The sequence below is a fragment of the Idiomarina sp. OT37-5b genome (assembly GCF_002968395.1).
Taxonomy (GTDB): Bacteria; Pseudomonadota; Gammaproteobacteria; order Enterobacterales; family Alteromonadaceae; genus Idiomarina; species Idiomarina aquatica.
On the sequence record NZ_CP027188.1, the window covers coordinates 1 to 115,343 of the forward strand.

Annotated in this window: 107 protein-coding genes, 1 tRNA gene, 1 pseudogene and 1 riboswitch (1 of these 110 running past the window's edge); of the genes and pseudogenes, 58 read left to right on the forward strand and 51 right to left on the reverse strand. The window is 50.5% G+C overall.

Going from position 1 to position 115,343, the window contains the following annotated elements:
• Genes dnaA through gyrB form a run of 4 tightly spaced genes read left to right on the forward strand, consistent with a single transcriptional unit; the run spans position 1 to position 6,040 of the window.
• Positions 1-1,368: a chromosomal replication initiator protein DnaA gene (gene dnaA / locus C5610_RS00005; RefSeq protein ID WP_105305297.1), complete on the forward strand. Its 1,368-nt coding sequence runs from the start codon at positions 1-3 to the stop codon at positions 1,366-1,368.
• Positions 1,369-1,398: 30 nt separating this feature from the next.
• Positions 1,399-2,502, forward strand: a complete 1,104-nt coding sequence (gene dnaN / locus C5610_RS00010) for a DNA polymerase III subunit beta (protein ID WP_105305298.1) — start codon at positions 1,399-1,401, stop codon at positions 2,500-2,502.
• Positions 2,503-2,516: 14 nt separating this feature from the next.
• On the forward strand, positions 2,517-3,620 hold the full coding sequence (gene recF / locus C5610_RS00015) for a DNA replication/repair protein RecF (RefSeq protein ID WP_105305299.1): 1,104 nt from the start codon (positions 2,517-2,519) through the stop codon (positions 3,618-3,620).
• A gap of 2 nt (positions 3,621-3,622) precedes the next feature.
• On the forward strand, positions 3,623-6,040 hold the full coding sequence (gene gyrB / locus C5610_RS00020) for a DNA topoisomerase (ATP-hydrolyzing) subunit B (RefSeq protein WP_105305300.1): 2,418 nt from the start codon (positions 3,623-3,625) through the stop codon (positions 6,038-6,040).
• A gap of 93 nt (positions 6,041-6,133) precedes the next feature.
• On the opposite strand, the gene glyS is transcribed toward gyrB, so the two are convergent.
• On the reverse strand, positions 6,134-8,200 hold the full coding sequence (glyS, locus tag C5610_RS00025) for a glycine--tRNA ligase subunit beta (RefSeq protein ID WP_105305301.1): 2,067 nt from the start codon (positions 8,198-8,200) through the stop codon (positions 6,134-6,136).
• Between the two features lie 3 nt (positions 8,201-8,203).
• Positions 8,204-9,118, reverse strand: a complete 915-nt coding sequence (glyQ, locus tag C5610_RS00030) for a glycine--tRNA ligase subunit alpha (RefSeq protein WP_105305302.1) — start codon at positions 9,116-9,118, stop codon at positions 8,204-8,206.
• Positions 9,119-9,211: 93 nt separating this feature from the next.
• Between glyQ and C5610_RS00035 the strand changes: the two genes are divergently transcribed.
• Together C5610_RS00035 and C5610_RS00040 are read left to right on the forward strand one after the other, a co-directional pair.
• Positions 9,212-9,817 carry a DNA-3-methyladenine glycosylase I gene (locus C5610_RS00035; RefSeq protein WP_105305303.1) on the forward strand — a complete coding sequence of 202 codons (606 nt, stop codon included), beginning with the start codon at positions 9,212-9,214 and terminating at the stop codon, positions 9,815-9,817.
• A gap of 10 nt (positions 9,818-9,827) precedes the next feature.
• Positions 9,828-10,304, forward strand: coding sequence for a GNAT family N-acetyltransferase (locus C5610_RS00040; protein ID WP_105305304.1), 477 nt, complete (start codon positions 9,828-9,830; stop codon positions 10,302-10,304).
• Positions 10,305-10,341: 37 nt separating this feature from the next.
• Here the strand turns inward: C5610_RS00040 and tusA are convergent, their stop codons facing one another.
• The 3 genes from tusA to fadB form a co-directional block, all read right to left on the reverse strand.
• Positions 10,342-10,584: a sulfurtransferase TusA gene (gene tusA / locus C5610_RS00045; RefSeq protein ID WP_105305305.1), complete on the reverse strand. Its 243-nt coding sequence runs from the start codon at positions 10,582-10,584 to the stop codon at positions 10,342-10,344.
• Between the two features lie 128 nt (positions 10,585-10,712).
• Positions 10,713-11,876, reverse strand: coding sequence for an acetyl-CoA C-acyltransferase FadA (gene fadA / locus C5610_RS00050; protein WP_105305306.1), 1,164 nt, complete (start codon positions 11,874-11,876; stop codon positions 10,713-10,715).
• Positions 11,877-11,895: 19 nt separating this feature from the next.
• Positions 11,896-14,052 carry a fatty acid oxidation complex subunit alpha FadB gene (fadB, locus tag C5610_RS00055; RefSeq protein ID WP_105305307.1) on the reverse strand — a complete coding sequence of 719 codons (2,157 nt, stop codon included), beginning with the start codon at positions 14,050-14,052 and terminating at the stop codon, positions 11,896-11,898.
• 87 nt (positions 14,053-14,139) lie between these two features.
• Here fadB and C5610_RS00060 point away from each other — a divergent pair, with 87 nt between their 5' ends.
• Positions 14,140-16,149, forward strand: a complete 2,010-nt coding sequence (locus tag C5610_RS00060) for a transglycosylase SLT domain-containing protein (protein WP_262339908.1) — start codon at positions 14,140-14,142, stop codon at positions 16,147-16,149.
• A complete protein-coding gene (locus C5610_RS13565; protein ID WP_158682632.1) occupies positions 16,142-16,750 on the forward strand; it encodes an IMPACT family protein in 609 nt (202 codons plus the stop codon). The genes C5610_RS00060 and C5610_RS13565 overlap by 8 nt, the downstream gene beginning before the upstream one ends.
• Here C5610_RS13565 and trkA read toward each other — a convergent pair.
• The 4 genes from trkA to def are packed head-to-tail and all read right to left on the reverse strand — an operon-like array spanning position 16,747 to position 20,928.
• Complete coding sequence (gene trkA, locus C5610_RS00070; protein WP_105305308.1) at positions 16,747-18,123, reverse strand: Trk system potassium transporter TrkA; 1,377 nt, start codon at positions 18,121-18,123, stop codon at positions 16,747-16,749. The two genes, C5610_RS13565 and trkA, sit on opposite strands and share 4 nt — an antisense overlap.
• Positions 18,120-19,439 carry a 16S rRNA (cytosine(967)-C(5))-methyltransferase RsmB gene (gene rsmB, locus C5610_RS00075; RefSeq protein ID WP_105305309.1) on the reverse strand — a complete coding sequence of 440 codons (1,320 nt, stop codon included), beginning with the start codon at positions 19,437-19,439 and terminating at the stop codon, positions 18,120-18,122. The genes trkA and rsmB overlap by 4 nt, the downstream gene beginning before the upstream one ends.
• Complete coding sequence (fmt, locus tag C5610_RS00080; protein ID WP_105305310.1) at positions 19,439-20,404, reverse strand: methionyl-tRNA formyltransferase; 966 nt, start codon at positions 20,402-20,404, stop codon at positions 19,439-19,441. The genes rsmB and fmt overlap by 1 nt, the downstream gene beginning before the upstream one ends.
• 2 nt (positions 20,405-20,406) lie before the next feature.
• Positions 20,407-20,928 (reverse strand): peptide deformylase, encoded by a 522-nt coding sequence (gene def / locus C5610_RS00085; protein ID WP_105305311.1) that lies wholly within the window; start codon positions 20,926-20,928, stop codon positions 20,407-20,409.
• A 64-nt stretch (positions 20,929-20,992) separates the two neighbouring features.
• Here def and dprA point away from each other — a divergent pair, with 64 nt between their 5' ends.
• The 6 genes from dprA to aroE are packed head-to-tail and all read left to right on the forward strand — an operon-like array spanning position 20,993 to position 25,395.
• The gene (dprA, locus tag C5610_RS00090; RefSeq protein ID WP_241970554.1) at positions 20,993-22,033 is read left to right on the forward strand and encodes a DNA-processing protein DprA; all 1,041 of its coding nucleotides are present in this window, start codon (positions 20,993-20,995) and stop codon (positions 22,031-22,033) included.
• 2 nt (positions 22,034-22,035) lie between these two features.
• Complete coding sequence (locus tag C5610_RS00095; RefSeq protein ID WP_105305312.1) at positions 22,036-22,509, forward strand: DUF494 family protein; 474 nt, start codon at positions 22,036-22,038, stop codon at positions 22,507-22,509.
• 28 nt (positions 22,510-22,537) lie between these two features.
• A complete protein-coding gene (locus tag C5610_RS00100) occupies positions 22,538-23,056 on the forward strand; it encodes a type I DNA topoisomerase (RefSeq protein WP_105305313.1) in 519 nt (172 codons plus the stop codon).
• Positions 23,057-23,091: 35 nt separating this feature from the next.
• Complete coding sequence (locus tag C5610_RS00105; protein ID WP_105305314.1) at positions 23,092-23,646, forward strand: Sua5/YciO/YrdC/YwlC family protein; 555 nt, start codon at positions 23,092-23,094, stop codon at positions 23,644-23,646.
• Positions 23,643-24,584 carry an oxygen-dependent coproporphyrinogen oxidase gene (hemF, locus tag C5610_RS00110; protein ID WP_105305315.1) on the forward strand — a complete coding sequence of 314 codons (942 nt, stop codon included), beginning with the start codon at positions 23,643-23,645 and terminating at the stop codon, positions 24,582-24,584. Before C5610_RS00105 ends, hemF begins: the two co-directional genes overlap by 4 nt.
• On the forward strand, positions 24,574-25,395 hold the full coding sequence (gene aroE / locus C5610_RS00115) for a shikimate dehydrogenase (RefSeq protein WP_105305316.1): 822 nt from the start codon (positions 24,574-24,576) through the stop codon (positions 25,393-25,395). The genes hemF and aroE overlap by 11 nt, the downstream gene beginning before the upstream one ends.
• On the opposite strand, the gene C5610_RS00120 is transcribed toward aroE, so the two are convergent.
• Positions 25,355-26,977: a VRR-NUC domain-containing protein gene (locus C5610_RS00120; protein WP_105305317.1), complete on the reverse strand. Its 1,623-nt coding sequence runs from the start codon at positions 26,975-26,977 to the stop codon at positions 25,355-25,357. The genes aroE and C5610_RS00120 overlap by 41 nt on opposite strands.
• A gap of 406 nt (positions 26,978-27,383) precedes the next feature.
• Between C5610_RS00120 and polA the strand changes: the two genes are divergently transcribed.
• Complete coding sequence (gene polA / locus C5610_RS00125; RefSeq protein WP_105305318.1) at positions 27,384-30,155, forward strand: DNA polymerase I; 2,772 nt, start codon at positions 27,384-27,386, stop codon at positions 30,153-30,155.
• Positions 30,156-30,276: 121 nt separating this feature from the next.
• Here the strand turns inward: polA and C5610_RS00130 are convergent, their stop codons facing one another.
• Entirely contained in the window at positions 30,277-31,209 is a 933-nt protein-coding gene (locus C5610_RS00130; RefSeq protein ID WP_105305319.1) for a DMT family transporter, read from the reverse strand.
• On the reverse strand, positions 31,193-31,795 hold the full coding sequence (gene yihA / locus C5610_RS00135) for a ribosome biogenesis GTP-binding protein YihA/YsxC (protein WP_241970571.1): 603 nt from the start codon (positions 31,793-31,795) through the stop codon (positions 31,193-31,195). Before yihA ends, C5610_RS00130 begins: the two co-directional genes overlap by 17 nt.
• Before the next feature lie 217 nt (positions 31,796-32,012).
• Between yihA and C5610_RS00140 the strand changes: the two genes are divergently transcribed.
• The 4 genes from C5610_RS00140 to cysE all read left to right on the forward strand — a co-directional run bounded on the left by C5610_RS00140 (position 32,013) and on the right by cysE (position 34,937).
• Entirely contained in the window at positions 32,013-32,639 is a 627-nt protein-coding gene (locus tag C5610_RS00140) for a c-type cytochrome (protein ID WP_105305321.1), read from the forward strand.
• A 572-nt stretch (positions 32,640-33,211) separates the two neighbouring features.
• Complete coding sequence (gene yihI, locus C5610_RS00145; RefSeq protein WP_105305322.1) at positions 33,212-33,664, forward strand: Der GTPase-activating protein YihI; 453 nt, start codon at positions 33,212-33,214, stop codon at positions 33,662-33,664.
• Positions 33,664-34,116, forward strand: a complete 453-nt coding sequence (locus C5610_RS00150) for a DUF2489 domain-containing protein (protein WP_105305323.1) — start codon at positions 33,664-33,666, stop codon at positions 34,114-34,116. Before yihI ends, C5610_RS00150 begins: the two co-directional genes overlap by 1 nt.
• Before the next feature lie 11 nt (positions 34,117-34,127).
• Positions 34,128-34,937 (forward strand): serine O-acetyltransferase, encoded by an 810-nt coding sequence (gene cysE, locus C5610_RS00155; protein ID WP_105305324.1) that lies wholly within the window; start codon positions 34,128-34,130, stop codon positions 34,935-34,937.
• Here cysE and C5610_RS00160 read toward each other — a convergent pair.
• The 3 genes from C5610_RS00160 to C5610_RS00170 form a co-directional block, all read right to left on the reverse strand.
• Positions 34,934-36,505: a methyl-accepting chemotaxis protein gene (locus C5610_RS00160; protein ID WP_105305325.1), complete on the reverse strand. Its 1,572-nt coding sequence runs from the start codon at positions 36,503-36,505 to the stop codon at positions 34,934-34,936. The genes cysE and C5610_RS00160 overlap by 4 nt on opposite strands.
• 147 nt (positions 36,506-36,652) lie before the next feature.
• Positions 36,653-36,859, reverse strand: coding sequence for a cold-shock protein (locus C5610_RS00165; protein WP_006954095.1), 207 nt, complete (start codon positions 36,857-36,859; stop codon positions 36,653-36,655).
• Positions 36,860-37,041: 182 nt separating this feature from the next.
• Positions 37,042-37,587: a hydrolase gene (locus C5610_RS00170; RefSeq protein ID WP_105305326.1), complete on the reverse strand. Its 546-nt coding sequence runs from the start codon at positions 37,585-37,587 to the stop codon at positions 37,042-37,044.
• A 189-nt stretch (positions 37,588-37,776) separates the two neighbouring features.
• Between C5610_RS00170 and purE the strand changes: the two genes are divergently transcribed.
• Both purE and C5610_RS00180 read left to right on the forward strand, forming a co-directional pair.
• A complete protein-coding gene (gene purE, locus C5610_RS00175; RefSeq protein WP_105305327.1) occupies positions 37,777-38,268 on the forward strand; it encodes a 5-(carboxyamino)imidazole ribonucleotide mutase in 492 nt (163 codons plus the stop codon).
• Positions 38,265-39,350 carry an ATP-grasp domain-containing protein gene (locus C5610_RS00180; protein ID WP_105305328.1) on the forward strand — a complete coding sequence of 362 codons (1,086 nt, stop codon included), beginning with the start codon at positions 38,265-38,267 and terminating at the stop codon, positions 39,348-39,350. The genes purE and C5610_RS00180 overlap by 4 nt, the downstream gene beginning before the upstream one ends.
• Here C5610_RS00180 and C5610_RS00185 read toward each other — a convergent pair.
• From C5610_RS00185 to C5610_RS00195, 3 genes are read right to left on the reverse strand one after another with little or no spacing between them, the layout of a single operon-like run.
• Complete coding sequence (locus C5610_RS00185) at positions 39,347-40,000, reverse strand: alpha/beta hydrolase (protein WP_105305329.1); 654 nt, start codon at positions 39,998-40,000, stop codon at positions 39,347-39,349. The two genes, C5610_RS00180 and C5610_RS00185, sit on opposite strands and share 4 nt — an antisense overlap.
• A 15-nt stretch (positions 40,001-40,015) precedes the next feature.
• The gene (locus C5610_RS00190; protein ID WP_262339912.1) at positions 40,016-40,840 is read right to left on the reverse strand and encodes a prephenate dehydratase; all 825 of its coding nucleotides are present in this window, start codon (positions 40,838-40,840) and stop codon (positions 40,016-40,018) included.
• Entirely contained in the window at positions 40,840-42,873 is a 2,034-nt protein-coding gene (locus C5610_RS00195) for a S9 family peptidase (protein ID WP_105305330.1), read from the reverse strand. The genes C5610_RS00190 and C5610_RS00195 overlap by 1 nt, the downstream gene beginning before the upstream one ends.
• A 132-nt stretch (positions 42,874-43,005) precedes the next feature.
• Here C5610_RS00195 and alr point away from each other — a divergent pair, with 132 nt between their 5' ends.
• The gene (gene alr / locus C5610_RS00200; RefSeq protein WP_105305331.1) at positions 43,006-44,100 is read left to right on the forward strand and encodes an alanine racemase; all 1,095 of its coding nucleotides are present in this window, start codon (positions 43,006-43,008) and stop codon (positions 44,098-44,100) included.
• Here the strand turns inward: alr and C5610_RS00205 are convergent.
• Complete coding sequence (locus C5610_RS00205) at positions 44,056-44,643, reverse strand: hypothetical protein (protein WP_105305332.1); 588 nt, start codon at positions 44,641-44,643, stop codon at positions 44,056-44,058. The two genes, alr and C5610_RS00205, sit on opposite strands and share 45 nt — an antisense overlap.
• A 111-nt stretch (positions 44,644-44,754) precedes the next feature.
• Here C5610_RS00205 and C5610_RS00210 point away from each other — a divergent pair, with 111 nt between their 5' ends.
• Positions 44,755-46,101, forward strand: a complete 1,347-nt coding sequence (locus C5610_RS00210; RefSeq protein ID WP_105305333.1) for an amidohydrolase family protein — start codon at positions 44,755-44,757, stop codon at positions 46,099-46,101.
• A 22-nt stretch (positions 46,102-46,123) separates the two neighbouring features.
• On the opposite strand, the gene C5610_RS00215 is transcribed toward C5610_RS00210, so the two are convergent.
• The 3 genes from C5610_RS00215 to C5610_RS00225 form a co-directional block, all read right to left on the reverse strand.
• Entirely contained in the window at positions 46,124-47,659 is a 1,536-nt protein-coding gene (locus C5610_RS00215; RefSeq protein ID WP_105305334.1) for a leucyl aminopeptidase family protein, read from the reverse strand.
• 108 nt (positions 47,660-47,767) lie between these two features.
• On the reverse strand, positions 47,768-48,799 hold the full coding sequence (locus C5610_RS00220) for a PepSY-associated TM helix domain-containing protein (RefSeq protein WP_262339913.1): 1,032 nt from the start codon (positions 48,797-48,799) through the stop codon (positions 47,768-47,770).
• Positions 48,793-50,898: a TonB-dependent receptor gene (locus tag C5610_RS00225; RefSeq protein WP_105305336.1), complete on the reverse strand. Its 2,106-nt coding sequence runs from the start codon at positions 50,896-50,898 to the stop codon at positions 48,793-48,795. The genes C5610_RS00220 and C5610_RS00225 overlap by 7 nt, the downstream gene beginning before the upstream one ends.
• Positions 50,899-51,061: 163 nt before the next feature.
• On the opposite strand from C5610_RS00225, the gene C5610_RS00230 reads away from it, so the two are divergent.
• Together C5610_RS00230 and C5610_RS00235 are read left to right on the forward strand one after the other, a co-directional pair.
• On the forward strand, positions 51,062-52,621 hold the full coding sequence (locus C5610_RS00230) for a serine hydrolase (RefSeq protein ID WP_105305337.1): 1,560 nt from the start codon (positions 51,062-51,064) through the stop codon (positions 52,619-52,621).
• 64 nt (positions 52,622-52,685) lie between these two features.
• Positions 52,686-52,762: transfer RNA gene (locus tag C5610_RS00235), tRNA-Arg, on the forward strand.
• A gap of 90 nt (positions 52,763-52,852) precedes the next feature.
• On the opposite strand, the gene C5610_RS00240 is transcribed toward C5610_RS00235, so the two are convergent.
• Both C5610_RS00240 and C5610_RS00245 read right to left on the reverse strand, forming a co-directional pair.
• A complete protein-coding gene (locus C5610_RS00240) occupies positions 52,853-54,181 on the reverse strand; it encodes a type II toxin-antitoxin system HipA family toxin (protein WP_158682633.1) in 1,329 nt (442 codons plus the stop codon).
• Positions 54,156-54,464 (reverse strand): hypothetical protein, encoded by a 309-nt coding sequence (locus C5610_RS00245; protein WP_105305339.1) that lies wholly within the window; start codon positions 54,462-54,464, stop codon positions 54,156-54,158. The genes C5610_RS00240 and C5610_RS00245 overlap by 26 nt, the downstream gene beginning before the upstream one ends.
• Before the next feature lie 283 nt (positions 54,465-54,747).
• On the opposite strand from C5610_RS00245, the gene C5610_RS00250 reads away from it, so the two are divergent.
• On the forward strand, positions 54,748-55,485 hold the full coding sequence (locus C5610_RS00250) for an endonuclease/exonuclease/phosphatase family protein (protein WP_262339915.1): 738 nt from the start codon (positions 54,748-54,750) through the stop codon (positions 55,483-55,485).
• Positions 55,486-55,568: 83 nt separating this feature from the next.
• Here C5610_RS00250 and C5610_RS00255 read toward each other — a convergent pair whose 3' ends face one another.
• Both C5610_RS00255 and C5610_RS00260 read right to left on the reverse strand, forming a co-directional pair.
• The gene (locus tag C5610_RS00255) at positions 55,569-58,775 is read right to left on the reverse strand and encodes a S41 family peptidase (protein WP_105305340.1); all 3,207 of its coding nucleotides are present in this window, start codon (positions 58,773-58,775) and stop codon (positions 55,569-55,571) included.
• Between the two features lie 132 nt (positions 58,776-58,907).
• Entirely contained in the window at positions 58,908-59,783 is an 876-nt protein-coding gene (locus tag C5610_RS00260) for a LytTR family DNA-binding domain-containing protein (RefSeq protein WP_105305341.1), read from the reverse strand.
• Positions 59,784-59,933: 150 nt separating this feature from the next.
• Here C5610_RS00260 and C5610_RS00265 point away from each other — a divergent pair, with 150 nt between their 5' ends.
• On the forward strand, positions 59,934-61,067 hold the full coding sequence (locus C5610_RS00265; protein ID WP_105305342.1) for an acyltransferase family protein: 1,134 nt from the start codon (positions 59,934-59,936) through the stop codon (positions 61,065-61,067).
• On the opposite strand, the gene C5610_RS00270 is transcribed toward C5610_RS00265, so the two are convergent.
• Positions 61,064-61,546 (reverse strand): BCAM0308 family protein, encoded by a 483-nt coding sequence (locus C5610_RS00270; protein WP_105305343.1) that lies wholly within the window; start codon positions 61,544-61,546, stop codon positions 61,064-61,066. The two genes, C5610_RS00265 and C5610_RS00270, sit on opposite strands and share 4 nt — an antisense overlap.
• Before the next feature lie 157 nt (positions 61,547-61,703).
• Here C5610_RS00270 and C5610_RS00275 point away from each other — a divergent pair, with 157 nt between their 5' ends.
• Together C5610_RS00275 and C5610_RS13840 are read left to right on the forward strand one after the other, a co-directional pair.
• Entirely contained in the window at positions 61,704-62,360 is a 657-nt protein-coding gene (locus C5610_RS00275) for a response regulator transcription factor (RefSeq protein ID WP_105305344.1), read from the forward strand.
• A gap of 140 nt (positions 62,361-62,500) precedes the next feature.
• Positions 62,501-62,962: pseudogene (locus C5610_RS13840) on the forward strand (Hsp20/alpha crystallin family protein).
• A 28-nt stretch (positions 62,963-62,990) separates the two neighbouring features.
• Here the strand turns inward: C5610_RS13840 and C5610_RS00290 are convergent.
• Entirely contained in the window at positions 62,991-64,079 is a 1,089-nt protein-coding gene (locus tag C5610_RS00290; RefSeq protein WP_105305347.1) for an NADH:flavin oxidoreductase/NADH oxidase, read from the reverse strand.
• Positions 64,080-64,215: 136 nt separating this feature from the next.
• Positions 64,216-65,808, reverse strand: a complete 1,593-nt coding sequence (locus C5610_RS00295) for an ABC-F family ATPase (protein WP_105305348.1) — start codon at positions 65,806-65,808, stop codon at positions 64,216-64,218.
• 190 nt (positions 65,809-65,998) lie between these two features.
• Here C5610_RS00295 and C5610_RS00300 point away from each other — a divergent pair, with 190 nt between their 5' ends.
• The 6 genes from C5610_RS00300 to C5610_RS00325 all read left to right on the forward strand — a co-directional run bounded on the left by C5610_RS00300 (position 65,999) and on the right by C5610_RS00325 (position 71,978).
• Entirely contained in the window at positions 65,999-66,538 is a 540-nt protein-coding gene (locus C5610_RS00300) for a hypothetical protein (RefSeq protein WP_105305349.1), read from the forward strand.
• Between the two features lie 31 nt (positions 66,539-66,569).
• Positions 66,570-67,577: a transcriptional regulator gene (locus tag C5610_RS00305; RefSeq protein WP_105305350.1), complete on the forward strand. Its 1,008-nt coding sequence runs from the start codon at positions 66,570-66,572 to the stop codon at positions 67,575-67,577.
• Positions 67,578-67,670: 93 nt separating this feature from the next.
• Positions 67,671-67,961, forward strand: coding sequence for a coiled coil domain-containing protein (locus C5610_RS00310; RefSeq protein ID WP_105305351.1), 291 nt, complete (start codon positions 67,671-67,673; stop codon positions 67,959-67,961).
• A gap of 26 nt (positions 67,962-67,987) precedes the next feature.
• Positions 67,988-68,665, forward strand: a complete 678-nt coding sequence (locus C5610_RS00315) for an SDR family oxidoreductase (RefSeq protein ID WP_105305352.1) — start codon at positions 67,988-67,990, stop codon at positions 68,663-68,665.
• Positions 68,666-68,688: 23 nt separating this feature from the next.
• On the forward strand, positions 68,689-69,747 hold the full coding sequence (locus tag C5610_RS00320; protein WP_262339918.1) for a YbhN family protein: 1,059 nt from the start codon (positions 68,689-68,691) through the stop codon (positions 69,745-69,747).
• Positions 69,744-71,978 (forward strand): glycosyltransferase, encoded by a 2,235-nt coding sequence (locus tag C5610_RS00325; protein WP_105305353.1) that lies wholly within the window; start codon positions 69,744-69,746, stop codon positions 71,976-71,978. The genes C5610_RS00320 and C5610_RS00325 overlap by 4 nt, the downstream gene beginning before the upstream one ends.
• Before the next feature lie 15 nt (positions 71,979-71,993).
• Here C5610_RS00325 and C5610_RS00330 read toward each other — a convergent pair whose 3' ends face one another.
• Positions 71,994-72,941 carry a hypothetical protein gene (locus C5610_RS00330; RefSeq protein ID WP_105305354.1) on the reverse strand — a complete coding sequence of 316 codons (948 nt, stop codon included), beginning with the start codon at positions 72,939-72,941 and terminating at the stop codon, positions 71,994-71,996.
• Positions 72,942-73,247: 306 nt separating this feature from the next.
• Between C5610_RS00330 and C5610_RS00335 the strand changes: the two genes are divergently transcribed.
• Genes C5610_RS00335 through C5610_RS00350 form a run of 4 tightly spaced genes read left to right on the forward strand, consistent with a single transcriptional unit; the run spans position 73,248 to position 77,188 of the window.
• Complete coding sequence (locus tag C5610_RS00335; protein ID WP_105305355.1) at positions 73,248-75,422, forward strand: prolyl oligopeptidase family serine peptidase; 2,175 nt, start codon at positions 73,248-73,250, stop codon at positions 75,420-75,422.
• Between the two features lie 6 nt (positions 75,423-75,428).
• Complete coding sequence (locus C5610_RS00340; protein WP_105305356.1) at positions 75,429-76,352, forward strand: SPFH domain-containing protein; 924 nt, start codon at positions 75,429-75,431, stop codon at positions 76,350-76,352.
• A 13-nt stretch (positions 76,353-76,365) separates the two neighbouring features.
• Entirely contained in the window at positions 76,366-76,647 is a 282-nt protein-coding gene (locus tag C5610_RS00345; RefSeq protein ID WP_105305357.1) for a PepSY domain-containing protein, read from the forward strand.
• A gap of 4 nt (positions 76,648-76,651) precedes the next feature.
• Entirely contained in the window at positions 76,652-77,188 is a 537-nt protein-coding gene (locus C5610_RS00350) for a cytochrome b/b6 domain-containing protein (protein ID WP_262339919.1), read from the forward strand.
• Here C5610_RS00350 and C5610_RS00355 read toward each other — a convergent pair.
• From C5610_RS00355 to C5610_RS00390, 8 genes are all read right to left on the reverse strand, one after another.
• Entirely contained in the window at positions 77,185-77,592 is a 408-nt protein-coding gene (locus C5610_RS00355; protein WP_105305358.1) for a SufE family protein, read from the reverse strand. The two genes, C5610_RS00350 and C5610_RS00355, sit on opposite strands and share 4 nt — an antisense overlap.
• 18 nt (positions 77,593-77,610) lie before the next feature.
• The gene (sufT, locus tag C5610_RS00360) at positions 77,611-78,144 is read right to left on the reverse strand and encodes a putative Fe-S cluster assembly protein SufT (protein ID WP_105305359.1); all 534 of its coding nucleotides are present in this window, start codon (positions 78,142-78,144) and stop codon (positions 77,611-77,613) included.
• Between the two features lie 19 nt (positions 78,145-78,163).
• The gene (locus tag C5610_RS00365; protein ID WP_105305360.1) at positions 78,164-78,520 is read right to left on the reverse strand and encodes a HesB/IscA family protein; all 357 of its coding nucleotides are present in this window, start codon (positions 78,518-78,520) and stop codon (positions 78,164-78,166) included.
• 15 nt (positions 78,521-78,535) lie between these two features.
• A complete protein-coding gene (locus C5610_RS00370) occupies positions 78,536-79,753 on the reverse strand; it encodes an aminotransferase class V-fold PLP-dependent enzyme (protein ID WP_105305361.1) in 1,218 nt (405 codons plus the stop codon).
• Entirely contained in the window at positions 79,750-80,997 is a 1,248-nt protein-coding gene (gene sufD / locus C5610_RS00375; RefSeq protein ID WP_105305362.1) for a Fe-S cluster assembly protein SufD, read from the reverse strand. Before sufD ends, C5610_RS00370 begins: the two co-directional genes overlap by 4 nt.
• The gene (gene sufC / locus C5610_RS00380) at positions 80,994-81,746 is read right to left on the reverse strand and encodes a Fe-S cluster assembly ATPase SufC (RefSeq protein ID WP_105305363.1); all 753 of its coding nucleotides are present in this window, start codon (positions 81,744-81,746) and stop codon (positions 80,994-80,996) included. Before sufC ends, sufD begins: the two co-directional genes overlap by 4 nt.
• Positions 81,747-81,749: 3 nt before the next feature.
• Positions 81,750-83,186, reverse strand: coding sequence for a Fe-S cluster assembly protein SufB (sufB, locus tag C5610_RS00385; protein ID WP_105305364.1), 1,437 nt, complete (start codon positions 83,184-83,186; stop codon positions 81,750-81,752).
• A 158-nt stretch (positions 83,187-83,344) separates the two neighbouring features.
• On the reverse strand, positions 83,345-84,001 hold the full coding sequence (locus C5610_RS00390) for a cupin domain-containing protein (protein ID WP_105305365.1): 657 nt from the start codon (positions 83,999-84,001) through the stop codon (positions 83,345-83,347).
• Between the two features lie 89 nt (positions 84,002-84,090).
• Between C5610_RS00390 and C5610_RS00395 the strand changes: the two genes are divergently transcribed.
• The 4 genes from C5610_RS00395 to C5610_RS00410 all read left to right on the forward strand — a co-directional run bounded on the left by C5610_RS00395 (position 84,091) and on the right by C5610_RS00410 (position 86,308).
• Positions 84,091-84,285, forward strand: coding sequence for a DUF2892 domain-containing protein (locus C5610_RS00395; RefSeq protein ID WP_241970544.1), 195 nt, complete (start codon positions 84,091-84,093; stop codon positions 84,283-84,285).
• Positions 84,285-84,716: a thioredoxin TrxC gene (trxC, locus tag C5610_RS00400; protein WP_105305367.1), complete on the forward strand. Its 432-nt coding sequence runs from the start codon at positions 84,285-84,287 to the stop codon at positions 84,714-84,716. Before C5610_RS00395 ends, trxC begins: the two co-directional genes overlap by 1 nt.
• A gap of 92 nt (positions 84,717-84,808) precedes the next feature.
• The gene (locus C5610_RS00405) at positions 84,809-85,525 is read left to right on the forward strand and encodes a YebC/PmpR family DNA-binding transcriptional regulator (protein WP_105305368.1); all 717 of its coding nucleotides are present in this window, start codon (positions 84,809-84,811) and stop codon (positions 85,523-85,525) included.
• A gap of 84 nt (positions 85,526-85,609) precedes the next feature.
• Positions 85,610-86,308 (forward strand): OmpW/AlkL family protein, encoded by a 699-nt coding sequence (locus tag C5610_RS00410; protein ID WP_105305369.1) that lies wholly within the window; start codon positions 85,610-85,612, stop codon positions 86,306-86,308.
• A gap of 108 nt (positions 86,309-86,416) precedes the next feature.
• Here the strand turns inward: C5610_RS00410 and C5610_RS00415 are convergent, their stop codons facing one another.
• From C5610_RS00415 to C5610_RS00425, 3 genes are read right to left on the reverse strand one after another with little or no spacing between them, the layout of a single operon-like run.
• The gene (locus tag C5610_RS00415; protein WP_105305370.1) at positions 86,417-86,944 is read right to left on the reverse strand and encodes a response regulator transcription factor; all 528 of its coding nucleotides are present in this window, start codon (positions 86,942-86,944) and stop codon (positions 86,417-86,419) included.
• Positions 86,934-88,025, reverse strand: a complete 1,092-nt coding sequence (locus C5610_RS00420; RefSeq protein WP_105305371.1) for a GHKL domain-containing protein — start codon at positions 88,023-88,025, stop codon at positions 86,934-86,936. Before C5610_RS00420 ends, C5610_RS00415 begins: the two co-directional genes overlap by 11 nt.
• Positions 88,026-88,046: 21 nt before the next feature.
• Positions 88,047-90,059 carry a TonB-dependent copper receptor gene (locus tag C5610_RS00425; RefSeq protein ID WP_105305372.1) on the reverse strand — a complete coding sequence of 671 codons (2,013 nt, stop codon included), beginning with the start codon at positions 90,057-90,059 and terminating at the stop codon, positions 88,047-88,049.
• Between the two features lie 152 nt (positions 90,060-90,211).
• On the opposite strand from C5610_RS00425, the gene C5610_RS00430 reads away from it, so the two are divergent.
• On the forward strand, positions 90,212-92,365 hold the full coding sequence (locus C5610_RS00430) for a TonB-dependent siderophore receptor (protein ID WP_241970543.1): 2,154 nt from the start codon (positions 90,212-90,214) through the stop codon (positions 92,363-92,365).
• A gap of 51 nt (positions 92,366-92,416) precedes the next feature.
• A complete protein-coding gene (locus C5610_RS00435) occupies positions 92,417-93,478 on the forward strand; it encodes a PepSY-associated TM helix domain-containing protein (protein ID WP_262339922.1) in 1,062 nt (353 codons plus the stop codon).
• Here the strand turns inward: C5610_RS00435 and C5610_RS00440 are convergent.
• On the reverse strand, positions 93,475-93,693 hold the full coding sequence (locus C5610_RS00440; protein ID WP_105305375.1) for a DUF2892 domain-containing protein: 219 nt from the start codon (positions 93,691-93,693) through the stop codon (positions 93,475-93,477). The genes C5610_RS00435 and C5610_RS00440 overlap by 4 nt on opposite strands.
• 155 nt (positions 93,694-93,848) lie before the next feature.
• On the opposite strand from C5610_RS00440, the gene deoD reads away from it, so the two are divergent.
• Positions 93,849-94,562 carry a purine-nucleoside phosphorylase gene (gene deoD, locus C5610_RS00445; RefSeq protein ID WP_105305376.1) on the forward strand — a complete coding sequence of 238 codons (714 nt, stop codon included), beginning with the start codon at positions 93,849-93,851 and terminating at the stop codon, positions 94,560-94,562.
• Positions 94,563-94,574: 12 nt separating this feature from the next.
• Positions 94,575-96,986 carry a bacteriohemerythrin gene (locus C5610_RS00450; RefSeq protein ID WP_105305377.1) on the forward strand — a complete coding sequence of 804 codons (2,412 nt, stop codon included), beginning with the start codon at positions 94,575-94,577 and terminating at the stop codon, positions 96,984-96,986.
• Positions 96,987-97,024: 38 nt separating this feature from the next.
• On the opposite strand, the gene C5610_RS00455 is transcribed toward C5610_RS00450, so the two are convergent.
• The 6 genes from C5610_RS00455 to yegQ are packed head-to-tail and all read right to left on the reverse strand — an operon-like array spanning position 97,025 to position 103,661.
• Positions 97,025-98,035: a malonyl CoA-ACP transacylase gene (locus tag C5610_RS00455; RefSeq protein WP_105305378.1), complete on the reverse strand. Its 1,011-nt coding sequence runs from the start codon at positions 98,033-98,035 to the stop codon at positions 97,025-97,027.
• The gene (locus C5610_RS00460) at positions 98,032-100,227 is read right to left on the reverse strand and encodes a thiamine pyrophosphate-dependent enzyme (protein ID WP_241970541.1); all 2,196 of its coding nucleotides are present in this window, start codon (positions 100,225-100,227) and stop codon (positions 98,032-98,034) included. Before C5610_RS00460 ends, C5610_RS00455 begins: the two co-directional genes overlap by 4 nt.
• 24 nt (positions 100,228-100,251) lie before the next feature.
• On the reverse strand, positions 100,252-101,424 hold the full coding sequence (locus tag C5610_RS00465) for an acyl-CoA dehydrogenase (protein WP_105305379.1): 1,173 nt from the start codon (positions 101,422-101,424) through the stop codon (positions 100,252-100,254).
• 47 nt (positions 101,425-101,471) lie between these two features.
• Positions 101,472-102,197: a helix-turn-helix domain-containing protein gene (locus C5610_RS00470; protein WP_241970540.1), complete on the reverse strand. Its 726-nt coding sequence runs from the start codon at positions 102,195-102,197 to the stop codon at positions 101,472-101,474.
• Positions 102,198-102,224: 27 nt separating this feature from the next.
• Complete coding sequence (locus C5610_RS00475) at positions 102,225-102,416, reverse strand: 4Fe-4S binding protein (RefSeq protein WP_105305380.1); 192 nt, start codon at positions 102,414-102,416, stop codon at positions 102,225-102,227.
• Between the two features lie 9 nt (positions 102,417-102,425).
• Positions 102,426-103,661 (reverse strand): tRNA 5-hydroxyuridine modification protein YegQ, encoded by a 1,236-nt coding sequence (gene yegQ, locus C5610_RS00480; RefSeq protein ID WP_241970539.1) that lies wholly within the window; start codon positions 103,659-103,661, stop codon positions 102,426-102,428.
• Positions 103,662-103,884: 223 nt separating this feature from the next.
• A riboswitch (molybdenum cofactor riboswitch) is annotated at positions 103,885-104,041 on the forward strand.
• Between yegQ and moaA the strand changes: the two genes are divergently transcribed.
• From moaA to modC, 9 genes are all read left to right on the forward strand, one after another.
• Positions 104,030-105,007 carry a GTP 3',8-cyclase MoaA gene (moaA, locus tag C5610_RS00485; protein ID WP_105305382.1) on the forward strand — a complete coding sequence of 326 codons (978 nt, stop codon included), beginning with the start codon at positions 104,030-104,032 and terminating at the stop codon, positions 105,005-105,007. Its footprint overlaps the riboswitch before it by 12 nt.
• 2 nt (positions 105,008-105,009) lie before the next feature.
• Entirely contained in the window at positions 105,010-105,600 is a 591-nt protein-coding gene (locus tag C5610_RS00490; RefSeq protein WP_105305383.1) for a molybdenum cofactor guanylyltransferase, read from the forward strand.
• Positions 105,578-106,084 (forward strand): molybdopterin-binding protein, encoded by a 507-nt coding sequence (locus C5610_RS00495; protein WP_262339925.1) that lies wholly within the window; start codon positions 105,578-105,580, stop codon positions 106,082-106,084. Before C5610_RS00490 ends, C5610_RS00495 begins: the two co-directional genes overlap by 23 nt.
• Before the next feature lie 18 nt (positions 106,085-106,102).
• Positions 106,103-106,594 (forward strand): cyclic pyranopterin monophosphate synthase MoaC, encoded by a 492-nt coding sequence (moaC, locus tag C5610_RS00500; protein ID WP_105305385.1) that lies wholly within the window; start codon positions 106,103-106,105, stop codon positions 106,592-106,594.
• Entirely contained in the window at positions 106,595-106,843 is a 249-nt protein-coding gene (locus C5610_RS00505; RefSeq protein ID WP_105305386.1) for a MoaD/ThiS family protein, read from the forward strand.
• A gap of 5 nt (positions 106,844-106,848) precedes the next feature.
• Positions 106,849-107,295 (forward strand): molybdopterin synthase catalytic subunit MoaE, encoded by a 447-nt coding sequence (gene moaE / locus C5610_RS00510; protein WP_105305387.1) that lies wholly within the window; start codon positions 106,849-106,851, stop codon positions 107,293-107,295.
• 6 nt (positions 107,296-107,301) lie between these two features.
• Positions 107,302-108,060 carry a molybdate ABC transporter substrate-binding protein gene (gene modA / locus C5610_RS00515; protein WP_105305388.1) on the forward strand — a complete coding sequence of 253 codons (759 nt, stop codon included), beginning with the start codon at positions 107,302-107,304 and terminating at the stop codon, positions 108,058-108,060.
• The gene (gene modB, locus C5610_RS00520) at positions 108,057-108,746 is read left to right on the forward strand and encodes a molybdate ABC transporter permease subunit (RefSeq protein WP_105305389.1); all 690 of its coding nucleotides are present in this window, start codon (positions 108,057-108,059) and stop codon (positions 108,744-108,746) included. The genes modA and modB overlap by 4 nt, the downstream gene beginning before the upstream one ends.
• On the forward strand, positions 108,733-109,785 hold the full coding sequence (modC, locus tag C5610_RS00525) for a molybdenum ABC transporter ATP-binding protein (RefSeq protein ID WP_157982913.1): 1,053 nt from the start codon (positions 108,733-108,735) through the stop codon (positions 109,783-109,785). Before modB ends, modC begins: the two co-directional genes overlap by 14 nt.
• Here the strand turns inward: modC and glp are convergent.
• Together glp and narL are read right to left on the reverse strand one after the other, a co-directional pair.
• On the reverse strand, positions 109,782-111,005 hold the full coding sequence (gene glp / locus C5610_RS00530) for a gephyrin-like molybdotransferase Glp (protein WP_105305391.1): 1,224 nt from the start codon (positions 111,003-111,005) through the stop codon (positions 109,782-109,784). The genes modC and glp overlap by 4 nt on opposite strands.
• Complete coding sequence (gene narL, locus C5610_RS00535) at positions 111,005-111,655, reverse strand: two-component system response regulator NarL (RefSeq protein ID WP_105305392.1); 651 nt, start codon at positions 111,653-111,655, stop codon at positions 111,005-111,007. Before narL ends, glp begins: the two co-directional genes overlap by 1 nt.
• Before the next feature lie 203 nt (positions 111,656-111,858).
• On the opposite strand from narL, the gene C5610_RS00540 reads away from it, so the two are divergent.
• Positions 111,859-113,136 carry a nitrate/nitrite transporter gene (locus C5610_RS00540; RefSeq protein ID WP_126819746.1) on the forward strand — a complete coding sequence of 426 codons (1,278 nt, stop codon included), beginning with the start codon at positions 111,859-111,861 and terminating at the stop codon, positions 113,134-113,136.
• Positions 113,137-113,197: 61 nt separating this feature from the next.
• Here the strand turns inward: C5610_RS00540 and C5610_RS00545 are convergent, their stop codons facing one another.
• Positions 113,198-114,976 (reverse strand): ATP-binding protein, encoded by a 1,779-nt coding sequence (locus C5610_RS00545; RefSeq protein ID WP_105305394.1) that lies wholly within the window; start codon positions 114,974-114,976, stop codon positions 113,198-113,200.
• A gap of 327 nt (positions 114,977-115,303) precedes the next feature.
• Between C5610_RS00545 and C5610_RS00550 the strand changes: the two genes are divergently transcribed.
• On the forward strand, positions 115,304-115,343 hold the 5' end (the start) of the coding sequence (locus tag C5610_RS00550) for a nitrate reductase subunit alpha (protein WP_105305395.1). 3,680 nt of this gene lie beyond the right edge of the window; only the first 40 of its 3,720 coding nucleotides appear in the window; it begins with the start codon at positions 115,304-115,306; its stop codon lies off the right edge, out of view.

Below are 115,343 nucleotides of genomic sequence, written 5' to 3' on the forward strand. Positions count from 1 at the left end.
GTGAATAATTCGCTTTGGCAGCAGTGCTCTGAACGCTTGCAATCTGACTTACCTCTGCAGCAGTTCAACACCTGGATTCGGCCAATTCAGGCGGAGCAGTCAGGCGACACATTAACGCTTTACGCGCCGAACATTTACTCGGTCGATTGGGTTCGCGATAAGTATCTAAAGTCCATTAATTCGATCCTTAATGAAGTCACCGATAATAAAGCGCCGAAGGTGATCATTAAGGTCGGTAATGTTAGCACGTCGTCGAATCAGCAAAGCAGTAACGCACGAACTCGAACACCGACCAAACGGTCAGGGCCGACGTTTGGCCGATCGTCACCGCAGGACATCGAGGAGTTCGAAAGCAACATTCACCCGGAGTACACCTTTGATAACTTTGTCGAAGGTAAATCCAACCAGTTAGCACGAGCAGCGGCAATTCAAGTCGCCGAGAACCCTGGTGGCGTCTATAACCCATTGTTTGTCTACGGTGGCACAGGCCTGGGTAAAACTCACCTGTTGCACGCCGTTGGTAATGGCATCATGGCTCACAAGCAGGGCGCAAAAGTTTTTTATATTCGTGCTGAGCGCTTTGTCCAGGATATGGTTAATTCGATCCGTAACAGCTCGACTAATGAGTTTAAACGCTATTACCGCTCGGTAGATGCATTGTTGATTGACGATATTCACTTCTTCGCGAATAAAAAGGGTTCTCAAGAAGAGTTCTTCCACACCTTTAACGCGTTGCTCGAAGGTAATCAGCAAATCATTATGACCAGTGATTTGTACCCAAAGGAAATCGATGGTGTTGAAGATCGTCTTAAGTCTCGTTTCGGCTGGGGTTTGACCATTGCTATTGAGCCACCAGAGCTTGAAACCCGTGTAGCAATTTTGATTCGAAAGGCAGAAGAACGTGGTTTACACATGCCACATGAAGTCGCCTTTTTTATTGCTAAGCGTTTGCGCTCAAATGTTCGCGAACTTGAAGGGGCGTTGAACCGGGTCGTAGCGAATGTATCCTTGACGGGACGGGCGATCACGATAGATTTTGTCCGAGAAGCCTTGCGCGATCTTATTGCAGCGCAGGAAAAGCTCGTTACTATTGATAATATTCAAAAAACCGTTGCCGAGTACTATAACATCAAACTTGCCGATATTTTGTCAAAACGCCGCAGTCGCTCAGTGGCTCGTCCAAGGCAGTTGGCTATGGCGTTAGCGAAAGAATTGACGAACCATAGTCTACCGGAAATTGGTGATGCATTTGGCGGTCGCGATCATACAACGGTGTTGCACGCGTGCCGGCAAATACAAAAGTTAAAAGAAGAACAACACGACATTAAAGAAGATTACAGAAACCTTATTCGCACATTGTCGTCTTAATGCGAGCAGGTCAAATCAGGGGAAAGAATCATGAAATTTACAGTTAGCCGGGATGCTTTTCTTAAACCGCTTCAAGTCGTCAGTGGAGCGGTTGAGCGTCGTCACACGTTGCCCATTCTTTCTAATTTGCTGTTGCAGGTTCAGGGCGGGCAATTGCGATTGACAGGAACTGATTTGGAAGTTGAATTGGTTTCGTCGGTAATGGTTGAGGCCTCCGGTGGTGACGGCGCGGTAACCGTGCCTGCTAAGAAACTGTTGGATATTGTTCGCAGCTTACCTGATGAGGCGCAAATCGAATTTTCCGCAGAAGAGGATAAGGCCTTTGTACGTTCCGGCCGCAGTAAGTTCAAGCTGAGCACGTTACCGGCTGATGATTTCCCCAATATCGACGATTGGACCAGCGATATTAATTTTGTAACCGATCAGGTTATTTTAAAGCGCTTAATGGAAAAAACGCATTTCTCCATGGCCAACCAGGACGTGCGCTACTATTTAAACGGCATGTTGTTCGAGACGGATAACGGAATGCTTCGTTCGGTGGCAACAGACGGCCACCGTCTGGCCATGAGCAGCTGCACCATTAATCAGCCGGGCCTTGCGCAAAAACAGGTGATAGTGCCTCGTAAAGGGGTTGTAGAATTGCTTCGGTTACTTGGCGACGAGGAGATTGAAGTCGCCGTTGCAATTGGCAATAACCATATTCGCATTGAGTCTGAATCTATCGTATTCACCAGTAAACTCGTTGATGGTCGTTTCCCCGACTATCGTCGCGTATTACCAAGCGGTGGCGATAAAGTCGTTATCGCCGACCGGGATTTACTCCGTCAGGCCTTCGGCCGTGCTTCGATTTTATCGAACGAGAAATTCCGGGGCGTTCGTTTAAATTTATCCAGTGGTGAACTGTGCATTACCGCTACAAACCCAGAACAAGAGCAGGCTGAAGAAGTGATTGAGGTCAACTATCAAGGTGAGGATCTCGAGATTGGCTTTAACGTCAGCTATCTGCTGGATGTACTTAATAATGTCGATGACACTGAAATCAGTTTCACCTTGGCAGACTCTAATAGCAGCGCGTTGATTGAGCCACAACACGACGATTCTTGTTGTTATGTGGTCATGCCAATGAGGTTGTAGGCGCTGATGCGTTTATGCGAATAACTCGGTTTATAGCGAATAATTTTAGGAATTTTTCGCATCTGGAAGTGAAGCCTGGCCCGGGAATCAATGTTGTTTTCGGCGAGAACGGGTCTGGCAAAACCAGCTTTTTGGAAGGTATCTACTTATTCGGGTTCGGGCGTAGTTTTCGGCCTGGCGGCTTCCGTCCCCTGATAAAATCCGGCGCTGATGAGTTTACCCTTTTTTGCGAAGGTCATGATGCCAGCGACGTTGATTCCCAACAACGGTTTGGTATGTCCCGTAACGTTAATGGCGAACACCAGCTTAGAATCAATGGCAGCAAAGAGGCTCGACTTGCCGATTTAGCCAAAAACGTACCGGTCCAGTTGTTTACCCCAGAATCGGTTGAAGTGATTGCGGGTGGGCCGAGTACCCGCCGGCAGTTAGTTGATTGGGGAGTGTTCCACGTGGAACATTCTTTTTTCGGACTCTGGTCAAACTATAATAAAGTGTTGCGACATCGCAATAAGTTACTTAAAACAAAAAGGCTGAACTACAGCCAGGCAGAAGATAAGTATTGGGTGCAGCAACTTTGTTTGTATGGGCAAGAGATTACGGAACAACGCCAAGGCTACGTTGAGCGGTTAGGTAAATATTTGAAGCCAATAGCACAAACATTCCTGCCAGATGTTACACTAGATGTTTCGTTAAAAGTCGGTTGGGATAGCAATAAAACGCTGTCAGACGCATTAAGTGGATCCATCAGTAACGATGTCAAATATGGACACACCAGTGTTGGGCCGCATAAAGCTGATTTGCAAATTATCGCGGATGGCGTTGCTGCCAAAGAACGTCTATCTCGAGGTCAGATAAAAGTCCTTGTAGCGAGTATGAAACTCGCTCAAGCTCGCTTGTTAAACGAAGCAACGGGATTAGCTTGCATTATAATTGTGGATGATTTGACGTCCGAGCTCGATAGAGATAATCAGCGAAAGTTTTGCGAGTTGCTCGAAGACAGTGACAACCAAGTATTTATAAGTTCAGTGAGTATTAACTCACTGTCCGATAATTTTAAAAAAGAACCCGCAATGTTCCACGTGGAACACGGAATTCTAAAACGTCATATTGAGAACTAACTATGGAAGAAAATAACTACGGTTCATCCAGTATTAAAGTCCTAAAAGGACTCGATGCCGTGCGTAAGCGCCCAGGCATGTATATTGGTGATACAGATGATGGCACAGGTCTTCATCATATGGTGTTTGAAGTAGTAGATAACTCCATCGATGAAGCTTTGGCAGGACACTGCTCAGAAATATTGGTAACCATCCATTCCGATGGGTCGGTTTCTGTAAAAGATGACGGCCGTGGTATTCCAGTTGATATTCACGAAGAAGAGGGCGTTTCCGCTGCGCAGGTTATTATGACCGTATTACACGCGGGCGGAAAGTTTGATGATAACTCATACAAAGTATCTGGCGGTCTTCACGGTGTTGGTGTTTCGGTGGTTAACGCGTTATCGGATAAGCTGACGTTAACTATCCGTCGTCAAGGACACATATACGAACAAACCTATCATTTGGGTGAGCCTCAAAGCGATATTCAAAAAGTAGGTGATACCAACCAAACCGGTACCGAGTTACGTTTTTGGCCAAGCCCGGATGTATTTACCGATACGTTGTTCCATTACGACATCCTTGCCAAACGGCTTCGTGAATTATCATTTTTGAACTCTGGCGTTGCCATTCGTCTGCGCGATGAACGTGACGATCGTGAAGACCATTTTAAATACGAAGGTGGCATCGCCGCTTTTGTAACTTACTTGAATAAAGCAAAAACGCCGATTCACCCAACGGCTTTCCACTTTAGTTCAGAGCGAGAAGACGGGATATCCGTCGAAGTTAGTATGCAATGGAATGACTCTTTCCAAGAGAATATTTATTGCTATACGAATAACATTCCACAGCGCGATGGTGGTACACACCTGGCCGGATTTCGTGCGGCACTGACCCGAACCCTGAACAACTACATGGAAAAGGAAGGCTACACGAAAAAAGCCAAAACCTCGGCAACGGGTGACGATGCACGTGAAGGTCTGACAGCGGTAATTTCGGTCAAAGTTCCGGACCCTAAATTCTCATCACAGACGAAAGAGAAATTGGTGTCTTCAGAAGTTAAAACCGCTGTAGAGCAAACCATGAATGAGCGGCTGTCTGACTACTTGTTAGAAAACCCGCAAGACGCCAAAACCATCGTTAATAAAATTATCGATGCAGCCCGTGCGCGTGAAGCAGCCCGAAAAGCTCGCGAAATGACGCGCCGTAAAGGAGCGCTGGACATTGCCGGCTTACCGGGAAAACTGGCCGACTGTCAGGAAAAAGATCCCGCGTTATCCGAACTTTATATTGTGGAGGGTGACTCGGCAGGCGGCTCTGCTAAGCAGGGGCGTAACCGAAAAAACCAGGCGATTCTGCCGCTGAAAGGTAAGATTCTAAACGTGGAAAAAGCGCGTTTTGATAAGATGCTTTCTTCACAAGAGGTCGGTACGCTGATCACCGCTATGGGTTGTGGTATCGGACGAGACGAATATAACCCGGATAAAACCCGGTATCACCGCATCATCATTATGACCGATGCTGACGTTGATGGCTCGCACATTCGTACGCTGCTATTGACCTTCTTCTATCGTCAGATGCCTGAAATTATCGAGCGCGGTTACATCTATATTGCCCAGCCGCCACTGTATAAAGTGAAGAAGGGTAAACAAGAAACCTATATCAAGGATGACCCTGCGCTGATTCGTTATTTGACCAGCCTCGCTTTGGATAATGCGTCGTTGCACGTTAATGCAGACGCACCAGGCATTACCGGTGAGCGTTTGGAACACTTGGTTAATGGTTACCAATTGGCTCAGGACACCATCAAACGATTAAGTCGCCGTATTCCTGAGAAGTTTTTACAACGCCTCTTTTACGCGCCACGGTTAACCGACCAACGTTTGAAAGACAAAGCCTATATGGATGAGTGGGTCAAGGCCCTTAACGAGGATCTAACGGCGCGTGAAGTTGATTCAGCAACTTATACCATTAGCTTAAAAGAAGATACTGAGCGCCAAATGTGGCTACCATCAACCAATATTCGTCAGCATGGTGTTGATACAGAATACCCACTGAGTTACGAGTTTCTGATGTCGAAAGACTATGAGCAGATCGTAACGGTTGGTGACGAAATTGATTCACTGGTTGAAGAGGGTGGTTACGTTGTTCGCGGCGATAAGAAGCAACCGATTTCGCATTTTGTTGACGCGGTAGAGTGGTTGATTGGTGAATCGAAACGTGGCCTTTATGTACAGCGTTACAAAGGTCTAGGAGAGATGAATCCTGAGCAACTGTGGGAAACCACCATGGACCCTGAGACTCGCCGTATGTTGCAGGTAACCATCGAAGATGCGATTGGAGCGGACCAGCTCTTCACGACACTGATGGGCGACGAGGTAGAGCCACGCCGTCAATTCATCGAGTCTAACGCACTGAAAGTTGCTAACCTGGACGTTTAACGCGTTGCGCTGAACTGAAAATTTGATGAACGAACATAAAAAAGCCTCGCTAATGCGAGGCTTTTTGTTTGCTCATAGGCTTTTATCGAGCGGTTACTGAAGTAACGAAATATCCGCAACCCGCAAAAACAGATTCCGTAATTGCATCAACAGGTTTAAGCGATTCGTTTTCACCTTCTCGTCGTCGGCGTTAACCATGACGTTATCAAAGAAAGCATCAATGTCGTCTCTTAAGTCAGCCATACGATAAAGCGCACCTTCATAATTACCGGTAGCGAGATCCGGTTCGCAACTCTTTTCGGTTTGAGCAATCTTGGCGGCTAAGGTTTGTTCCTGTGCTTCGCTGAGCAGGTCGTGGTTGATAACACCCGTAAGTTCTATCTCAGACTTGGCAAGAATGTTACCAACACGCTTATTAGCCGCTGCAAGGCTCTCTGCGGCGTCTAATTGCTTAAATGATGCGATGGCCTTGATGCGTGCATCAAAGTCAGCAGGGCGCGACGGAGCGCGTGCAATGACGGCCTGAATAACATCGACATCGATGCCTTGGTCTTGATACCAAGGACGGAAACGCCCCATTAGAAATTCAAACACATCGCTCACCACTGTCTTGTTGCTCAAGCGATCGGCAAAACCGTCTGCGGCGGTGGAAATGACATCTTGTAAGTCGAGATTCAGTCCTTTTTCCACCATGATGCGGATAAGGCCAAGTGCGGCGCGGCGCAACGCAAAGGGGTCACGGTCGCCCTTGGGGGTCTGGCCAATACCAAAAATACCGACCAGCGTATCCAGCTTGTCGGCAAGCGCAACGGCGCAGGCAACATCAGACACCGGTAAGTTATCACCAGAAAAACGTGGCCAGTAGTGTTGCTCGATGGCTTCTGCAACGGCTTCGCTTTCGCCGTCGTTCAGGGCATAGTGTTTACCCATTACCCCTTGCGTTTCTGGAAACTCGAGTACCATTTCACTGACCAGGTCAGCTTTGCATAACAGCCCGGCGCGCTTGGCGTCATCAACGGAGGCATTCAATTGTCCGGCAATCTGTCCTGCCAATGCGCTGATGCGGTCGGCTTTGTCTTGGATGCTACCCAGTTGTTTTTGGAATAACACCGAAGCGAGCTTGGGTAGGCGTGACTCAAGGCTTTGTTTCTTATCGGTTTCAAAGAAAAACTGCGCGTCAGCAAGTCGTGGGCGAACCACTTTTTCGTTACCCTGCACGATTTGCTGCGGATCTTTACTTTCAATGTTGGTAATAAAAATAAAGCGCGGCAACAGGCGTCCCTGGTCGTCTTCGACCGGGAAGTAGCGTTGGTCGTCTTTCATGGTAACAATCAACGGTTCTTTAGGGACGTCCAAAAACGCTTCGTCAAAGCTTGCCTGCAATGCAACAGGCCATTCAACCAATGCTGAGACTTCCTCAATCAGAGCCTCGTCTTCGACAACCTTGCCACCAAGCTCTGCCGCAATCCGGTTAACCTCACGACGAATGGTGTCCATGCGCTGTTGTTGGTCAACGTTTACGTAGTGTGCGTTGAGCTGCTCCTCGTAGTCATCGGCGTGGGCTAGTTCAAAGCCCTGCGGTGCGTGGAAGCGGTGCCCAAGAATATGACGTGCGCTACGAACCCCGAGTAATTCCGCATCAATTGACTGATCGCCGTAAACCAGCGTCAATGTATGTACCGGACGGATAAACTGTGCGTCGCTGTCTCCCCAACGCATTGGCTTAGGAATCGGTAATTGCTTTAACGCCGACTCGACGATCCCCGGTAGCAATTTACTTAAGGGTTCACCTTTAACATCTGCCTTATGCAGTAACCATTCACCTTTATCGGTCTTCAGGCGCTGTGCTTGTTCAACCGTAATGCCATTAGAGCGAGCCCAGCCTTCTGCGGCTTTGGTCGGTTTACCATCATCATCAAAAGCGACATCAACGGACGGCCCACGTTTTTCAACCACTTTGTCGGCTTGCTCGGCATCAAGTTGGCTGACCTTAACTGCCAGTCTGCGGGGCGTTGCCAGAGGTTGAATCGCGGTAAATTTAAGACCGCTACTTTCTAATCCTTGCTTGATACCCTCAGCAAAACTCTCGCTCAGCGACTTAAGTGCTTTAGGAGGAAGCTCTTCAGTGCCAAGTTCGATCAACAAATTATCTTTTCTCACTGTTTAAGCTCCTTCTGATTGAGACTGGCAAAGAGGGAAGCCAAGCGCTTCGCGCGACTGGTAATAAACCTCAGCACAAGCTTTCGCCATCGTCCGTACGCGGAGAATATAGCGCTGACGTTCGGTAACGGATATCGCATGACGGGCATCCAGCAGGTTAAAGGCGTGAGAGGCTCGCATCACTTGCTCGTAAGCGGGCAGTGCCAGCGCTTTATCAATCAGTAGCTGACATTCCTTTTCACAGTCTTCAAAACGCTGAAATAACACCTCGACATCGGCGTATTCAAAGTTGTAAGTGGATTGTTCCACTTCGTTTTGATGGAATACATCACGGTAGTAAATCTTACCGCGAGGCCCGTCCGTCCATACTAAATCGTAAATGCTGTCGACGCCCTGGATATACATTGCCAGACGCTCAAGACCATAGGTGATTTCACCAGAAACTGGCTTACATTCAATGCCGCCAACTTGCTGGAAGTAAGTGAATTGCGTCACTTCCATACCGTTGAGCCAAACTTCCCAGCCCAGTCCCCAGGCGCCCAGGGTTGGGGATTCCCAGTTATCTTCAACGAAGCGAATGTCGTGGGTCAGTGTGTCAAAACCGAGTAATTCAAGTGAGCCTAAATAAAGCTCCTGAATGTTTTTCGGTGACGGCTTCATGATGACCTGAAACTGATAGTAGTGTTGCAGGCGGTTGGGGTTTTCACCGTAGCGACCGTCAGTAGGGCGGCGGCAAGGTTGCACATAAGCAAAACTCGCAGGTTCAGGCCCTAACGAGCGCAAAAATGTCATCGGGTGAAAGGTTCCGGCGCCGACCTCCATATCCAGAGGCTGGACTACAGCACAGCCTTGCTGCGCCCAGTAGTCCTGCAACGCAAGGATTAATCCTTGAAAGGTTTTTACATCGTATTTAGACATAAATGTTCTCTTATACTGTGCGGGTAGTTGACCACTGACTAAAAAATATGCCTAGATTATACCCTTTGATGCGCCTAGGTTATAGGGGACCCAATGACAAAAGCTACGCAAAATCGTTGTCCATGGTGTGAGCAGGCAGACGATTATCGGCGCTACCACGATCAACAGTGGGGGCGGCCTGTCAGTGATCCTGTCGAATTGTTCGCTAAATTATGTCTTGATGGTCAGCAGGCGGGTTTAAGTTGGTTGACGATTTTACGCAAGCAACAAGGCTACGAACAGGCTTTCAAGGGCTTTGAGCCAGAGGCCATTGTTGCGATGAGCGATGATGAACGGAATGCGCTTTACAGTAACAAAGCCATTATTCGCAGTCGCGCAAAAATCGATGCAATTTTTGTCAATGCGCAAGCTTACCTCGCAATGCAGCAAAAAGGACTTAACTTCGCGCATTGGTTGTGGCAGTTTGTTGATCATCAGCCTCAAATTAATGCGTTTCGTACCTTACAAGAGGTTCCAACCGAGTCTGCGGCGTCACGTGCAATGGCAAAGGCGTTGAAACAACAGGGATTCAAGTTTGTTGGTCCGACAATTTGTTATGCTTTCATGCAAGCAGTCGGTATGATGAATGACCATCTGGTTGACTGCCATTGTTATCAGCCAGTGTGTGAAGAGATGACGCAATTTTCATTAACCAGTTAGTGGATAAACAATGATTGAAATAACATTGGCGGATTATTCAAATCCTGCCCATGCTCAAGCGGTAATTTCTATGTTGGATGCTTATGCCAAAGATCCGATGGGCGGAGGCGAAGGCATCAGTGATGAGGTTAAAGAAAATCTCATCAAAGAGATGGACAAGCGCGATCACGTGTTTTCGTTAATCGCCTTTGATGGTGATCAACCGGTTGGTGTCGCCAATTGTGTTGAGGGCTTTTCGACGTTCGCCGCAAAACCGCTGATGAACATTCACGATATCGCGGTTATTCCTGAATACCGCGGCGAGGGCGTAGCGCAAAAACTGCTTGAGGAAGTAAAAACTCTGGCTCAGTTTCGTGGCTGCGTAAAGTTGACGCTGGAAGTGCTCGATAAGAACGAACGCGCTAAAAACGCCTATAAGAAATTTGGTTTCAAACCCTATGAATTAGGTGATGTCGGTAAAGCAGAATTCTGGGAAATGTATTTGTAATCTCAGTCATTAAACGGCGTCGCGCCAATGGCGCGACCTATCCGTGGCTTTTTCTAACCCAATAACGGTAGGGCGTCTCGGTTGTTTCCTGGGCCACCAGTTGATGCTCCATAAACTCACAAAAGCCAGGAATATCCCGCGTTGTTGCTGGATCATCGGCTATTACGAGTAACACCTCGCCAACGGCCATTTTACGGATCGTGGCGCGCACCATCATCACCGGTTCAGGGCAGCGTAGTCCCAGCGTATCGAGTTCTTTATCTGCGTTCATGTGTTGCATTAAGTTAAGTTAAATCGACTCTTTTTGTGCGACGAAAACGAAAGGCTGTTTGCTGCCCGTTTCAACCTGAAGGTCAACGAGCGACAAACAGCCTCACTGTGCGTGGCTAACTGCGTTAAAAACGCAACTTACACGCGTTCGAAGACGGTAGCAATACCTTGACCAAGACCGATACACATGGTCGCCAGGCCAAGTTTGGCGTCTTTCTCTTCCATCAGGTTAATCAAGGTGGTGGAAATACGCGCGCCAGAGCAGCCCAATGGGTGACCCAGAGCGATAGCACCGCCGTTAAGGTTAACCTTTTCATCCATTTTGTCGAACAGTTTCAGGCCTTTAAGAACAGGCAGAGACTGCGCTGCAAAAGCTTCGTTGAGCTCAACCACATCGATGTCGTCAATGCTGACACCTGCGCGTTTCAACGCCTTCTCGGTTGCCGGCACAGGGCCGTATCCCATAATTGACGGATCGCAGCCAGCAACGGCCATAGAACGAATACGTACACGTGGTGTTAAGCCCAGCGCCTTGGCTTTATCGGCGGACATCACCAACATAGCGGCCGCGCCGTCAGAAAGCGCCGACGAGGTACCCGCAGTGACGGTACCGTTAGCTGGATCAAATACCGGCCGTAACTGTGCCAGACCTTCGGCTGTGGTTTCCGGGCGAATAACTTCATCGGTGGTCACTCGAACCAGTTCACCATCGGCGTTATGGCCGTTCATCGGCAGAATTTCCTTAGCAAAACGGCCTTCAACCGTGGCTTGGTGCGCTTTTTGATGCGAACGAGCGCCAAAAGCGTCCTGCTGTTCACGGGTAATGCCGAATTTGCGCGACAGTAATTCGGCGGTCATGCCCATGCTGCCGGCTGCCTTTGCAACGGATTTATTCATTCCCGGATGAAAATCGATGCCGTGAGTCATTGGAACATGACCCATGTGTTCAACCCCGCCCGCCATGAAAATGTCGCCGTCGCCGTGCATAATTGCCCGGGCTGCATCGTGCAGAGCCTGCATAGATGAACCACACAGACGGTTTACGGTGACACCGGCGACAGAATGCGGAATGCCGGCAATAAGTGCTGAGTTTCGGGCAATGTTAAAGCCTTGTTCAAGCGTCTGCTGCACACATCCCCAGTAGATGTCCTCCAGTTCGTTGACATCGACTTGTGGGTTGCGTTCAAGCAGCCCTTTCATCAGCGCGGCTGAGAGGTCTTCGGCACGGGTGTGGCGAAATACACCATTTTTAGAACGCCCCATTGGCGTACGAATGCAATCTACGATGACTACGTCTTTCATAATTTAACCTCCTCTCGCCTTACTTCGCACGGGTCGTGTCGAAATAAGATTTGCCGGCTTTGGCCATTTCTCGCATACCGTCAGTCACTTGGTAAATTTCGCCTAAGTGAGCGTATTGGTCTGCCAGCTTAATAAAGTTATCGATACCCATGGTTTCCAGGTAGCGGAAAGGTCCTCCGCGGAAAGGAGGGAAGCCTAAACCATAAAGTAGCGCGATGTCTGCTTCAGCAGCAGAGCCGACAATACCTTCTTCCAGACAGCGCACGACTTCGTTCACCATAGGGATCATGCAACGCGCAATAACGTCATCGGCTTCAAGTTTTTTGCCTTGTTCACAGCCAAGCAGTTCATAAGTTGCCGGATCGGCGTCTTTCGTTGGCTTGCCTTTCTTATCGGTACCGTAAACGTAAAAACCTTTACCATTTTTCTGACCGTAACGTTCAGCGGCAGCCAGTTTGGCAATGGCGCTCGAGGTGTCTCGCTTCATTCGGCTTGGGAAGCCTTCTTCCATCACCACCGTACAATGATCGGCGGTATCGATACCGACGACGTCACTGAGGTAGGCGGGGCCCATTGGCCAACCGAATTGTTTTTCCATGACTTTGTCGATACCGACAAAATCGACCCCTTCGTCAACCATGCCGGCGAAGCCTGCAAGGTATGGGAACAACACGCGATTGACTAAGAAACCTGGGCAGTCATTAACAACGATCGGCGTTTTACCCAGTTTTAGTGCGTAAGCAACGACCGCGGCGACCGTCTCATCAGACGTCTTTTCGCCACGAATGATCTCTACTAAGGGCATTTTGTGCACTGGGTTGAAAAAGTGCATGCCGCAGAATTGTTCTGGACGTTTTAGGTTTTTCGCCAGTTCGGTAATTGAGATGGTTGAGGTATTTGAGGTAAGAATGGCATCGTTGCCGATAACACCCTCGATCTCCGCCAATACCGACCCTTTAACTTTCGGGTTCTCAACAACGGCTTCGACGACAATATCAACGTCTTTGACGGCGTCGTTCAGCAAGGTTGGCGTGATCGACGACAATACCTTGATCATTTTTTCGTGGTTGACCTTGCCGCGTTCAACACCTTTTTTCAGGATCTTACCGGCTTCTTTCATGCCAAGATCCAACGCGTCCTGCTTGATGTCTTTCATCACTGCCGGAACGCCTTTTAGCGCTGACTGATAGGCAATACCGCCGCCCATGATGCCGGCACCCAGTACGCCCGCCGATTTGATCTCTTTGGTCGCTGATTTGGCGTACTTTTTAGACTTGCCTTTGACCGCCTGATCCGCCAGGAAGATACCAACCTGTGCACGGCATGCATCGGTTTGGGTTAAGTCGAAGAACGCATTGTTCTCCGCTTTAAGTGCGCCTTCGCGATGTTCGCGAGCACCGTTTTCGATGGCTTCAATGGCCTTATGAGGGGCAGGGTAATGCTTGCCTGCTTTCGCCGCGACCAGACCTTTTGCGGTAACCAGGGTCATGGTCAGCTCAGTGTCGTTAGCTTTTAGAGGTTCAAGCTTAGGTTGACGTTTAGCCTGCCAGTCCTGTTCGCCGGCTGCCGCCGCTTTGGTTAGGTTAAGTGCCGCTTCGGTCAGTTTTTCCGGAGCGACAACGGCGTCAATCGCGCCAACCTTCAAGGCATCCTCGGCGCTGTTGTTTTTGCCGGTTGTAATCCACTCTAACGCGTTGTCCGGGCCGATAATGCGCGGCAAACGCATGGTGCCGCCAAAGCCAGGGATAAGGCCCAGTTTAACTTCCGGTAAACCGATCGTTGCGGTGGTATCAGCGACACGGTAGTCACACGCTAGCAAGGCTTCACAGCCACCACCTAGCGCAAATCCTTTAACGGCACCCACTGTTGGTACCGGCAAGTCTTCTAATTGGTCAAATACACGGGAAGCTTTTGCAACCCAGCTACGAGTCTGTTCTTGATCCGAGAATAACGTTAAAAACTCGGTTATGTCAGCACCAACAATGAAGGTGGATTTGCTGCTGGTGACGATAACACCGCGTAGGTCGTCCGTATTTTTTAGTTTTGTCAGAGCTTCACTGAATTCTTCCAGTGTTGCTTGGTCGAATTTATTGACCGAGCCTTTCGCGTCGAATTGTAATTCGGCAAAACCGGGTTCAATAAAGTCGACCCGAATGCTTTCACCTTGGTAAATCATGTTGGGTCTCCCACGACATCCATAAATTTAGTGCTATAAAGAAACTGATTCTAATATAGCTTTAGGTTAAGGTAGAAAGAGTTTGGCGTGAATGCGCCAATTTTTCAACGGTTATTTAAACATGCGTTTGAATTAATGAAAAAGCAGTCGTTTATCATTCGTTACAGTAAAGCACTCGCGGCTACGGCGCTAGTGTCGATGGCGCTTGTCTGCTCGGTGCCATCGTCGGCCGCCGGTTCAGAGGCAAAGCGCGCAGAGCAGCGGGAACTATTCAGAAAAGCGGAATATGCAGCCAAACGTGGACGTCTGGCGGAGTATCGAAGACTACTGACACAGCTTGATGGTTACCCGTTAAAACCTTACCTGGAGCTTGAACGTTTGCAGCAGGTTGGTTATCTGGCTAATGAACAGCGTGTGTTGTCGTTTTTAGAACAGTACGAGGGGACGCCGCTGGACTGGCAATTACGCCGCCCGTGGTTAACGTATTTGGCCAGTCAGGGTGAAGAGCAGCGCTTTATTCGCGACTTCCGCCACCCCGGCACACTAACGCACCGTTGCCAGTTGATTGCCGCTGAGCGTAATCAGGGGCTGGCTGACGCGCCGTTCATCAAAAAAGTCGATGCGATATGGAAGCACGGCTTTTCGGTACCAACGGCCTGTAATTCGATATTGAATGAATGGGCTGATCTGGGTGCAAGAACCACGGATAAGGTTTGGCAACGGATCAGTTTAGCTGCCAACGGCGGTAACCCAACGTTAATTCCTTACCTAACCGGGCTGCTACCGGAAAACCTCCGATATCTAGGGGACCTCTATCATAAAGTTCGCTATTCACCGGCGGCTATCTATTCTGACCGCCGCTGGCGCGGGGTCGATCAAAAAAGAGAAGCCGAAATCGCCGCGTTTGGCTTGCAAAAATTGATTTGGGCGAATGAAAACCTTGCCTTAAAAGCTTTTGATAAGCTCAGCCAAAAACTGCCGTTTAACCGTGAACAGCGCCAACAAATAGCCGCTGAGTTTGCGGTGGCACTGAGCCTGAAAGATCATCCAGAAGCACGCGTCTGGCATCAGCGGGTGCCGCCGTCCGCCCTTGATGAACGCACGCTGCAATGGCGACTTGCGACGTACTTAAGAGATCGCGACTTTAGTAACTTAAAGCGAGCGATTCAAAGCCTTCCTGCAGCCATTGCCGGAGGAGCTCAGTGGCGTTACTGGTTGGCTCGTGCCAGTCAATTGAGCGGTGATGAGCTGGGTGCTAATGAAATCTACAGTGAGCTGGCCAAGGAGCGAAACTATTATGGTTTCCTGGCTTCTGCCCGATTGGGTAAGCCGGTCAGTTTGGAACGAGAGCCTATTGATGTCAGCTTGATGGAGCTAGAACAAGTCCGAAACCATCCGAGCGCACAGCGAGCCTATGAATTTATTCAGTTGGGGCGTTTTGTCGACGCGCGCCGGGAATGGAACCATTTGCTCACTGAACTCGATGGCGAGGCGCACAAAGCGGCCGCGTTGCTGGCGAGTGAATGGGAGTGGCATGATCAGGCGATATGGACATTGGCGCAGATTGGCCACTTTGATGCCATAAATATTCGTTTCCCGATGGCTTATGGTCAATTGTTAACGGATTCCTCGAATAAAGTGGGTATCGATCCGACCTGGGCGATGGCTATTACTCGCCGTGAAAGTGCGTTTCGTGCGGATGCCTATTCGAGCGCGGGTGCACGCGGGTTGATGCAAATTCTGCCAAGTACCGCGCGGCGGTTACGTAACGATAACATCAGCTATCGACAACTGCATCGACCCGAAGTCAACGTTGATCTGGGGACTTACTATCTCAGCCGATTACAGAATCGCTTTGATCAGAACCATGTGCTGGCGACGGCATCCTACAATGCCGGTTATTACAAGGTTCTCGACTGGTTACCACAAAGCCCGACACCAGCCGATGAATGGATTGAGCAAATCCCATATTATGAAACGCGTGATTACGTGAAGGCAGTGATGACTTATCAACAGATTTACTATTTACTGCATGAAAATCAGGGCAACTTATTCGAAACCTTAGAAGCGATGAAGATTCAGCCAAGTTATGACTAGCAACTATCGACGTCCGGCAACGACTGCAGTGGCGGAGACGGTGGTTAAAAACAGTCGTTTTATCGCCGTCGTTGATATCATGAAGCAACCCGAGGACCTGCACCAATTGAGCGATCGTGCAATGCAACAGTGGCCCAAAGCCAGCCATTATTGCACGGCGAGTATTTTAGGCTCGCCACAGCAGGGAACGTTTAGCTGTAACGATGACGGCGAACCCTCAGGTACCGCAGGCAGACCCATGTTGACAGTGTTGCAGAACGCTCCGCTGGGTGATGTTGCTGCGGTGGTGGTGCGTTACTTTGGCGGTGTCAAGTTAGGTACCGGAGGGTTGCAACGGGCCTACGGTCAGGCGGTTGCCGCCGCACTCGAGAAGCTGCCGACCGAGCTGGTGGTGTATCGGGAAAGTTTTGAACTCGACTACCCTTATCATCTGCAGGGAGCCATAGAACCTTTGTGGCAACAATTTGATGTGCGTGTCAGCGACAGTCAGTTTACCGAGCAAGTGCATCAACGTATTGAATTGATACCGGACGAGCTGGCGCCCTTGCAAGAGCGTTTGGACGCGGTTTCGCAAGGGCAGTTGAAACTGCGGAAGTGTTAAAAGAACATCGCGCTGGGCTGGAACAAGCGCTCGACTTCATCGATGTATTTTTTATCCAGTAAGAACATGATGACATGGTCATCCGCCTGAATAATGGTCTCGCTGTGAGCCATCAGCACCTCATTGCCTCTTACAATGGCGCCGATGGTGGTTCCCGGTGGCAACTTCACCTCTTTTATGGCTTTACCGACCACTTTCGATGTCTTTTCGTCACCATGTGCGATGGCTTCAATCGCCTCAGCTGCGCCCTTACGCAATGAGTAAACATTGACAATGTCACCGCGGCGAACGTGCGTTAACAGCGCTGAAATGGTTGCTCTTTGTGGCGAAATGGCAATATCTATCTCGCCGCCTTGCACTAAATCGACGTATGCACTGCGCTGAATGAGTACCATCGTTTTACGCGCACCCATGCGTTTTGCCAGCATCGCTGACATGATATTGGCTTCGTCGTCGTTTGTTACTGCAATGAAAACGTCGATGTCCTCAACGTGCTCTTCCTCAAGTAATTTTTGATCTGAGGCGTCACCACGAAAAATCAGCGTATGCTCAAGACGTTGCGACAGCTCTTCGGCACGCGCGTCATCTCGCTCAATCAGCTTAACGCGATGGTCGCTTTCAAGCTGTTTGGCTAAACCAGCGCCAATATTTCCGCCGCCGACGATCATGATGCGGCGGTACTTGGTTTCTAATTTCTGCAATTCTTCCATTACCGTGCTGATATGGCGGGTATCGGCAATAAAGAAAACCTCGTCATCGGCTTCGATAATGGTGGTGCCGGTAGGACGTATGGGATGTCCTTGACGATAAATCGCCGCAACACGGGTATCGATATTAGGAATGTGCTCGCGCAGCGTGGAGATCGCGTGTCCCACCAATTTACCGCCATAATAGGCTTTAACGGCGACTAAGCTGGCGCGGCCACCGGCAAACTCCATAACCTGTAATGCTCCGGGATAATCAATCAACTTTTTAATGTAATTCGTGACTAATTGTTCCGGCGAGATAATAAAGTCAACCGGGGCATCGTTCTTGTGAAACAGCTGATCGCGGTAACGAATGTATTCCTCAGAGCGAATTCGGGCGATTTTTGTCGGCGTATTAAAAATGGAATAGGCAACCTGACAGGCGATCATATTGGTTTCGTCGCTGTTGGTTACTGCAATCACTAAATCCGCGTCTTCCGCGCCGGCTCGACGCAACGTATCCGGGTGCGCACCATTGCCGACAACAACTTGTAAATCATACTTATCTTGCAGTGCCTCAAGCAGGTCGGTATCGGTATCAACGACGGTAATATCATTGCGTTCGCCAACAAGATTCTCCGCTAACGTTCCGCCAACCTGACCAACACCTAAGATAATGATTTTCATGATTGTTTTCTTAACCTTGCGTAAAAGAAACCATCGCCGCCGGAGGTTTCCGGAAACAGTTGCAGCGTCGCTGACTGCTCGGATATCGGCAGTAGATTAGCATCTTGATGGCGGCTGAGGAAGTGTTCAACCTGGGTCTGATTTTCCTGTTTCAGCACCGAGCAAGTTGCGTAGAGCAATTCGCCACCGTCGGCTAAGGTTTGCCAGATGGTGTCCATAATCGTTGCCTGTAACGATACCAATGCTTCGATATCGGTTCTGCGTCGCAACCACTTAATATCCGGGTGACGACGAATCACTCCGGTTGCGGAGCAGGGCGCATCCAGTAAGATGCGATCAAATGGTTTACCATCCCACCAGGCCTCCAAATCAGCGACGTCGGCGCAAATAATGTTAGCGGGTTGTTGTTGTCGCGCGAGGTTCTCACGTACACGTTCAAGTCGTTGTGCATCGACGTCCAGCGCCACTAAAGGCGTTGTGAACTGATGTCGTTCCAGTAAGTGCAGCGTCTTGCCGCCCGGCGCTGCGCAGCAATCAAGCACACGATGACTTGCGTCTGCGTTTAGAAAAAAACCGGCCATTTGTGCTGAACGATCTTGAACCGACACGTCGCCCTTACTGAAGCCGGGCAAACGTTCGACCGAACAGGCTTTGTCCAGACGCAGGGCGCTGCTGACTTCGTGGTCAGTGTGGGCGATAATTTCCTGCTCTAATAGCTGTTTCTGGTAAGCGGCGGCCGACGTGCGCGATTCATTCACACGCAACCACATCGGCGGGTGTTGATTATTAGCCGTTAAAATCGACTGCCAGCGCTCTGGGTAGTCTGTCTGTAAGGCGTCAACAAACCAACGTGGGTGGTTGAATAACGGGTCATCAGGGAGTGTCCGTTGATCTTGTTCATCCCGCGCTGGCGCCTCGCGTAACAATTGGCGCAAAATTCCGTTGATCAGGCCGGTATGGTTCTTCCGTTTTAATTGTTTTGCCGCTTCTACCGTGGCACTGACCGCTGCATGGTCTTTGGTACGGAGTTGATATAGTTGGTAAGCGCCCACTAACAAAAGAGTGTTGAGGATCGACAGTTTGCCTTTGAGCGGCTTATTTAATTTGGCGGCAACTAAACGATTAAGCGTGGGTAAAAAACGCAACACCCCGTAGCAAATCGCTTGCGCTAATCGTTTGTCATTGCCATCAAGCTGTTCCGTTTCTGCGGGTAAAGCGTTGGTCAGGCTTTCGCCGTCATTTAGCACCCGGTGTAATGCGCGGGTCGCTGCGGCTCGGCTTGCTGCGCCGGAAAGCTTGGTTTGAGGTTTGGTCATTAAGAGAGTTGCTTCCCGTTACTAAAAATGTCGGCATACCCGTTCACGAGTGTTGCCACTGGTTGCGGTTTCTTCCCCGGGACTTGCGCTTCGAGTATGCGCAAAACGCCGTCTCCACAGGCTACATCAATACCTTCAGCGGTCGCGCTGACAATGGTTCCTGCTGCCGTGTTCTGAGTTGTTGAAGGTAATGACTGTGCTTTCAGCACTTTGACCATCGACTGATTTCCTTTGAAGCCATCGATGTCGAACCAGGCCGTCGGCCATGGGAAAAACGCTCGTACGTTGCGTTCAAGTTGTTGTGCTGACAGGTTCCAGTCAATACGCCCTTCATCTTTACTGAGCTTCTTGGCATAGGTCGCCTGATCGTTGTTCTGAGGGGTCGCTTGATGACGATAATGTTCAAGCTCATCGAGCACGGTAATTAACGCATCAGGACCCAGTGCCTCCAGCTTTTGATATAAGGAGGCAGAGGTTTCGTCAGCGGCTATGTCGCAGCTGACTTCGTGTAATACAGGACCAGTATCGAGGCCGGCTTCCATCTGCATTACTGCCACACCGGATTTTTCATCGCCGGCCCAAATGGCACGTTGAATCGGGGCGGCACCGCGCCAACGAGGAAGCAACGAACCGTGCACATTAATGCAGCCATAGCGCGGTGTATCAAGAATGCGTTGTGGCAATAGTAATCCGTAAGCGACCACAACCATCACGTCAGCGTCCAACTGTGCCAACTCGCGCTGTGCCTCTTCAGCTTTCAATGACTCAGGCTGCAACACTGGCAATTCATGCTGTTGCGCGAGTTGTTTCACCGCGGACGGCTGTAATTTCTTACCACGACCGGCAGGGCGATCCGGCTGAGTGTAAACGGCGACCACCTGGTGCTTCGATGCCAGCAACGCTTGTAAATGTCGTGCAGCAAACTCGGGTGTGCCGGCGAACACAATCTTTAGCGGTTGGCTCATGCTTAGGCATCCGCCGCCAGTTTTTGTTGAACGCGCTGTTCTTTTTCCAGCTTTTTGCGGATTCGGCTTTGCTTAAGCGGCGACAAATAATCCACAAAAAGTTTGCCATTCAAGTGATCGATTTCATGCTGGATGCAAATCGCCAGCAATCCGTCTGCTTCAAGGCTAAAACTCTCGCCGTTGCGATCCAGCGCCTGAACTGTGACTTTTTCAGCTCGTTCAACTTTGGCGTAAACCCCGGGAAATGATAAGCAACCTTCATCATTGGTGAAGTGACCTTCAGCTTTTGTAATCTCCGGGTTAATGAACACCAGGGGTTCGTTCTGATCTTCACTGCAGTCAGCGACGAATAATCGCTTATGAACATCGACCTGAGTCGCCGCTAAACCGACGCCTTGAGACTCGTACATGGTCTCGAACATGTCGTCGATGGTCGCGCGTAGCGCGTCATCCACCGTTGCTATCGGTTCTGCAACCTTGCGCAAACGCTCGTCCGGATATTTTAGAACCGTTAACTGAGACATAATTTTAACTCCATTGCTTTGACTACCCTTAGTTTAACGTATTTTGGGGTATTAAGGACAGTCTATGAATCAACAGGATTTGTGTATTTTATTGGGGCTAAATCGCGCAAAACAAGACGTAAAAAGGGATGCACGCGAGCTAAAAAGTACCACCGACGTGCTTGAGCGATGGTCGCAATCGTTAAAACCGGTTGATTCGCGATGGGTCACGGCAGCGTTAACCTGGCAGCAGCAACCGAATCAGGGGGTTATTGGTTTTTATGATGAAGTTTATCCGCCGTTACTGAAGCAGATACAAGATCCGCCTTGGTTGCTGTTTTGGCATGGGCGGCAAGAACTTCTGCAACAACAGTGTGTGGCATTGGTGGGTAGCAGGAAGGCTTCCCATAGTGGCCTGCAAACCGCTGACTGGTTTGCTCGCGACTGCACCCAAGCTGACCTTGTCGTTGTCAGCGGTTTGGCCATGGGCATCGACGCACAGGCACATTCAACGGCTGTCGAGATGGGCAAAACCATTGCCGTTCTGGGTACCGGCATTGATAAAATTTACCCACCGCGTAATCGTCAATTGCACCGTCTCATCAGTCATCAGGGGCTTATCGTTTCGGAGTTTCCACCCGGTGTTTCAGCGCGAATGGATCATTTTCCCCGCCGTAACCGTATTATTAGTGGATTAAGCAAAGGTGTTGTGGTGATAGAAGCGGCAAAACGCAGCGGTTCCATGTCGACCGCCTTGGCAGCAATTAATGAAGGTCGCCATGTTGGTGCCGTACCGGGGTCGTTGTACGCACGCGAATACGAAGGTTGTCACTGGTTGATTCGGCAGGGTGCAGAGCTCATTTCAACGTCGCAGGATATCATCAGTTGGTTTGGCCAAATCGCGTTGCCCGAAATGAGTGCAGCAGACGATGAACATTGGCAACAAGAAAGCTTGGCAAACACAAATTTGTTCGCTAATGTGGGATCAGAGCCCACTTCCGTTGATCAGTTAGTCGAACGAAGTGGTCTCTCTGCGGCAAAGGTAACGGAACAATTATTATTACTTGAGTTACAGGGTGCTGTAGCAGCTGTACCGGGCGGTTATATCAAAGTGGGGAGGCGCTAATTATGTTTGATATCCTCATGTATTTGTTCGAGAACTATATACACTCCGAACAAGAGGTCGTGGTAGACCATGATGAACTTACCGATGAGCTGGCCCGCGCAGGGTTTCATCGGCAGGAAATCCAAAAAGCTCTCGCCTGGCTAGAGCGCTTGGCTGACTTGCAGGACACGGATGGCAAGTCGTACTTGTCCTCACAACCGTCACAGTCAACGCGCATCTTTACAGAGCAGGAGACAACCAGGCTCGACTGTCAATGCCGTGGCTTTTTGATTTATCTCGAAAACCTCGGCGTGTTAGACTTCGCAACACGAGAAATGGTGATTGATCGTGTGATGGAGCTGGAAACGGCCAACTTTAACCTTGATGACCTTAAGTGGGTCGTGCTGATGGTCTTGTTTAATTTACCCGGGCATGAAGCGGCTTATGATCAGATGGAAGGTTTATTGTTTGAGGAGCCCGAAGGCCCGTTACACTGATTAACAGACGTGCGATGAGCGGGGAACCATGCAGCAATGTCCTGAATGTGGTAGCGAGCTAGTGGTCAAACACAAGGGCCATAATAGCTTTCTGGCCTGTTCTGCGTATCCTGCCTGTCAATTTACGCAAGGCTTACGTGAGCAATCAGAGATCGAACCTGAGGGCTTAGGCGTTGCGTGTCCTGAGTGTGGTAATGAATTACAGATTAAGAGCGGCCGATTTGGGCTGTTCGTTGGCTGCAGTAATTTCCCTACCTGTGATTTTGTCGCCGAACCTGATACGCAGGCAAGCCCTGAACAGGTAGCATGTCCTCTATGCGCCAAGGCAGATCGTGATGGTCGCTTAATTCAAAAAACCTCGCGTAAAGGATCGCCTTTTTACGCCTGTGACCAGTTCCCTCAATGTGATTTTTCAGTCAATTTACCCCCGGTTGCACAAGCGTGTCCAAAATGCGATTTTCCCATCCTATTGCGAAAGAAACAGGCTGGTGTGGTGCGCTACGTGTGTGCGCAAAAGGCCTGTGATTATCGGTCACAAGCGGTATAATTTATCCCAACTAAGTAAAGTGAGAATCTGTGACGATGTTTGATCCGAAAGATGTGCGCGAAGCACTTTTGGATGGCGTAATTGCTTATCCGACAGAAGCCGTTTTTGGGCTGGGTTGTGATCCCACCAATGATGAGGCGATAGCAAAAATTCTCGATTTAAAGCAACGGCCGGTTGAGAAAGGCCTCATTTTGATTGCCGCCGATTACAGTCAATTGCTACCGTTTGTGGATGACCAGGCAATCCCGCAGGATAAGCGGTTTGCCGTGTTCTCTCATTGGCCGGGGCCGGTGACATTAATCCTGCCTGCGCGTCCGTCGGTATCGCACTTATTAACGGGCGGTCGTGACAGCATTGCCGTGCGAGTAACGGCGTTTGAACCGGTGCGTGAACTGTGCCGCAAGTTGGGTACCCCACTGGTTTCGACCAGTGCCAACCCGGCAGGCGAGGAGCCGGCGAGAACGGCACAGGAAGTTCGTGATTACTTCGGCGATCAACTCAGCTGGATAATGGATGAACCAACGGGCGGTGCCTTGTCCCCCAGTACCATTATCGATCCACTCACTAAAAAAGTATTTCGTACATCATGAATGAACAGTATTTGCAGCCGGTACTGGCGTATTTGATGAGTTTGCAGGACAGTATCTGCAAGCGCATCGAGCAGCTCGACGGCGAAGCACGTTTCCAACAAGATGCCTGGCAACGAGAGCAGGGCGGCGGTGGCCGTTCGCGGGTAATGAAAAACGGTGCCGTGTTTGAACAGGCCGGCGTTGGCTTTTCGCATGTTCATGGTGCGCAGCTACCTAAAAGTGCAACCGCGCACCGACCGGAGCTCGAAGGTCGAGACTTCAATGCCTGTGGTGTTTCCTTAGTGTTTCACCCAAAAAACCCACACGTACCGACGGTACACATGAACGTTCGTTTTTTCATCGCCGAAAAGGCGGGGGAAGAACCGGTGTGGTGGTTTGGCGGTGGCTTTGATCTAACACCGTTTTATGCGGTAGAGGAAGATGTCATCGGTTGGCACCAGCATGCGAAAGCGACGCTGGATAAACTTGATGAGTCGTTGTATCCGTCCTATAAAACCTGGTGTGATGATTATTTCTATCTGAAGCACCGCAACGAAGCACGTGGTGTTGGCGGCATCTTTTTTGATGACCTGAATGACCGTCCTTTCGAGGATGCCTTTGCGGTGATTCAAGCGGTGGGTGATGCGTTCGTTGACGGCTATGAACCGATCGTGAAAAAACGCAAAGACACCCCATTTACCGAGCAACAAAGGGCGTTCCAGCTCTATCGTCGCGGTCGTTATGTTGAATTTAATCTCGTCTGGGATCGCGGCACGCTGTTTGGTTTACAGACAGGGGGGCGGACGGAGTCTATCCTGATGTCGATGCCGCCGATGGCCCGCTGGGAATATGATTGGCAGCCGGAACCCGGATCCGCGGAAGCACGTTTGACGGAGTACTTTTTGCTACCACAGGACTGGGCCTCAAAACGCATCGAAGGCAGTGCTGATGACGCGTGAATTTTGCGTGCTCGGTAATCCGATTGCGCACAGCCGGTCACCACAAATCCACGAGCTGTTTGCGCAACAGTTCGAGCATAATCTGTGCTACCGGCGACAATTGGCCACCGTGGATCGGTTTTCTCGTGTTGTTGCCGGCTTGTTTCGCCAGGGGCTGGCGGGTGCAAATGTGACCGTCCCGTTTAAAGTTCAGGCCTATCAGTTAGTCACCCGGACCACTGCAGAAGCATCATTCGCACGGGCGGTTAACACCCTGATCCCACAACGTGATGGCGGGTTATTGGGGGCAAACACCGATGGTAAGGGCTTGCTGTATGATTTGAAGCGGCAGGGCGTCGACTTGTCCGGTTGTAAGGTATTGCTGATTGGCGCCGGCGGCGCTGCCCGGGGGGTATTAAAAAATCTTCTCGATGCCAAGCCGGAGGGCATCTGGATTTATAACCGTACCACAGCGAATGCCCGCGCGCTGAGTGAGCTGAGCACCGGAGTTCATTGCGTTGAGAGCTGGTCGTCACTGGCTGCCGTTGATGTCGTGATCAATGCGACCAGCGCCTCATTATTTGGCCAATTGCCGGACGTTCCTGAACGGATGTACCGACATGCTGAATTTATCTATGACATGGTTTACGGTGCAGAATTAACCGGCTTTCTTAAGCACGTTCAGCAAGTGAGCGATGCGCGCTGCAGCGATGGTCTGGGTATGCTTGTCGGACAGGCCGCTGAAAGCTACCGGCTGTGGTGGGGCTCGGAGTTACCACGTATTGAGCCGGTTATTCGGGTACTGCGTCAACAGTTGGTTGAACCTTCATAAGACGCACATCAACCTGACGGTGAGCGAGGAAGTTTAACCAACCATTTTGATTGGGGCGGATGCTGTCGCCCGGGCCTTTCACTTCGACCAACTGAACTTGCCCTTTATCGTTATAGAGCCACAAATCCGGAAAGCCGCTGCGGTTATTTTTGACGTCAAACGCCAGGCGCTGAAAGATGTCGTGCCAAACCTTAGCCGGTAATCGGTTAAACCAGGCTTCAACATCGCTTAGATAATGCCAACGCCAGGGCACGAACGGATTAGCGATACCCTGCTTTTGCTCGATGGTGTCGCGAATAAGTTGCTGTACCGCAGCAGTATCTGAAAGCAGTAATTTCAGCCGGTCAGAGATAAGCTGCTGACGATGTTTGAAGAATGCAGGCGACGTTAGATCTCTGGGGGCCCGTTGGAAGGGATGAATGAACGCGCCGTCTACCTCTGAAAAAATAATATCCCAGAAGATCAGTCCGAACAGCGACTGAACAATCAGGTTCTCCGCGTGCAAGCCTTGCCAACCCAATTGTTGATAGTGACTTAATACGGCTTGTTCGACCTGTCTGGCGGTGAATTTCAGGTGCACGAGTTCCTCAGTTATCGTGATGTTATCGGTGTTGGTCGGTTGTTTAAACCAGCGCGCCAGTAATTGTGTGGCAACGGCCAACTCCGGTTCGTCCCAGGGGTGCTGGCGCATGGTCGTTAGCACCTGTTGGCAACGCGTCTTTTTATTCAGGCGATAGAGAATACGGGCTTGTCGCTCGCGGCTGGGAGGGCGTGACGAGCGTTGATAAAGCGTCAGAGCCTGTTCAAACTGCTGCTGTCGCTCACAGTCTCTTGCAACCCGATTCAGGAAGCGGCTGAAACGACCATGATAACGTTCGGGAAGCTCGCTGAGGCAGTCGTTCAAGGGCAGTGTCAATGCCCAGTCGATACGCTCGGAAAGGGTCGGTAGCTCCTTGTAATGTTGCTGCCATTGCTCGATTTTGCAAAAGATTTCGAAGTGCCGGCGATCCGGAAATACCGCGCGTGGTTGATAACGATAAGGCTCGTAACGAACATGGCCGAGAGCGGTGACGACAAATTCTGACAGCTGCTGATGACGGTTGCCGAAAAACAGCAGCGACAGTTGTTGGAAGAGGCTATTCTTCTGTAATTCAATGACCGCTTCGGGTAACACCGCGGCTGTGTGTTCAAGTTGCTGTACGATTTCGGCTTTACTTAACCGAGCCAAGGTTTCACCCGGGAACGCCGCGGTTAATTCGGCTTTAGTAAACAGCTTTAAAGCGTTAGCTGAGGGGTTTTTGTGGAGGCATATCCAGCCGTTTTTAGCGAGCTCATCAAGCGCCCCTTCAATATCAATTTCGTGGTAATGGAGTTTGTTGGTGCGGAACAGCTCCCCTTTGCGCATATACAGACGTAACCATAACTTTTGCGCATTCGCACTCAGTTGCTGATAGTGGTCGAGGGCTTCATGAAGCTCGCGGCTGAGTAGTGCCGAGTGATAGTGCAACACCCACCGACGAACAACTTCAAAATTCTGCCAATAATAATCGGGCTGATCAGCATCAGCGACGTCCCAATCCATTGAAATACCTGCCAAAAAATAATGTGCTTATAAGAGGTACGAAAAAAACGAGCGAAATCGTCTAAGAAAATACCATATAAGCAGTAGATCGAAGATGATTTTATGGTAATCTTATCGACCGCTTTCGTTCATCGAAGTACGCCATGAGCGAAGCGGAAAAATTGTTTCCACATGAGAAGCAAGACAATAATAAGATGGGCAAACTGGGATGCCTGCAGTAATAAAACCCTTCCAAAACAAACAATTACAGAAATTTCAAACACGGTAAATTATTTAAAATTTACTGTGGGGAAACTAGTTGTCAACAGAGTTATCCACACGTTACTCACCAGTGCTTGCTAGCGTTGTATGCTAAGCTGTGGCATTCTTCTCCGAAACCTCAGAATCTGCCAAAAAGGTTTGCTGAATGACCAAAAATGTACCAGAAAACCCATTTATTCTCGTCGATGGCTCTTCGTATTTATTTCGAGCGTTCCACGCGCCACCTCACCTGACGAACTCCAAAGGCGAGCCCACCGGCGCGATTTATGGCGTCGTTAATATGTTACGCAGTTTGCTTAAGCGCTATAAGCCAGAGAACATGGCGGTCGTTTTTGATGCTAAAGGCAAAACCTTTCGCAGCGATATTTACGCTGAATATAAAGCACACCGTCCGCCGATGCCGGATGAGCTGCGCTCCCAGATTGAGCCGTTGCATGAAATTGTCAAAGCGATGGGTTTGCCGTTGCTGTGTGTGGACGGTGTAGAAGCGGACGATGTCATTGGGACCTTGGCAACTCAGGCGGGCGAAGAAGGGCGCTTTACCTTAATCAGCACCAGCGATAAAGACATGGCGCAGTTGGTTAATGAGCACGTGATGCTGATCAACACCATGACCGATACCTTGTTGGACGAGGAGGGTGTGAAGGAAAAGTTCGGTGTCGCGCCCGACCAAATCATCGACTACCTAGCGTTGATGGGTGACAGTTCCGATAACATTCCGGGTTTACCGAAAGTGGGTGAGAAAACCGCGCAGGCGCTGTTACAGGGAATTCCGTCGATAGATGCCATTTATGACGATGTCGATGCGGTAACAAAACTGAGTTTCCGTGGTGCCAAGTCAATGCCGAAAAAATTGCAGGAGTACCGTGATCAACTGCTGATGTCCCGAGAGCTGGCCACCATCAAATGCGATGTGGAACTGGATTTCAACCCTCAGCAACTCAGCATTTCTGCGGCTGATAATGATAAATTGGCCGAGCTGTACGGACGTTGTGAATTCCGTCGTTGGTTAAGCGAGTTATTGGAACAGGGCGCTGCCACCGACCAGGCGTTAGGTTTAACGCATAATAGCGACGATGCGCCAGACACGGGTGTTTCCCGCGACGGCTATCAAACCTTACTGAGTGAAGATGAGGTCAGTGAGTACTTACAAAAGCTTAACACCCTCGATTATTTTGCCTTTGATACAGAGACCACCAGCCTCAACTACATGGATGCGGAGTTGGTCGGCGTGTCGTTATCGGGTGCTGAAGGTGAAGGCGTGTATATTCCGGTTGCACATGACTACATGGAGGCGCCGGAGCAAGTCAGTCGTGACTGGTTACTGCAACAATTAAAACCGTTACTTGAGGCTGACAAACCACAGAAAGTCGGACAAAACCTAAAGTACGATGCTCATATTCTACGTCGTTACGATATCCGCTTAGCGGGCATCAAAAACGACACCATGCTCGCGTCATACGTGTTTAATAGTGTTGGTTCGCGGCATGACATGGACACACTGAGTTTACAGTACTTAAATCACAAACCGATTAAATTTGAAGACATCGCGGGTAAAGGTGCTAAGCAACTGACGTTTAATCAAATTGCATTAGAACAGGCAGCTCCCTATGCGGCAGAGGATGCGGATATCACCTTGCGGTTGCATGAAGTGCTGTGGAGCAAGCTGGAATCAACCAGTGATGAGTTGATGCACGTGTTGACGGACATCGAAATACCATTGATTTCGGTACTAACCGACATGGAAGAGTATGGCGTACGTATTGATGCCGATATGCTGGCGCAACAAAGCCATGATATCGAAAAACTGCTGGTGGAGTATGAGCGCAAGGCGTTCGAAATTGCTGGCGAAGAGTTTAACTTAGGCTCAACCAAACAACTGCAGGCCATTCTGTTTGATAAATTGCAGCTCCCGGTCATCAAAAAGACCCCGAAGGGCGCACCGTCGACGGCCGAAGATGTATTGCACGAACTGGCGCACGACTACCCGTTGCCGGACGTGATTTTGCGCCACCGTAGCTTATCGAAATTGAAATCAACTTATACCGATAAGCTGCCGAAAATGATTAATGCCCGCACCGGCCGAGTGCATACATCGTATCAACAGGCGGTTGCGGCAACCGGACGATTGTCGTCAACAGAACCGAATTTACAGAATATTCCGATCCGTACCGAGGAAGGTCGTCGGGTTCGTCAGGCGTTTGTGCCTGAACCCGGCTACAAAATTGTGGCCATTGACTACAGCCAAATCGAACTGCGGATCATGGCGCATTTATCTCAGGATAAGGCGCTTTTGACGGCGTTTGCAGAAGGTAAAGATATTCACCGGGCGACAGCGGCAGAAGTGTTTTCTTGCAGCCTCGATGAAGTATCTGACGAGCAGCGGCGTCGAGCGAAAGCGGTTAACTTTGGCTTGATCTATGGTATGTCGGCTTTTGGCTTAGCTCGCCAGTTGGACATTCCGCGCCATGAAGCTCAGCACTATATGGACAAGTACTTTGAACGATTCCCGGGTGTGCTTCGGTATATGGAAGATACGCGTAAGTTGGCGAAAGAACAGGGATTTGTAAAAACCTTGTACGGTCGACGCCTACCACTTCCTGACATTAAGGCGTCCAATGGGGCCGGTCGTAAAGCCGCTGAACGAGCGGCAATCAATGCACCAATGCAGGGTACAGCCGCTGACATTATTAAACGAGCAATGATTGCAGTTGATCAGTGGATCGCCGAAAAGCAATGTCAGAAAGACGTACGTATGCTCATGCAGGTGCACGATGAACTGGTGTTTGAAATTGCTGAACATAAAATTGATGACTATGTCAGTGCATTAAGTCATGTCATGGAACAGGCCGCCAGCCTTGATGTGCCGCTTATTGCCGAAGCGGGTGTCGGCATGAATTGGGACGAAGCACACTAAAATTTTTTAACACTATGAACTTTTTTTAATTAACCCAGTCGGAGTAAGTGAGGGCAAGTTATTGGAATGAACATCCAGCCCTCAAAATTTGTTCTCCCTGGATTGTAGTTTTTGGCCCGGCTCATTGAGCCGGGCTTTTTTCTTTCTGCGGAATGCCTGCTAAGCCGGACCGGCCGCGACGGTTCGCAAACCACACGCCGACCAATATTGCCAGCATGCCGACGGCGTGTTGCAACCAGAAAGATTCGCCGTCCAGTATCCCCAGCAATATAGCGACAATCGGAATAAGGTAAGTGACCGAGCTGGTGAAAACGGTATTGGTCAGTTGCACGACATAATTAAAGATGACCAGCGCACCCGCGGTACCAACAATTCCGAGTACCAGCACTGAAACCAACGACAACATGGCATCAGGCTGTTGCACTTGAGCGACGAAGTCCGTTGCAAAAAATAGGTAAAAGGTTGCTGGCACAGAGGCCATCAGTAAGCTCACGCCAGTAATGGTCAGTGGACTTAAATCAGAAATTTTGTGTTTAATCAGGTTCAGATTCATTCCGTAACAAATGGTCGCAGCTAAGATCAGCAACGCATAAGTATTGAATGTCCAACTGCCGTTGGCACCAGCGGTCATCAGTAACAGAGTGCCGGATAGCCCAATTAAAACCCCGATGACCTGAGTCCGTTGTGCTGACTGCTGAAACAGAGTGACGCCAATAACCAAGGTAGCGATCGGTGTTAATGCGTTGAGCACTCCGGTAATGCCGCTGCTGATTTGGGTTTGTGCGATGGCAAACATAAAGGCAGGGATCAGGCTACCGACCAACCCGACACTGGCTAGCTTGGCCCAGTGCTTAGCGGTGATACGATGCAGTCGCTTGGCGACCAGCGGCAACAGCACAAGCCCGGCGGCAGAAATTCTAAGGGCGCCGACTTCCATGGCGCCAAATGCGATCAAACCCTTTTTAATGAGTAAAAAAGAACTTCCCCAAATCAGTGCTAATAACCCGAGTAACAACCATGCACGCAACGGCGGAACATCATGCGTCTGTGTCATAACCAAACCACTGATTCAGTTTTGCTTCGACTTTATCGACGCCTATTTTTTTCAGCGACGAAAAGGCTTCGACCTGAACATCACCGTTGAAGGCGATGGCTGCCTGGCGTGCCTGTAACACCATGTTCTTGCGCGCACCTTGTTTCAGCTTGTCCGCTTTGGTCAATAACGCCAACACTGGAATTTCGCAGCTTACCGCCCAGTAGATTAATTCCTGATCGGTTTCTTTAAACGGATGGCGGATGTCCATGAGGACGACTAATCCCTTTAACGACTTACGTTTCTGCAAATATTCGGAAAGCGCAAGCTGCCACTGTTCCTTGACGGCCATCGGCACTTTGGCGAAGCCGTAGCCCGGTAAGTCAATTAACCGCTCGCCGGTGTCCAGTTCAAAGACGTTAATAAGCTGCGTCCGTCCGGGTGTCTTACTGGTACGAGCCAGAGACTTTTGCCGAGTCAGTGTGTTCAGTGCGCTCGATTTACCCGCGTTAGAGCGACCTGCGAACGCGATTTCGATACCGGTGTCGTCAGGTAACTTGCGGATATTTGGCGCACTGGTAATGAACTTGGCTGTCTGATAGTTGATCGCTTTAGATTCCGGCACAGTATTTGATTGCTCTCGATTTAAGGAATAGGTCATTTATAGCGCTATTATGAAGGATCTGACCTCATCAGCCAATGATCAAATAGCCACTGAATGCGTTTTAATCATTTAAACCACACGAGTTTTGTGTAAAATAGCAGTCTGTCGAACGCGATGTATGTCGGCGATCTCCGCCTCCAGAGATACAAGAGAAGCAAACATGAAAAAATTCGCTATCATTTTGGGATTATTTCTTGGGTCAACAAGCGTAGCTTTTGCGCAGCAGGGCGACCCAGAAGCAGGTAAGAATAAATCACAGGTGTGTGCAGCTTGCCACGGCCCTCAAGGTGAATCACCAACGGATATGTATCCGCATTTGGCTGGCCAACATGAAAAATATTTGTTCAAGCAGCTGATGGACTTTAAAACTGCTGCTGAAACCGGTGGTGAAGAAGGCCGTAATAACGCCATTATGATGGGGCAGGTTGCCAGCCTTTCACAACAGGATATGGCAGACCTGGCTGCTTACTACGCGTCACAGGATGAGCCAAAGGGCAGTACGCCGGAAGATGTAATTGCTAAGGGCGCTGACTTGTATCGTCGCGGTAACCCAGAATCGAAAGTCCCTTCATGTGCGGGTTGTCACGGACCTCGTGGTAACGGCATGGGGCTGGCGGCATTCCCGGACATTTCTGGTCAGTTCCCGGCATACCTTGAATCACAACTGAAAATGTTCCGCAGCGGTGAACGTGCAAACGATCCAAACGGGATGATGCGCGGCGTTGCTGAGAAAATGACCGATGAAGAGATCGAATTGTTATCTAAGTATCTTCACGGATTGTATTAATTCTTCAGTTCGTTTAAAGAGGCGGTTTTTTAACCGCCTTTTTTAGCTCTTCAGGGTATAACAAAAGATATAAAAAACGGCTTTTTTTACGCCTTAACAACAAAAAGTAATAAGAAAGTTATTTTTTATATCAATAAAATCATTGATTAAAAATTTCATTCGAGTAGTCTTTACAACGTCTGCGGAGATACAGCACCAAATTTGGAGCTGACTCATCAGACACTAAAATAACAAGATCGTCTTGAAGGCGGCTAAGCTCGATACAAAAAAATAACAAGAGGTCGAGTTAGATTATCGAACGTTGAGAACAACAGTTATATCGATAATCCAGGGAGTAAATTGTCACGAGCAATGGACTCCTACACTATAAAAATTATAACAAAATCAGGTTAAGGAAGACCGCAATAATAACTCGGAAGCAGTGACAACCATTCTCATAGTCGCAGTGCGCTGCCTAATATGAGAAAGACAGGCGATGTGAAAGCATCGCCTTTTTTCTTTCTATCATACTCACTGACGAAATCCCCCTCATTACGTTACAATAGATGTATCAAGCTAAATGAGGAGTGAGTATGACTCGCCGTAAGAAATCCAGAAAGCCAGGGCCCTTAGCTCCGGCGAAAAAGCCAAAAGACACCAGCGTCAGCGTTGACAGTAGCCGTGGTAAAAAGAAAGGCAAGGGCCTTAAACCCGGCCAGCGCCATTCGTCGACCGCTACCAAACAAAGTGCCAGTCAGTCCGGATCGCAACAGCCAGATCCCCGCAAAGGCAGTCGTCGCAAGATCCCTCTGGTATCTGTTGCGTCAGCTGCTACCGTCAGTCAACTGACGCCGGCGGAGGAATTGAAGCGCCTTGAGCAAGACGAAACCTTGCAAGCATTAGTAACTCGTTTTGAGCAAGGTGAGGAGTTAAGCGATGCCGAACAGCAATACCTGGATGAAAAATCAGAACGCTATGAACAATTAGCGACCGAACTGGGTATTGATCTGGAAGACGATGACGACTGGGACGACGAGGAGTATTAATGTCTACAACTGTGATAATAGTCATTTTACTGGGGGTTGCCATCATTGCTGCCCTGGCGGTATACGCCAATAAGCTGTTACGGCAGTTAAAACAACAGAATCAAATGCGACAGGATGCGGTGCAGAAGCGTATCGACCGCATTGATGAGAGTGTGATTACCATTGCTAAAGCAATGCAGCAGGATCAATGCCCCGTGTCCGAGGGATGTTTGCGTATTGTTGTATTGCTTGATCATCGACCCGACTCGGTTGAGTATGATTACTCACAAGATTATCCGGCAATGCATGAGATGTACGATAAAATTAAGCATATGCCGACGCATGAAAATCGCAAAAAGTTTCCGAAAAAGAAAATTCGTGAAATGGACAAAGAGCGAGAAGGGTACGAGGCGAGCATGAAAGAGCGTATCCTGGCAGACGTTGATCGCTTGTTACAGCGTTTCGTCCAGTAATGGAGTGAACCATGGCATTTTTTAGTGGCATCAGGGAAGACATTAAAAGCGTTTTTGATCGCGATCCGGCCGCGCGCAATACAATGGAAGTTCTGTTTCATTATCCCGGTCTGCATGCCATCTGGTTTCATCGCATCAGTCATAAATTGTGGTGCTGGCGACTTTACTGGCTAGCACGCTTTCTATCCAATATTGCTCGCTGGCTAACCGGCGTTGAGATTCACCCTGGTGCCCGTATCGGGCGCCGTTTCTTTATTGATCATGGAATGGGTGTGGTGATTGGTGAAACAGCGGAGATAGGCGATGACGTCACGTTATACCATGGTGTAACCCTAGGTGGCACCAGTTGGAATAAAGGTAAGCGTCATCCCACCCTTAAAAACGGTGTGGTGATTGGTGCCGGAGCGAAAGTGCTTGGACCGTTAGTGGTCGGAGAGCAAGCTCGCATTGGTTCGAATGCGGTGGTTGTGAGAGACGTGCCGGCTAAAGCGACCATGGTTGGTATTCCGGCTCGAGTGGCAAAATCCGGCGTTGACCGTGAAACATCAGAGCGCCGCGAAAAAATGGCCAAAGCCTATGGCTTTGATGCCTATGCCATCGCAGCGGATAACCCTGACCCGGTAGCAACCGCGATTGGGCGTATGCTGGACCATGTTGATGTACTTGACCAAAAAGTTGCAGACCTTTGCCAAGCGGTGAATAAGCTCGGTGGGGATGTTTGCGGTAATATTCCGAAAGTTGATGTGGAAGATGTCGAATTTTTGGAAGAAACGGTTCGCGCCGCTGAGCGACGCGAACACCAACAACGCGATGACCGTTAATTCTTCAGGTTAAAGCGCTCGATCAATTCATAAAGCTGCTTAACGGTATCCTCAAGCTGTATGCTTGAGGACTCCGTATGTTCTGATGTTTGTTGCGTTTGCTTGGCAATGTCAGATATTTCCGTAATTTGCTCACTGATGTGCTCGGCAACACCACTTTGCTCTTCGACAGCAGAGGCCATCTGCGTTGACATCGCGGCAATCTGCTCGATCGCTTGAGCGATTTCAGCGAGTGCTTCATCTGCCTTACGGACTTTTTCAACACCGTCGGCCGCGGTCTGTTCGCCTTCTCGGGATACCTCAACCGCGTCTTTCGCACGTTCCCGAAGTTTAGCAATGACCTGATGGATACTGTCGGTCGATTGTGTCGTTCGTGATGCCAAATTGCGCACCTCATCCGCGACCACCGAAAACCCTCGTCCATGTTCGCCCGCTCTGGCCGCCTCAATCGCCGCGTTTAAGGCCAGTAAGTTGGTTTGGTCGGCAATGGAAGAAATCAGGTCTGCGGCTTCACCAATGGCGCCGGTGGACTCGTCTAATGCCTGCACAGTCTGAGCTATTTGTTCGACCGCTTCGTGCAAGCCTTCGATGACCTTACTGGCTTCGCGAGCGAGCGTAACACTGCGTTCAACATTTTGGCGCGCTACATCCGCCTGGCTGGCGTTTTGTTCTACCGTACGAGCCACTTCCTGGATAGCCGTTGCCATTTCGGTCATGGCGGTTGCGGTTTGATCGGTTGCTTCGGTCTGCCGTTCAACCTGAGCGTGGCTGCTGCGCGCTTGTTGTTGGGTATCCTCGGCCACCTTAAGGATGCCGCCGACGGCATCTTTTATGCGCGTTAAGGCGGTATAGTTTCGAGCCGCTTCACTGTGTAGCACCATGGCCAGCTGCGCTTCTCGACCGTGACGAGGAAAGTACGTCATACCGACTAACTCAGAATCAAACGCCTCCGGACGACTGTCCAGCAAGCGCTGCATCATGGCGCTGACATAGCGGTTATAAAGCCCTGAGGAGACCAGAGTGCCGGCCAATACTACCGCCGCCGGTATGCTTCCGGCGAGCCCGGCAACGACACCGGTGCTGATCAGGCCGGGAACCAGTACCGGTGATAAATCACGAGCGCTCATCGCCAGGCGCTTTATCAGTGGCAGCGGCGGCTGCCCGTTATTGATGCGTTCATAGATGGCCATCGCGCGACGTTTACGTTCATCGGTCGTAGGTACCCGAACGGATTCAAAACCTTTGGGTTTACCGTTTTCCATGATCGGCGTAACGTAAGCACTGACCCAATAATGATCACCGTTTTTGGCGCGGTTTTTCACCAACCCCATCCAGGGCTTGCCCCGTTTAATGGTTTTCCACATGTTTTCAAAAACGGGCGCCGGAACGTCGGGGTGGCGAAGAATGTTATGAGGTTCACCAATCAGCTCGTCTTCAGAATAGCCGCTGATATCGATAAAGTCCTGGTTACAGTGGGTAATCACCCCTTTGAGGTCTGTCGACGATACCAGTCGATAGTGAGCGGGGATCGGCTTTTCTTTCTGTGTAACTGGACCAGTGTCTCTCATAATTTCGCGCTTATTGATTGAAAAATCTGAACAAAAATTGATATAGATTATTATCGGCTAAATGGCGTGATTGTTTAAGTCATTAGGCATAAAAAAACGCCGTGCTATACCAGCACGGCGTTTTTGGAATTCTATATTTCGGCGTTCTTACATAGGAACGACGTTTTCAGCCTGAGGACCTTTAGGACCTTGTGCTACGGTGAAAGAAACTTGTTGGCCTTCAGCCAAAGTTTTGAAACCGTCAGCTTGAATAGCGCTGAAATGTACGAATACGTCTGCGCCATTTTCTTGCTCGATGAAACCGAAGCCTTTTGCTTCGTTAAAGAATTTTACTTTACCAGTAGTAGTAGACATGCTGATATTTCCTCGTAGTGCATGTAAAAAAACAATTGCTCAGAAACTTAGGTATTACTTGGACTTACAAAACGAGGTACAGCAAAAGGAGGACTTCGTACACAAATCTCAAATCAATAGCCGAATTTTCTCAGCACTTCCGAGTATATACCTTAAACAGAGTCTGTCAATGAAAAGCCAAATTATTTCAACCAGTTTCTGCTAATGTGGCGAAAGGTATCGGTTCCTGATTTATGCAGCCACTCGAAAGCTGCCATTTCAGACGTGATGATATCAACCCGATTATCCCGCATCCGTGCAATTGCTGTGTCCTTATCATTGGGTCGGCGGGAACCCACACAGTCGGAAGGAAGATAAACCTGATAGCCCTCGGCCTTCATGTCCAGCGCGGTCTGTAACACACAAACATGAGTTTCCATGCCCATGATAACGACTTGTTTCTTATTGTACTCTCGCAGCACATCTCTAAAACTGTCTTCTTGAAGGGCACTGAAGTGGGTTTTCTCAATCACGCGCGCTGATTCGATGATTTCCTGTAACGACGAAACCGTATAACCCAGCCCCTTAGGATATTGCTCAGTAATTAAAATGGGGATGTCCAATTGCAGTGCAATTTCTGCTAACCAGCGCATCCTTGATGTGACGTTATCGCGCTGATGAATAGCAGGCAGCAATTTTTCCTGGGCGTCAACGATGAGTAACACCGAGTCTTTGGCTGAAAGTAGCATATCGACCTCATTAGTAATGTCATTCAGCTTCTACCATACCGAAATTTTTGTCAGCGTCTATTCGCTGATAGTATGAGAAGCTCTGCCGACGGTCAAAAATTCTGCAATTGATTTGCAGTTTAGGCCTGGTGTGGCTACAATTCCGTGCTTTTCAGACCGACGCAAACTGTTCAATCTAAAAGGTGCTCCATGGCTTCTGTTCTTATTCTAATGGGCTCGCAGTCTGACTGGCCAACCATGCAAAAAGCTGCGCTCATGCTCGACGAACTGGGTGTCGACTGGGAGGCAAAAGTCGCCTCTGCGCACCGCACACCCGACTTACTGAAGTTCCACATGGAACAAGCGGAAGCTGGTGACGTTAAGGTGGTTATCGCGGGTGCTGGTGGCGCAGCTCACTTACCAGGAATGCTGGCGGCTCATACGGCGCTGCCGGTTTTAGGTGTCCCTGTTTCCAGTAAGCAGTTAAAAGGGCTGGATAGCCTGCTGTCGATTGTGCAGATGCCGAAAGGCGTTGCCGTTGGTACACTGGCGATTGGCGATGCCGGTGCGGCAAACGCCGGTTTGTTGGCGGCGCAAATTATTGGTTCCTTCGATAGTAAGGTACGTGAGGCCGTGCAGACGTTCCGCGCTAAACAGCGCGACAAAGTGATGGCCAATGCGGATCTGGAGTTACCGAAATGAACATACTGATTCTTGGTAATGGTCAGCTGGGCCAGATGCTTGGTAAAGCCGTCATTCAACAGGGCCACCAATGCTTGCTGTACAGTGATCGAGAACACAAAGTAATGGCATTAGCCAGCGATCAAAGTGTTGCTCTGTCATTGGAAGAAGCCAAGGACTGGGCTGATGTTGTCACCTGGGAGCACGAACACTTAGGTGAAGATCTTGTTGAGCGGACTCAGGATAAGTTTTTATTAAAGCCGGAACGCTTCCATCAGTTAACCGACCGTCGCACGCAAAAGGCGTTATGTGACGAGTTGTCGATCCCAACGGCACCCTGGAAGGCTTACCAAAACGTTGCTGAACTGCAAGCCATTCTGGGCCAATGTGAGCAGGCCGTTGTCATTAAATCGGCGCGTGGCGGTTATGACGGGAAAGGCCAGTGGCGCTGGAAGCCGGGTCAGGATATCGCAGCGATCGCTGAAGATGCGGGTCAGCACCCAGGCATCGTTGAAGATATGATTCCATTTACTGACGAAGTGTCGGTCGTTGCCGCGCGAGATCATCATGGCGAACAACGGGGCTACCCATTAACACTGAACGTGCATCGTGACGGTATCCTGGCTTACAGTATGGCTGGTGCACAGCAGTTCTCCGAGCAGCTGGAAGCGATGGCACAGCAGTATCACCAGAAGTTGACCGACCACATAGACTACGTCGGTGTGCTGGCGATTGAGTTTTTTGTTGTGGGCGAAGGTGAACAACAACAATTGTTGGTTAACGAGGTTGCGCCCCGTGTTCATAACTCTGGCCACTGGACGATGAGCGGTGCCAACTGCGATCAGTTTAATTTACACATCCGTTGCATTACCGGGTTGCCGTTACCTGAATTTTTGGTCGCACCGACACTGATGATTAATGCCATAGGCGTTGATGGTTTGCCGCAGGTGCTGTGGGAAGCGTCTGCCGCTGATTGCCACTGGTACGGAAAAGCGCCACGTCCGGGCCGCAAGGTTGGTCATGTGAACTTTATGATTGATACCTTTGAGCGTGGCCAAAAGCTCGCCACACAATGGTGCGACGAGCTGCAAAAACTGGCTTAAGCGAAGCGCTCTGCTAGCCACTTCTTCATATCCTGAACTTGCTCCAGGCATAAAGAGTGAGGCATAGGGTAGGTTTGGTAGGTTACCGGATAGCCGCGCGAGGTTAAATCTTGCGCGGCTTTTTTACCCAACGACTCGGGTACCACAGGATCTTGTGTTCCGTGCTGGATAAGCAGAGGCAAGTCCCGGTTAGCGTCACTGGCTTTGATGTCTGACGCGGTAGCAAAATAGGTCGAGTGAGCCATTAAACCACCCAGCCGCTGTGGATAAGTTAATGCCACTTCGTAGCCAACCGCGCCACCTTGCGAAAACCCGGCAATGATAATACGTCGGCTATCAATGCCTTGTTCGATTTGCTCATCAATCAGTTGCTGCACTTGTGCCGCTGAAGCACGAAGCTGTTCACTATCGATTTTCCGATCAATGCTGATGTCGGTGATGTCATACCAAGCCGGCATCACCATTCCCTGGTTGATGGTAACCGCTAACTGCGGCGCATGCGGGAACAAAAAACGAATGTTAGCGTTTGGAAACTGCAGGTGTTCGGTCATCGGCACAAAATCGTTGCCGGAGGCTCCTAAGCCGTGAAGCCAAATAATAACGGCGTCTGCAGCGTGTTGTGGCTCGTGTTTAATGACTTCTAAAGCCATGATTACTCCTTCCTCTTATGCGGCCCGATAGCTGCCAAGCCAGCGCACTTGATTCAATTTGCCCAGCTGTTCGACCGCCTCTTTGATGTGTGGCTGGTCGATGTGGCCGTCAAAATCAATGAAAAAATGGTATTGCCCAAATTTACCACCGGTTGGTCGCGAAACGATGGATGTCAGGTTGATTCCACGGCGGGCAAAGACCGAGAGGCTGTCGACCAATAGTCCCGGGTGATCATCATCGTCGACCAGCAAGACACTGCTTTTCCATGGTAACTTGTCGTCAAACCGCGGTGTTGTCTGGGATGCGGACAATAGCACAAAACGGGTTTCATTATGAGCGATATCGGCTGCTCGCGGTTGTATCACATGCAAGTCATCCGGACACGGCAAATGTGCCGGAATCAGCGCTGCCGCTGGAGACAGCGCATTTTGTAGCTTAATCAGTGCTTCGCTGTTACTGCTGGTGTGGATAATTGGCAGATCCAGTTGCTGTAAAGCCTGGCGGCACTGGCCTGCCGCGACGAACTGAGCCCAAAGGTGTTCGGGCTCTTCACGGTTGGCGACCACCTGAAACTCGACCGGAAGCTTGGTTTCTGCAATGATCCGTAATGGTTTGGCGACGAGACTGTCGACCACGGGAGAAACGAAGCCTTCACTTAGATTCTCGATGGGCACTAAGCCCAGCGTCGTTGAGTTAACGACGTTTAGCACTGTATTCAGGTTATCGACCAGTTCAATATCGGCAGTAATGCCCTTATCCCTTGCCAGACGCTGCGCGGCCAGTTCAGAGAACGTGCCGGCAGGCCCCAGTGTGGCAATTTTTATAGCCTGTGTGTTCATCAGTCCTTTTTGTACCTCTCGAACCACGCCAGTGCGTGCTCAATTTTCGCAATCATATTCGATGGACGATACGTTACCCCGTGTGAAGCGCCCGGAACCCGAACCATAGCGGTATCGACTTTGCGCAGTTGCAGCGCCTGATAGAATTGCTCGGTTTCGGAAATGGGGGTACGGCGGTCGTTTTCACCGGTGAACAACATTACCGGGGTAGTGACATTACCGACCAGGGACAGCGGTGAGCGTTCCCAGTAATGTTCCAGTTGCTCCCACGGCATCCCCGGGAACTGGTTGTGGATCTGACCCATTGAACTATCCGCGGTCAGAACTTTACTCACCCAGTTAATGACCGGGTTAGTCGCGGCTGCAGCATTAAAGCGGTCGGTCATACCTACGGCGTAGGCCGTTGCGATACCACCCGCTGAACCTCCGGCAATAAAGAGGTTGTTATCATCAATAAAGCCTTTGTCGATAAGCGCGTCAATGCCACTCATGTGGTCGGCAAAATCATAAGGTGAGGAGTAGTTGCCATCTAACAACATCGCAAACTCTTTACCGTAGGACGTGCTACCGCGGTGATTGACATAAAGTACCACGTAGCCCTCAGCGGCATAGCGCTGATGTTCCGCCGCGAAATGCGGTCCGTAGGACAGGTGAGGGCCACCATGAATTTCCAGCAGTAAAGGGTACTCTTTATTTTCGTCAAAGTTTGGCGGAGTAATGTACCAACCCTGGATCGTTTGGCCATCGTAACGGGATTCAAACTCAATTTCATGGACCTCACCAAGCTGACGATGAGCCAGTAGGTCTTCATTCAGTTGCGTTAAAGAAACCGAAGACGCCCCTTGTTGTTGGAAACCCACATCGGCCGGGCGGTATGGTGTGCCGCGGGTATAGGCAACAGACCCATCCAGCGCTGCGCTAAAAGAACCCATGGTGTAGGGGCGGCTGACATAGGTGCCACCGACGTCGTCCGCACGGCGTGTCAGAGTGTCGTCGAGAGTGATCGTGGCAATGACATTTTTGCCGCGATCAGCAAATTGCACGGCAATCTGCTCTTCACCGTTCCACTGTGGGTTGCTAAACGAACGGTCAAGATCAGCTTGCAGTTCGCGCGCCGAACGATCGTCCCAGTTCATAACCCACAGCTGGTTTTTATGGTACGGCACGGGTTCATTCCCGCTGTGCAGATACAGCAGGTGTTCACCATCCGGGGAAAATTGAGCAGAACCTTCCTGACCGGGTAAATCGGTGATTTGAGTCAGCGTTTTATCGCTTACCGATACCGCGAACAGGTCGCTTTCGTTCACTTGATAAGCCCAGTCCTCGTGGCGGTTGCCGGAAAAAACAATGTGCTCGTCATTCTCAGACCAGGTTAGCGGTCCGCGGTGACTGAATTCACCTTCGGTTAATTGCCGCGCCGTGCCTCCCAAAGCAGGTACGACAAACACCTGATTGTGAGATGGCTCAAGAATGCCGGCGCCATCGCGCTGATAGTAGGTCTCTTCTACCACAATGGTACTGTCTGCCCATTTCGCCCCTTGAGGTTTTGCAGGCATTTTTACCGATTTCTCAAACTCGGTCGGCCCGGCTTTCACGGACATCATAAAGGCGATCTGTTGATCGTCGTTAGACCATGCCAGACTGGACGGCGATTCATGCACGTTGGTGACCTTGGCAACCTTTTGTTCATTTATCCAGTACACATGGATTTGATTTTGCTCGTTGCGGTTGGAGGTAAAAGCCAGTCGGCTACTGTCATTTGACCAGCTTAGGGCACCGTAGCTATGACCATCATCAAAGATGGGTAATGCCTTGCCGGTTTCCGTTTCAACCAGCCATAAAGAACGACGGGTTGAGTCTTTCATATCGTCAAAACTGTTGCGGATATAGGCAACGTAGCGACCATCCGGTGACACTGAAACTTGATTGGCGTATTCCAACTGGAAAATATCTTCGGATTTAAACACCTCGGCGGACAGTTGCGGAGCAACGACGCCCAGGCTGAGTGCGATAGCAGATGCTTTCAGCCACATAGTAATACCCTCATGAACGGTAAAAGTTTTGTTAACGTTACTGAAGCCGCTGACGAAGTGCAAAGACTTCCGTTAAACTCGCAGAAAATTGCGGTAAACTCGCTCATAAGAATAAGTCGAAGACGGACAACCATGAACTACAGAGCTACGCGCGCAGAAATCAGCACCAAAGCGCTTCAACACAACCTTGACTGGATTCGTCAGCACATTGATGCCGGACGACTGTTGGGCATCGTCAAAGCCGATGGCTACGGCCACGGTGTGGGGTTAGTCTGTGAAGCGATCGACACTAGGGTGGATGCTTTTGGCGTCGGTTTTACCGATGAGGCACTGGCATTACGAGACGCGTATCCGCAGTCGGATAAAACGGTGCTGATCCTGGAAGGCTGCCAAACTGACAACGAACTCGCCCTCTGTGCACAACACAATTTCAGTACCGTGGTTCATTCGTTGCACCAGCTCGAACGGCTTGAACGCGCGCGGTTGCCGCGACCGTTGGAGGTTTGGCTAAAAATCGATACCGGAATGCACCGATTAGGTATTGAACTAAGCGATACCGGTCGGTTTATTACACGATTAAAGGCAACTGGTAATGTGGCTAAGGTGGTATTGATGTCACATCTCGCCAATGCCGATACCGGCATGCCGCTGAATCATTATCAACGTCAGCAGTTTGAAAAAATAAAGCAGCAGCATCCAGGCTTTGAGGTTTCCCTGCATAACTCTGCGGCGACTCTCAACCCGCAATTGCGTGGCCAAATCGGAGCCGATGAGTGGGTAAGAGCCGGGCTATTGATGTATGGCGTCAACCCGTCAACGTTAACTGATATACAACCGGCACTGCTGCCGGCGATGTCGCTGAAGGCACCGGTTATCGCCATTCATGACCTTAAAAAGGGTGATTCGGTGGGCTACGGTAGTGCCTGGATCGCTCAGCAGGACACGCGTATTGCGACGGTAGCCATTGGTTATGCGGACGGTTATCCACGCCAATGTGTTAATGGCACACCAACGGCGCTACGTGGTGAAATCGCGCCGTTGGTCGGTCGTGTTTCGATGGACATGATCACCATCGACATTACTCACATTCCGGCAGCCACCATCGGTGATGATGTCGAGCTTTGGGGGCAGCAGGTCGATGTCAGAGAGGTTGCCGATTGTGCCAATACCATTTCATGGCACTTACTCACGGGCACCAGTGTACGCGTTCCAAGGGTGAGTGTTTAATTCCAGACCAGAATCCGTTGCCTCGTCAAATTCGATAATCGCATCGAAGTTACGACGTATGGCCTCTATCGTTGTGTCGGGCACCTCTGATTGTACTGCTCTGATACGCCCGAGAGTAGGGTGGTTGGGCTGCCCGGCTTGCTTGTGGGCCGTCTCCAGAGAAAGTCTCATGCTGACGCTAAAAAGTAAGGCCGAGTCGCGCGCAAACGATTCCAAATTTGTGTAAGTATAAGGGCGGATAGCGTTCAGTAGCGTTTCCTGCCCGATTTTATTCGCGTAAAACGTAAGTTGCTGGGCTATGTTACGTTGGTATGTTTTGGGCTCAAACATCGCTACCATGAAGTCGATGGCTGCCTGTGGGTTGGTGAAATCGTAATTTGGCGGGTTGACGTCGGGGCTTTCAATGCCACTTGTCAGTGCCGTCACCTCATACAACGCAGACAGCAGATTATCAATGTCTTGATCGGTAAGACTCCAATCGTCATCAGCCACTGTAGGGAAGCTGAGCAATAACAGGGTGATCATCAATACAATGGTTTTCATCACTGGCTCCTTAAAATAAAGCGTTCAGTTTAGTTGCCAAACGGATTTCAGTCGTTAACACTCAGCGTATTCAGTTGTCGGTCATAGCGCACAATAAGGCGAGGAAATCGAATGAAGCGAATCGTAGGACTTTTTACCACTATGGCTCTGCTGGCGGGTTGCCAGCAGGTGCAGTCAGAACACGTCAGTAGTCCGGACATTGCGGTTATCAATGCCAACGTGGTCACCTTTAACGGCAAAGCGGCGCAACTGCTCAGTGAACGTGCGGTCTATATTGAGAACGATCGTATTCAGGCGGTAGTACCCATGGCGGCAGCACGGAATCTCCCGGAGAGCACGCGGCTGATTGATGCCGCTGACGGTTATGTGCTGGCTGGCTTTACCGAAATGCACGGCCATGTGCCTCCGGCTACCGACTTTGGCGATCTGCCCAGACGTTATGCTGACGATATGTTGTACTTGTACGTTGCCAACGGTGTAACCACGGTGCGTGGCATGCTGGGCTATCCGCACCAACTGCAGTTAAAGACCGATATCGCCGAGGGGCGCCGGCAGGGCCCGACGCTGTATCTTGCCGGGCCGAGCTTTAATGGCAACAGCATCGAATCCGTCGAGCAAGCAACGCAACGGGTGATTGAACAGCGCGAGCAGGGTTGGGATTTATTAAAAATCCACCCGGGGCTGACGTTAGCTGAGTACCGGGCTTTGGCCAGAACCGCACGCGACAGTGATATGGATTTTGCCGGGCATGTACCGAAGGATGTTGGCCTGAAAGTGGCGTTGGAGGAAGGACAGCGCACTATTGATCACATGGATGGTTATTTAGAGTTTGTCGATGCTCTGGAACGACCCATTACTGAGCAGGAGCTGGCTCAGCTGGTTGATCTAACCTTGCAATACGATGTTGGGGTGGTGCCAACGCAAGCCTTGTGGTCGACGCTGATTGGTGCTGAAGATCCACAACAGCTGGCGCACTATCCAGAACTCGATTTGGTGCCGCCGTCCGTGCGTGAGGGCTGGCTGGGTTACTATCAGCAGCCAAGCATGGGTTACTTTAATCAGGACCAAGCCGATGTACAGCAACAAAATCGGCAAGCATTATTGAAGGCCCTGCATGACGCTGACGCGAAATTGATCTTTGGCACCGATGCGCCGCAGCTGTTCAGTGTGCCGGGATTTTCTATCCATCATGAAATTCGCATAATGCAGCAAGCCGGCATTCCATTGGAGGCCATTTATTATTACGCCACGGTCGCCGCGGGTGATTATTTTGCCGAACAGGATCGTTTTGGTCGTATTGAGGGCGGCCATAGGGCTGACTTTATGGTGCTCTCCGAAAATCCTCTGGAAGACGCGGAAGCCTTAAGGCAAGTACTTGGGGTGATGGTTAGAGGAGAATGGCTGTCACGTAATGATATTGATAAAAAACTGCAGGAAATACGCGCGGCCTATCAGTAGGCCGCGCTAACACAGTTAGTGCTTACTTATTTAGCTGATGAACCCATTCCGTCAGCAAGCGAACACCAAAACCTGTTGGTCCAGCCGGATGAATGCCGGTTGGGCTGCTGACCATAGCGTCGGCCGCCATGTCAATGTGAATCCACGGTGTATCACCGGCAAAGTGCTTGAGGAAAGCGGCACCGGCCTGAGTGCCCGGAGAGCCAATGTTACGAATATCCGCCAGCGGACTGTCGATGATGCCGGGATAGCCTTCTAATGGCAGTTCCCAGACTTTCTCATCGGTAATGTTACCGGCTTCGATGATGGCTTGACGCAAGTCATCGGCGGAGGCAAACATCGCCGCATAACCGGTACCCAAAGCGCCGACTTTAGAACCGGTAAGGGTTGCGATATTGGCGATAGCTCGCGGCTTAAAGGTTGCGTTGGCGTACCAGTTACCGTCGCCCAGGATCAGGCGGCCTTCGGCATCGGTATTGGCAATTTCAACCAAGGTGCCGTCACCGGCCTTAACCACGTCACCGGGCAGTGTCGCAGACCCTGAGATCAGGTTGTGTGACAACGGGGCAATGGCGACCACATTCACCGGAGCTTGTTGCTTGGCCAGTGCCATGACTGTACCGATAACCGCTCCCGCACCGGCTTTATCGGTTTGCATACGCAGAATCGATGACGAACTGGTTTTCAGGTTATAGCCGCCAGTGTCAAAGGTGTTGCCCTTACCGACCAACGCGATAGGCGCGTCATCACTGCCTTTGTAGTGTGCTGCGAGTAAGTATGAACCGTGTTGGCTGCCGGCACTGACACTTTCCAGTAAGCCCATGCCCATTTCTTTGACCTGCTCCGGCGTGATCACCGTGATGTCAATGTCCAGGTCCTGCATCGCCTGCTGCGCTAATTTTACAATCGCTTCAGGGTAGCCATCGCTGCCCGGCAGAGCGGTAATGTCACGCGCGACAAACACACCTTCGGCGATAGCACGGAAGTTCTGATAATGTTTTTCGGCAACTTTAGGTGACTGAGTCACCCAGTGGTAGGTCGTTTGTGGGCGAGCTTTCGGCTCTGACTGGTAACGGTCAAAACGGTAATTACGCAGGTCGATACCGTGTGCCACCTGGGCGCTGATTTCTGCGGCAACGCCGGGGTTTGTGATCAAGCGTGTGTCAAAAACAACGTCGCTGAGCTCCGGTTTTAGAGCTGCCGCAATCGCGGCTCCCAGTTTCTCAGCTTTAAAACGTGACAGTTCGGCCGGGTTACCGACGCCCGCCAGCATCAGGTGGTTCGCTTGAGTTCCGGCGGGAGCCACCAAGGTCACCAGTTGTGAGGCGGCTCCGGTAAAGTCTTCAATTTCAGCAGCCCGGGCAACCGCCTGGTTTTGCTCACTAGACCAACCCTCGACCTCAATCGTTTGATCTTCAGCAACAAACACGACCCGAGTCGATGCTGTTGCATTGTCATCGGTAAACCGTGTCTGGGTCGACAGATAGTCGCTGGCCATTGCAGGCAGCGCCAACGCGGTTGATATCGCCAGTGTCGAAATGGCTCGTTGAATCGACATAGATTTTCCTCTTGTTTTAAGACAGATTGTTTACGTTACTATAACGATCTGTAGCTAACCGACAAAGTAGATAAGCCCAAAGGCTGAAAAAAAGCGATACGGTCCATGTTATTTAAGACGTTGACCCCTGCGTTTGACGTAAAACCAAACGCCAGAAATGGGCAAGACAATGAGTGCAAGCCCTGACAGCAGGATGACGGCTAGATAAAGACTGCCGCCGATAGCAGCCACATGGGTGGGATAAATCATATTGGAAACTCGGTTACCCAGTGCGGTACTGCGTTCGTCAATGACCTTAGCGACGGTGCCGGAAGGGGTAAACTGCAAGTAATTGCGTCCGTTCGGATGCCACTCAGTTTGGTGTTTGGCCCGAATTTGCGGCTCTTCTAAATACAGTAGGCGCGCTTCAGCCGTTGGCAATGCCTGCTCGACCAAGGCTAAACGCTGCGACCAATTGCTGGCTTGTTTGTCCGGTAGGGGCGGCAAGGAGTGCTGTTGCGTTTGCGGGAACAGACTGACCAACACGGACTTCACCGGAGCCGCGTACATAATTGCGGTACCGGTAATGATCACGATAACAATCGGAACAAACAGCGTCACACCGATAAAGCGATGTAACTGCCAAAGAGTTTGCATACCGCGTTTGCTAAAGGGGTTAAACCACCGTACCGAGAGAGCTCGACTGAAACTGCCGCGTCTGGGCCACCAGCGCACAATGCCGGTAGTGATAAGCGCAATACTGAGTAAGCCGAGAATGCCTAAGATATCTTTACCCAGCTCATTCAGCGCCAAGTGATGGTGCAACTCGACCAGCCAGCTCATGGTATCGCCTAAGTAATGGCGCTCTAACAGGAGGGTGCCATTGGCGTCATAGTAGTAATGGGTTTTTTCAGCATCAACCACTTCGAACCAGGGGCGGTCAGCGGTTGGCATCAGTGCGTAGCCGCTGGAGAATCCATCGGCAATAGTGCCCGCTGCGGATACCGAAACCGGTTCAGCTAATGCAAGTTGGGGATAAAGCAGCATCAGCAACTCATTTTTGTACAACAGTAACGAGCCGCTGATAGCCATTAACAGCATCCACAGGCTGAGCGTTAAGCCCAGCCAGCGGTGCCATTGTGTTAAGTTGGGTGTTACCAACGGTAATTCCAGTTAAAGCTGACAGTTCGACCACGGCCAGCGAAGTTACGAGTATCACCGCCGACGGTTTGTGCGTAGTAGGTAAAGTAAAACTCATCCAGTAAGTTTTCGACACCCACCGAGAAGTTACCCAAATCACGTGTTTCGATAAGTACAGACGCATCAACGGTGTTATAGCCGTCAAAGTTGTTGATGGCTTGCTCACCACTGTAAATATCGCGGTCAAACAGTTTATTCCACTGTACTTTCGAGCTTACCATACCGGTCCATTGTTGCGACCAGTATAGGTTAGCGCGTTTTGGCGCGATGTTACGGCCACCCAGTTGCGTGTCGACAGAGCCATCATCGTTGCTGTCGTATTCGCCGTCAGTATCCGCGTAATTTAAGCCAAACGCGGTATCGTTCGATAGTGCGTATTCGGCACTGAACTCAATACCGTCAATTTCGGTTTTTTCACGCATAACGCTGTAGATGCCATCTGCGTCAGCTTGCAGGCGTGCGCCCAGGTCAGAATCAGAGCGGAAGTAGCTCAATGAGGCGCTCAGCGCGTTATCACGATATTCAACGCCGATCTCTTGGTTATCCGCAATCACCGGCTGTAAGTCTAGGAAACTGTTGATGCTAAGACCCGGTGTCGAAATACCGCGCAACACACGACCTACGTCCGGCATGCTAAAGCCTTCTGAGTAGCTGGCAAAAACGCGCAGTTCATCGGTCAGTGCGTAGACGGCACCCAGGTTGGGTAGCAGATCGTTAAAGCTTGGCTCGCCGCCTTCAACGAAGGTCGAGTTATAGCCGGCCAGGGTGGTGAAATCATCCACGTTAAGTTTGCCGTACTCGTAGCGCAGACCACCACTAAGGGTTAAGCCGTTGGCCTGGTAACGAAGTTGCGCATAAGGTGCCCAGTTCTTGAATTCTGTCTCTGGTACCCATTTACGACCGGTCTGAGCCAGCTCCTGGAAGGTGGTGTCGTTCAGGTAATCCAAACCGGCACTGACGGAGAACGGCGATTGTTGGATGTTGTTCCAATTCATCGTTACCCGGGAACCGTACTTGCGCGAATCGTTACGTGATTGGTCAAACAGGTTGTCGCCATAGGCCGGATCCTGAAACACGCCGTAGGTACCGCCGCCGTATAGAGCAGAGAAGTCCTGTAAGAACAATTGCCAGTTCAGCTCGGCGTTTAGAAAATCGCTATTGTTGTAGGTCAGGCTTGAGGTGGTGACCTCGTTCTCTGGTGCATCACCCGGTTGTTCACCTTTTACCGAAACCGTTGGAATGCCTTCAAGGCGGTTACCGCCCAGCGAACCGTAGTCACCGTTGCCAGCCATATCAAAACGGTTCAGCATCAGCTCCAGCGACTGCTGCTGGTCGATTTGGTAACCCAATTTGGCAAACACGTCGTAACTCTTGGAGTCCATGGTGTCGCCCTGTGTGGTGTCGACGCCGATAAGCATCCCGTTACTATCAACGTACATACCTGTATCACGGTACTGAACACCACCGACAAAGCGCCAATCCCCCTGCGCGTGGCGCAGCAGGTAACCGGCCTGGTAGCTGAGGCCTTCGGATACTTCAGAATCCGGTGCCATAAAACCGGCATTCATTTCGTGTGAGGTGCCGGCTTCGGCCTGTTTCGTGACGATATTGATGATACCGCCACTGGCGCCCATGCCCTGAATGGCGCTGGCGCCGTGAATGACCTCAACGCGCTCGATCATGAACGGGTCGATGGTCATGGCAGCACGAGAACCATTCCGCAATGGGTTTGACTGTGGCACGCCGTCAATCAAATACAACGGTTCACGTCCACGCAAGGTCTCGCCGGCACTGGTCAGCTTCTGACGTGAGGGCGAAAAGGCCGGGATCAGGTTGCCCAGGATGTCCGATAAGGATTGTGCGACCGTCATTTGCTGACGAATGTCTTCACCATCAATAACCGATACCGTTGCCGGAATCGCACTTTGTGGGATGCTGGTACGTGTTGCGGTGATTTTGATGGTTTCGTCGATATCAACGCTATCGGTCTGATTCTGCTGCGCCATCGCCGAGCTTGATAATGCGGTCAGGATTGCAAGAGAGAGTGTCTTCTTAAACATGAGAATCCTTATCATTTAAAAAAAGTGCGACAATGATAACGATTCGCATTAAAGAGTCAATAAATGCTTAATACTATTTTTAATAGTATTGATCGACGTAAAAAACTCAGCCGCTATGGTAACCTTCGATATAGAACAATAAAACGCCAAAAGGAAAGCGAAAATGAAAGGGTTAACAAAAATTCTTTGTCTAACGGCTGCTGTCAGCGCACTGATCGGGTGTTCTGAAAAACCGGCACCGGAAACCGCGCAGCCGTCGCTGGAGCAGAAAATTCGCCAAACCGCAGAACAGTCGCTGCAGGCTTTTAATATTCCCGGTCTGGCCGTTGTTGCGGTGAAAGACGGTGAAGTTGTCCTGGCGGAAGGTTTTGGCATCCGCGATATTGAGTCGCAGCAGCCGGTCACCCCAACCACCTTGTTTGGCATTGCCTCGCACACCAAAGCGATGACTGCCGCAGCGATGGCAACATTGGTCGAGCAGGGTAAACTGAACTGGGATGATAACGTCATCCAACATTTGCCAGAATTTAAACTGTCTGACCCTTACATAACCCGCGAACTGACCATCCGTGACCTACTTAGTCACCGCTCCGGCCTTGGGCTTGGCGCCGGTGATTTGATGATCTGGCCAAATACCGATAAAAGCACCGATGAGGTCATCGCCGGCTTAGCGAACGTGCCCATCGAGCACGGTTTCCGCGAACGCTTTGATTACAATAACCTGATGTTTGTAACTGCCGGCAAGGTCATCGCTGAAGTCAGTGGTATGCCATACCATCAGTACGTTGAAAAAACCTTGTTTGAGCCAATGCAGATGGACGAAAGCACAATTGGCTTCTCGCGGATAGATGCCGGCAACGACAATGTCGCTGTTGGTACCATAGAAATGAACGGTGAACTGCACCGTTTTCCGTTGGATTTTCTGGAGGATTTCGCCGCTGCGGGTGCAACGGCCGCCAGTGTTGATGACATGAGCCGTTGGTTATTGACCTTGTTGAACGAAGGGAAAACACCGACCGGCCAGACGTTGTTCAGCGAAGACTCATTGCATGATATGTGGCAACTGGTAACACCGTTGCCAGTGTCTGCAAAGGCTGCCGAGCAGGGCACTTACTTCCGCGGCTATGGGCTGGGTTGGTTCGTTAAAGACTATTACGGTGTTAAGCACGTATCCCACAGCGGCGGCATCCTCGGTATGTTGTCGTTTACCACGGTGATCCCTGAAAAAGAATTTGCCATTACGGTGATGAGCAATCAGCAGGCGTTTGGCGCGCTCACCGCTGTTGTCGAAGAATCGCTGGAATTAGTGCTGGGGACACCGGACAAAGACTGGGTAGCCAATGAGAGCAAAAAATATCATGAGTTTATTCAGAAAAAAGCCGAGTTCACCGTCGATGACGTGGAAGACCCTCAACCTGCGTTGCCACTCAGCCATTACGCGGGCCGATACAACGACGCCTGGTACGGTGACGTGGTGATTAGCGAGCAAGATAATGCTCTGCGCATTGATTTTACCCACACCGATATGCTGAAAGGCACACTCGAACACTACAACGGCAATACCTTTATTGTGCGCTGGGACGAACCGTTACTGGAAGCCGATGCGTTTATCGATTTCGACGTTAATCGCGATAATCAAATTAAAACCGCTACCATGGAAGCCGTTGCCGATTTTACCGACTTCAGTTTTGACTTTCATAACCTGACATTGCAAAAGCAATAAGCAAGCTAACTCTGGACAGCGCGAGGGCAAATCCCTATAATGCCCTCGCTTTCCATAAGCATGCGCACCCGTAGCTCAGCTGGATAGAGCGCTGCCCTCCGGAGGCAGAGGTCACAGGTTCGACTCCTGTCGGGTGCGCCATTTTCACGTAAAACACGTGATCGAATCACTTTCTTAATACCAGGCATACACTGGTCATCAGGGTCAAAAATGACCGTTTCCCCTCGCTGCCTAACGCAAGGTCAGCTCCAATGCTCGACAGCGCTCACGAATACGGTCGGTTATCGTTGCGTACATTTTGTCCGGTAGCGGCGTTCGAAAGCCGCTTTTGAGCACCTTTAATAGTTTGCCGATGAGCTGTTTTAGTTGTTTTTCCACGAGTGCTTGCGGTAAGCCTATATTCACACCAAGCTGCACGAAGTCGCTTTGGGTATAGAAGCCAAACTGCTCGTAAGCGTCGCTGAAATAGCCGTCGTCTCCCTCTTCTGTTGCGAGAACGCCAATCGACATGAAGCAAGCGTGGTCAAATACGGGATAGGGCGCTAAGCTAAGGACGTCATAGATGGGGGCTAACATATCCATCGTCGAGTCTTGTCCGAAGGGCTTGCGCATTAAGGAAAAATTCTTCAAGTGCAAATCGTTGTTGGCAACAAGGTATGAAAAAACGACTTGTAAGAAGAGGTTGAGCGTCACCGCTTTGCTGTTTCCTGCGGTCTCGCTTAGCCTTTTTAAAACGGTTTCATAACTTAACGCCTCGCTGTCTTTATGTTTTGGGTGCACCAAACATAACGAAGCGCCATCCTCAACGAAGTAACGCTCACCCTTGTTGAGAATATCGAAACGCTTCGTTACATAAGCGAGTTCCCCGTCTTCAAAGGGGACAAGGCCACACTCAGCCGTCTTGAGTCCAATCGTCTTGGCTAAGCTCATGACAAAAAATTCGTTTTCAGGGCAATGTGGCACGCCTTCGGGAGTGGGTTTAACAATGTATTGCCCGCCACGAGCTGTTGGCACTAACTGGTGCCCTTCTAGCTTCATCATTAGCTTTCGTTGCACACCTGATATGGAATGGCCATTGGCATGATCAACAGCATACTCATTGAATGAGCGTGACGTGCCAACAATGGTGACGCCTTTGTCCTTTAAAGTGCTTGGTTTAGAAATTGGTATTTGGACCGAACGCTGGCTTGGTAAATCGTCAACTTCACCTGGCGCGACAGAAACAGCACCAATCAGTTCTTCACCATTGGCGCACAACAAACCAAACTCATCGCTTTTATCAAGTCGGGCCTTCTGTGCTTGGTGGGTTCTTAACCAACCTTCTGAGAGCAAATTGGTAAAGAAAGGCGGTAACGCATCAAACTCATACCGGGCCTTTGTGAGCGGAAGATGATGCCCAATTGGCGAACCATCTGCTAGGTAGTCTGATTCATACGCAAATGTATAAGACTCTCGAGCAGATAAATCCTGCAACGCACGATATTCGGTGAGTATGCCCGCCTTCACACCATTGACGAATACGGTCGCGATACGATTAACGTGCATCGGTGCGGCCAACATACAATGTATAGTTGCCAAACACAGCGATAATTGACTCAATGGTTGAGCACTTCGTTGAGCTTGGTGAATTAAATGCAGCGTAGAGTGTTGTCTTACTGATCATCGCTAAATCGCAAAAGGTGTCGATGGTAATATCGTTTTCTTTCACGTACTGAGTCACACGTTCTTTCAGTTCTGCGAGCGGAAAGCTCTCTTTCTCTTCAAGCTCTTTTGCTTCTATTCGCTCGATCTCACGCAGAAGCGCATGAACTTGCTGCTTTAACTCTGTGATGTGGCTTTTCATGTGTTTCACCAGTGTTAGTTGTTTTTAGTGAACTTTTTTTATGCCTGAATGATAATTTGTTTAATATAGCATACTTTTACGCTATTCAATTCGGTTTAGTGAACTTTTGCATTAATTATCTTATTTTAGTTTTTTATGGTGAACTTTTTGTTCAGTTATCTGAAGCCTCTGGACTCTTTTTACCGGAGGCGAAGGCTGTTACTAATGACCCGTATTGGTGAAACGTATACAATTTATGTCGTACAAAAAATAATCGGCGTGTAGGTTTATCCAAGGCGGAAATGTGCTTAAACCCAAAGTCATGATTCCTCAACAATTTATTCACGAGCACCCCATTCATCATGGGGAAGAGTTTGGTGTGCTCTGCTGGAATACGCAAAAACTTACCGAAAAACCCGATTTTCAGCGCACGTTGACGCGCGTTCTAGCGGACTTCCCCTGTTTATTTTTGTTACTCCAGGAAGTGAAGCTGAGTGCGAAAAATAATTGGCCGCTGCCGCGTTGGTCTTATGCTGTAGCGCCAAATATGCAAACACGTCGTTCGATTTATGGGGTGCTCACGGCAAGCCAGTATGCGTTTACCGAAGCCCAAGCCCGACTCAGCAGAAAGCGCGAAGGCATGTTTGCTACACATAAAAGTTATATGCTGTCTTATCACGCGCTAGCCGAGGGCGGTTCATTATTAGTGGTTAATGTCCATGCGATCAACTTCGTCCGCACACAGCAATTTTCTCAGGAAATAGAGATCATCAAAGAAGAGATATTAGGACACAAAGGGCCGCTTATTGTGGCTGGTGATTTTAACGTTTGGAGCCGCCAACGGCGCTTGCACTTGCTGCAATTTTGTCGCAGCGTCGGCCTTAAGCAAGCGATTATGGTTGATCCTCATCATATAAAAACCTACCGACAGCACCCCCTTGATTTCATCTTTTATCGCGGTCTTGCGCTGCAAGACACCTTAGCGATCGACACCCATACCGTGTCTGATCATAACCCCCTTTATGCGCGATTTAAGCTGTAGCCCTTCAGGACTGCGGTGCTTTACCACAAAAAAGGTGAGCCCTTTGCAGAGCCCACCTCTTAATCAACCACAAATAAAACGTCTTATAGCGACTTCAGCAACTCATCAACCGCACGTTCTAACTGTGGATCCACCTTTTTGGCTTTGTACGCCGGTGGATTGAATACCTCGATATCCGGCTGCGCTGGCGTAAAGTCCATGTTGGCGTCGGACTCTTTAACCCACCAGCCTCTAAATGGCATTCTGATGATCGAGCCATCCACCAGCCGTTCAGCACCGGTACTGATGACCGCGCCAAAAGTCGGGCGACCAACCAGTTTACCAATGCCTAATGACTTATAGGCATGCGAGAAGATTTCAGCGTTTGAGTAGCTGTTTTCATTACTCATCGCTATGGACGGTTTAGTCCATGCCGATAACGGCAAACGCTCAGAGTAAGGGTACTCGTTTCTGAACTTCTTCTGATCTTTATCCAGGTTGTCGGTCGCGCCACGAGGAATCGTGTATGCATGCTGTTTCACGTTTAACACGGCCATAAGGTAGTCGGTTGTCCAGCCACCACCGTTGTAGCGCACGTCAATTACGATACCCTCTTTACCATAACCGGCGGCCATCAGCTCGCGCTCAAAGCGTTCAAAGCTGGTCCAGTTCATGCCCCGAATATGCAGATAGCCTAAGCGTCCGTCCGAATATTCTTCGGTCAGCGCGCGACGCGTTTCGACCCAGTTGTCGTACTTTTCGTCACTCAAACTGGTGGTTGGCCATAACACCACTTCCACGTCGTCAGTTGCACGTTTGATATTGAGTAACACGCGCTGTTTGGCGTAGTCATTCAGTAACTCGTAAAAGTTCGTGTCTTTGACTGACCGTTGATTGACGTGTGTGATGATGTCATTGACCTGTAGACGACTTTCATCACGGGCGGCCGGGCTCTTGTTCAGTACTGAGGTAACCTGCAGCCCTTCAGCGGTCGGTACCACTTCGATACCCAATAAACCGGTTTGGGTCTTTTGGGTTTCTTTTTGGTTTTCACCGCGATACAGACCCATGTGGCTGGCGTTGACCTGACCCAGCATCAAATTAAAGATGTACTGAAAGTCTTCTTTGGTTGATGCTTTAAGCGCTAATGGACGGTATTTCTCTTTGAGCTGCTGCCAGTCATTGCCATGAAATTCAGGATCATAGAATCCAGCATTCAGGGCTTGCCAGGCTTCATCAAAGATTTGAGCGCGCTCAGCCATATGTTCAATGCTTTGTTGAGACACGGTAGCCAGGGTTTCCGGCTTGTCCTTTTTGGTGTCGACTTTAACCAGTGTGCCCTTGCCGGTTAACGCAAACAAGTGCTTACCATCGGTGCTCAAGGACAGACTGCGAGGACGCTTGTTGTCTTTAATGATGTGCTTTTTGTCTTCGCCGTTCCACTTAATCTTGAACAGGTCCTGGTCCATTTTAAAGTTCTGACGACCGGCTCCACCAATGGTGTAATAGACATGCTCGCCTTCTTTATCAAACGCTAGCCCCGATTCATTACCGGCGAAGCGTGTCACCTGAACCAGACGCTTATAGATGCCATCCAGATCAATCTGCATGGGTTCGGCTTGCGGTTCCGCAGTTGCAGGCGTTTCGTCGTCTTTTTTGCTGTCAGCGCTCTTGTCGGCAAATTCGTCACGTTTCCATTCTTCGTTTGAACGTTGCCAGTCGCTCTCGGTTAACCAGGCGAACCAAATGTCGTAGTCACCATTGTTGCGCATTGAGGTGAAGCCAAGCTTGCTGCCATCCGGTGACCAAACAGGGTTGTAATCACCTTTCGGGTGCATACTCACGTTAACCGGTTTTAGCGAGTTGTCGGCGGCATGGATAAAAACTTCACTGTTAAATGACAGGTCAGATTTCGCGTAGGCTAACCAGTTACTGTCCGGTGACCAACTGACGTCGCTAGGGGTTGCCCAGCCGTCTAACAGGGTCGTTGGGTTAGTTAATGAATTGCCGTCTGTTACTTCTGCAACAATCAGTTTGCCGCGGCCTTCGCGGTACGCAATCTTGTTGCCGTCCGGCGAGACAACGGGCTCGCGCTCTTGTGCATCGGTGCGTGTGACAGCGGTTACCGAATGCTTCAGCGACTTAAACAGATTCGGCTCATCAGCATCCGCCGACGTTAACGCAAAAATATCGTTTTGGCCGTCCCGATCAGAAACGAACAACAACGTATTATCGTCTAACCAAGTAACGTCGCGGTCTCGTGCCGCTCCGGTTGTTAGACGGACTGAGCGTTTATCGTCCTTGTCGTTGCGCTTAACGAACAGATCGCCACGTACAACATAAGAAATCAATTCGCCGTTGGGCGACACGCTGTACTCGTCCAGTGCGTTTGTCGTTGACTTTTTGGTGACAGGGTCAAAGCGGAAATCCGTCGCAATGGATAGGTCGATCGTTCGACTGTTGCCGTCCGCAATCAGCTTCACGCTGTCGGCTGCTTGATACACTAAGTGGTTTGCTTGTTGATCAATACTAAAGTGCTCGACACCGAATTCACGTTCGTTTGTAATTTGTTTTGCTCGCTTCGATCCGAGCTTTTGCTTGAATACGTTGTATTTACCGGCGCGAGAGGAAATAAAGTACAACTCGTTGTTGCCTGACCATTGAGGCATAAAATCATTGCCATCAAAGTCCGTTAACTGCTCGTATTCACCGGTTTCGGTGTCGTAAATCCAAATGTTGCGGTTGGCGGGGCCGCGATAGTCCTCGCGCGCTACCCGGCAAGTGCCTCGCACAAAGGCAATTTTTTTGCCGTCAGGAGAGACAACGGCATCGAAGCCCAGGGCGTCCATAAAACGCGATTCGGTTGCCTCGCCCGTTGGCGCGACACTGTAAACTTCCCACTCACGCTCAACTTCAGCGTACAAGCGGCGGGTATTAAATAACACTTGGTTATCGTTATTAAACCCGAGAATGCGATCGGGAGCGCTGTGGTAGGTTAAGCGATCAGGGCGGCCGCCCTGGCTTGGCATAACAAATACATCGTCATTACCAAAACGATCGCTACTGAATGCGATGGTGCTGCCGTCGTTTGACCACTTCGGCGAGCTCTCATAGCCTTCGTGAATCGTTAAACGAGTGAGATTGCTACCCGAGGTGGACATTGTCCAAATATCGCCCTGGTAACTGAAGGCGATTTGCGTCCCATCCGGGCTCAGTTCGGGCTGCATAATTAAAGGGCGTTCTGAGGTTCCATCAGACGCAGATGCGCCGAGTGCCGCAGAAACAAGCAGGCTGGTAACCAGTCGTTTCATATTTTAACTGCCTATTTTAGTTAGATTTATTAGTAACGCATCGATGGTAGCAAATAAATTCTCGAGAGGATCTCAGGTTGGGGGATTACTCGGTAGATCGCGCATTTTGCGCGATACCTTACAAAAAATTAACTAAACTTCCGCAGGATTAATCACCCTGAGTGACTCCGGTATGGCGTCGATGTAATTGCGATGAACTTGCAGCGTGGTACCGTCTTGTAGCTGTAATTCGGCATCTCTGCCTTGACGACGGCGAAACGCACTAACCAGCCGCAAATTGATAATTTCACCACGGTTTATTTTCACAAACCGTTGTGGATCGAGCTGTTGCAACAAGGCCGTCTGAGTGATGCGCAGAGGATAAGCGCGACCGTTGACGTAAAGTTCCTGATAATTGCCAGCCGTGCGGATGAACGATACATCCTCAAGCCTAATCAAAAACTCCTGATTGAGCATCTTAACCAGCACCTGTTGTAAATAACGGCTGCTTGAACTTGTCTCGTCCGGTGGATTACTGAGTTGCGACGCTTCACCGCGCCAGCGCCGAACGACAAATCGGTACAGTTCGAACAACGCTACAAAAAGCAGATAAATGCGAAAATCTTTGGCAAGTTCATAAAGCAGGTTTTGAGCAGACCAGTCAAACTGATAATGACCATCGAACAGATGGTATGTCGCCTGTCGGATTCCAACCATCAGCAAAATATGAGCCGCGGTAAACACCATGACGCCGATGAGATGGTGCTGCAGCTGTCGCCCCGGCTGGCGGAATTGCAGTGGCAAACGGTCTGTCCACCAGGCCAGTGGCAATAGCAAAGCAGCCAGCGCCAACATACTGCTGAACTCCCAAACCCAGGGTTCCCAGGACTGCATTGCTGAAGACGATGTTTCCATCAGCACAACAAAGCTGTTGGCGGTTGCATTCACCAACAAAATAAGTGCGAGCAGAGCGACTTCGACACGTTTTTTATGTGTGATAAACCAGTTCAGGTCGTTTTTCTGAGACATAAACCGTCCTTAATTCGTCCCACAAATAGCGAGTTTATCCCAAAATCCCGCACTTCGTCACTGCCGTTGTCAAGTTGTCACGGGTTACTGGCACTTCGGGCGTAAGCAGATGAACCTAATGATGCTTTTTTGAGTGAGGGAGAGATTCTGATGAAAAATCGTCGTTATGATATTGATGCGTTACGGGTGCTGGCTTTCGGCATTTTAATTCTTTATCACTGTGGCATGCTTTACGTGCCGGGTTGGAGTTGGCACATAAAAAGCAGTCACTCTGCGGAGGGTCTGGCTACGCTGATGCAATTTGTGAATGCGTGGCGGATGCCATTGTTATTTTTAATCAGTGGCGCCGCTATCGCGTTTGCTGCACCAGAAAGAAACCTTAGCCGGTTTATCCGACAACGGGCTTTTCGTATTTTGTTCCCGCTACTGATGGCGATGATTTTCACGGTGCCTTTGCAGGCTTATGTACAGGCGGTGGCCAATCACAGCATCGAGCCTGGATTGCTGAGCTTTCTGGTGCGGTATTTCACCTTTCAGCCTTGGCCCGCGGGTGCTTTCGATGGCGCTGAGGTTGGTTTCACATGGAACCATCTTTGGTATTTACCTTATTTGTTCATGTATACCGTGTTGCTTTTGGCTGTCATTAAACTCGTTCATGGCGTATTAACCAAGCCTCTATTTATTCTCAAAATTCCGGCAGCGTGGCGGTTTATGCTTATTTATATTGGCTTGGGGCTTTTTGTTACCTGGCTAAAAATGTGTGTTAAGCCGAATTTTCCGGAAACTCACGCGCTGTATAACGATGTCTTTGCTCATCCTTATTATTTCAGCTTCTTTTGTGTTGGTTATTGGCTGGGGCGTCCCGCCACGAATAGCGTATGGGGCAGTTTGAGTCAGTACAGGGTAAGTCTATTGCTGCTGGCGCTGGGGTGTTTTGTGTTAATGCAGACTTATCAGATGATACCGTTGCACAGTGTGTATACGCTGCTGATGTTGGCAACAATACTGGGTTTTGGCTATCACCATCTAAATGATCGGGAGAATAAACTGGCACGGTTTAGCCGAGCGGTATTTCCTTGGTATATCCTGCACCAAACCTATATTGTTTTATTAGCGTACCTGGTGTTGCCGTTGCAGTTAGGCCTTTGGGCTGAGGCATTCATCGTCATCGTTGGAACATTTATGGGCTGCTGGGTAACTTACCGTTATATTCTATTGCCGTTACCCATTTTACACGCAGCTTTTGGCATCTTTAGCCGTCACACAACGAGAACTCATCGTTAGTTGCGTTGCCATGACACTCGGCACAAGGTTCCATCATAATTAATACGAAGCTCTCCCGCATGAGCTTGCTCAATGGCATGGCCAATTTGTTTAGGTAAATGACGGTCGGTAAAACGGATGCGGATTCCATTACCGCGTTTATCGATCGCGATCAGCCGGTTCAGCGGGTGCTGTTCACACTCATAGTTGGCGATGTGGTGGATCAGGCTCAGTATCTCGTTCTGATGTGCAAGAAAGTAATCGCCGTTAAGGGTAAGAAAGCCGGTAGCCTGGTGCTTATTCACCAGTTGGCATGCAGGGCACAGCGTTGACAGTACGGGCTCGGTGATGCCATGGATATGCCAGCTCCAGCGACCGTCCTGATAGAGTACACCACATTGCTTGCAACGTGATGGGCTGCGAAGTTTTTTGGCTTCGGTGGGTAAACGCCATACCCGAGGGTGTTGATCCTGAGGCAAGCTGGGCTTTTGATTTTCCATAACGGTACTCCGGTAAGTGGTCAATTAACTAAAGAGTAGATGGTTAACCATGCGCTGCCATTAGTCGGGTTGCTGAAATTAAGATCAGGAAATTTCTGACGGGCTTGTCTATAGTTTTCTCACGAGAGTCGCTCATTAACCTGGTGCACGGAAAGCCATGAACCCTCTAAAGACGGTGTTACTAGCCGATGCCCATCCGATTTGTCGGATGGGCCTTAGTGCGTTGATCCACACAACGGCTGATATGAGTGTTTGTGCGGAAACGGATTCGGCAAAAGACGCTGTACAGTTGATTAGTAAATTTAATCCAGATGGATTAGTAATGGGTCTGAGTCTTAATCAAGGCAGCGGTTTGCACCTGATTCATACGCTACGTTCACAGGCGCTGGCGCTGCCGATCCTGGTGATGTCGATGTACGATGAAGTGTTCTTTGCGGAGCGGGTGATCAGAGCAGGCGCCAATGGTTATCTGCAAAAATCGGCAAGTGGCGCCATTTTCCTGCGAGCTTTACGGCAGGTTTTAAAAGGTCAGCTGTATTTGAGTCCACAAATGTCTGATGTCTTATTGCGCGCGCATTTACACGGGCAGGTTGTGGGTAAAACGACGTGTGAACGGGCCTTGTCAGATCGCGAGTTGGAAGTTTATATGTTGCTGGGGCAGGGCTACACCACCAAACGTATCGCCAGCGAGCTGCATTTGAGCCCAAAAACAGTAGATTCTCACAAAGAGCACATCAAAATGAAACTGGGTATAACGGACAATATGATGTTGATACGGCGTGCTCTGGCTTGGGAGATGGAACATCATACTTAGCCATTACTCCGGCAAACCCCTAGCCGTAATGTAGACTTTTTCCTAATGACGAATGTCAGCCAGCGACTAAATTTTAACTGGCGCAAAACGCGTTCACATTAAAAATTTTTACTGACAGTCGAACCTTTGAGGATACAGCAATGAGTATTTTCCCCCAGTTACGCTCGCAGAGCCAACTTGCCCGTTGGGACCCCTTTAACGGAGGCAGCTCCATTTTTGATGCTTTTAGCGATATATTCAACGATAAGGTTGTAGCCCCTGTTGAATCAGTCTGGAATCCACCGGTAGATATTATTGAGAACGACAAGGAAGTCATACTTAAAATGGATGTTCCGGGTATGAATAATAAAGACATTCATGTGGAGATTGACAATGGTGCTCTGGTTATTCGTGGTGAACGGAAGTACGAAAAAGAGCACAAATAAGAAAACTACTTGTGTGTTGAACGCCGTTATGGACAGTTTTCCAGAAGCTTTCGTTTGCCAGATTATGTTGATGAAAGCCACATTAAAGCCGAGTGTAAAAATGGCTTGCTGCAAGTTCACTTGTCCAAACAGCCGGGCAAGAAAAAAGAAGTTCGCTCAATTGCGGTTGGAAATTAATTAAAAAGCCCGCATCAGCGGGCTTTTTTCAATAACGTTCCAACCAATGTGCATAGGGCGCGGGTAGCACCCACGATGGCTTTTCAACCCGTAAGGCTTTTGCCGTCTCATACGGCCAGTGTGGGTTTGATAAGTGCGCACGACCGACCATAACCAGATCCAACTGCCCTTGAGCAACGGTATGTTCCGCCAGTTGTGGCAAGTCGATGCCCCAGGCCGAGGCTACTGGAATATCTGCCGCTTTGCGGATGCGTTCAGCGATCGGTGCCATGAAACCAGGCCCCCAGGGGATATTGGCTTGTGGTGTCGAAAAGCTGATGCTGACGTTAAGAAAGTCGAGCCCTTCGGCTTTTAAGCGCTTGGTTAGCTCAATCGATTCGCGCAGTTGCTGTTCATCGTTGCCGTCAAATTCAATGACCCCAAAGCGAGCGGTCAGTGGCAGGTTATCCGGCCATACTTTTTTCACCGCGCGGACGGTTTCGATTAGGAAACGGGCGCGGTTTTCAAATGAGCCGCCGTATTGATCATTGCGTTGGTTGGCGTGCGGTGAGAAAAAACTCTGTCCCAGATAACCATGGGCAAAATGCAGCTCAAGCCATTCAAAACCCAGATCGCGGGCGCGTTCAGCGGCGGCGACGAAATCGGCTTGGACGCGCTGAATATCCTCCAGTGACATGGCTTTGGGTTTGCGTGGCAGGTTGGCGCCGAATGCTATGGGTGAGGGGGAGATGGTTTGCCAGCTTTTAGCATCATCTTCGGCAATATGGTCGTCGCCTTCCCATGGGCGGTTAGCACAGGCTTTGCGGCCTGCATGGCCAATTTGAATGCCGGCAACGGCCCCTGCGGCTTTGATATTTTGGACGATAGGAGCGAAAGCCTCAGCCTGTTGGTTATTCCAGAGCCCGGTACAGTTTGGTGTAATACGTCCTTCCGCTGAAACGGCGGTGGCTTCGACGATGACCAAGCCAGCGCCGCCACGGGCTAAGCTGGTGTAATGGCTCAGGTGCCAGTCGTTGGCAACGCCATCTTCCGCCATGTACTGACACATCGGCGGCACGGCGATACGGTTACGTAAACGAACATCTTTTAATTCAAATGGCTCAAATAATGCGGACACGTTTAACTCTCCTAGTTTTGTATGGGCACATACTAGCCGGTGTTACCATCGTCCGTTAATACGAAATAATCTATTTAAGCCATCGAAAAAATGAATAACAGCAAAATGTTCGCGGTTAGCCACCACGAACACTTTCTTAAGCGCTTTGCAGTTGGTTCAGGTAATCATCGTAACTGCCGGAAAAATCGCGCATGCCTCTGTCCGTTAACTCGATAATGCGTGATGCCAGTGACGACACAAACTCGCGGTCGTGGCTCACAAAGAGCACTGTCCCGTCGTAGTTTTCCAGCGCCAGGTTGAGCGCCTCAATGGATTCCATGTCCAAGTGGTTGGTGGGTTCGTCCATTACCAGTACGTTAGGGCGTTGCATAATCAGCTTACCAAATATCATGCGGCCTTTTTCGCCACCCGATAAGATGCTAACGGGCTTTTTGATGTCATCCTGAGAAAACAGCATACGTCCCAGAACACCCCGTATGGCCTGCTCATCATGGTGCGGCTGTTTCCACTGACTCATCCAGTCAAACACCGTCATATTGTCCTTGAACCAATCGGCATGATCTTGCGCGTAGTAGCCAATATTGACGTTTTCAGACCACTTTATCAGGCCTCCGTCGGCCGGGTACTGGCCCACCAGACATTTAAGCAGTGTCGTTTTACCGATACCGTTGGCGCCGAGAATAGCCACTTTTTCACCGACTTCAATCATGGCGCTGAGGTTTTTCAATACCTGCAGTTCACCAAACGACTTATCTAAGCCTTCCACTTCCAGCGCTAGCCGGTACAGCTTTTTCTCTTGCTCGAAGCGAATATATGGGCTGACCCGGCTGGATGCTTTGACTTCCGCCAACTGAATTTTTTCGATCTGCTTAGCCCGCGAAGTGGCCTGCTTCGCTTTTGATGCGTTAGCGGAGAAGCGGCTGACAAACTGTTGCAGTTCGGCAATTTTATCTTTTTTACGAGCATTTTCGTTCAGTAGCTGTTCACGTGCCTGAGTGGCAGCAAACATGTATTGATCGTAGTTGCCCGGATAAACTCGAAGCTCGCCATAATCAATGTCGGCCATGTGGGTACAGACACTGTTCAGAAAGTGGCGATCATGCGAAATGATGATCATTGTCGCCTGGCGTTCATTGAGCACGGTTTCCAGCCAACGGATGGTGTTGATGTCGAGGTTGTTGGTCGGCTCATCAAGCAGCATGATGTCGGGTTCAGAAAACAGCACTTGCGCGAGTAACACACGCAACTTCAGGCCCGGTGCTAATTCGCTCATTAGGCCGAAATGGGATTCCAGCGGGATGCCAACACCCAGTAGCAGTTCTCCGGCACGAGATTCAGCGGTGTAGCCATCCATCTCGGCGAACGCGACTTCAAGATCGGCAACTCGCATACCGTCTTCTTCGCTCATTTCCGGCAAGCTGTATATGCGGTCGCGTTCAGATTTAACTTGCCAAAGCTCCTCATGACCCATAATGACGGTGTCGACGACACTGAATTGCTCATAAGCAAACTGATCCTGACGTAACTTACCCACCCGCATGTTCGGATCGGTCGATACATTGCCCGATGATGGCTCTTGATCGCCACTGAGGATACGCATGAACGTTGATTTGCCGCAGCCATTGGCGCCGATCAATCCGTAGCGATTGCCTTCGCCAAATTTAACAGAAATGTTTTCGAATAGAGGTTTTGCACCAAATTGCATGGTGATGTTTGCAGCAGAGATCACGTTTACGCACCTGAATAAAAAATAGGCGCGTAATCTACGCGTTTTAGCGCCAAATGACAAAGGAAGTTTGCACCAGTGGTTACACAAAAAATGAAAATATCAGCGTTTCCTCATCTTTTGCTCATGTGTTTTTTGCCAAAGCCAGCTAGTTTTGATGCGTACTTTTAAACGGATAACCAGAAGGAATTCGATGATGAAATTGAACCGTCATTACTGGCGTGTGGCTGGCTGGAGTCTAGTGCTCGGGTTAATGCTGTTACCGCTTATTGCCATGCAGTTTAGCGATGGTGTTGACTGGACTCCGGGTGACTTCATCGTGGCGGGAGTGTTGCTTGGAGGTACCGGTCTTATGATCGAGCTGGGTGTTCGCTTAAGTGCTTCACTGTCTTACCGGCTGGGCATTATCATGGCGACGCTAACGTCACTGCTACTGCTCTGGATTAATCTTGCCGTTGGGGTTATTGGTCCGGAAGATAATCCGATTAATGGGCTGTATTCTCTGCTGGTTGCGATGGTGTTGATTGCGGCGCTGCTGTTACGAGGGCGAGCTAACGGGTTGCGCAATCTCTTTATTGCTACCGCTATCGCACAAATGACGGTGGTGCTGACGGCCTTGCTGTTGAGTGCTGTGCCGTTATTACTGCCCGTCGTGGTGCTGAACATCGCGTTCGCTTTGTTATGGCTGATTGCGGCAGGCTTGTTTCATCATGCCTGCGGGGCGCATAATTGAGAGCGATCAAGAAGGGACTTAAGAGATTATCATGAACGATGACGATGTCGTGAATACCTACTATTTTGCCGACTTTAGTTTAGATGTCCGGGAGCGTCGGCTGTGCCGAGGCCGGCAAGCTATGGATATTAATCCACGCTACCTGGATGCCTTATTGTTGTTGCTCAGGAACCCGGGCCAGTTGGTGAGTAAAGCCGTGTTTATGGACGAAGTCTGGCAGGGTATTGCGGTCACGGATGAAGCGTTAACTCAATGCATTCGAAACTTGCGTAAGTTGTTGGGCGATAATGCGCGTTCACCGATTTATATCGAAACCGTCCCTAAACATGGTTATCGCTGGGTCTGTCCAGTACAAACGGATCAGCCGCAAGCGGTTTCCTGGGTAGTGCAGGGTGGCGTAGCAACGTTAGGCGGCGGTCTCGCGGGATTGATTGGCGGCTTGTTTATTGGCCTTGCCACCACTGGCCGGGCAGCGACGTCCTCTGCGCTCGACGCTTCTGGTTTGAGCGTGGTGATTGCGCTAACGGCGCTGGTCGGGTTACTCGGAGCTGCTGCGGTGAGTTACAGCTCACTGTTGTCTAAGCGCTTTATCGGTCATCAGCTCGGTTATCTGATTGGCGGGCTGTGTGGTGGCCTGGTCATCGGTGTGCTGTTCAAAATGGCGGCACTGGATACGCTACAACTGGTATTCGGTCATCATCCCGGCGACGTCACCGGGGGCTTCGAGGGCGCCTTAATAGGACTGGGCTTGGGTGGCGTTCTAGCGATGCTTAATGGTAGCCGCGCAGGTCTGTTGCGCGTGTTGTTAGCCGCGACCGGTATCGGACTTGCCGTTGGGTTGTTGATCAGCTTAAGCGGTAATGTACTCATGACCGGCAGTTTGCAGTTACTGATTAACGGCTATCCCAACGCTCAGTTGGTGTTATCGCAGCCTCCGCTGGCGGGGTCACCTGGGTTATGGTTGTCTTTTGCGAACGTGATGGAAGTGATTTTGTTCTATATTTGTGTGGCTTCCTGTCTGAAATTTTCCAAAAAATAGAACGATTACTGATCGTTTTTCTGCGCTTACGACTACGTTTTATAAGCACGTTACTTAAAAATAGACAGCAAAACGCCTGTTAAGGAGCAAAGAATGACGGACAAAAATGCCTTTGAACAAAAACAAGAAGCTAAAATTGAGCAAATGAATGCTGAAATTGAGCGGTTGAAAGCCAAGGCTAAGGAGGCGGATGCTGAATCTCGAATTAAGTATCAGGAAAAGGTCGACGAATTGGAAGCCCTGCGGGAAGTCGCGAAAACTAAGTTAGATAAACTTAAACAGTCCAGTGAAAGCGCTTGGACTGATATCAGCAAAGGCCTGGATGAGGCAACGACGTCCCTTGCAACCGCTATTAAAAATGCGAGTCAAGAATTTAAGTCTTAATCGGAAAAGCGTTGAAGGAGTCAATGATGGCAAAAGTGTTACTGATCACAGGCGCGTCCAGCGGTATTGGTAAAGCAACCGCAAAGAAAGCCGCGAGCGAAGGAATGCGTGTTATTTTGACCGCTCGACGCAAAGCGTTGCTGGACGAATTGGTGGATGAGATTGGCGGTGATAAAGCACTGGGCATCGCGGCGGATGCGGGTAATTATGATGAGTTAGCTGAGGTTGTCGAGCAGGGCGTGAAGCACTTTGGCCAGTTGGATGCGGTGTTCGCCAATGCCGGCACCGGAGTTAGCACGCCGGGCACCGAAGACGGCGATCCACAACAATGGAAAACGATGGTTGATGTTAATATCAACGGTCTGCTGTATACCGCTAAGTTAACGTTACCGCATTTGCGCAAGAGCACAGGACATTTTTTGATGACCGGTTCTGCTGCCGGGCGCACCACCTTAAAGGGCTCGGTCTATGGTGCGACCAAGTGGTTTGTGCATGGTTTTGCACAGAATCTCGCGGAGGAAATGAAAGAATGGAACGGTCGTTGTACCACCATTGCTCCGGGAATGGTGAATACCCCGTTCTTTGACGAGCCTAAACCGGATAAGCTGGATGCCGATGACGTTGCTGACGCGGTGCTGTATGCTTTAAACGCGCACCCTCGTAATTGTGTCCGAGAGGTATTTTTAATGCCCGCCTACAAATAACCTGTTAATGACAAGGAGCGTTAGTGGACAAACAGCAACCTCAGCCGATCTCCTGGAAGCGACTCAGTTTGTTTGCCGCGCTCTTTGTCGGGTTGACACTGGCCGGTTTTTTCACGGTTTTTGAACACTTTTCCGGCCGCAACCTCAGTTTTGACGGGCAACTGCTAAAGCCGGGGTTTGTTGGCGCTTGTCTGCTACTACTGGTTATTTATTTCGCCGCAGATGGACTGCGCTTTTATTACACCTTAGTGGCGCTGGGCGTACGGGTAAAACCCCGTGTCATGGCAAAGCTGGTGTTCATCAATATCTTCTTTTCCAATATCACGCCGATGGCTACCGGGGGCGGCTTCGCGCAAGTTTGGTATTTACACCAACAGGGTGTATCGGTGGGCAAAGCGATGGCGGCCAGTACCATTCGTACAGTACTGGCGGTCTTGTTTATTTTCTCGCTGGCACCGTGGTTCTTGCTGACACTTGAGCCGTTACAGCGCTCTTCTTGGAATCATGGCATCAGCTCAGCGTTAGCAATGTTTACGCTTCTGTATTTGGCCTTTTTTGTAATCTTGTTGTGGCGTGCGAAGTGGTTGGTGCAACCGTTGACCGCGACGGTGGGGCTGTTGAATAAGGTTGGCGCGATATCAGAGACACGTATGCGTGCCTGGAACTTTCGCCTGATGCGTGAATTGTTTAAGTTTTCCCGCAGTTTTTCGGAGTATCGACACGGTTCTAAGTGGGCTATCGCGTTATCAGTGATTCATACCGGCTTGTTTTTGCTGGCATTATTTAGCTTCCCGGCGCTGTTGATGTGGGGCTTGGGCTATGATGTACCTTACTTAACCTCATTGGGTTTGTTAGTGGTGACAACCTTTATTATGTATTTTTCGCCGACTCCGGGTGCTTCGGGTATTTCCGAAGGCGTTTTTGGCAGTTTCTTTAATCAGTTACTTGAGAAGCAACACTTGTTGTTAGTGACCTTTAGTTGGCGGGCGCTCACGATTTATCTGGGCATGGTGATTGGACTGCTGGTCTTGCAACGTTATTTACTGCAACGCTCTCAACAGGCACTGAGGGCAAACCTATGAACAAGCGTCGTTGGTTAAAATTACTGTTCTACATCAATGTCGTCATTGTTGCCGCGTTAGTGGTGTACAAGCTTTATCTGAACGTTTCAACGGCAGAGTTTTCGGCGGTTCATGGCGAGCAACTGGCTGCCGTCAGTGCGAAAGTCGAGGGGCAGAAACGTTATCGCTTTGCTGTGGTTGGCAATATCAATAACTCGGTCGGCATTTTCGAGCGACGCATCATTCCAAAGTTAAACGACAGTGACATCGATTTTGTGATTTCCGCCGGCAATGCCGTCAGTAGTGGTGGAGAAGATAAATACCGCGCGTTACAGGGTACCCTGTCGCACCTTAATAAACCGTATTTATTGACCTTTGGTGAAAACGAGTACGAAGAGTTTGGTAGCTTTCGCTTTTACGACCACTATGGACCGCACTTTTACAGCTTTAGCGCGGGCGACAGCCGATTTATTTTCCTCGACAGTACCGGTAAAACGCCTTGGCAATGGCAGCTTCGCTGGTTAAACGATATTCTCAGAGCGGATCGCTCGGAACATCGGTTTGTGTTTATTGGTCATCCGTTGTTTAAACCACAAGAAGAGTTCTTGCTGGCGGATGACGAAGACTATTTGCAACCCGAAGCGTTTCGTCAGGCGCTGCTCTCAACCTTTGCGCAATTCGAGGTTGATCGCGTCTTTTCGGCCAATATTTCTATGTATTGGGAGCACATCGAAGGAAAAACGCCGTATATCACAACCGGTGGCGCTGGCGGATTGGTGCTGAATCAAGACGAAAGCTATTATCACTTTGTGAAGGTGACCGTTGACGCTGAAGAAGGCGTTTCTCATGAAGTGGTTGAGCTGCCGGTCGGCCAGCATCCGATATTAAAGCAACTGGAAAGCTTTTGGTTTTTTATTCACTCACTGTTCTATGTTGGCTACATCAATTTTATTTTGCTGGTGAGCTTATTTTTGGCCATCAGTATTAAGCTCTACAATGCTGTTTTTGTCGGCAAAGAGTACTACCCGAATTATGATATCGACCCGGAACCCTGGCTGAAAAAGCCCCTGCGGGTGGCGATGTTCACCAATAATTATTTGCCGTTTATCGGCGGTGTTCCTATCTCAATTGAACGCTTGCGGCACGGCTTAAGCCAGGTAAAAGACAAGGTGTTGGTGGTCGCGCCCAGATACCGTGAAACCGGCGGGGATTCTAAAAAAGAGCGTCTGGTTGTGCGTATGCCCTCGTTGTTCTCTTTTGGTGATAAAAGTGAGTTCCGCTTTGCCAATATTTTTTCTGGTTATGTCCGTAAAAAAGTAAAACAGTTTAAGCCCGATATTATTCATGCCCATCACCCTTTTTGGATAGGTTCATTGGGTGTTTACATGGCGCGGCGCCTGAAAATACCGGTCGTTTATACCTACCACACACGCTTAGAGCATTACGCGCATTTTGTGTTTTTGCCGGGTAGCCTGTTTCGTAACATTATTGCGCATTTTCTGGTGCGCCGTTTTGCTAACAAGTGCGATAGCGTTATTGTTCCAACCCAATCGACGGAAGAGTACCTGCGCATGATTGGTGTTAAGAGCACCATTTATGTGCAACCCACCGGTATTGAGTTTGAGCGCTTTCAGCATCGTGATGAAGATCTGATCGAGCGATTGCGGGCGCAACAAAAACTGACTGATGAAACGGTATTTGTCAGTGTTGCCCGCCTTTCTAACGAAAAGAACATCGACTTTATGCTGGAGGGGCTGGCGCAATTAAAGCAACAAAGCGAGCAACCGTTCCGCTTTTTAATGATCGGCGATGGTCATCAACGGCAGCGTTTGCAGGAGAAAGCAAAACAACTGGAGTTAACCGAGCAGGTCACGTTCGTCGGTTCAGTGCCGCCACAGGAGATGGCCAACTGGTATCAGCTTGGCGATGCGTTCTTATTTGCTTCACAATCAGAAACTCAGGGTATGGTTATTCTCGAGGCCATGGCCGCCGGGTTGCCGGTTGTGGCCGTGCGTTCAAGTGGTATTGATGACGTGGTTGTCGATGGGGTTAATGGGTACAAAACACCTGCACGGCAGGAACTTTGGGTGGAACGAGTAAAGTTGCTGTTGCAACAGCCGGAAAAACGTCAACAATTGGCGAAGCAGGCGGTCAAATGCGCGGCTTCCCATTCGGTCGAAAACTTTACCAAAGAGGTGCGCTACGTCTATGCCGAAACGCTGGCGCGCTACGAACAAAAGAAGGGCGATTAAGGTCGCCCTTTATCGTTAAACAATTTCGATTCCTTCACATTTATAATCGCCGACCAGGGTATCTGATAGCAGTACATTGCCATCCAGGTCAAAGGCAAAAAAATAGGTCTCGGTGCGGTTGCCCACTTCGACACTTTTAAGTCCAATGCATTCGTTGGGGTGGCCGGGCAACAGTTTAAACGATGATACGCCTCGTTCACCGATGACTTCACCCACCGGCACGATGCGAATGTCGCTAAAGTCCTCGGAAACAATAAACAGCTGGTTGTTGCCACATTGAGTTTGGTCGTGTTGCGGGTCAAACGGTTGCCGCGATAGTTTCCGCGGGAAGAACAACCACTTGTGCCAAAGCGGATGCCACTCCGCGGCTTCATGAACCAGGTACCCTTGTTCACCGACTCCTGCGGCTTCGCGCAGAGCCTGGTAGTTATGCTGCCAGTTCACGCTTGTTAACGCGTAATTGCGGCCAATGATTTTAATCCATTCTTGCTCGGGACTCTTGCCATGGCTACCGACGATTAGGTCGTTGCCTTTCAAGGTAGCCCACTCACTTTTAAAGCCTTTAAATTTTTCATCACCGCTACCGGTCATCAAAATTTGTCGAGGTACCAACTGATTTTGTCGGCGTATTTCACACACCAGCCCAGTTCGGTCGTCAAAGGTCATCAAATGTTTACCGAACATGACCAACTCAGAAAACTCAGCACCCCGACCGCCTTCTGCTATCAGGCTGACGAGGTGATGCTCACCTCCATCCTCCGGATCAATGACATGAAACTCATACTCACCGGTTGCGCTACGAACAAACTCGTCATAGCGCAGGGTGGAACGCCAAGCCGTCTGTCCATCGTCCAAGGCGACTGTCGAAGCGTCGTCCTCATCGGTGATAATGGCTAATAGATAGTTGCATTGGTCAGCAGCGTAGCGCTGTTGCCGCTGCACATCGAGGGGTGTTTGCTTCATGGCTCGGCTCCTTTTGCCCGGTGCGATGGTTCGAACGCACACTCGCCGCCGGTGGCGTTAAGTTGTTTGATGTGTTTCGGCGTACCTCGATAACGTCGCTGTCACGGGTTTATTATGGCTGGTGATAAGCCAAAGCAGCAGACGCTGACTGTCCAGAGCGCGGACAATGGGACCACAAAGGATATCGGCAAGGTCAGTCATTTATCGTATCTTTTTATCATTCAACCGTTACTGTTCTAGCAAAGATTCCTCTTATTGCCTAGTTCTGTTAACTTAATGCAACAAATTAAAAACAGGAGAATAATAATGAGAATGATCCTAACAGCAGTGGCTGCCGGCGTGTTAATGGCCTGCTCGCCGCAGCAAAGTGAACCATCGACCGAAAACCAGGCGCAAGAACAGCAAACACAACAAGAGAGCGCGCAGATGCAGTATCCGCAAACACGTAAAGGCGACGTTGTTGATACCTATTTTGAACAGCAGGTAGCAGACCCTTATCGTTGGCTTGAGGATGATCGAAGTGAAGAAACCGAAGCCTGGGTTAAAGCGCAAAACGAGGTGACTTTTGCCCACTTAGAGGACATTCCATTTCGCGATAAAATCGAGCAACGCCTGACAGAACTTTGGAATTACGAAAAAATCAGTGCGCCGCGTTTTGAAGGCGATTACATCTATTTTTACAAGAATGACGGGCTGCAAAACCAATACGTTGTTTATCGTAAGAAGAGCGAAGATGCCGAAGCAGAAGTGTTCCTGGATCCGAATACCTTTAGCGAAGACGGCACCACGTCCTTAGCGCAACTGACCTTCAGTGAAGATGGCTCAATAGCGGCCTATTCGATTTCGGAAGGTGGCAGTGACTGGCGCAAAATCATTGTCATTGATGCCGAAACCGGTGAGCAACTTGAAGAACCTTTGGTGGACGTAAAATTCAGCGGCATTTCCTGGAAAGGCAATGACGGTTTTTATTACTCCAGCTACGATAAACCTGAAGGCAGTGAGTTATCTGCTAAAACCGATCAACACAAACTTTATTACCATAAACTGGGTACGCCACAGTCCGATGATGTGTTAATTTTTGGCGGCACCGATGAAGAGAAACACCGTTATGTTGGCGGTTATGTCACCGAAGATGATCGCTTCCTGGTGGTATCTGCGGCAAACTCCACGTCAGGCAACACACTTTACATCAAAGATCTCTCCGATCCAGATGCCGAGCTTGTTTTGGTTGACGGCGATATGGCTTACGACACCTCGGTACTGACCAGTCGCGGCTCGACGCTGTATTTAGAAACCAATATGGATGCGCCAAACGGACGGGTTGTTACGGTTGACGCCAGCAACCCGACAGCCGAGAACTGGCAGGATTTCATTGCTCACAGCGATAATGTTCTGAACCCATCAACGGGGGCTGGCTATATTTTTGCTGAGTATATGGTCGACGCGGTTTCTAAAGTTGAGCAGTACGATTACGACGGTAATAAAGTGCGTGACATTGAACTGCCTGGTGTAGGCAGTGCCAGCGGCTTCAGTGAAAAGCAAGACGCGGAAAAAGTGTATTACAGCTTTACCAATTACAGCACGCCGCAGACCATCTATGAAATGGATCCTGAGAGTGGCGAGTCGGTTGTTTATCAAGAGTCTGGTGCAGACTTTGACTCCAGCCAATACGTTTCTAAGCAGGTTTTCTATACCTCGAAAGATGGCACTAAGGTGCCTATGATCATCACGCACAAAAAGGGAATGACGCTGGATGGCAGCAATCCAACCATTCTTTACGGCTATGGTGGTTTTAATATTAGCCTGACACCGAGCTTCAGCATTGCGAACGCAGCCTGGTTAGAGATGGGTGGTGTGTATGCGGTTGCTAACCTGCGTGGTGGTGGTGAATATGGTAAAGAGTGGCACAAAGCCGGCACTAAGATGCAGAAGCAAAACGTTTTCGACGATTTTATTGCAGCTGCTGAGTATTTGATCGACGAAGATTATACCTCGTCTGAGCGACTGGCGATCCGCGGTGGCTCTAATGGTGGTTTGCTGGTGGGTGCCGCAATGACTCAACGTCCAGAACTGTTTGCAGTTGCTCTGCCAGCGGTTGGGGTACTGGATATGCTGCGTTATCACACCTTTACGGCCGGCGCCGGTTGGGCTTATGACTACGGCACCGCCGAAGACAGTCCGGAAATGTTTGAGTATCTACTAAACTACTCGCCGGTGCATAACGTAGAAGAGGGTGTGGCGTATCCGGCCACCTTAATTACAACCGGTGATCACGATGATCGTGTGGTGCCTGCGCATTCCTTTAAGTTTGCGGCTGAGTTGCAAGATAAAGCCGGTGGCGATAATCCGCAGTTGATCCGGATCGAGACCAATGCGGGTCACGGAGCGGGTACGCCGGTATCGAAAACGATTGAGCAGTACTCTGACATTTTCGGATTTACGCTCTACCATATGGGTTATGAAGCCTTACCTAAGGAGTAATTAACCATGCAAAACACCTTCGACTTTCCGGTCGCTTGGGTGGTGGTCATTATCATCGGGCTCGCACTTTTGGCGAGCTCGATTCGTATTGTCCCCCAGCAAAGCATTTTTGTTATCGAACTGTTCGGCCGTTACCGCAGACTGTTGAGGCCTGGCCTCAATTTTATTATTCCGTTGGTCGAGCAAGTGGCACACAAGCAATCCATGCGCACGCGACAGCTGGACGTTGATGTGGAAACGAAAACCAACGACAACGTCTTTGTTGTGGTAAGGGTTTCGGTTCAATATCGGGTAAGCTCTGCTGATGCGGTGTATAACGCGTTCTATCAACTGGAAAACCCGGAATGGCAGATGCAGTCTTACGTGTTTGATACGGTTCGGGCGCAGATTCCAAAGCAGAATCTGGACGCTGTGTTTGATAACAAAGACAGCATTTCAAACGACGTAAAAATGCAGTTGCGCGACACCATGGAAGGTTATGGTTTCGAGATCATTGCGTCGTTGGTGACCGACATCGATCCGGATCAGTCGGTGAAAGATTCGATGAACCAGATTAATGCCGCGGAACGTGAGCGCCGTGCGGCGGAACATAAAGCGGAAGCAGAGAAAATCATCAAAGTGAAGCAGGCTGAAGCGGACAAAGAGTCGAAGATCCTGCAGGGTGAGGGTATTGCCGGACAACGGCGAGCCATTGCGGAAGGACTGCGAGACTCAATCGCGATGGTGACCAATGAAAATAATGACATTACGTCTCGTGATGTCATTGATTTGCTGAAGTTTACTAACTATGTTGATGTATTAGGTTCATTTGATAATTCGTCCAGTAAAGTCATCATGCTACCTCAGCCGACTGGGCAATTAAATTCGTTATCGACTGACCTGATGGCGGCGATGGAAGCTGCCCGGGAAGGTGACAAGAAGCCAACATAACAGGAGTTTAGTCATGAAAGCACTTATGCTTTTCGCTGGTGCAGCGACCGTATCATTATTGGCCGGCTGCAGCGCAGAGGAAACGGTGACACGCTGTACTACGGCATCGCAAAGCGAATGGATAGACCAAGAGCAGTTTCAAGCCGGGCTAAAAGAGCAGGGTTATGAAATCAATGAGTTTAAGGTAACGCCGGGTAATTGTTATGAAATTTATGGCAAAAACCGAGCTGGCGAAAAGGTCGAAATCTATTTCAACCCCGTTGATGGCAGCGTTGTAAAAGAAGAAAAAGAGTAGGCCAATGAGTAAGTCAGTGGTTATCTGGGATGCTTTCATTCGAGGTTATCACTGGCTTATTGTTATCGCCTTTGTGCTTAACTATTTCATTCTTGAGCCAGGCGAAACGGTTCACCAGTGGGTGGGCTACAGCGCGGTAACCCTGGTTATTTTGCGGATACTGTGGGGGTTTATCGGGCCTCGGCGGGCATTACTCAGCGACTTTTTTCCTACCCCTAAACGAATTGCCGAACACGTCCAGCATTTGCGACGGCGTCAACTACCTCAACGGCAAGGGCATAACGCCTTGGGCGGTCTATTGATATGGTTGTTCTGGTTGCTGTTTTTGGGCCAGGGTTTTACCGGCTATTTACTGGAAGAAACGGATCGTTTTTTTGGTAGCAGTGTGGTCGAAAACATCCACGAATGGTTGGCTCACAGCTTGTTTGCGGGCGTGTTGGTTCATCTGGTCGCGGTTATTGTGGTGAGCTGGTGGGGCCGTATTCAGTTGCTACGACCCATGCTGACAGGCAAACGCCAGATCCGTTCAGAAGACGACTAATGCGCTTTGGCTATCGTTTGTATTTTGTTGACGATGGCGCGTAAACCATTACCTCGTGTTGGCGTAATGTGATTTTCCAAATCCAGCTGGTTGAAATACTGATCAATATCGAACGCCAGGATTTGTTCGGCGGTCTTGTCGTGATACGCCGCTAGTACCAGCGTTAACAGCCCTTGCACGATGACCGCATCGCTGTCGACGTGAAACTGTAACTTACCGTCTTTTTCTTCACTGATCAGCCAAACATTACTTTGACAGCCACGGACCAAATACTCGTCTTTGTGCTGTTCTTCCGGTAAGCCCGGTAGCGCCTTGCCTAAATCGATAATGTATTGGTAACGCTGTTCCCAGTCATCAAGGAACGCTAAATCGTCAAGAATTTCGTCAGTACTTGGTAAGTTCATGATTGCCTATGTTCCTGTTTAGAAAAATACGCCGGCTTCAAGTTGTGCTTCTTCGCTCATCATGTCGCGAGACCAGGGGGGATCGAAAACCAGGTTAACGTTCACCTTGTCGACATGTGGCACTAATGATACACGGTACTCAACGTCACCAACCAATACCGGTCCCATGCCGCAACCGGGGGCGGTCAGGGTCATATCGATATTAACCTGATGAGCTTGCTGATCTACGGCAACACGGTAGATGAGCCCAAGCGAGACCAGATTAATTGGAATTTCGGGATCGTATATGGTTTCAAGAGCGTCCCAGACTTGTTGTTCTGAGATCTGACCATCGGCGGGCTCCGGGAAATCCAGTTTCTCCGGCTTGCGGCCTATTGCATCCCCGTCGGTACCGTCGATACGCAGCATATTACCTTGCCAAGTGACGGTATAGTTGCCACCCAGATCTTGGGTGATGTTAACAAACTCACCCTTGGGAATGATTTTTGGTTCGCCGGACGGCACTTTGCGCGCTTTCACTTCGCGCAAAGTATTTACCATTTTCTGTTGCATGAGTACGCTTCTTTACCCGTTAGCTGACGCTGAAGCTTTCGCCACAGCCACATTCGTTGACAACATTAGGGTTATTGAATTTAACCACCCCATTAATGCCTTCTTTGACGTAATCAATTTCGGTATTGCGTAACACGTCGATGGCGTCAGCTGCCACGGCAACGGTAATGTTGTCGTTAATTTTTACCAGCTCATCACCTTGTTGAGCATTATCTACCGCGTCTAAAACATAAGCGTAGCCGGTACAGCCACTGGTTTTAGTCGACAGTCGGACAAGGTGCCCCGGTTGATCTTTCAACCGTGACTCAAAGTAACGTACCGCACGGTCAGTCATTGAAACCAACGCATTAGATGGGACAAAAGATTCGACAGACATACTATCCTCCCGTCGTTAAGCCAACATCATTTGGGCTTTGTTGATGGCTTTAAAGAGCGCTTCAACATCGTCCATGGTGTTGTAAATAGAGAAAGACGCGCGTGCCGTACCCGGTACACCGAGACGTTTCATCAACGGTTGTGCACAATGATCGCCGGTGCGGATCGCAACGCCTTGTTTATCCAGAATAAAGCCGATATCGGCAGGGTGTATACCCTCAATCACAAAACTGAGTACCCCAATTTTGTTCGGTGCAGTGCCAATGATGCGCAAGCCCTGAGTTTGTTCGGCAAGCTCGGTAGCACGCTTTAGCAATGCTTGCTCATGGGCCCAGATATCTTTGGCGTTTAGCCCTTGTAACCAGGTAATCGCTGCGGCCAGACCGATAACGCCGGCAATGTTAGGTGTGCCGGCCTCGAGGCGGTTTGGTAACTCACCCCAGGTTGCATCCTGATAACTCACCGTAGCAATCATCTCACCGCCAACCAGCCACACCGGCCATTCCGCCAGTACGTCGTAACGTCCCCATAATACGCCAATACCGGTTGGGCCAAACAGCTTGTGACCGGAGAACGCATAAAAGTCGCAACCAATGTCCTGCACATCGATGGCACCGTGAGCAACGCCCTGAGCGCCATCGATAAGCACCAAAGCGCCTTTGGCTTTGGCGGCCGCGGTCAATTCTTTAATTGGATTAATGGTACCCAGCGCGTTAGAAACGTGAGGCATCGCCACAAACGCGGTTTTATCACTTAATAACTGGTGGAACGCATCGACGTTGAGTTCGCCGCTGTCGTGAATGGGAACCACCTTTAAGGTCGCTCCAGAGCGTTTACAGGCTTGTTGCCACGTGACTAAGTCAGCATGGTGCTCCATCTCCGTCACCAGGACTTCATCGCCGGCTTTTAAACGTTGCGCAACGCCATTGGCAACCAGATTAATGCCCTCGGTTGTACCACTGGTCCAGATAACCTCTTCGCTGCGACCGGCATTAATATACGCGGCAACGGTTTTGCGAGCGGCTTCGTAGCGCTTGGTTGCTTCATCCGATAAATAGTGAGCACCGCGGTGTACGTTCGAGTTGCACTGCGTGTAATAGTCCACCAGTGCATCGATAACAGCCTGCGGTTTCTGGGTGGTTGCGGCATTGTCCAGATAAACCAATGGCTGGCCATTAACCTGACGCTTCAGTATCGGGAATTGGTCACGGATTTGGGCAACGTTTAAGGTCATTTTTGCTCCATCATGCGCTCAAAACGCTGCCGCAAAATCGGCTGTAACCAGTCGGCCAGAGCTTTATTCGGCATTTGGAACAGCAGTTCCTGTACGAAGCCGAAGTTGAGCATCACCAGTGCCTGCTGTTTATCGATACCACGCGTCAGCATATAGTAAAGGGCTTCTTCATCGATTTCGGCAACCGTTGCGCCATGTGCGCACTGTACGTCATCGGCATAGATTTCCAGCTCTGGTTTGGTGTTAATCTGTGCGCCGCGTGACAACAGTAGGTTGCGGTTGTTGAGTTCCGCCAACGTTTTCTGGGCGTGGCGGTGAATGTGAATACGACCGTTGAACACGGCTTTGGCTTTATCACCGATGATGCCACGGGCATTTTCTTCGGTGGTGCCATTCGGCTGAGCGTGCTCAATGGTGCTGTGCAAATCAAAATGCTCGTGCGGCGCCAGTAAGTAAATATTATTGAATTTGGCAAAGGCATGCTCGCCGGCATGCTCAATATCAACGTCCAGACGCGTCAGTTGTGAACCGTAACCGACCAGCGTGCTGTTCAGCTTTGATTCATTATGTAGCCGGAAATGGCTACCGCCAACGTGGATGGCCTGGTCTTCCTGCAGCGCCAGACGATAATGCTCGAGACTGGCTCGATCAGCGATGTCGTACTCGGCAAATACGGTATTGAGACTTTGCTCGTTACCGACACCGTGTTCAATTATGGTTGCTTTAGCACCCTGACCAACACGTACCAGCGTACGCTGATGCGATTCGATACCGTTAGTGGCGACATTGACGATTCGAATCGGCTGCTCAACCTGAGCGCCTTCCGCGACATCGATAACGATACCTTGTTGCGCCAGTACATCATTCACTAAACCGAATAAGTGGTGCGCTGGCTTGATGTTCGCAAACAAAGCTTCTGCCGCGTCACTCTTGGCATCCAAAGCCGCAATGCGGATGCCTTCCGGCAACTGCAAGTGCGCAATATCGGTGCTCAAGCGTCCGTCTACAAAGACTAAATCGATACTGTTCAAGCCATTGACCTGAGGCGCTTCAGCGACCGCCTGGCTGCTGGTTTTCAGCGCCAGATCGGCGACTTTGTGCAGTGACGTGTAGCGCCATGCCTCGGTGCGACGTCCTGGCCATTGTTTTTGCTTCAGCTCGGCAAGCGCGTTGGCGCGTACCGGAGACAGCCAGTCGTCAACGTTGGCAGCACGCTCAATAACGTGGGCTAACCATTGACTCATGCGCTTTCTCCCTCTTTTAACCATGCATAACCAGAGGCTTCGACTTCTTTAGCCAGCTCCGGACCACCACTTTTCACGATCTTGCCTTTTGACAGGATGTGCACATAATCTGGTTCGATATAGTCCAGCAGACGTTGGTAGTGGGTGACAACGATAAAGCTGCGCTTACCGTCACGTTGGCTGTTCACCCCTTTGGCGACGACTTGCAGAGCGTCGACGTCCAGACCGGAGTCGGATTCGTCCAAAATGGCCAACTTAGGTTCCAGCATGATCATTTGCATGATCTCATTGCGTTTCTTCTCGCCGCCTGAAAAGCCTTCGTTGACACCCCGTTTCAGGAAATCCAGAGGCAGTTCTACTTGCTTACAGGCTTCTTTTGCTTTTTTCAGAAATTCTGCTGAACTGAGCGCCGCTTCACCGCGTGCTTCACGCATGGCGTTAACCGACTCTTTCATGAATTCCATATTGCTGACGCCAGGAATTTCAACAGGGTATTGGAAAGCCAGGAATAAGCCTGCCTGCGCGCGCTCTTCAACTTCCATATCGAACAAGTCTTTGCCGTCAAAGTCTGCGCTGCCGCTTTCTACATCGTAGCCTTCACGGCCTGACAAAACATAGCCAAGCGTACTTTTGCCCGCACCGTTAGGGCCCATAATTGCATGTACTTCGCCTGGTTTAATGTCCAGGTTAAGCCCTTTAAGAATCGTTGTATCTTCTACACGTGCGTGCAAGTCTTTAATTGATAACATGTTTTACCCCACTGAACCTTCAAGACTGATTTCGAGCAACTTACCGGCTTCTACGGCAAACTCCATAGGTAGTTCACGGAACACCTCTTTACAGAAGCCATTGACAATCATTGAGACGGCTTTTTCAGGGTCCAGGCCTCGTTGCTGACATAAGAATAATTGGTCGTCGCTCACTTTCGAGGTGGTTGCCTCGTGTTCGACGATCGCGGTTGGGTTGCTGCTTTCAATATACGGGAATGTGTGAGCGCCACACTGATCACCAATCAACAGTGAGTCACATTCGGTAAAGTTACGAGCGCCTTCTGCGCCCGGGCCCATTCGTACCAAACCGCGGTAGGCATTATTACTGCGTCCGGCAGAAATACCTTTCGAAATAATGGTCGACTTGGTGTTTTTGCCCAAGTGAATCATTTTGGTGCCGGTATCGGCTTGTTGTTTACCGCGAGTCAGCGCGACCGAGTAGAATTCACCGACGCTGTTGTCACCTTTCAAGATGCAACTTGGGTATTTCCAGGTTACGGCCGATCCCGTTTCTACTTGAGTCCAGGAGATTTTGGCGTTTTTCTCACAAAGACCACGCTTAGTCACAAAGTTGTAGATACCGCCTTTACCGTCTTCGTCACCCGGATACCAGTTTTGAACCGTCGAGTATTTGATCTCAGCGTCATCCAACGCAACCAGCTCGACCACCGCGGCGTGCAATTGGTTTTCGTCGCGCTGAGGTGCAGTACAACCTTCAAGGTAGCTGACGTAGCTGCCTTCCTCGGCAACAATCAGCGTACGCTCAAACTGGCCAGTGTTCTGCTCGTTAATTCGGAAATAAGTGGATAGTTCCATCGGACAGCGTACACCCTTAGGAATGTACACAAAGGAACCATCGGTAAAGACCGCGCTGTTGAGTGCCGCAAAGTAGTTGTCACCTTTAGGTACAACAGTGCCTAAGTACTTTTTAACCAGCTCAGGGTATTTCTTAATCGCTTCCGAAATCGGGCAGAAAATAACGCCGGCTTCTTCCAGTTTCTCGCGGAAGGTGGTGACCACAGAAACCGAGTCGAACACAGCATCAACGGCCACGCCGGCCAACATTTCCTGCTCATGCAGAGGAATACCAAGTTTTTCGTAGGTACGCAGCAATTCAGGATCAACCTCATCCAGGGATTTGGGTTTATCCTTCATGCTTTTCGGCGCTGAATAATAAGAAATGGACTGGTAGTCGACTTTCGGATAGTCGACATGGGCCCAGTCGGGCTCTTCCATTTTCAGCCATTTGCGATACGCCTGCAGGCGCCACTCTGTCATCCACTCTGGTTCGTCTTTCATCGCCGACAGACGGCGGATGACGTCTTCATCTAACCCAGGCGGAAACGTCTCTGACTCGATTTCAGATACGAAGCCAGCATCGTATTTGCGCTTAAGCGCCTGATCAATTTGTTCGCTCATGATGACCACCTTACTAACTTGCGAATGCCCTCTATTATAAAATACCTGACTAAAACACTCAACTTTATCTGAAGCAGGCCAATCAGGCTTTGGGCAATTGGCCGCGTATTATACGCACAATCCATCGAAATGTCGCTTTAAAGCCTACTCATCAGGTGCTACCGATCTATGGGTAAGTGTCCCGTTTTTACCCAGATAATGGTTTCCTCCTCGACAAACGGATGATGGGTGCTCAAGTGTGGGCTACGGATCCAGGTGCCGGCAGGGTAACGGCCATGCTCGTCACAAAATTCTCCTGACAGCACGAAAATTTCCTCACCGCCCAAGTGGCGATGGGGTTTGAACACTTCGTTCGTTGGCCATTTAACCAGCGCAACGTGCTCGGTTCCATGACTGTGGAGTGGCATCACTTCAAGTCCGCCCTGACCAGGAAGCCATTCGCTGTTGTGGGTATCTACCCGTACCGAGGTTCCATCGTCCGGTCGAAACTGATGCAGTTTTACCAACAACCTACAACCCTCTCGGCTAAACGGAGCATGAGCACTGCCGGGCGGGTTGCGCAAATAGGTTCCGGCGGGATAATCACCGTGTTCATCGGAGAACACACCGTCCAATACCAGGATTTCCTCACCCAGCGGGTGCTGATGGGTCTTAAATGACGCGCCGGCGACGTATTCGACAATGCTGGTCGCACGGCCGCGCTCAGCTTCTTCGCGCTCCAACTGCTTGCGGCGAACACCAGGGGCTGGACTGGGGCTCCAAGGCTGCTGTTGGGTGTTTATGACAACGCGTTGAGAAAAATCTAAATTTATCATGCGATAATTTTTACCCGACTTAAAAATGCGTACTACACTTACGTTAAAGACAGACTTTATGGGTCACGTTTTGATCAAGGAGCTTTATTATGGCAAATGTTGGTGGTATTGATCGTATTTTACGAGCGATTGTGGGTATCGCCATTATCGTTTGGTCGGTAATGGCGGGCAATTTCTGGTGGATTTTAGGCGCTATTATTTTGGCCACGGCCGTTTTTAAATTCTGCCTGCTCTACAAATTGCTCGGTGTATCGACCGATAAAGCAAAAGGAAACGCGTCTTAATGTCAGACAGTATGATCGTGGCATGTCCCGCATGTCACAAGAAAAACCGAGTAGTACGAACAAAAATTCAGGCCGGCGCGGTCTGCGGACAATGTAAATCACCGCTGTTTACGGGCGAACCCATCGTTGTTAATAGCGATGAGTTTCGTGCACACCAAACGGCAGACATGCCCTTAGTTGTCGATTTTTGGGCAAGTTGGTGCGGCCCCTGTAAACAATACGCGCCGCATTTTGAACAAGCGGCAAAGCAACTGCCGTTCACCGCTCAGTTTTTAAAAATCAGTACCGAAACCGAACCCCATCTGGCACAACAATATGCGGTGCGCAGTATTCCAACGACGCTACTGATAAAAGATGGCCAGGAAATTGCCCGACAGGCCGGAGCGATGTCAGCGACTCAACTACAGGCTTGGATTGCACAACGGACATAAGCCACTGGGTGTTTTTAATAGACCGAATACCTCAGCATGTGTAAAATTCAGGCTCTTTTTTGCTGTGAATAAAAATTAAAGAGACACACGTTATGGGTCGCGCATTTCAAAACCGAAAAGAATCGATTGCTAAAACCGCAGCTGCTAAAAGCAAAGTTTATAGTCGCTACGGTCGTGAAATTTATGTCTGTGGTAAACAGGGCGGAACGGATCCAGAAGCGAATCTGGCGTTGCGCAGCTTAATTGACCGGGCGAAAAAAGATCAGGTGCCATCGCACGTTATCGAAAAGGCGCTTGATAAAGCACAAGGTGGTGCCGGTGAAGACTTTTCTCCGGCGCGCTATGAAGGCTACGGCCCGGGTAACTGTATGGTTATCGTAGAATGTCTGACCGATAACCCGAACCGCACCTTTGGTGAAGTCCGAAACTGTTTTACCAAAAGTAAGTGCAAAATCGGTGAACAAGGCAGTGTGATGCACTCCTTTGAGCACTGTGCGATTTTCTCGTTTAAACACGACAGCGAAGACGAGGTGCTGGAAGCATTGATGGAAGCCGACGTCGATGTTACAGACGTTGAGTTCGAGGATGGCGTCGTGACGGTGTTTGCGCCGCACACTGAGTACGCTGCGGCTCGTCAGGCACTGACGGGTGCTTTTGCAGATATCGATTTCGACACCGATGAGATTCAATTCCTGCCACACGTCACAACACAAATTGGCGAAGAAGACATGCCAATGTTTGAGCGCTTAATGGATATGCTGAACGATTGTGATGATGTACAAAATATTTATCACAACGCTGAAGTATAACCGCCGATAAAAATGATCTAGATCAAATTGATCAAACGCAAAACCTTATAAGCTTCATGGGTATTCAACCACAAGGAGTTACCCATGAAGCGTTCGATTTTATCTCTAGGTGTATTGTTCGGGTTATTGAGTGGTTCGGCGCTGGCGAACGACTTTTCGGTCAATGTTGGTGCCATCAGCGTAATGCCAGATGACAGCAGTGGCGCGCTCAATGTTGTCGAAAGTGTTGCTGGACTCGATGCTAACAGTACCGGCGTTGGCGTTAATACCAATACTCAGTTGGGTTTAACTTTTGATTACGCGCTGGACAGCAACTGGGTCATCGAACTCGTCGCTGCCACACCTTTCAGTCACGATATCACCGGCACCGGCTCTTTAGCGGGTGTAAAAATCGGTGACACCAAACATTTACCGCCAACCTTGCTGGCTCAGTATCACTTTGATATTGGCAGCGACATGTTCAAGCCTTTTGTCGGTGTCGGTGCCAACTATACGACCTTCTTTGATGACCAGGTTTCTCCGGAAGTGAAGAACTTGCTGGTTGCTACTGGCGTGGCCAGCACTGATGACAGCGTCGATTTAGCGCTTGAAAACAGTTGGGGACTGGCGCTTCAGGCCGGCGTAAACGTTAAAGTTAACAATGACTGGGGTGTGCATTTTATGGTCAGCAAGATTGACATTGATACCACCGGTGATGTGCGCTTAAACGGTAATACCATCGAAAGCGTTGACGTGCAGATCGACCCTTACGTTGCGATGGTCGGTTTACGTTACACCTTTTAAGAAACGCCATAGACGAAACAAGTCCAGCTCGTTGCTCTCGAGTTAAAATTAAGGGCATGCATTAGGGAAGATGCTCTAACCGCCACGGGTTTTCCGCTGGCGGTTTTTTTATGTGTTAGGGCGTTTCTTGGCGAGTTTGCGTTGTAAGGTACGGCGATGCATACCCAGTTCTCTTGCGGTTTTTGAGATATTGCCCTGATTTTGTTGCAGCACACGTTGAATATACTCCCACTCCACTTGTGCGGGAGACAAGGGCTGTGGATCGTCGGGTAAATTCTGGGGCTTGCCTTCCAGCCGTTCGATGATCTCGCGACTACTTACCGGCTTGGCCAAATAATCCGTGGCGCCGCGTTTGATCGCTTCGACGGTTGTCGCGATACTGGCGTAACCGGTCAGTACGATAAGTTGTTGCGGCTGGTGTTTAGTCATAAGCGGCTCAATGAATTCGATGCCGTTCTCATTGCCCAACATCATATCCAGGAGGATGACATCGTAAGGGCCCGTGGTTGCGGTAAGTGATTCTTCACCACTGTGTATTACATCGACTGAATAACCGTGGTGTTCGAGCCGTCGGCTTAACACCTGGCAGAAGCTTGAGTCATCATCAATGAGCAGTATTGAGTGTTTAATCGTCATGTGGGTACTCACGGGGTGTCGAGGTGCCGAGCGGTAAGAAAATTTCGGTGTAGGCAAGATCATTGGCACAACGCCACCAAACCTGACCGCCATGGCGTTCAATCGTGGCGTGACTGATTACGGCAGCCACGCCACTGCCTTTGTTGCTTGCCTGTAATGCTATCCCTAAGTTTTTTGCCAGCGGATGTGAGGGATCGACCGTGTTGATGATGGTCCAATGCACGGTGTTCTTTTCGGTGCATACGGTGACGTCAATGCCAGGCTCCGCTGACGCTTCAATGGCATTATTAATAAGGTTGGCGATCGCCGGAATTAACGTTCTGTCACAGACTAATGGCTGATTTTGGGTGTCGTCACGGACCTGCCAGGTAATGTTTGACTCGGGCGTGATGACGCGAAGTAACTGGTTGATCTGGTTGATAAAGTCTCTGATTGTGAAGTGATGTCGACGGCGCTGGCGCACATCATCAGACGCCTGCCGCCATTGCTTTAAGGAATGACTTATCCGGCTCAACTCATGGTCGGCTAACGACCAGTCGAGATGGGGTGCCTGTTCACGGAATTCTTCATGCAACAGCTGCAGCGTTTGCACCGGTGTTGCCAGATCGTGAGTCAGCTGCGCGGCCGCAGAACCGATGGTTAACAGTTGTTCGTCGCGCAACTGGCGTTCGCGCAATTTTTGCAACAAATGACGGGACTGTTGCCAGCGTGTTTTCAGCCACAGGCTGGATGCCCAGATAATCAGTGCCGCGATAACAAAACTGATCACCATGCCTTGTGCATGAGCGACGAATTCTGGCCCCATACCGTGATGTTGATCCAGGGTCAGGTTTAACCATTGATGAGCCCATAACTGAGCAACCTGAGCCAGCATGCTGGCGGCCAGAACGACCAGTGACGGCAACCACTCCAGCAACAGTACGGCTAACACCACATAAATCAGCAATAACGTCGAAAAAGGGTTGCTGATACCGCCGCTCATGGCAATCACATAGTTGCCGATAGCAATATCGATGAGCATGGCCGCAACAAGGAGTAAGGTACTGTGTCGACGGAACAGGGCCGCTAAAAAGGTCAGCATGAGTTACTTCGTTAAATGGCTTCAAAAATATACGTTGGATTGTAACCACAACACCCGGCCAGGCTCATTGACCCGCTCGGTTTGTTGGTAGCCAGCAATGGTAGCACCGCTGCCGCTCACATGTTCGGCATACACTTTGTCAAACAGGTTATCGACTCCGACGGCCAATTGCCAGTCTTTGTCGATGGCCCAGCTGATGTTGGCCGATACTATGCCGTAGCCGCTGGTGCTGGCAAAATCGTAGCCGATAACGTTACCGGACCCGATATCAACGCGATCCTGCTGCTTGACCAGGCGCCAGACTAAGGCATAGGTCAGGTCGCTATGTTGATACTCACTGGCGATTCTAAGCTCATCGGCCGGCTGCTGGGGAAGGTATTGATCGTCGGTTTTATTTTTACCCCGGGTTATGGCAACGGTCGCGGATAATTTCCAGGCTGGGCTGACTTGCCAGCGACCCGTCGCTTCTCCGCCCCAACTGCGCGCATCAACATTTCGCACAACGTCCGGCATCATGGCGGTGCCTTCTTCAAGTAAGATGAAATCAGCAATGTTAGCGAAGAACAGTGATGCGTCCAGTTGCAGCGACGAGTGATTATAATGCCATCCGATATCCCATTGCTGGTTCGTTTCCGGCTTCAGAAACAACGCGGATGGACTGCCGAGGTAGCTGCGGTTATTACCGATGGTTTCCCAGTAGTCAGGAAACCGCTCGGCCTGCCCCCAGCCGGCATACCAATAGCCGCTGTCTAATTGTTGCTCGAGCCGGATAAAGCCACTGAATAAGTCGTCTGCGTTGACCTGATCGACTGTCGGGTTGTTTTGCGACGTCATCATTGTGCCGATCACCTGACGGCGATCGGTTAAGCGCCACTGATCCCAGCGCCAACCGGCATTGATCGAGTACGCTGCCGGCAGGGGGATGCGCTGTTCGGCAAAAACACCGAACTGCGATGTATCAGCATCGGGCTGGCGTGGCATGTTTTGATAAGGCATGTCCAGTTGGTTTCGACTGATGCGGTCGCGATGTACATTTTGATGGTATTCAGCGCCGAGTCGCGTGATTTGCGCACCGGCGAGTTGCCATTCGCTCTCGATTCTGGCGCCACGAGCGTAGCGATCAGGGTTACGGGCGGTTGCTTGGGGCATCATCATGGATGGACGGAATTCACGTAACGAGTAGTTATCCATCACATGATCGATGTGATTAAAATAGGCCGCGACTGTGGCAGAGCGGAGTTGCTTATCGCCGCTGACCTCATAGCGAATGGCGGTACTTCTGCGGGCAAATTTAACCCCATCCATCGCCCGATCGGCGTAGGCGGCTTCGCCGTCGCTGGCCCCCAAACTCAGCGTCAGGGTATGATCCTGAGACGGTGTCCAGGCAACGTCAATATCCGAACTCCAGCGTTGGTATTCACTGTTCAATGCAACGCCGTTGCCATCTTCGTAGTCACCGGCTGTCGCGGTGGTGAGGTTGGCTTTGAGATAACCGTTCGCATTGCCCGCAATCAGCTCACTGCTGGCATTTGCCCGATCGTAACTGGCTCCGGTTAGGTTTAAAAATCCTTCGAACGTGGGCTGAGAGAAGGCTAACGCTTCTCGCTCGAACTCAATAATTGCCGCACTTCCGGCATAGCGAACAGTTTGCGGCCCTTTGACGATACGAATCGTGTCGTAACTTTGTGGACTGATATAGGCCGTCGGGGGATCCATACGGTTACTGCATCCGCCTTGTAACATCTGACCGTCATTGACAATGGTCAGCCGCGAAGCGCCCATACCGCGAAACAGCGGATCGGCAGAGGCTCCCCCTTTGCGGCTGGCTGAAAAGCCGGCAATGGTTTTTAAGAAGTCGCCGCCATCGTGAGCGGGGAGCGGCTGGCGAGGCTGTTTGGCATCGACTTCATAGACGCCCGGAGCAAGCATCGACTCGCCGATAATCGTAATGTATTCATCCGTATTAGACAGCTTTTCCTGGGCAAACAGCGGCACGCTGTATAGTAGTGCAAGTGATAGATAACCTTTGTGCATAACAGCCACTCGGTGAGTTTTTAAGCGGCAATTATGGCGAAAAACGACGACATCAGGGATGCGGCATAATGTAGCAGTTAACTTTACTATTGCGAATCATTCTCATATACATTATCATCCGCGCCATCAAATTGAACAAAACGAGGTTGCCCGTGAATAAGCTTTCATCCATCGCTGTAGCACTTGTCTGTGCAGGTTTGCCATTGTCAGCACTGGCAGAACAACCACAACAAACCGATAAAGTCATTGAACGTCTGAAAGTTACTGGCCAGAAACAGGAAGGCTACCGTAGCTCAGAAGCTGACGGTGCAACTAAGCTCGGTCTGTCGTTAAAAGAAACGCCGCAGGCGGTGACCGTCATCACCCGTGAGCAAATTGAGGACTTCGGCCTGGATGACATTAACTCGGTGTTGGAAAGTTCTGCTGCGGTAAACGTTGAAAATGTGGAAACCGACCGAGTGTATTACACGTCGCGCGGTTTTGAGCTGAATAACTTCCAGATTGACGGTCTTGGATTACCGCTGATCAATAATAACACCCACGGACGTATCGACACGGCGCTGTACGAGCGCGTTGAAGTGATTCATGGTGCCAATGGTATTATGACGGGCGTCGGCAGTCCTTCGGCCACCGTTAATATGGTGCGTAAGCGTCCAACGTCGGAAACGCACCTGGAGGTGGACGCATCGTTAGCGTCATGGAACGGTAAACGACTGCAGCTTGATGCTTCGGGCAAGCTGAGTGATCGGGTGCGCGCCCGTGTAGTGGCTGCGGCTGATAACAGTGAGTCGTATATTGACCGCTACGAAAACGACACCAAAGTGTTCTATGGTGTGGCTGATTTTGCCGTATCGGACAGCACGCTACTGACGGTGGGTCACAGTGAGCACCGCAGCCATACCGATGGTAATATGTGGGGTGCATTGACCCTCTATTATGGCGACGGCACCCCCACCAATTTTGATGAATCAACAAACGTGGCGGCCGACTGGTCAGAGTGGGGCGTTGATGAGAGCCGCAGTTTCATCGACGTGGAAACCGCGTTATCAGACAATTGGACACTTCGCGCGGCATACAATCGAGTCCGTACCGACGAAGACAGCCTGTTGTTTTATACGTACCTAATGGATGCTCAGGCAGGTCTTGATCCCGAAACCGGTTTGGGTTTGCTTGGTTACGGCAGTGAATACGATCTGGATGACGAACAAGATACGTTGGACGTATACGCCAGCGGCTCATTTACCGCATGGGGGCAACTGCATGAGCTGGTGGTCGGTGCTAACTATGCACGGCTCGACTATGTCGACCATTCGCTGTATGACTTTCATACTGGTCTCGGCTTCCCGGTAATGCCGTCGCTAAAAGACTGGGATGGCAATACACCGCTGCCTGAATTCACCGATGGCGCGGCCGGCAGTGTCATCGACAACACCCAAAAGGCGGTGTATGCGCAGGCACGTTTGTCGCTGTCTAACCAGGCTAAATTGTTGATTGGCGGTCGTTACAACGACTTTACCACCGATGGTGTCGGTTATGGCGTCGATCAGTCACGTGATGACGCACAGTTTATTCCGTATCTCGGTTTAACGTATGCGGTAAACGATGCGCTGACCGCTTATGCATCTTATACCGAAACGTTCTTGGCTCAAACCGAACGCGACCGCGACTTCCGTCGCATTGATCCGCTGACCGGCAAGAACTCAGAAATCGGCTTAAAAACCGACTTGTTTGATAACAAAGCTCTGCTGAACCTGGCCTACTTCCACATCGACCAGGAAAACCTGGCGGTGAGCGACGGTGAAGCCATTAACCCGGAGACGGGTGTACCAGAGCCGGTTTACCGCGCCGCTGACGGCATTAACAGTCAAGGTCTGGAACTGGAACTGTCCGGACAGTTGGCTGAAGGTCTTCAGGGTATGGTATCTGCCACGGTATTCGACATTGACGGCGACCAACTGGTTGAAGATTATACCGCAGAGAAACTGTTCCGTACGGCGTTAACGTATCAGTTGCCGCAGATGCCGGCGGTAAAACTGGGCTTAACTTATCAATGGCAGGACGATATTTCACGTGAGCAGGGCGTGGTCGGGCCGATGTATGACAATGCCGGCGATGTTATTGTGACTAAGCAACCGTCTTATGGTTTGCTGGGTCTGATGGCAAGCTGGCAAATCAACGATGCGTTGTCGGTACGAGTGAATGGCTACAACGTGACGGATGAAAAATACCTGAACAGTCTTTACTGGGCACAGGGCTTCTATGGGGCGCCGGCGAACTATTCGGCAACGTTGAGTTACTCCTTTTAAACCATGAAAAAGCAACTGCATAAAATTCATGGCTGGGCCGGGATCATTTTTATGATCCCGTTTCTCGTTGTAAGCCTGACCGGCAGTATCCTGGTGTTTAAGACCGAGATTGACAGCTGGTTGATTCCCGATGTTGCTCTGGTCGAGGCCGATGGCCGTGAGCGACTGTCATTAAACGAGCTGACCGCGAGAGTGAATCAGCAATTGCCGGACTACGAAATCGGTAGCTGGGAGATTTTTCCGGCGGGTCATCCCGAAGCGGATCGCGTATTCGTGATCCAAAAGGGCACCGATGAGTGGCGTAAAGCGCATCTGAACCCCTACACCGGTGAATTGCAGAGTGAGCCAACGAGTTCAGGACATTATCTTACCGACTGGTTGGTGGAGCTTCATTACACCTTGTTGCTGAATGACATCGATGGTCTGGATGAGCACCTGGGGTTGATTATCAGCTTCGTGCTGGCGCTGTTTCTGGTGTTTATGGGTACCTCAGGACTGATCATTTATCGCCGGTTCTGGGCAAGGGTGTTTACCTTACGCTGGAACCAACGGCTGTTGGTGGTATTCAGTGATCTGCACAAAATGGCTGGCACATTGGCATCCCCGGTATTGTTGGTATTGGGAATTACCGGTGGCTATTACAGTGCCATCATTTATTACGAGGAATTCATCGAACACAGTACCGGCCAAGAACATCACATCATGCAGGAACGTCTGTATGCGGATGATCTGAACATTGACCAGCTGGTTGCCCAGAGCCGGGAAAAAATCGATGCGTTCAAGCCGACTTATTTGCTGTTTCCATACGAGCCAGAGCTACCCTTTACGGTATTTGGGCGTGCACTGACCAATAATCCGTTGTTGAGCAACTACGGCAGTGTGGTGAACTTTGACCCGCATAGCGGCGCTTATCAGAGCACCTATAATCTGAATGAACAAGGCGCTTTGCCGAAAGTGCTCGACAGTTTCCGTCGCTTGCATTTCGGAACCTTTGGCGGTTGGGTCAGCAAGGTGATCTGGAGTCTGGTCGGGTTGATACCGCTATTACTCGCGATCACCGGTACTTACCTATGGTGGCAACGTCGCGCAAAACGCGCCCGCAAACGACGTTAACGATCATGTTCTGCCAGCTCGCGCTCAGTCTTAAGCCCAAACAGCTTTTTCATGACCATGCTGGCAGGACAAAACCCGGTGAACGACTGTTGAAACAAGTTGGCACCGACGAACACCGTTAACCATACAAAGTATGGGTGTACCCAATAGGTGAGTGCTACCGACAGCAGCACCATAAACCCCGCAAATGCCATCACCGCTTTTTCGACACTCATATTCTACTCACTCCGTTCGCTATACCTGTTGACTGGTTCTTGTGCACTGGATTGATCTGCATCAAGCGCTAATACTGCTATTTCAGTTACTGTTCTTTGCTATGTAGCCAAGGGCTGTAGGCTCACAAAATACAATTAAGGTAAAAACATATTATATGACAACACCACATATTCAAGCAAAACCTGAACAATTTGCGTCCACCTGTTTATTGCCGGGCGATCCGTTACGAGCAAAATTTATTGCCGAGACTTACCTAACGGATGTTGAGCTGATTAACAGTACGCGCAATATGTTGGCTTACACCGGCAGCCATCAGGGCTCGCGGGTGTCGGTGATGGGTACCGGTATGGGGATGCCGAGCTGTATGCTATACAGCGAAGAGTTGATCAAGGAATTTGGCGTGCGCCGTTTAATTCGTGTGGGATCCTGCGGCTCAACCGATCCAGAGCTTGGGTTAAATGACTTGGTGTTAGCGGCCGGCGCGTCGACGGATTCTAATGCTAACCGCTTGCAATTTGGTGGTTATGATTATGCCGCCATTGCCGACTTTGAGCTACTGACCGCTGCCGCCGCCAGTGCTCGTAAACGAGGCGTCGATGCTCGTGTTGGTAATGTCTTTTCTACCGATAGCTTCTATCATCCGAACCGTAAGTTAACGGCGATGCTCAACCGCTTACACATATTGGCGGTAGAAATGGAGGCGGCCGGTCTATACAGCGTCGCCGCCCGTCATCGGGCACAGGCACTCGCGATTCTGACGGTCTCTGACCATCTTATTACCCACCAACAACTATCTAGTGAAGAACGCGAGCGTTCTTTCGATACCATGATCCGCATCGCCCTGGATGTTGCGGTTAACGACGCATAAAAGGAAGAGTATATGGCAATTTTAGACTCGCTAACCCGTCCGTTGCAGCGTGTTTTTAATCGCCTGAGCTTTCGTCGGAAATTTATTTTAATTGGCGTAACGCTATTTTTGCCGCTGATTGGGCTCAGTAGCCTGATGGTGAAAGACGCGTGGCAACAGCAACGTCAGGTGCAGCTTAAGTTGGAGGCTGCACAGCTGTGGCAGCCGCTGCGGCAGTTAATGGAGAACGTCGCCGAATATCGGGGCTTATCGGGTTCTGGAGCGGCGGATTCACGGCTGCAACCGTTGCAGCAGCAAATTGAGCAACAACTACAACGGCTTTCTGTGGCTAATCAGCAAAGTGGTCAGCCACTGCCGGCAGATCAGCTACAAACCCTCGAGCAAGCCTGGCGAGAAGCCCGTAACCGTCCTGAATTTGACCGTTTCAGCGGTCTCATTGGATTGATTCAAACGCAATTGGGCTACCTTGCCCGCCATTCAAACCAGTTGTTGGAAGATCAATTGGATGCCTTGTATGTGGCGATGTTAAGTACCGATGAGCTACCTCAGGTGATTGAACTGACCGCGCAGCTGCGCGGCTTGGGGGCTGCTTGGTTGAACGGCCGGCAAGATGCACTGACCGAACAACGGTTAATGACGTTACAGGCAGCACTGTCGAGTCGCACTAAAACGCTCGCGAACAGTTTGCAGATTTTGAATCAATATCGCGTCGGCAAGCAACAACTGGAAGGGCAGTCAGCGCTGGCCGCACTCACGGAATTTGAGCAGCGCGCCGCTGGCTTACTGCAGTCGCGAAACCTCTCGGGCGACGTCTATTTTGAACAGGCAACCGGTTCCATTAATCGTCTTTACACGCTATATGATGAAGCCATTCCCCTGTATCAGCAGATTCAACAACAACGGCTGTCGGATCTGGCCTGGGTGGTGCGCTGGAACCTGATACTATTGATCGTAATGGTGCTGGTGCAATTGTTATTGTTTACCAGCATGTACTTTGGCATTTACCGCTCTGTGGCTGGTAATATCAGCATGGCTAAATCGCTGGCTAACGGTGACTTGAACCGCTTAGGTGAGCGTTACAGTAACGACGAATTGGGACGTATCAGTGATTACCTCAATTCGATCGCCATCGAAACCAGTTACTCCGTTGATGCAATCAGAGCATCCAGTCGTGGTATGGATGATTTGGGAGAGCAAAATTATACCGCCATCCGCGAACTCGCCGAGCGAGCGACCGAGCAGGCAGCGCAAATGCAGAGTGCAGCGGCTGCAGTAGAGCAGATGACGGCCGCCATCAGTGAGGTCTCTGAGTCGACGCAAAAAGCGGCGACGGAAGCTGACAATACTTTAAGGTCTGCGCAGCAGGGACAACAAAAAGTTGACCTTATGGTTACCGCGATAAAACAACTGGAACAGGATGTCAGTGAGTCGCAACAGGTGATTCGCTCATTGTCGGAGGACAGCCAGGCGATCAGTAAGTTGTTATTAACCATTAATGACATTGCCGATCAAACTAATTTGCTCGCCTTGAACGCGGCCATTGAGGCTGCCCGTGCCGGTGAATCCGGACGCGGTTTTGCCGTTGTGGCCGATGAAGTGCGGCAGCTGGCGCAGCGGGTACAGGCATCAACCGGTGAAATACAACGCGTCATCACGAAGCTCGAGCACAATACCCAAAATGCCGTCAGCAGTATGGAATCCAATAAAGCATTGGCTGCGGATAACGTTGAACACGCAGAAAGCGCTGACCAATCACTCCGAGAGATCGTTCATAATGTCGGCATAATTAACGATTTTAATACCCAAATCGCTTCAGCGGCAGAGGAGCAATCGGCGGTAACCCTGAATATTGAAGACACCATAAAGTCACTGTCCGCCAGTGCCAGGGTGGTGGATGAACGATCGCAAGAGGCCTTGGAGAGTTCCGCGCAACTGACCACCCTTGGCGGTGAAATTAAATCGCTGGGCGATCGTTATTACATTGAAGACGCGGTCATCGCAGAACGCATTAATGCGCAGGATAAATTAATCGAGTGGAGTGATAAACTTGACGTCGGCATCGCCGAAGTTAATCGTCAGCATCAGCGGTTGATATACATTGCCAATGAATTGTTCCGATTAAAGCAGCGTGGTGGCGATCGCCATGCTGTGCAGCGACTGGTTAACTCACTGATCAATTATACGGCAACGCACTTCAACTATGAGGAACTGTTGATGGAGCGTCACAACTATCCGGATCTTGATGCGCATAAACAAAAGCATCAAGATTTAGTGAATGACGTGATGCGATTCAAACAGCGGGTTGATAACAATGAAGATGTGATTGATGAGCTACTTGAGTTTGTGAAAGCTTGGTTAACGCGTCACATTATGGGCAGTGATATGGCCTATAAAGAACATTTAAACCAGCGCGGCATTTGCTAGCCGCGCCGTAAACCCGCCTCCGATAGGGCACTGAAAGGTTACGCTAAGCCAAGACTGACGACCGGGGCGCGTCCCTGTTCCTGCTCGCGGGTAAAGCTGTCTTTATCATTGATACCGCGCCAGCCCATCGCCGCCAGAGTTTGCCCGGTAGCACCACCAAGGCTGTTACCGGGCCCCAGCAGCACAATGTTGTCGGGTGCGAATTCGTTAATGCTGACCTGTAACGCACGAGTGAAATCGTAGGTTTCGGCAACCTGATGATGAAACGTGTAGTCACGCAATTGCCCCAAGTCCACGGCCGGAGGCTGCCAAATGACGCCCCGGCCATCAATCAATGGTCGCTGCGGTTGGCGGAATTCGTCCACAGGCCAGTGCGCCAATGCTCGGTTCACCGCTTCGCCCATGAGGGGAGAGTGAAAAGCGGCATGCCCCGGCAGAATTAATGGAAAACGTTCGTCCACCCGCGGTAACGATGCTGCGGCTGCTTGTATCGCATGTTCGGTCCCGGAAAGCAGGATATAGCCCCCATAATGAATGGATTCAAACAGCTCTTGCGGATGTTGCTGAAGCACTTGCTGTACGGCCTGATGATAAGCCGGCAGGGGTTTCCAGTTGCTATCTACCAGTGGAAAAATAAGCTGGGCACCCTTAGCATCGGCGGTATTACGTGCCATATCGGTGACTATCGTCATTGCCCGGGTCGGCTCCCACACCCCAGCGCATGCCAACGCGGTATACCAGCCCATTGAATTACCGGTTATCGCGACCACCTCGTAGTCACGCTCTAAGGCCATAAAATCGAGGTAGCCGGCGGCGTAGATAAGTGCCGCCGAGTTTTCTGCGTGTAAATGCTGTTTAAAGTCGAACCTGGCGGCCTGGTCCAGTTCGCTGACGGTTGCTGCAGATGCGGCTTTACGGGCGTTATCCCAAGCCTGCAGTTGCTGAGTCTGGAGCGGATGCTTACGCGTGATGCTACCCAGTTCCGGTTTGTTATAACCGCCTCGACCAGGGCAGACGACAATGGCAGTGGGCTTGTTGGCGTTGGTCATGCCGGGACGACTCCTAATGCTTTTAGTTTTTCAGCGATTGCGCTTGCGGAGGGTAATACGTCATATGCGGCACGCCCCAAAGGTATAAAACTATCATCCGCAGTAATCCGGCTGACCGGGCGGTTGGCGCTGTCGTGTTCCAGTAAGTAGGTCATGATTTCTTCGCTAAGAGAACCGCGCTGTCGACATTCATCAACGATTAGAATGTGCTCGCAATCGCCGACGGCTGCCATAACCTGAGGCATATCCAGCGGAATCAGGTAACGCAAATCGATAATCCGTAGCTGATCATCGGCTTGCAGGTGTTCGCGCGCCTGGTGACTGAGGTATACCCCGTTACCGTAGCTGATGATCGCCACTTTGTTACCGCTCCCGGACACGCTGGGCTGACCCAAGGCGGGTAGCGGTGCGTCGGCTTGCGGATAATCAAACAGCCATTTGCCGTCACCTTCGTCAATAAGATCGCGGGTCATATAAAGCGCAATCGGTTCTAGCATAATAACAACGCGACGTTCACGCTGTGCAAGCTCGGTAGCGTGTCGCAACAGCAACGCACCGTCGCGGCCGTTACTGGGGCACATCACAATCAGACCCGGTACGTCTCTGAAGACGGCAAAGGAATTGTCGTTATGAAAATGGCCGCCAAAGCCTTTTTGATAGGCAAGGCCAGCGATGCGGATAACCATCGGGTTATCGAACTGCCCGTTAGAGAAAAACGGCAGTGTGGCTGCTTCGCCACGGATTTGGTCTTCAGCGTTATGTACGTACGCTAAAAACTGAATTTCAGGGATCGGTAAGAAGCCTTGCTGGGCCGCACCAATGGCCAGCCCGAGTATGCTTTGTTCATCCAGTACCGTATTCATGACTCGATTTGGACCAAAGCGGTCACGTAGGTGATGAGTCACATGGTATACACCGCCCTTCTTCGCCACATCTTCACCAAATATCAGCGCATGGGGAAAGTCTTGCATGATCTCATGCAGCGCCCAGTTGAGCATTTTGGCTAAGGGTTGTGGCGTGCCGCGATTACGGCGGTCAAAGGCTAGCGCCTGCTTGATGGTTTGCGCGGAGCGCACCGGTAGTTGCTGTGCTCGTGGTTTCGGCACAATTGCTGATTTTATCGCGCTGGCGCCTTCAAGCCGAGGACGTGTTGCCGCTTCGGCAGCGACCCGCCGGACGCGTGCTTTGGTGTCTTGCGCATGCTGTGCCAGAGCAGCAGGAGACAGTGCGCCACGGGCAAGTAACTGGGATGCCGTATGCAATAACACATCGTTCTCAAAGTCCTGTGCAATCGCGTATTTGTCCCGATAGGCTACCTCAGCATCGGCACCGGCATGGCCAAAATAACGAGTGGTTTTTAACTGCAAAATGGCCGGCTTGCCGGTTTTGCGAATGTAGGCCTGAGCGGTCTGGGCTATGACATAGGTTTGCTGTGCATCACGGCCGTCAGCATAAAAATAACGGAGCGGATGAATGCTCTGTAGGCGTTGCGATATCCAGCCTTTGGGCGATTGCGTTGAGATACCAATACCGTTGTCTTCACAAACGTATAGAATTGGCATCGGAATGCCTTGGTACGAGGCCCAGGCCGTGGCATTCAGTGCACCCAGTAAGGTCGAGTGATTAAACGATGCGTCGCCAAAACTGCACAGTACCACGGAGTCTTGCGGCCAGTTTCCTTGAACCTTAACGCGGCGGCTCATGGCGATGGCGTGCGCGGCTCCCATCGCTTTTGGCAAATGCGAAGCGATGGTAGACGTTTGTGGCGGAATGTTGAGTTGCAGGCTGCCTAACACCTTGTGGCGGCCTCCGGAAATCGGATCTTCGGCGGACGCGCAGAACGACAACATCAAGTCATAGAGTGCGTGGGAGCCCGGCTGTTGTCGCGCTCGCTGTAAGAAAAAGGCGCCGCTGCGATAGTGCAGAAACGCCGGATCCGTTGGTCGAAGCGCTGCGGCGACGCAGGCATTGGCCTCGTGTCCTGCACTACCGATGGTGTAAAAGCTTTGTCCTTGCCGTTGCAGTCGTCGCGACTCCAGGTCGGCAAAGCGACTGGTTAACTGACTGTTGTACCAGTCACTGAGCATGGCATTTGATATGCCGGGCTCAGTGGGGGTAGCGGCTGGTAGGTCGGCATCGGCAAGACGCTGGATAAAGTCACTTTGCCAGCCTTCGAAATCGGTCCGCATCATAACGATGAGTCCTTTTGTCGATGATTAAAACGCCGCAATACCGGTCTGTGCACGACCTAATATCAGCGCATGAACGTCGTGCGTACCCTCGTAGGTATTCACGGCTTCGAGGTTCATGACATGGCGGATAACGTGATATTCGTCGGCGATGCCGTTACCGCCGTGCATATCACGAGCCTGCCGCGCGATATCCAGGGCTTTACCGCAGTTATTGCGTTTAATCAACGAGATAGAAGCAGGGTTAAGCGAACCATTATCCAGCTCGCGACCGGCTTGCAGTGCCGCTAATAAGCCGAGGCTGATCTCGGTCTGCATATCCGCGAGCTTTTTCTGAATCAACTGATTGGCTGCCAGTGGTCGGTTAAACTGCTCCCGATCGAGGGTGTACTGACGTGCGGCATGCCAGCAAAATTCAGCGGCGCCCATCGAGCCCCAGGCAATACCGTAGCGTGCTTTATTGAGACAGCTGAAAGGCCCTTTTAAGCCGCGGACCTCAGGAAAAATATGTTGTTCAGAAACTTCAACACCGTCCATCACGATTTCACCGGTGATCGATGCCCGCAGTGAAAACTTGCCGTCAATTTTAGGAGCACTTAGGCCGGGCATGCCTTTTTCGAGGATAAAGCCGCGAATTTCGCCATCGAGTTTTGCCCAGACCACAAAAACGTCAGCGATGGGCGAGTTGGTGATCCACATTTTACTGCCATTGAGGACATAGCCGTTGGCGGTTTTTTTGGCGACGGTGCGCATGCTGGCAGGGTCAGAACCTGCATCGGGTTCGGTCAGGCCGAAACAGCCAACCCACTCGCCGGTGGCCAGTTTCGGCAGGTATTTTTGCCGTTGATCTTCGCTACCGAAGGTATAAATAGGGTGCATGACCAGCGAGGACTGTACGCTCATTGCGCTGCGATAGCCGCTGTCGACGCGCTCGATTTCACGCGCGATAAGACCGTAGCAAACATGGTTAACGCCGGCGCCACCATACTGTTCCGGTAGCGTCGAACCGAGCAGACCCATGTCGCCCAGTTCGGTCATGATTTCGCGGTGAAAAATCTCCTGACGATTGGCCTCTAACACTCGCGGCATTAACTTTTCCTGCGCATATTGGCGGGCGCTTTCATGCACCATGCGCTCTTCTTCGCTCAACAGCGAGTTCATGTTTAGGGGATCTTCCCAGTTAAATGCCGGTTGTGACATAAATGCCTCCGTCTGAGTTTATTGTTATCGGCGTTTAGCGCCTGTTGTTAGGCGACCAGTTGCTTTAGTTCAGCGACGTTCTTAATGGTCAGAATAGACTGTTGTGTTTCGATCAGACCCTGCTGTTTAAAGGATGTAAAAATGCGACTGACGGTTTCAACGGCAAGCCCCAAATAATTGGCAATATCGGTACGGGTCATGGGTAAGCGGAACTCATAGCGGGAAAACCCATGTTCATGCAAATGATCGCCCATTGCCATCAAAAACGACGCCACGCGTTGCTCTGCCGTTGTGTTGACCACGTTTAAATAGTGCGCATTACGTTGACCAATGCGTTTGCTCAATAATTGCAGCAAATTTTTGTCAACACCGGAAAAGTTTTGTGCGAACAGCCGGCTCAGCTTAATTTCACACAGCATCGAGGTCTCCAGCGCTTCACAGTAGGTAACGGCGGCGCCATTAGCGATGGACTCCATGCCAATGATGTCACCGGCTAAGTGAAAGCTGGTGATTTGTTGTTTGCCGTCAGAGTCAATGGTGTAACATTTTACTGAGCCACTTTTAATAGCAAACAGGGAGTGCATCGGTTGATCCGGGCTGTAAACCATGGCGCGTTTGTTGTACACATGAGGCTCGCGGCTACTTTTATCCAATAAATCAACATCACTCGGAATGAGGCCGGCAGGTACGCAAATGGATTGCATACTGCACTGATTACACTGAATTGGATTACGCATGGCCACCTCTTTTGGGGCTTTGTGTGATTGCTGCATTTGAGTCTACCTTAGTCTTAGTTTGCGTTAATCGCTAGTAATGTCGACGGCATCAACAGGGCAGACCGCATAACAGCTCGGTTGATCATAATAGCCTTCACATTCGACACAGAGCGACTGATTGATTTCAAAATGTTCTGAGCCCATATCAATCGCTTCGACAGGACACTCGGGTACGCACATATCACAGTTAATACAATCGTCATTTATTACTATCATATGAGTTGCTCACTGTTTAACCAATAGGCTGTAAGGGATATCTCTTTCGGCTAAAGGTAAAGATGTCTGTACAACCACCCGATAGCCAGAGCCCGGCGCACGAATCATCGAATTGCCTTGTTCATCGTGCAATTGTTCAAGGCGAAATGACTGATTACCTGACGGTGACATCAGCAAGATTTGATCGCCAACCTGAAAGCCGTTTTTGACTTCGACCAAATAACGGCTGTCGCCAAGCTCACTAACGACTTGTCCAACTAACAGCTGTTCGCCTTCGCTATGGGAACGCTGATAATTCTGTAGATCCTGAGGGGAGTGGCGTTGCAGGAAACCATGAGTGAAGCCACGGTTTGCCATGCCGTTCAGATCGTTGAGCAATTGCTCGTCAAAGTCCTTTCCGGCTGCCGCATCATCAATTGCTTTGCGATAAACTTGCGTGGTTCGGGCAACGTAGTAGTCCGACTTGGTACGGCCCTCGATTTTTAGCGAATGCACCCCAATCTTGACCAGGTCCCCGACCAGGTCAACGGCGCGCAAATCCTTTGAATTCATAATGTAACTGCCGTGCAGATCCTCATCCAGCAGCATTAAGTCCTCCGGTCGTTTGGGATCGCCCAGCAATACCGGGTCAAGCTGTGGCTGCGGCACGTACTGGCCAACCGAGTCTTCTTGGGCTTCATGAACCTGATAGCCCCAACGACAAGCGTTGGTACAGGCACCTTGGTTGGGATCGCGCTTGTTCATGTAACCGGATAGCAGGCAACGGCCGGAATAGGCCATGCACAGTGCGCCGTGGACGAAAACTTCGAGTTCCAGATCCGGAACCTGTTGACGCATTTCTGCGACTTCTTTCAGCGATAACTCGCGTGACAGGATGACGCGCTCGATGCCTTGTTGCTGCCAAAACTTTAACGCCGCCCAGTTGATGGTATTGGCCTGCACCGACAAGTGCAGTGGTTGCTCAGGAAAGTGTTCTCTTAGCAGCATGATAACGCCGGGGTCTGAGACAATCAGTGCATCGGGATTGAGCGCGACAATTTGCGACATATGGTCGACAAAATTCGCTAACTTAGCGTTATGTGGTGCGATATTGACGACAACATAAAAGCGTTTTCCAAGCTCGTGCGCATAGCGGATGGCTTCACCCATATTTTGCAGGGTGAAGCTATTATTGCGAACCCGCAGGCTGTAACGGGGTTCGCCAGCGTATACGGCATCAGCGCCGTAAGCGAACGCAATTTTCATTGCGTTTGGGTTACCGGCTGGGCAAAGAAGTTCGGGTTTATTGTATATGGCCATGGACAGCTTGACTTAGATCAGGTTTCTAGAAAATTTGCGCTGAGATTAGCAGAGTCCCGAGATCAAAAATTTGATGTGCATCAAAAGATCGCGTTGCCGAGTACCCCGGAAGTGGTATTTCGCCCCTCCATTCAAGGGAATTTCGCGGACAGTAAACTGTGCGTAAGCTTGTTGTCACATTCGCCGAGCGACGGGATCTACGTTAACCGCCATAGTGCCGTTAATACGAACCGTGAGCCGTGGTGGGTCGTTAAACGACTGCCACCGGGTGGTACTGGAAACGGTTCCACCTCCCGACACTGGAAAGGTGACGTATGACACAACTGCAGGATCGCTTTAAGCGACGCTTTACTTATTTACGGCTGTCTTTGACAGAAAGCTGTAATTTTCGCTGTGATTATTGTCTGCCCAATGGGCCGGATTGTAGTTCACGACGCCATGAGATCAGCTTGCCGGAAATCCGTCGTCTGGTTACCGCTTTTGCCGAGCTGGGCACCACCAAAATTCGCTTGACCGGCGGGGAACCTTGCCTGCGCAAAGATCTTACTGAAATCATTGCCACCTGCAAACAAGTTCCGGGTATTGAGAAAGTCGCAATCACCACTAACGGTTATCGCTTACAGCGCGATCTACCGGAATGGCGCGATGCCGGCCTTGATGCGATTAACGTCAGTATTGATAGCCTGGATCCGGCCACGTTTCACCTCATCACCGGGCAGAACAAACTCGAACAAATCATCGATGGTATCGACCAGGCGGTCGCCATGGACTTCGCTAAGGTAAAAGTAAATACGGTGCTGCTTAAGCAGTACAACGGTGGCGAGTTACCGCAGTTTTTGACGTTCATTAAGGATCGCAATGTCGCATTGCGCTTTATTGAGCTGATGCGCACATCCGATAACGTTGACTACTATCGCCGCCATCATGTCAGTGGTCAGGAAATTAAAACGCAATTGCTGCAGCAGGGCTGGGTGCAACGTTTAAAAAGTCATAATGACGGGCCTGCGCAAGAGTTTTCTCATCCGGATTATGCGGGTCAGATGGGCTTGATTATGCCTTACAGCAAAGACTTCTGTGATGATTGTAATCGTCTACGGGTCTCGAGCCTGGGGCAATTGTTTTTGTGTTTGTTTACTGAACAGCACCAGGACATTCGTCAGTACTTACAAACCGATGATCCCGAGCCATTGATGAAGGCACTGCAGAACAACATCATGCTAAAACAGGCTACCCATGGTTTACATGATGAAAACAGTGGTGCAACGCGTCATCTCGCGATGATTGGAGGCTAGTTATGAGTGCTTCCCAGAATAGGCCGGTGGCTGGACTGCTGCTAGCCGGCGGCAAATCGAGCCGAATGGGTCAGGACAAAGCGTTACTGAGCTTAAACGGCGAAACCTTAATCAACCGCACCTGGCGCGTTCTAAAGCAGGTGCAGTGCCAGCCCGTGCTGATCTGTGGCCAGCGGCCCGGCGGAATCGCGGATATTTATCCGGGACACGGACCGTTAAGCGGTATTCATGCCGGCTTACGGGCGTTACGTACACACGTTGGCCTGTCCCGGGTGGTGGTCGTTCCGGTGGATATGCCGCGGCTGTCGAAAGCGTTATTGCAGCCGTTATTGGCGCATCCTACGTCAAAACCGGTGCATTATCAGCATGCAGCGTTACCCTGTGTGCTACCCGTGACCGATGAGCTGATGCACTACCTGAAAAACGCGCTGGTACAGGACTATGCCGACCACTCGGTGATGGCCTTGTTACGTGAGTTCAAGGCTGAGGTGATTACTGCCCCGGATGCCAACGCGATGCTGAATACCAATACCCCCGAACAATGGCAAAGACTACTCAAGGAGAATGCGAATGAGTACCGCCAAACTGTTTAAGCCGCTGAACGTGGCTATACTGACGTTTTCGGACAAACGCGATGCCGGCAACGATACCACCGGCGATAAACTGCAAAGCTGGCTGCAGCGTGAGGGTCACAACGTGGTTCAGCGTATGGTCATTGGTCATGATAAGCACCAAATTCGGGCGCAGGTGTGTGCATTAATCGCCGCCGACGACGTTCAGGTTGTGATCACGAATGGTGGCACTGGGTTCGCCCCCGATAACGTCACTTATGAAGCCATTGAGCCATTGCTGGATAACGCCATTGACGGTTTTGGTGAATTATTCAGAGCGTTCTCATACGAGGATATTGGTTCGTCAGCGCTGCAGTCGAGAGCCTTTGCCGGGCTAACCAATAATACCCTTATCGCGTGCGTACCGGGTTCCGGTGGCGCCGCCCAGTTGGCCTGGGAAAAGTTACTGCAGCCGCAGTTGGATGCCCGACAGGGGCCGTGCAACTTTGTCGGTCATTTGCGTTAACCGGGAGCAGAATTTTACATGACACATTTAACACATTTAACCGCAGACGGCGCGGCACATATGGTTGACGTGGGCGATAAAGCGCTCACGCAGCGTACTGCGAAAGCGACCAGTACCTTACGCACCGCGAACAATGTGATTGCATTGTTGAAGCAGGCCGCAGAGAAGAAAGGCGATGTTTTCGCCACCGCACGCATCGCCGGTATTATGGCCGCTAAACGCTGCAGCGACCTGATTCCGTTATGCCACCCACTGGCATTGACGCGGGTTGAGGTGAGCTTTGATGTGCAGGAAGACGATGGTGCCATCGTGGTTTATACCGAGTGCAAAGTGAATGGCAATACAGGGGTTGAGATGGAAGCCCTGACCGCGGCCTCGGTGGCGGCCTTAACGCTTTACGATATGTGCAAAGCGGTTGACCCGGCGATGGTGATTGAGGCAACCCGGCTACTTGAGAAACAGGGCGGTAAACGCGGTCATTGGACGTTGGCGGACCATCAGGAGGCATGAATGTTAACCATTAAATTCTTTGCAGTATTACGTGAACGGCTGGCTGTCGACCAGTTACAGCTCGACATTAACAAACCCATCAGCGTGGCTAAGTTGCTGGAGCAGTTAAAAAGCCGTTCTGATAAATGGCACAGAGAACTGTCACGCTATGATTTGCTGTGTGCGGTCAATCATGAATTTGCGGAACCGACGCAGTGTGTCGGGAATGGTGACGAGGTGGCGTTATTTCCCCCGGTAACAGGTGGTTAAACAAGATGTCGGTACAGGTTGCGGTTCAAACCGAAGACTTTGATGTCGCTGATTGCTATAAAACACTGGCCAAGCACGCCAGTTGCGGCGCCGTCGCTACCTTTTCCGGCTTGGTACGCGATGACACCGGTGACCTGCAGGCACTGGAGCTTGAACACTATCCGCAGATGACCGAGAAGGCGCTGCAGGGGATCGTCGCGCAAGCACAACAACGTTGGCCGTTAGCGGCGGTTACCGTTCTTCACCGGGTCGGCTATTTACGGGTTAATGAGCAAATTGTCTTTGTCGGCGTGGCCAGCGGTCACCGCGATGCGGCGTTCGCAGCCGCCAGTTTCATCATGGATTATCTAAAAACCAAAGCGCCATTTTGGAAGAAAGAGCACTATGCCGAAGGCAGTCGCTGGGTCGCGGCTAAAGACAGTGACACCGTTGCTGCCAACCGTTGGGAGTAACCAGTAATGCGGCAGCGGGCGGTTTTCTTTCTGGCATTGTTGTGGGTGAGTGTGATCGCAACGGTCAACGCCGAGCCGTTGACGATCGCTGCAGCCTCAAGTTACCGACCCATCTTAGAACCTATCACGCAGGCCTATCGCGAACAGCACCAACAGGTGGTGCGAGTCATTTACGGCTCATCCGGGAAGCTGGCAACTCAGATTGCTGCTGGCGCGCCGTTTGACCTTTATTTTTCGGCGAATCCGCGGTTTATGCAGAAGCTCCGGCAACAGTTGCTGGTCGACCGGGTGCATGACGACGGCATCGGGCAGTTGGTGCTGTGGGCACCGCGCTCAAAAGCGGCACTGCAACCGGCCGACATCATGCAGGCGGAGATCCGCGTTGCAATAGCCCAGCCACGCCATGCGCCCTATGGCCAGGCGGCGTTGGGATGGCTAAAGAACCAGGGTCTCTATGAGCAGATCAAGCCGAAGCTGGTGTATGCCGAGAATGTGGCGCAGGCTGCACAAATGGTGTTTAGTGGCGCAGCTGATTTTGGTCTGGTCGCGCTGTCGGTCGTACCGTTGGATGCTCGTTCGGAAAATCAACTGCTGCAGTTACAACTTGACGACTCGCAGCGGCTGCAACAGAACCACGCAAGGGTTGCGGGCTCGGAGCAAGTTACGGCGGCGCGCGCATTCAGTCAGTTTTATCGCCAGTCACAGTTTGATGCATTAAAACAACGCTTTGGTATACAGGTACGCGCAACGGAGTTATCACCATGACAGCCCTCGACTGGCAGGCGGTCAGCCTGACCTTGAAGCTGGGATTGTACAGTACCCTCATCCTGTTATTACTGGCAACCCCGCTGGCCTGGTGGCTGGCGCGCCGGCATTCCTGGTTAAGTTCGGTGATCCAGGCCGTGGTCGCGCTACCGCTGGTATTACCGCCGACGGTACTCGGCTTTTACTTATTGATGTGGTTAGGACCATCAGGATTTGTGGGGGCTACCCTAGAATCCTTGGGGCTGGATCATTTGGCGTTCAGCTTTGAGGGGATTTTGGTGGCGTCGGTGATTTATTCTCTGCCGTTTGCGGTACAGCCGTTGGTTGAATCCTTTCGTCAGTTACCGCAAGGGCAGTTGGAAGCGGCGGCAACGCTCGGGGCTGGCTGGTGGCGTCGCTTCTGGACGTTGGTGATACCGGCCAGCCAAGGCGGCTTTTTGGTGGCGGCAACACTAAGTTTCGCTCATACGCTAGGAGAGTTTGGCGTTATTTTGATGCTCGGCGGCAGTATCCCCGGAGAAACTCAGGTTCTTTCGATTTTGATTTATGACCATACCGAAGCGATGAACTATGATGCCGCGGGTAATCTGGCGCTGGGTTTACTGGTCTTCTCGTTTACGGTGCTACTGGCCGTATACAGTCTGCAAAAACGCACGTTGGGGGGCGCGACCTATGCTAAAGGTTGATGTTTCTCTGCAACGGGCAGGTTTCCAACTGCAAGTAAAACACGCATTCTCCGGCACGGGCGTAACGGCTGTTTTCGGTCCCTCCGGCAGTGGTAAAAGCACCTTGTTGCGGGTTATCGCCGGATTGGAAACGCAGGTATCGGGTTCGGTTCAGTGGCACACAACCGACTGGCTGCAGGGGCGCAAACAGCTTAGGGCCGAACATCGAAAGGTCGCTATGGTGTTTCAGCAGCCGCACTTATTTAGCAAGAAATCGGTTATGGAGAACATTCTCTACGGTATGCCCAAACGCGGCGAAGGTGTTTTTATTCATCCGGATGAAGTGATCAAGGTACTGGGCATTAGTCCGTTGTTGCAACGTTATCCCAGTGCATTGTCGGGGGGACAACAGCAACGTGTCGCATTGGCCCGGGCGTTGCTGTCACAACCGCGTCTGCTGCTGCTGGACGAGCCAATGACGGGTCTTGATTACGCCGCCAAGCAGCAAATTTTGGCGGATCTAAAGAAGGTGCAACAACGTTTTCAGTTGCCGATGATATTCGTCAGCCATCAGTTAGACGAGGTGGTGCAGCTCGCTGATGATGTAGTGGTGATCAACCAAGGGCAGGTCGAGTCTGCGGGACCATTACAACAGCAGGTGCCACAATTGGCTGGTCATAGCGATGGGCCATTGTCAGTACTTGAGCTGGAACCGGTGGAGCAGGTGCCGCAACAAGGCCTGCAATGCTGGCGGATAGACGGGCAGTCATTGTGGCTTCCGCAAGCGCTTGAAGAGACCTCAGCTAAACAACGGTTGCTGGTTTGGGCACGTGATGTCAGTTTGGCCTTGCAACCCTTGACCGCCAGTTCGCTCAGCAATCAATTGGCCGCAAACGTGGTTGCGGTTGAGGCGGCGCGTCATGCGGCTGAAGTTATCGTCACCTTGAGCCTCGGCGACCAGCAGTTACGGGCGCTGATTACCAGAGCATCGTGTCAGCGATTGGCATTAGCGCCGGGCGTCAAGGTCATGGCAGCCTTTAAGGCTGCCGCTGTGCATTAGCGCAGGAGCTTAGAAAAGGGCAGTACGGTGACCGACTCGCCGGGTTCTACCTTGCCACGTTCTTGCTCAATAGCCGCAAAACCATTGGCAAGTTTAAGTGTGCTTAATACCCCTGAACTCTGAGAGCCAGCACTTTTCAGTTTGAGTTCGCCATGTTCATCCTGCCAGTAGCAGATGCGTTGGAAATCAGCCCGCCCCGGACGTTTTTTCAACGCTTCCGCAGACGTCGCTGACAACTGCAACGTCGCCTGCTGTTGTTCTCCGGCAAGTTTTGCCAACACCGGTTGTACCAATTGGTCCATGGTAACGGCCGCGGCGACCGGATTGCCGGGCAAACCGAAAAACCATGCCTGGTTAAGGCGGCCAAACGCAAACGGCTTACCGGGCTTCATTGCGACCTTCCAAAAGCCAACTTCGCCCAGCGCTTCAAGCGCTTGTTTGGTGTAGTCGGCATCGCCAACGGACACACCGCCACTGGTAATGATGGCGTCTGCTTGCGTACTTGCGTCAGTCAGCGCGCCTTTTATGGCTTCCAGGTTGTCGGGTAAGCGACCCAGATCCATCACCTCAATATTAAGGCGTTGCAGCATCGCCCCTATCAAGTAACGATTGGAATCGTAGATCTGACCGGACTGGAGCGGCTGACCGGGGCTGACCAGTTCGTCACCGGTAGAAAAAACCGCCACTTTTAGCGTCCGCTGCACCTCAACCTCGGCGATGCCCAGTGACGCGAGTAACCCGATATCAACCGGATTGAGACGCTCGCCCTGACCAATCACGGTCGCGCCCTGGCTAACATCGGCACCGCGCAGGCGGATGTTGTCTCCAACACGGACCGGCTCGTTAATGGTAATGCTGCCGCCATCGTCCGAGACACTGACATTTTCCTGGATGATGATGGCGTCGGTTCCGGTGGGAACCGTTGCACCGGTCATGATGCGGACACATTGTCCGGCCGCAACCGCGCCGCAATATGGGTGTCCTGCCGCAGAAGTACCCACAATCACCGGTTGGTCGCCGACCTGCGTCGAACCGGCACGAACCGCATAACCGTCCATCGCTGAGTTATCATGGCCGGGTACATCAATCGGTGACTGTATTGGTTTGGCACAAATGCGGCCAAGTCCTTGTGCCAGAGGTACGATTTCGGTTTGTACCACGCGGGTCACACGCTCAAGCATGCGTTCGACGGCTTCAGCGACGGGTATCATTGCAGACATTATTGCTCCCCTTGTTGATTCACCATCCATACGGCGGCTTCAACACGGGATCGAAGTCCTAGTTTCTTGAGCAGATGTTTAACGTGGACTTTAACGGTGCCGTCGGAGATATCAAGTTCGCGGGCAATCACTTTGTTGCTCATGCCTTTAGCGATGAGGCTCAAAATTTCGTACTCACGGTTGGTCAGCGAGCTCAACTGTGATGACGGTGATTTTGCTGGCTGTCGCAGAGCCGTAGCAAGAATTTCGGTAATCGCTTCGCTCAGTACCATTTTACCGGTAACCGCGCGGTGGATTTGTTCAAGCAGCTGTTCCGGCTCCATGTCTTTTAGTAGGTAGCCGTCGGCGCCGTTAGTAATTGCCGCCACCACATCGTCATCGGCGTCACTGACGGTAAGCATAATGATGCGCGAGGTCACGCCGGAATCGCGCAGTTTTTTCAACGTCTCGATACCGTCCATGCCCTGCATATTAAGATCCAACACAATTAAATCGGGATCATGCTGCGCCGCGAGTTCTATTGCATCTTTGCCATTACTGGCCTCGGCAACAACTTGCATGTCATCTTCCATGGCAATCAGTTGCTTCAGTCCCTTACGCAGTAACGGGTGATCATCAACTAACATGATGCTGGCCGCTTCACTCGACATGGGTCTCTCCTTGAACGTACATTTATCGTGCTTGAATAGCGTATAGGTTGCCACAACTGCGCACTAAATACATTAAAAATACCCCCTTATGGGTAGAATGTTACCCCATAAAAACTGCTAACTAACACGTAAAACGAGTTGTCCTTTGAGTGGCGTCACTGCAAAGTTTAGGGAATGTCGAAACAACTCAATAAAGTGTTGCTGTGAATAGAGAAAGTCGCTCCACGTGGCTGCAATTGCTTATCGGGATGAGCTACTGGGCGAGTTGGCCGATCATGATCGTGCTGATGTATCAAACACGCCAGTTGGGGGTCACCGATGCTTTCGTGTTGCTCGCGGTGTGCGGAGCCGGCGGGGTGCTTGCCCGTGTGATCGGTAGTTTGCTCTCGGCGCAGGCGACCGCCATGGTCAGTCGTTATCACAATCTTGCTATGCTCATTGTGGCAGCAGCGGGCTTTGTCGGTGTGGTTTATCAGCAAACCCATATGGGTATTCTGGCGCTAGCGCTTTTACTATCCGGATACCCGGCGATCATTTATGGTCGGGCATTTGACTCGAGCCTGGTTGGCACTCGTTCGGATTTAACCGGCACGTCGTTGCCGTCAGCGTGGGTGGTGGGGATTATTTTAATTTCGACCTTCCTGGCGTACTTACTGGTGCCATTGGTGGTGATGTTGCCGCTGCCGATAGAAGGCGCAGCAAAGACCTTTGTGATGAGTAGTGGCAATCTGTTTTCACGGCAACCCATCGGAGCTGCCATTACCCCGGCGAGCTTTCCGTTACTGATGGCGGTGTTATTTCTTGCTTCTTCGATTAAACAATGGCTGTTGCCAAACACTCACTTTCCATTTAAACCCATTAACCGAGTGCCGTTACGGGGTCTGCTGCTGAATAACAAGCATCTTTGGTATGTGGGCATTTTGTACAACATGACACTGGGAAGCTTTATTGGCTTTAGCTTTGTGCTGCCGATCATTCTGGAAGTCGAGTTTGGATACAGCACGCTGATGCTGGTTTGGATGGCGCCATTTCTGGGAATTCTGGCGCGCCCACTTGGCCATTGGTTGGGGCGGCTATTCGGTGGCACCCTGGTAACCCAAGTCTGTTTACTGTTGATGTCGGTGTTTGCGGCCATGGCCGCGCGACAATTCCTGCTGATGGATTACCCGCAGGATATGCGTTACTTCGATGTACTTTTTATCAGTATGATGGGGCTGGTGATCAGTTCGGCAATGGCTAACGGCTCGGTTGTGGTGACCTTACATAAGGTATTTCCGTTAGCTTACGTAAACCGGGTCTTATCCTGGGTTGGCAGCGTGGCTTTTATCGGCGCGGTTTATTTGCCGCTTAGGTTTTTACTGGCATGGGAAGAACAGGGCTTTGCCAACGTTATGTTTGAAATCGCCGTGTTCTTTGTGCTCGGTTTTATCGCCAATTACATTATTTATCTGCGCCGGCACGGTGAGTTTTATAACCCGTAATAATCTGCCGGACAGACCCGGACTAGCCCGGCAAACGACTGCAACACACGATTGCGACCACTTATTGCAACAAGTAGTCCGGCGTGAAGCGGAACCAGACAATGGTCCCGCCTTCTTCCCGCTGACGCATTTCGAGTTCACCACCGAGGTTTCGGCTTCGTTCCTGCATAATCGCCAGACCGTAGTGATTGAGCTTCTCAGCATTTTCGGGAATACCAATACCGTCATCACTGATGGTCAGTTCAATGTCGGATCCCGCCGGTTGTGTCAGGGTAATATGCAAATGCTCACCCTGACTGTGGTTGACCGCGTTTTGACTGGCTTCACGAATGATCTGCAGCAAGTGAATTTCTTCGTGAGGTGCCAGTGGAATGTCATTCAGACGGTAGTCTAATTGCACTGCCAGATCGCTTTGCTCAGACAGCTGTTTCACCGTCGTTTGCAAAGCGTTGTACAAGCCTGAACCATCAACTTTCAGGCGGAACGTGGTAAGCAGTTCGCGCAACTGTTTGTAAGCCGAGTTAAGACCTTCGCGGAGTTCGGTAGACACGTCATCAATGACCGCTCGGTCTTGTTTCTCGACGGCCTTTTGTAACCGTGTAACCTGTATTTTCAAATAGGATAATGCCTGCGCCAGGGAGTCATGAAGTTCGCGTGCAATGACCGTGCGTTCATGCATCAGTGCCAGGCGCCGGACTTGTTCTTCCTCGGTTTTTAAACTCTGTGACAGTGCCAATTGATCGGCCGTCGAGCTCATCAGCTGTTGTTGCCAGCCTTCTAACTGGGTGCCGGGTTCGCAACGGACAATCAATACGCCATACTCTTGATCTTCCCGTTTTAAGACAAACCGGTAGACCATCTTATCGTCAATAATAGAAGCACCGGCGCCCGCCTTGATACAGGTCGCGCAACTTTGGCTGCTACAAGGCTCTTTCGAGGTCGGCCGCGGCTGTAATTGTAAAAACGGACGGCTGCCTTCTTCGGTCAACAGACACAGCTCGATATCGTCAACTTCGCCAACTTCATAGAGACGCTCAATGACGTCTTGATAATTGGCATAATCGTAGCTGTGGACAATGATCGAGCGTGCGGTGTCGTAGAGAAACGACAGCACCTTGTTTTTTCTACTCAGTTCCGCGGTTTGTTGTTCAACCCGGCGCTCTAAGCCGCCATAAAAGTAACTGACGGTGTCCGACATTTTATTCAATGCGTTAGACAACTGGCCAATTTCGTCGTTGGATTCAATGTGCGCGCGAGCAGTAAAGTCACCCTGAATCAACCGTCGGCAAACACTCATAACATGGTTCAATGGCTCATCGATGCGCCGGCGCAGGATATACAGCAGGAAGAAAAACACCGCCACGATAATAAAGGCGGACACCGCCAGGGCGCCCCTCACCAGGGTCATGCGCTGCTCGGATTTATGTTGCAGCGCCAATACAAAGCTTTGCAGCTGCTCAACATAATCCTTTACCGACGTATAACTGATCGGCTCGGCAGCAGATAACTGTCGTTCGATACGTTGCCAGTGCTGCCGAGCGGTAACCGCGATGGTGGAGGCGTCGGAAGCGGGATCGTTGGTGTGAAATTCAAGTAAGGGGTGCTGCCAGCGCTGATTAATATCACCACTGATGCGCTCGACTTCGTCGGTGTTGCTGGCCTGGTCGGCTGCTAATAACTCAAACGCGAGCATCCGGTGCATACCGGCGGCATTAATGACAGCGGCATCCTTTTCTGATTTTTCCAGCAGCAGAAAACCGGTGAGTGCCGAACCGCTGGCAACAATAACGATAAGGGCGAGTGAAACCCGAAAAAGATTGATAATGGATGTTGTTCTCATACGCCTATGGCAATCCTGCTCCGAAACTCTGCAGCGCAAAATACATGTAAGTGGAATGTATATTAACAGACGACGAGAGGCTAAGTAACTTTGGGCTACCCCTTTTTTATCGAAAATAGTGGGTAATGAAAACCACTCTCAACTGGAAAAAATAAAACTATTAATAATCAATAGCTTAAAAAACTACCCTCATCTCCCAAAAGGGGTATTTTTGATACCCCTATTCGCTTTTCGAGGCAATTACCCTACTGGCTTTACGTGTTTTGATCGAGCAAACTGCCGGTCATCTATTGAACTAGCTGTTAGGCGTAGACTGGGAGTCTTAATATGAGTCGTCTACTCGAAAAACTGCGTTTCTTCAAAACGC

What these genes read in the sequence shown, in the direction of transcription:
- fadB (WP_105305307.1), bottom strand. Translation starts at nt 14,052, where the DNA reads ATGATTTACCAAGGTGAAAGCATTCGGGTCGACTTTATTGAACCCGGT.
- C5610_RS00365 (WP_105305360.1), bottom strand. Translation starts at nt 78,520, where the DNA reads ATGTCTGTCGAATCTTTTGTCCCATCTAATGCGTTGGTTTCAATGACT.
- yegQ (WP_241970539.1), bottom strand. Translation starts at nt 103,661, where the DNA reads ATGAAAATTGCGTTCGCTTACGGCGCTGATGCCGTATACGCTGGCGAA.
- C5610_RS00390 (WP_105305365.1), bottom strand. Translation starts at nt 84,001, where the DNA reads ATGATAAATTTAGATTTTTCTCAACGCGTTGTCATAAACACCCAACAG.
- C5610_RS00035 (WP_105305303.1), top strand. Translation starts at nt 9,212, where the DNA reads ATGACAAAAGCTACGCAAAATCGTTGTCCATGGTGTGAGCAGGCAGAC.
- C5610_RS00325 (WP_105305353.1), top strand. Translation starts at nt 69,744, where the DNA reads ATGAACAAGCGTCGTTGGTTAAAATTACTGTTCTACATCAATGTCGTC.
- C5610_RS00435 (WP_262339922.1), top strand. Translation starts at nt 92,417, where the DNA reads ATGATCCCGTTTCTCGTTGTAAGCCTGACCGGCAGTATCCTGGTGTTT.
- C5610_RS00475 (WP_105305380.1), bottom strand. Translation starts at nt 102,416, where the DNA reads ATGATAGTAATAAATGACGATTGTATTAACTGTGATATGTGCGTACCC.
- C5610_RS00240 (WP_158682633.1), bottom strand. Translation starts at nt 54,181, where the DNA reads ATGTTGGCCGCACCGATGCACGTTAATCGTATCGCGACCGTATTCGTC.
- deoD (WP_105305376.1), top strand. Translation starts at nt 93,849, where the DNA reads ATGACAACACCACATATTCAAGCAAAACCTGAACAATTTGCGTCCACC.
- C5610_RS00120 (WP_105305317.1), bottom strand. Translation starts at nt 26,977, where the DNA reads ATGGATTGGGACGTCGCTGATGCTGATCAGCCCGATTATTATTGGCAG.
- C5610_RS00255 (WP_105305340.1), bottom strand. Translation starts at nt 58,775, where the DNA reads ATGAAACGACTGGTTACCAGCCTGCTTGTTTCTGCGGCACTCGGCGCA.
- trkA (WP_105305308.1), bottom strand. Translation starts at nt 18,123, where the DNA reads ATGAAAATCATTATCTTAGGTGTTGGTCAGGTTGGCGGAACGTTAGCG.
- C5610_RS00180 (WP_105305328.1), top strand. Translation starts at nt 38,265, where the DNA reads ATGAACATACTGATTCTTGGTAATGGTCAGCTGGGCCAGATGCTTGGT.
- polA (WP_105305318.1), top strand. Translation starts at nt 27,384, where the DNA reads ATGACCAAAAATGTACCAGAAAACCCATTTATTCTCGTCGATGGCTCT.
- glp (WP_105305391.1), bottom strand. Translation starts at nt 111,005, where the DNA reads ATGTCTGCAATGATACCCGTCGCTGAAGCCGTCGAACGCATGCTTGAG.
- C5610_RS00260 (WP_105305341.1), bottom strand. Translation starts at nt 59,783, where the DNA reads ATGTCTCAGAAAAACGACCTGAACTGGTTTATCACACATAAAAAACGT.
- C5610_RS00490 (WP_105305383.1), top strand. Translation starts at nt 105,010, where the DNA reads ATGAGTGCTTCCCAGAATAGGCCGGTGGCTGGACTGCTGCTAGCCGGC.
- C5610_RS00425 (WP_105305372.1), bottom strand. Translation starts at nt 90,059, where the DNA reads ATGCACAAAGGTTATCTATCACTTGCACTACTATACAGCGTGCCGCTG.
- narL (WP_105305392.1), bottom strand. Translation starts at nt 111,655, where the DNA reads ATGTCGAGTGAAGCGGCCAGCATCATGTTAGTTGATGATCACCCGTTA.
- C5610_RS00270 (WP_105305343.1), bottom strand. Translation starts at nt 61,546, where the DNA reads ATGGAAAATCAAAAGCCCAGCTTGCCTCAGGATCAACACCCTCGGGTA.
- C5610_RS00330 (WP_105305354.1), bottom strand. Translation starts at nt 72,941, where the DNA reads ATGAAGCAAACACCCCTCGATGTGCAGCGGCAACAGCGCTACGCTGCT.
- C5610_RS00265 (WP_105305342.1), top strand. Translation starts at nt 59,934, where the DNA reads ATGAAAAATCGTCGTTATGATATTGATGCGTTACGGGTGCTGGCTTTC.
- moaA (WP_105305382.1), top strand. Translation starts at nt 104,030, where the DNA reads ATGACACAACTGCAGGATCGCTTTAAGCGACGCTTTACTTATTTACGG.
- alr (WP_105305331.1), top strand. Translation starts at nt 43,006, where the DNA reads ATGAACTACAGAGCTACGCGCGCAGAAATCAGCACCAAAGCGCTTCAA.
- recF (WP_105305299.1), top strand. Translation starts at nt 2,517, where the DNA reads ATGCGAATAACTCGGTTTATAGCGAATAATTTTAGGAATTTTTCGCAT.
- C5610_RS00140 (WP_105305321.1), top strand. Translation starts at nt 32,013, where the DNA reads ATGAAAAAATTCGCTATCATTTTGGGATTATTTCTTGGGTCAACAAGC.
- C5610_RS00185 (WP_105305329.1), bottom strand. Translation starts at nt 40,000, where the DNA reads ATGGCTTTAGAAGTCATTAAACACGAGCCACAACACGCTGCAGACGCC.
- C5610_RS00545 (WP_105305394.1), bottom strand. Translation starts at nt 114,976, where the DNA reads ATGAGAACAACATCCATTATCAATCTTTTTCGGGTTTCACTCGCCCTT.
- C5610_RS00225 (WP_105305336.1), bottom strand. Translation starts at nt 50,898, where the DNA reads ATGTTTAAGAAGACACTCTCTCTTGCAATCCTGACCGCATTATCAAGC.
- C5610_RS13565 (WP_158682632.1), top strand. Translation starts at nt 16,142, where the DNA reads ATGACTAGCAACTATCGACGTCCGGCAACGACTGCAGTGGCGGAGACG.
- C5610_RS00505 (WP_105305386.1), top strand. Translation starts at nt 106,595, where the DNA reads ATGTTAACCATTAAATTCTTTGCAGTATTACGTGAACGGCTGGCTGTC.
- dprA (WP_241970554.1), top strand. Translation starts at nt 20,993, where the DNA reads ATGAATCAACAGGATTTGTGTATTTTATTGGGGCTAAATCGCGCAAAA.
- C5610_RS00345 (WP_105305357.1), top strand. Translation starts at nt 76,366, where the DNA reads ATGAAAGCACTTATGCTTTTCGCTGGTGCAGCGACCGTATCATTATTG.
- C5610_RS00195 (WP_105305330.1), bottom strand. Translation starts at nt 42,873, where the DNA reads ATGTGGCTGAAAGCATCTGCTATCGCACTCAGCCTGGGCGTCGTTGCT.
- C5610_RS00315 (WP_105305352.1), top strand. Translation starts at nt 67,988, where the DNA reads ATGGCAAAAGTGTTACTGATCACAGGCGCGTCCAGCGGTATTGGTAAA.
- C5610_RS00470 (WP_241970540.1), bottom strand. Translation starts at nt 102,197, where the DNA reads ATGCAGCAATCACACAAAGCCCCAAAAGAGGTGGCCATGCGTAATCCA.
- C5610_RS00040 (WP_105305304.1), top strand. Translation starts at nt 9,828, where the DNA reads ATGATTGAAATAACATTGGCGGATTATTCAAATCCTGCCCATGCTCAA.
- dnaN (WP_105305298.1), top strand. Translation starts at nt 1,399, where the DNA reads ATGAAATTTACAGTTAGCCGGGATGCTTTTCTTAAACCGCTTCAAGTC.
- C5610_RS00350 (WP_262339919.1), top strand. Translation starts at nt 76,652, where the DNA reads ATGAGTAAGTCAGTGGTTATCTGGGATGCTTTCATTCGAGGTTATCAC.
- C5610_RS00205 (WP_105305332.1), bottom strand. Translation starts at nt 44,643, where the DNA reads ATGAAAACCATTGTATTGATGATCACCCTGTTATTGCTCAGCTTCCCT.
- C5610_RS00405 (WP_105305368.1), top strand. Translation starts at nt 84,809, where the DNA reads ATGGGTCGCGCATTTCAAAACCGAAAAGAATCGATTGCTAAAACCGCA.
- C5610_RS00300 (WP_105305349.1), top strand. Translation starts at nt 65,999, where the DNA reads ATGATGAAATTGAACCGTCATTACTGGCGTGTGGCTGGCTGGAGTCTA.
- C5610_RS00495 (WP_262339925.1), top strand. Translation starts at nt 105,578, where the DNA reads ATGAGTACCGCCAAACTGTTTAAGCCGCTGAACGTGGCTATACTGACG.
- C5610_RS00165 (WP_006954095.1), bottom strand. Translation starts at nt 36,859, where the DNA reads ATGTCTACTACTACTGGTAAAGTAAAATTCTTTAACGAAGCAAAAGGC.
- rsmB (WP_105305309.1), bottom strand. Translation starts at nt 19,439, where the DNA reads ATGACCAAACCTCAAACCAAGCTTTCCGGCGCAGCAAGCCGAGCCGCA.
- modB (WP_105305389.1), top strand. Translation starts at nt 108,057, where the DNA reads ATGACAGCCCTCGACTGGCAGGCGGTCAGCCTGACCTTGAAGCTGGGA.
- gyrB (WP_105305300.1), top strand. Translation starts at nt 3,623, where the DNA reads ATGGAAGAAAATAACTACGGTTCATCCAGTATTAAAGTCCTAAAAGGA.
- C5610_RS00415 (WP_105305370.1), bottom strand. Translation starts at nt 86,944, where the DNA reads ATGACGATTAAACACTCAATACTGCTCATTGATGATGACTCAAGCTTC.
- sufD (WP_105305362.1), bottom strand. Translation starts at nt 80,997, where the DNA reads ATGAGTCAATGGTTAGCCCACGTTATTGAGCGTGCTGCCAACGTTGAC.
- trxC (WP_105305367.1), top strand. Translation starts at nt 84,285, where the DNA reads ATGTCAGACAGTATGATCGTGGCATGTCCCGCATGTCACAAGAAAAAC.
- C5610_RS00305 (WP_105305350.1), top strand. Translation starts at nt 66,570, where the DNA reads ATGAACGATGACGATGTCGTGAATACCTACTATTTTGCCGACTTTAGT.
- C5610_RS00310 (WP_105305351.1), top strand. Translation starts at nt 67,671, where the DNA reads ATGACGGACAAAAATGCCTTTGAACAAAAACAAGAAGCTAAAATTGAG.
- C5610_RS00460 (WP_241970541.1), bottom strand. Translation starts at nt 100,227, where the DNA reads ATGATGCGGACCGATTTCGAAGGCTGGCAAAGTGACTTTATCCAGCGT.
- C5610_RS00215 (WP_105305334.1), bottom strand. Translation starts at nt 47,659, where the DNA reads ATGTCGATTCAACGAGCCATTTCGACACTGGCGATATCAACCGCGTTG.
- yihI (WP_105305322.1), top strand. Translation starts at nt 33,212, where the DNA reads ATGACTCGCCGTAAGAAATCCAGAAAGCCAGGGCCCTTAGCTCCGGCG.
- cysE (WP_105305324.1), top strand. Translation starts at nt 34,128, where the DNA reads ATGGCATTTTTTAGTGGCATCAGGGAAGACATTAAAAGCGTTTTTGAT.
- C5610_RS00420 (WP_105305371.1), bottom strand. Translation starts at nt 88,025, where the DNA reads ATGCTGACCTTTTTAGCGGCCCTGTTCCGTCGACACAGTACCTTACTC.
- C5610_RS00440 (WP_105305375.1), bottom strand. Translation starts at nt 93,693, where the DNA reads ATGAGTGTCGAAAAAGCGGTGATGGCATTTGCGGGGTTTATGGTGCTG.
- C5610_RS00230 (WP_105305337.1), top strand. Translation starts at nt 51,062, where the DNA reads ATGAAAGGGTTAACAAAAATTCTTTGTCTAACGGCTGCTGTCAGCGCA.
- C5610_RS00455 (WP_105305378.1), bottom strand. Translation starts at nt 98,035, where the DNA reads ATGACCAACGCCAACAAGCCCACTGCCATTGTCGTCTGCCCTGGTCGA.
- C5610_RS00465 (WP_105305379.1), bottom strand. Translation starts at nt 101,424, where the DNA reads ATGTCACAACCGGCATTTAACTGGGAAGATCCCCTAAACATGAACTCG.
- purE (WP_105305327.1), top strand. Translation starts at nt 37,777, where the DNA reads ATGGCTTCTGTTCTTATTCTAATGGGCTCGCAGTCTGACTGGCCAACC.
- C5610_RS00100 (WP_105305313.1), top strand. Translation starts at nt 22,538, where the DNA reads ATGCAGCAATGTCCTGAATGTGGTAGCGAGCTAGTGGTCAAACACAAG.
- moaC (WP_105305385.1), top strand. Translation starts at nt 106,103, where the DNA reads ATGACACATTTAACACATTTAACCGCAGACGGCGCGGCACATATGGTT.
- C5610_RS00170 (WP_105305326.1), bottom strand. Translation starts at nt 37,587, where the DNA reads ATGCTACTTTCAGCCAAAGACTCGGTGTTACTCATCGTTGACGCCCAG.
- C5610_RS00160 (WP_105305325.1), bottom strand. Translation starts at nt 36,505, where the DNA reads ATGAGAGACACTGGTCCAGTTACACAGAAAGAAAAGCCGATCCCCGCT.
- C5610_RS00210 (WP_105305333.1), top strand. Translation starts at nt 44,755, where the DNA reads ATGAAGCGAATCGTAGGACTTTTTACCACTATGGCTCTGCTGGCGGGT.
- C5610_RS00095 (WP_105305312.1), top strand. Translation starts at nt 22,036, where the DNA reads ATGTTTGATATCCTCATGTATTTGTTCGAGAACTATATACACTCCGAA.
- glyQ (WP_105305302.1), bottom strand. Translation starts at nt 9,118, where the DNA reads ATGTCTAAATACGATGTAAAAACCTTTCAAGGATTAATCCTTGCGTTG.
- moaE (WP_105305387.1), top strand. Translation starts at nt 106,849, where the DNA reads ATGTCGGTACAGGTTGCGGTTCAAACCGAAGACTTTGATGTCGCTGAT.
- C5610_RS00190 (WP_262339912.1), bottom strand. Translation starts at nt 40,840, where the DNA reads ATGAACACACAGGCTATAAAAATTGCCACACTGGGGCCTGCCGGCACG.
- C5610_RS00370 (WP_105305361.1), bottom strand. Translation starts at nt 79,753, where the DNA reads ATGACCTTAAACGTTGCCCAAATCCGTGACCAATTCCCGATACTGAAG.
- C5610_RS00335 (WP_105305355.1), top strand. Translation starts at nt 73,248, where the DNA reads ATGAGAATGATCCTAACAGCAGTGGCTGCCGGCGTGTTAATGGCCTGC.
- C5610_RS00275 (WP_105305344.1), top strand. Translation starts at nt 61,704, where the DNA reads ATGAACCCTCTAAAGACGGTGTTACTAGCCGATGCCCATCCGATTTGT.
- def (WP_105305311.1), bottom strand. Translation starts at nt 20,928, where the DNA reads ATGTCTCAGTTAACGGTTCTAAAATATCCGGACGAGCGTTTGCGCAAG.
- C5610_RS00245 (WP_105305339.1), bottom strand. Translation starts at nt 54,464, where the DNA reads ATGAAAAGCCACATCACAGAGTTAAAGCAGCAAGTTCATGCGCTTCTG.
- C5610_RS00150 (WP_105305323.1), top strand. Translation starts at nt 33,664, where the DNA reads ATGTCTACAACTGTGATAATAGTCATTTTACTGGGGGTTGCCATCATT.
- modA (WP_105305388.1), top strand. Translation starts at nt 107,302, where the DNA reads ATGCGGCAGCGGGCGGTTTTCTTTCTGGCATTGTTGTGGGTGAGTGTG.
- aroE (WP_105305316.1), top strand. Translation starts at nt 24,574, where the DNA reads ATGACGCGTGAATTTTGCGTGCTCGGTAATCCGATTGCGCACAGCCGG.
- C5610_RS00130 (WP_105305319.1), bottom strand. Translation starts at nt 31,209, where the DNA reads ATGACACAGACGCATGATGTTCCGCCGTTGCGTGCATGGTTGTTACTC.
- sufC (WP_105305363.1), bottom strand. Translation starts at nt 81,746, where the DNA reads ATGTTATCAATTAAAGACTTGCACGCACGTGTAGAAGATACAACGATT.
- modC (WP_157982913.1), top strand. Translation starts at nt 108,733, where the DNA reads ATGCTAAAGGTTGATGTTTCTCTGCAACGGGCAGGTTTCCAACTGCAA.
- hemF (WP_105305315.1), top strand. Translation starts at nt 23,643, where the DNA reads ATGAATGAACAGTATTTGCAGCCGGTACTGGCGTATTTGATGAGTTTG.
- C5610_RS00355 (WP_105305358.1), bottom strand. Translation starts at nt 77,592, where the DNA reads ATGAACTTACCAAGTACTGACGAAATTCTTGACGATTTAGCGTTCCTT.
- sufB (WP_105305364.1), bottom strand. Translation starts at nt 83,186, where the DNA reads ATGAGCGAACAAATTGATCAGGCGCTTAAGCGCAAATACGATGCTGGC.
- C5610_RS00340 (WP_105305356.1), top strand. Translation starts at nt 75,429, where the DNA reads ATGCAAAACACCTTCGACTTTCCGGTCGCTTGGGTGGTGGTCATTATC.
- fmt (WP_105305310.1), bottom strand. Translation starts at nt 20,404, where the DNA reads ATGAGCCAACCGCTAAAGATTGTGTTCGCCGGCACACCCGAGTTTGCT.
- sufT (WP_105305359.1), bottom strand. Translation starts at nt 78,144, where the DNA reads ATGCAACAGAAAATGGTAAATACTTTGCGCGAAGTGAAAGCGCGCAAA.
- C5610_RS00395 (WP_241970544.1), top strand. Translation starts at nt 84,091, where the DNA reads ATGGCAAATGTTGGTGGTATTGATCGTATTTTACGAGCGATTGTGGGT.
- fadA (WP_105305306.1), bottom strand. Translation starts at nt 11,876, where the DNA reads ATGAAAGACGTAGTCATCGTAGATTGCATTCGTACGCCAATGGGGCGT.
- C5610_RS00105 (WP_105305314.1), top strand. Translation starts at nt 23,092, where the DNA reads ATGTTTGATCCGAAAGATGTGCGCGAAGCACTTTTGGATGGCGTAATT.
- C5610_RS00410 (WP_105305369.1), top strand. Translation starts at nt 85,610, where the DNA reads ATGAAGCGTTCGATTTTATCTCTAGGTGTATTGTTCGGGTTATTGAGT.
- C5610_RS00450 (WP_105305377.1), top strand. Translation starts at nt 94,575, where the DNA reads ATGGCAATTTTAGACTCGCTAACCCGTCCGTTGCAGCGTGTTTTTAAT.
- tusA (WP_105305305.1), bottom strand. Translation starts at nt 10,584, where the DNA reads ATGCAACACATGAACGCAGATAAAGAACTCGATACGCTGGGACTACGC.